Here is a 113,067-nt window from a genome sequence, read left to right on the forward strand (position 1 = left end):
CGGCATTGCCAATCTTCGCAAGAGGTACTATTTCCTTGTGGGCCAGCGCGTAATTCTTGTTGTTGTAGGCGCTGGCGCCTTCGACGAAGCCGGCCCGCGCGGGTAGCTGTATCGTCAACAGCATGAGTAATGTAATGATCAGTTTTTTCATCGGAATGGGATGTGGTCTGACTACTTATTCTTTTCCTGCGAATTTTTTCCTACCAATAACACCTGCGGCAGGATGCTTTTATTTCCAGCTGACTTTGCCCAAGCCATCGACGCTGACATCGCGGTTGGCTGGCTTGCCGTACACCACCACCGAACCGAGTCCGCTCAAGCTCAGCTTGGCATACGTATGGGCATGCACCGTGGCATTGCCGAGGCCGCTCAATTCGAGGTTGACGGCGTCCGCTTCGAACTGCTGCGCATTCAGACTACCCAGTCCGCCCAGGCTGGCCTTCAGGAGGCGCCCGCGCCCCCCCAACACCACCGAGCCCGCACCCTGCAAATCCAGCTCGGCCCGCTCATTATTACCAACCCAGAGCTGCATGCTGCCCACGCCGCCCAGGCTGGCATCGAGCTTGCGGTAGTCGCCCACCAGCTTGATGCTGCCCGCCCCTTCCAGCGACAGCGTTAGCTCCTCGCCCTTGAAACCGCTGATGTCGGTGCTGCCAAAGCCTTCCGAGCTCAGTTCGCGCAAGTTCGGCAGGACCAGTTCGGCGCGTATCGCTGCGGGCGATATCTTGAAGCCACGCACTGCCGTCTCGATGTGCAGGGTATCGCCACTTTGCACCGTGCTGACATCGGCGATGTAGCGCTTGTCGGCCGTGATGCTCAGCGAAGGCACGTTACCTTGGCGTATGCGCACTTCCATCACGCCATCGAGCTTGACGCGCACCACGCGGGCGTCGATGTTGCGCATTTCCAGCAAACGCGTCTCGGCGACCGCGCCGCGGACCAGGCCCAGTGTGGCCAGGAACAGCAGTGCCAATTGCAATGTCTTTTTCATCTAGTGCATCCTCGGTATCTTGTTTTTATCTGTCTGGCCGCCAGCCAGGGGCGCCCGCCTTGCTCGCGCAGCAGCACTGTAGCAGCGCCAAAAATTGCTGACAATGATTTTGACGCCGCATAGTATCGTCGCCCACAGCAGCGGGGCCCGGCATCGCGCCAGGGCAGGCAAGCAGAATTGCGGCAGGCACAGAGCGCATCGGTGAGCGCGACCTGCAACGAGCAACGTGCAACGAGCAACGTGCAACAGAGGTTGCTCGCGGCCTTATGCGAAACGTGATTTTTCTGCGGCGCTCAGACGCTTGGCCTTGACCAAGACCACCGGCATGCTGGCCTTGCCATGCACTGCGGGCACGCTGGCCGTCGAGCTTGCCACTTGCAGGGCGGGAGCGGCCGGGGCGATGGCGTAGCAGCTGATGCTGAGCACGATGGCGGCGGCAACGGCAATGATTTCCATGTTTTTAGCGACGTTCATGATGTTCTCCTCGGGTGTCTGGCAGTGGGCTTGCGGTATGGTGTCACTATAGCCATACCGCCCCCGGCCGACACGCCGATTGCGACGAACTGCACTTTTGGCAGGCTGGCCTGACAAAAACGCGGATGAACGTGGCGCATCAACATTGCCTATCCACGTCGCCGATCAGCATCACAACTGCGGCGCGCTTAAAACTCTTCCCACTCGTCGGCGCCGGACTTGGCCGCCTTGAGCGGCTTGGCCGGCGACATCGGCTTGACCGGCGACAGAGCACGGGCCGGCGCGCGCGGAGCCGACGCTGCCGGCCTGGCCTTGGGGCGCTTCACGGGCGCGGACGCCGCAGCAACACCCGCATCGCCCAGGCGGAACATGCCGACGGCCTGCGCCAGGTCCACCGCCTGCTCCTGCAGGCTTTCTGCTGCCGCGGCCGCCTGTTCGACCAGCGCGGCGTTTTGCTGCGTCATGGTATCCATGTGGGTCACTGCCGTATTGATCTCGCCAATGCCGGCACTCTGCTCGCGGCTGGCCACCGTGATCTCACTCATGATGGTCGTCAATTGCTGTACCGAAGCGACCACCTGATCCATGGTCTGGCCCGCTTCATCGACAAGGCGGCCGCCAGCGTCCACCTTCTCCACCGAATCGCCGATCAATTCCTTGATTTCCCTGGCCGCCTGGCTGGAGCGCTGCGCCAAGTTGCGCACTTCTGACGCCACCACGGCAAAGCCCCTGCCCTGCTCGCCCGCCCGCGCCGCCTCGACGGCAGCATTCAGCGCCAGGATATTGGTCTGGAAAGCAATACTATCGATCACGCCGATAATATCGACGATCTTGCGCGAACTTTCCTGGATGCCGGACATGGTACCGACCACCTGCAGCATCACGTGGCCGCCCTTGGCCGCCACTTCCGAAGCGGACACGGCCAGCTCGTTGGCGGTGTGCGCGTTTTCCGCATTCTGCCTGACCGTCGATGTCAACTCATCCATCGAACTGGCTGTTTCTTCCAGCGCACCGGCCTGCGCTTCCGTGCGCGAAGACAGGTCGGCGTTGCCGGCGGCGATATCGGCCGACTCGCTGCGCACCATGGCGCTGATGTTGCGGATCTGCAGCAGCACGGTGGAGATCTTTTCAACGAATAAATTGAAGGCCTTGGCGATCTGCGCCAGTTCATCGGCGCCTTGCGCATCGAGGCGGCTGGTCAGGTCGCCGTCGCCGGTGGCGATCGCTTCCATCGCATCGCGCACCAGGACCAGGCGGCGCAGGGCGCGCGCCACCAGCGCGCTCAATACGGCGGCGGCCAGGGCCAGCACCAGCAAGGCCGTCAAGACCGAGGAGCGCAGCATGGAACTGAGCGCTTGCGTCGCTTCTGCGCGGTCGAGCACGGTAGCGAGCAGCCAGTCGCTGCCCGGCACCTTGCTCACGTGCAAGATGCCATCGCGCTCGCCAATGCGGATGACGCCGCCATCGCCGCTCTTTTCAATATCGCCCAGCACCTGCGCGCTCAGGCCCGGCGCCAGCTCGGCCAAGGGCTTCAAGATCAGCTTGCCGTCCGGGTGGGCGATGATCTTGCCGCCGCCATCGACGAGGAAGCCGTAGCTGGACGCGGTTGGCTTGATCGAGGCCACATTTTGCAGCACGGCATCCATCATCACGTCAGCCGCCATCACCCCCGTCACGCTCCCCTTGCCGCCCAGCGGCTCGGCAAACGTCACCACCAGCTTGCCCGTGCTGGCGCCGATATACGGCGCCGTGATGATGGGACCGCCCGATTCGGATGCCTTCTTGTACCAGGGCCGCGCCGTGGGATCGTAGTCGGCGGCGCGCTTGCGCTCCTGTGAAAAGACCGCGTGCTTATCGGCATAGCCGATATACGCCATGTCAAACGTGCCCGCCTGCTCGGCCGCCTTCAAGGCCGGCAGCGGATCGGCCGCCGTGGCGGCCTGCTTGAGCGAAGCCACGGTGGCTTGCTTGGAGCGCAACCATTCGGCGATGGCCGCCGCATGGCTGTGCGACAGCTGCAACATCTGCGTGTCGAGCGCGGCCAAGGTGCTTGAGCGCGTGGTATAGAAATTGGCGATGGCAACGGCCAGCATGGCCAGCACGACGATGGAAACGGCGATGGCGATCAACCGTACCTTAAGGGAGGACAACATGGGGCATCCAATAGAAAAGGGGAATCGGGAAAGCATTTCCATCCTCGGGGAATACGATTTTATCGTCAAGCAATACCGACAGTCGATTACTCATAAACAACAATTGATACCGGATATAGACTGCATCTGATCGCGCAGCTTGCGCCAGGCAGCGCTGCCGACGTGGGCGCATTGTCCAGCGGCACCAGAACACCGGACGCGACAACATGCAGCAAGACGACGGCCAGCGCGCATCGTGGGCGCCTGCTGCATCTGCAAGTAAGAAAACGCGGCCTTGCGGCTGGTATCAAGATCGATGCACGAGTCGTGCACACATCTTCGATGGCGCACCAACAAAACGCAAAAAACCGCCAGGGCTTGCGCGCTGGCGGCTTTTGAGACTGCGGCCAAAGCCGCGGTCTGGCGAACTGAAACGAACTTAAGCGGCTGGCGCTTCGTTGCCTTCAGCAGCTTTCATCGACAGCTTCAAACGGCCACGGTCGTCCGTTTCCAGCACTTTGACGCGTACCAGCTGACCTTCTTTCAGGTAGTCGGCCACGGCGTTGACACGCTCACTGGCGATCTGCGAGATGTGCAGCAAGCCGTCCTTGCCTGGCATGACTTGCACGATGGCGCCGAAGTCCAGCAGTTTCAGCACGGTGCCTTCGTAGGTCTTGCCCACTTCAACGGAAGCGGTCAGCTCTTCGATGCGGCGCTTGGCTTCCTGGCCGGCAGCAGCGTCCACGGAAGCGATGGTGACCACGCCTTCGTCGCTGATGTCGATCTGGGTGCCCGTCTCTTCGGTCAGCGCGCGAATCACGGCGCCGCCCTTGCCGATCACGTCACGGATTTTTTCCGGGTTGATCTTGATGGTGATCAGACGCGGTGCGAAATCGGACAGTTCGGTTTTAACGTGCGGCATGGCTTTTTGCATTTCACCCAGGATGTGCTCGCGGCCTTCCTTGGCTTGCGCCAGTGCCACTTGCATGATTTCCTTGGTGATGCCCATGATCTTGATGTCCATCTGCAGCGCCGTGATACCGTTGCGGGTACCGGCTACCTTGAAGTCCATGTCGCCCAAGTGATCTTCGTCGCCCAGGATATCGGACAGCACGGCAAACTTGCCGCCTTCCTTGATCAAGCCCATGGCGATACCGGCCACGTGTTCTTTCATCGGCACGCCGGCGTCCATCAGTGCCAGGCAGCCGCCGCAGACCGATGCCATCGACGAGGAACCGTTCGATTCCGTGATTTCCGACACCAGGCGTACCGAGTAGCTGAACTCTTCCGCTGCTGGCAGGGCGGCGATCAGCGCGCGCTTGGCCAGGCGGCCGTGACCGATTTCGCGGCGCTTAGGCGTACCGACGCGGCCCGTTTCGCCGGTGGCGAACGGAGGCATGTTGTAATGGAGCATGAACGAATCGGTGAACTCGCCCATCAGTGCATCGATTTTCTGGCTGTCGCGGGCGGTGCCCAGGGTAGCGACGACCAGCGCTTGCGTTTCGCCGCGCGTAAACAGGGCCGAACCGTGGGTGCGTGGCAGCACGCTGGTGCGAATCGAGATCGGACGCACGGTGCGCGTGTCGCGGCCGTCGATGCGTGGCTCGCCGTCGAGGATTTGCGTACGCACGATTTTCGCTTCGATGTCGAACAGGATGTTGTTCACTTCGGCGCTGTCGATGGCGGCGCCACCGGCAGCAGCCGCTTCCGCCGACAGGTCGGCGATCACTTCCGACGTTGCCGCTTTCAGCTTGGCCGTACGCTCTTGCTTGTCCTTGGTTTGATACGCATCATTGATCTTGGCGTTGGCGAAATGCGCGACGCGGGCGATCAGTGCTTCGTTTTTCGGCGCTGGCGCCCATTCCACTTCCGGCTTGCCGCCGTCACGCACCAGGTCGTGAATCGCGTCGATGACGACTTTCATCTGGTCGTGGCCGAAGACCACGGCGCCCAGCATGATTTCTTCGGACAGCTGTTTCGCTTCCGATTCGACCATCAGCACGGCCGTTTCGGTACCGGCGACAACCAGGTCCATTTCCGACGTTTTCAGTTGCTGAACGGTTGGGTTCAGGATGTACTGGCCATTCGCGTAACCGACGCGCGCAGCGCCGATAGGGCCGTTGAAAGGCACGCCCGATACGCACAGGGCAGCCGATGCGCCTATCATGGCGGCGATATCTGGATCGATTTCCGGGTTGACCGACAGCACGTGAATGATGACTTGCACTTCATTCAGGTAGCCTTCCGGGAACAAGGGACGGATAGGACGATCGATCAGACGCGATGTCAGTGTTTCTTTTTCGGAAGGACGGCCTTCGCGCTTGAAAAAACCGCCCGGGATTTTACCGGCAGCATAGGTTTTCTCAACATAATCAACCGTCAAAGGGAAGAAATCCTGGCCTGGCTTGGCATCTTTGCGTGCCACCACCGTTGCCAGAACGACGGTATCTTCGATCGACACCAGCACTGCGCCGGATGCCTGACGCGCGATTTCGCCGGTTTCCAGGGTCACTTGGTGTTGACCGTACTGGAAGGTTTTCGTAACTTTGTTAAACATGGGGTATCCCTTTTCTAATTGCCGACAGATTTTCAGGGGCTGTCGTTCACCTCACCACAGGCGGCGAAAAAAAGTTGCCGCCTTTACTACCTTACTTTTACAGCATGATATCGATACACAGTACTGCACTTACCGACATAAATCCGGAATTCAAATGAAAAAATGCCCGCGTCAGCGAACTGGCGCAGGCATTTCTGTATAAACCTTGTACGGCAAAAATTACTTGCGCAGACCAAGTTTAGCGATCAGGTCGCGATAACGGGTAGCGTCTTTAGCCTTCAGGTAGGACAACAGGCTCTTACGACGGTTGACCATCATGATCAGGCCGCGGCGGGAGTGGTGATCTTTCGAGTGGGCTTTGAAGTGGCCGTTCAGTTCGTTGATGCGAGCTGTCAGCAGTGCAACTTGCACTTCAGGGGAGCCGGTGTCGTTTTGACCACGTGCGTTGTCCGCGATGATAGCGGCTTTGTTGATGTTTTCTACTGTCATGATAAACCTTTCACATGCGGTGCACAGAGTCTGAACCCTATCCACCGTGAACTACGATTATTAAAATACTGGTCTATGCTTACAACCAGACGCGCAAGTATATCGGAAAAAAGCCCGCCTGTATCCTGCAGTGCGGGCTTTTCTCGGCGCATGATCAGATTTTCCTGCATTTGAGGAGCACAAACTTGAAAACCATATTCAAATTTGCAACACCGCTACTGCTTGCCGTGCTGGCGGGCTGCGCCAGCCTGGGCGCTCCGCCGCCGCAAGCGGGCGAACCGCGCGCCGCCGTGGAAGCGCGCCTGGGCAGACCGAGCAGCATTTACCAGTTGCCCAGTGGGCTGGAACTCGAATATGCCACGGGGCCCTACGGCCAGTACACTTATATGGCCCGCTTTGGCCCCGACGACAAGCTCATTTCCTACGAGCAAGTGCTCGACACGCCCGGCTTTGCCCGCGTCAAGGTCGGCGTATCGAAGCAGCAAGACGTGCTGCACCTGCTGGGTCGCCCAACGGAAAAATCCTATCTATCGATCCCGAAATTAGTCGTCTGGTCTTACCGCTACAAGGAATCGGGCGTGTGGGATTCCATGATGCACGTGCACTTCGACCGCGACGGCATCGTGCGCATGATGCTGAACGGCCCCGATCCGGACAAGGAAGAACGGCGGTTTTTCTGGTGACGAGCGTCTTGCATCAACACTAGCGCCTATCCCAAATGCAAATTATGGGGTCAGTTCTTGCGGAATCGAAATGCGCCCCATTGGGCCGCATTCCCCCGACGGGTCTGACCCCGACCTACGGCTGCGGGTCGATACGCTCATCCTTCGCATGCAGCTTGTTCAGTGCCGCCAGGTAGGCCTTGGCCGAGGCGACGACGATATCCGAATCAAAGCCCACGCCGTTGACGATGCGCCCGTCACGCGACAGGCGCATCGTCACTTCGCCCTGCGACTGCGTGCCCGTGCTGATCGCATTGACGGAGAATAAGACCAGCTCCGCCCCACTGGCAGCGGCGCTTTCGATGGCATTGACGGCGGCATCGACGGGGCCGTCGCCCTGTCCTTCACAACGCAATTGTTTGCCACCGACGAGAAACTCCACGCGCGCATGGGGCACGGAGCCTGTCGTCGATTGCTGTGTCAGCGCAATGAAACGGTAGTGCTCACTGCCTTGCGACTGCTGCTCTTCGCTGACGAGGGCCATGATATCTTCGTCGAAAATCTCGGATTTGCGGTCGGCCAACTCCTTGAAACGCAGGAAGGCCGCGTTCACTTCGGCCTCGGATTCGAGCGCGATGCCCAGTTCGTGCAGCCGCTGCTTGAAGGCATTGCGGCCCGACAGTTTTCCCAGCACGATCTTGTTGGCGGTCCAGCCCACGTCTTCGGCGCGCATGATTTCATACGTCTCGCGCGCTTTTAATATGCCATCCTGGTGGATGCCGGACGCGTGCGCAAAGGCATTCGCCCCCACCACCGCCTTGTTCGGCTGGACGGCAAAACCTGTAATCTGCGACACCATTTTCGAGGCTGCCACGATCTGCGTCGTATCTATGCCTACCGTCAAATTGTAATAATCGGCCCGCGTGCGCAGCGCCATCACCACTTCTTCCAGTGCCGTGTTGCCGGCGCGCTCACCGAGGCCATTGATCGTGCATTCGATCTGCCGCGCGCCGCCTATCATGACGCCGGCCAGCGAATTGGCCACAGCCAGGCCGAGGTCGTTATGACAATGAACAGACCAGATGGCTTGATCGCAATTCGGTATGCGTTCGCGCAAGCGCTTGATGGTATTGCCGAAGATTTCAGGCACGGCGTAACCGACCGTGTCGGGGAAATTGATGGTGGTGGCGCCCTCGGCGATCACCGCTTCGAGCACGCGGCACAAAAAATCCTCGTCGGAGCGGCTGCCGTCTTCGGGGCTAAATTCAATGTCATCGGTGAACTGGCGCGCGTAGCGCACGGCATTGCGCGCCTGCAGCAAGACTTCTTCGGGCGTCATGCGCAGCTTCATCTGCATGTGCAGCGGCGAAGTGGCGATAAAGGTGTGTATGCGCTTGCGCTCGGCTGGTGCCAGCGCTTCGGCGGCGCGGGCGATGTCGCGCTCATTGGCGCGCGACAGCGAGCAGATGGTGGACTCGCGCACGGCGCCGGCAATCGCCCGTATCGACTCGAAATCGCCCTGCGAAGCAGCGGCGAAGCCCGCTTCGATCACGTCGACCTTCATGCGCTCGAGCTGCTTGGCGATGCGCAATTTTTCTTCGCGCGTCATGGAAGCGCCCGGCGATTGCTCGCCGTCGCGCAAGGTGGTGTCAAAAATGATGAGTCGATTGCTGGTGCTCATGGCTGCTCCTGGCTGACTGAAGACTGGCGACGCTACCGACTCAGCGCATCAATGCTCTGGCTCGGTCTGGATGATGCTGACGGGCTTGCCCTTCGCCATGCGCCAGAAAAACACGGCGTAACCGGACAGGCCATAGGCGATGAAAATCGGAAACAGCACTTTCGGCGGGTCGATGGAAATAAGCGCAAAGAACAGTGCCAGCAGAAATACCACGATAAAGGGCACGGACTTGCGGAAATTGACATCCTTAAAACTGTAGAACGGCACATTCGTGACCATAGTCAGGCCAGAGAACAGGGCGATCGCCCACGATACCCAGGCCAGCTGGTTGCCAGCAAACTCCAAGTCGTTCATCAGCAAGATGAAGCCCGCCACCATGGCCGCAGCCGCCGGGCTGGGCAAGCCCTGGAAGAAGCGCTTGTCGACTACGGCGATGTTGGTATTAAAGCGCGCCAGGCGCAGGGCTGCACCGGCGCAATACACGAAGGCGGCCAGCCAGCCTAGCTTACCCATGCCGCGCAGCGACCATTCATAGATCACCAGCGCCGGCGCGGCGCCAAAGGACACCATGTCGGACAGGCTGTCGTACTGGGCGCCAAATTCGCTCTGCGTATTGGTCAGGCGCGCGATGCGACCGTCGAGGCCGTCAAGGACCATGGCGATGAAGATGGCCCAGGCCGCATGTTCAAATTTCTGGTTCATGGCCATGACGATGGCGTAGAAGCCGCAAAACAAGGCTGCCGTCGTGAAGGCATTGGGCAACAGATAAATGCCGCGGCGGCGCAAGGTTTTCTTGCCAGTGCCGTCGCTCACCGGCTGGCGCACGAATTTGCTGAAGCGGGAAGCTTTGGAGACTGCGGGAGTGCCGTTCTTGCCTCTACGACGGGGGAAGTTTGCCATGTTGTTCCATATCTTGTGTACTGCGGGGATTCTGTGCCAGATGGCAGGCGCATTCGTCTTGCGGCATGCGCCTGCCGATGTTGCCATTATAGAGGAGCCGCCGCCAAAGAAAAGCGCGGCGGCGTCAAGCTGACAATATTGACCCCGATTCAAGCTCTATTTGAAGCGTATCTTCGCCACCAGACCCATGTTCAGCCTTGTTTCGCCGGCCTCGAAGCTCGGCTCGGCCACCTGCTTGCCGGCATGAGCGCCGGCGTCGGCACGCATGGCGCGTGCAGCGGCCAGATTGGGGCGCTGCGCATAGCGGCCGGAGCCTTCGAAATCGATGCTGTCGATCACTGCCTCACTGACATTGCGGCCCATGGCGGCAGCGATGGCGGCCACGCGCTCATTGAGGTTCTTGTAGGCGGCGGCGATGCGCTGCTCGTCGAGCTTGCCGATGGTGGCCGGTGCCAAGCCAAAATGCAAACGGTTCAGGCTTAGCACGCCCTGCGCTGCGGCAACCGTTTTCGGCAAGGCTGCCAAATTGGTGGTCGTCACCTGCAGGTACTGGCCCACTCTCCAGCCCGCGGGCACGCGCGGCTTGGCGACGCTGCCGGGCGGCAAGGGCGCCGCCTCTGGATACACGGCATACGTGTAGTAGCCCTGGGTCTTCAGTACGGCTTGCGGATCGGCCTTCTTGACGAGGGCCGCGCCATCGTTCATCTTTTGATTCACGCGCGAGGCAGCGGCGGCCTTGTCCTGGTCCTGCTCTTCGATGGCCAAGATGATGCTCGCCTGGTCGTTCGCATGCACCACGTCGCCGTTCGCGGGCACCACCACGAGGCTGCCCGTGGTGACCAAGGTCTGGGCGTGCGCGCTCAGGGCAAGGCAGCAAGCAGCGGCGGCCAGCATCGCTTTCATGAAGCTCATGGAGTTCTCCTGAAAAATGATGGGGTGAAAACGCGCATGGGGCCAACAGCCCCATGCGCGTTTTAAAACAGGCTAATGCAAAAACCTTTCCACGCTGGCGCGCTTACTTGAACTTGACCTTGCCAACGACACGCATGTCGAGCGTGGTTTCGCCCGGCTCGAAGCTCGGTTCGGCAACGACGCTGTCTTCGGCCATCTTGGCGCCGCGCATCATCATCGGTGCGGCGGCAGCACGGCTTTCATTGGCGTAGTTGCCAGAACCTTCGAAGTCCACCGTATCGAGTACGGCGTCGGAAACGTTGCGGCCCATGGCCTTGGCGATGGCGGCCACGCGCTCATTGAGGTTTTTATAGGTAGCGGCGATGCGCTGGTCATCGAGCAGGCGGATGGTTTCCGGCTTCAAGCCGAAATTCAAGCCATTCAAGGTCAACACGCCTTGCGCCGCCGAGATGGTTTTCGGCAAGGTCGCCAGATTGGCCGTCGTCATTTCCAGATACTGGCCGACTCGCCAAGCCGTTGGCTGGCGGGGTTTGGCGACAGCGCCGGCTGGCAATGGACGCTCTTCCGGGTACACGGGATAGGTGTAGTAGCCATACGATTTCAGCGCCGCCGACGCGTCGGCCTGCTTGACGATGGCAATACCCTTGTTCATCTTCTGGTTGACGCGCGACGCGGCGGCAGCCTTGTCCTTATCCTGCTCTTCGATGGCCAGGGTGGCAACGACCTGGTCATTGACATGCTTGACTTCGCCAAATGCGGGGACCACTACCAGGGTGCCGCTGGTGGGCAGGGATTGTGCTTGTGCGCTCAGGGCAGCGCTGGCTGCGGCGGCAACAAGGACGATTTTCATCACGCTCATGGAACTCCTCGGTGGTTAATGAATGACTGACTGAGTGACTGACAAGAAAGAACGCGGCAGTGCACTGTGCTCAGCTGCACGCCGCATTCGCTTGAAAAACTTGTCAAACTGTGTAGATTCTAACGCCTCACGCATTCCTGTGGCGCAAATTAACAAATCGTCACAAAACGCGCCTGCCAGTCACATCTGCTCACATTTCAATACGCTGTTATTCAAAACAACGTTGTGCTCAATGACCGACCACCGCGCCGCCACTGCGCCGGCCCGGCTTGAAACTGTAGCGGTGTGCGCGCCAGGCGATGGCCAGCGCCGCCAGTAGCAAGGCCAGCATGGCCCACGGGAACGAGGCGACACCATAGCCATCAAGCAACATACCGCCGGCCAGGCCGCCGCCCGCGATGGCCACGTTCCAGATGGTTGCCACCATCGCCTGTGCCACATCCATGCCCTCGCCAGCGGCATCGGCCGACGCGGTCTGCAGCAAAGTCCCGGCGCCGCCGAAGGTAACGCCCCAGATGGCCATGCTGCCATAGATGACGGCCGGCGCATCCATCGCCAGGCCCAGTAACACCACCAGCAGGGCAAAAGCGGCGATGCAGCCCAGCACAAGCGGGCGCAGCCAGCGGTCTATGAGCCGGCTGACCAGCCAGATGCCGGCCAGCGAGCCCACGCCATACACGAGCAGCACCAGGTCGACGCGGGGACGCAAGCCCGAGGGCGCCAGGAAGGGTGCGATATACGTATATAAAATATTGTGCGCCAGCATCCAGGCGACGATCACCGCCAAGATCGGCCGCACGCCTGGCGTCATGAACACCTGGCGTATCGACAGGCGTTCGCCATTCTTTTGACCCGGATAATCGGGCACGGCCAGCAAGACCCACGCGACCAGCACCACGGCCAGGCCGGACATGATGCCAAAGATGCTGCGCCAGCCCAGCACACCGCCCATCAAGGTACCCAGCGGCACGCCCAGCGACAGGGCCAGTGGCGTGCCGATCATGGCAATCGCCATCGCCCTGCCCTGCTGCTCGACACGCACCATGCGGCGCGCATAGCCGGCCATCAAGCCCCAGGCCAGCCCGGCGGCCATGCCCGTCACGAAGCGCGAGATCAGGGCGACCATGTAGTTGGGCGAGAGGGCTGTCGCCGTATTGAAAATCAAGAAACCTATGATGGCCAGCAACAATACATTGCGCCGGCGCCAAGTGCTGGTGAGCGCCGTCAAGGGTATGGCCGTCAGGATGGAGCCGATGGCGTACACGGTGACGAGCTGGCCCGTCATGACTTCGGAAATACCGAGGCTCTGGGCGATCTGCGGCAACAAGCCCGCTGGCAAGGTTTCCGACAGGAGGGCAAGAAACGCCGTCATGGCCAGGGCCAGCAAGGCCAGGATAGGAATGGAAGAATCAACAGCAGCCTGCGAGGGCGCCGTAGCGGTGATACGGTCAGTCATGAGGGTCCTTCAGCTTGCGCAAGCGGCTAAGAAACGAGCGCCTGGCACAGTACGATAGCGATGGTGCGCGTTGCGGTCGGCAGATACCGAAACAGATGCAGTCCAGAGGAAACTGCAAAGGAAGCTGGGAATTATATAGGAGGGAAGTGAAAAACGTGTGCACGAGAGAAAGCCCAGCTTAGCTGCCGGACCTGACTCGCATGTACCGCGCCGACAGCCATGGCCGGCATGCGGACTCAGGCATCGTTCGCCGCATTTAAGCTGCGGAAATAGGTATTGACGTTGGGACGAAACAGAAAGAATGCAAGAACGGCAAACGCCGCCAAGCCTGGCAGCAACGCCACTTTGTCCGCTGCTGTGGCCAAACCGATGCCGCCAGCGGCCAGATTCCAGCCCACATACAGCAACCGGCCCCAGTTGCATCGCTTGAGCATGGCAACCGCTGCCACCAGATTGACGATCATGCCGCACAGCGTCGTGTAGTGCAGCGCTGTCGCTAACGCACCCTGCGCCAGTAATTCAAGCGCCGCAAGCACGCAAGCCCACAACATAAGGAAGGCAATGACACCAAGGGAAATGGGACGGCGACGCAAGACATTGACGACATTCACGCTACTGACCTTAAAAACATTATGAGAGGCAATAATAACAAAAAATATCTCAATACCCGCAGATGCCGCCATGATGGACTCAAACGCAAAAAAGCCGGCTTGCGCCGGCTTTATCGGAACAATGATGACTGCTTAGTTCTTCGACTGGTCGACCATCTTGTTCTTGGCGATCCAAGGCATCATGGCGCGCAGTTTCGCGCCCACTTCTTCGATCGGGTGCTCGGAAGTCAGGCGGCGGCGCGAGATCAAGGTCGGTGCGCCGGCCTTGTTTTCCAGGATGAAGCTCTTCGCATACTCGCCCGTTTGAATGTCTTTCAGGCATTGACGCATCGCATCCTTGGTAGCCGAGGTCACGACTTTAGGACCGGTCACGTATTCGCCGTATTCGGCGTTGTTCGAGATCGAGTAATTCATGTTGGCGATGCCGCCTTCATAGATCAGGTCGACGATCAGCTTCAATTCGTGCAAGCACTCGAAGTACGCCATTTCAGGCGCGTAGCCCGCTTCCGTCAGGGTTTCAAAGCCAGCCTTGATCAGTTCCACGGCGCCGCCGCACAGCACTGCTTGCTCGCCGAACAAATCGGTTTCGGTTTCTTCACGGAAATTCGTTTCGATGATACCGGCACGGCCGCCGCCGTTGGCCGAGGCGTAGGACAGGGCGATGTCGCGCGCGATGCCCGATTTATCCTGGTACACGGCGATCAGGTGGGGCACGCCGCCACCCTGGGTGTAGGTGGCGCGCACAGTGTGGCCCGGGGCTTTCGGCGCGACCATGATGACATCGAGGTCGGCGCGTGGCACGACTTGACCGTAATGCACGTTGAAGCCGTGGGCGAAGGCCAGGACGGCGCCTTGCTTGGCGAACGGCGCGATGTTTTCGTTGTAGACCTGGGCGATGTTTTCATCTGGCAGCAAGATCATGATGACGTCGGCCGCTTTCACGGCGTCGTTGACTTCCGCCACTTTCAAGCCAGCTTGCTCGACCTTGGTCCACGAAGCGCCGCCCTTGCGCAGGCCGACGGTGACGTTGACGCCCGAATCGTTGAGGTTTTGTGCGTGCGCGTGGCCTTGCGAACCGTAGCCGATGATGGCGACGTTCTTGCCTTTGATCAAGGAGATGTCAGCGTCTTTGTCGTAAAAAACTTTCATGGTATTTCCTATCATTTGATGATGCATTGTTATTTTAAAAGCGGCGCCAGGGCCGCGTGGTGCTGCTATGTGCTTTTAGACTTTGAGGATGCGCTCGCCGCGGCCAATGCCGGAACCACCGGTGCGGACGGTTTCCAGGATGGCGGCGCGGTCGATCGAATCGATGAACGCGTCCAATTTGACCTTGTTGCCAGTCAGTTCGATCGTGTATGTCTTTTCGGTGACATCAATGATGCGGCCACGGAAGATATCGGCGGTGCGCTTCATTTCCTCGCGCTCCTTGCCCACGGCACGCACCTTGATCAGCATCAACTCGCGTTCGATATGCTGGCCTTCGGTCAGGTCGACCACCTTGACTACCTCGATCAGGCGGTTCAAGTGCTTGGTGATCTGCTCGATGATGTCGTCCGAGCCGCTGGTGACGATGGTCATGCGCGACAAGGTCGAGTCTTCCGTCGGCGCCACCGTCAAGGTTTCGATGTTGTAGCCGCGCGCCGAGAACAGGCCCACCACGCGCGACAGGGCGCCCGCTTCATTTTCCAGCAAAACAGAAATAATATGGCGCATGATTACAGATCCTCCGAGCCAAGCATCATTTCGGACAGGCCCTTGCCGGCTTTCACCATCGGCCACACGTTTTCGGACTGGTCAGTAATGAAGTTCATGAATACCAGCCTGTCTTTCATGCCAAACGCTTCTTTCAGGGCGCCGTCAACGTCGCCCGGTTTTTCAATTTTCATGCCCACGTGACCATAGGCTTCAGCCAGCTTTTCGAAGTCGGGCAGCGAATCCATGTAGGACTCGGAATAGCGCGAACCGTAGTCGATTTCCTGCCACTGGCGCACCATGCCGAGGAAACGGTTGTTGAGCATGATGATCTTCGGCGTCAGGTGGTACTGCTTGCACGTGGCCAGTTCCTGGATGCACATCTGGATCGAGCCTTCGCCGGTAATGCAGGCGACGGTGGCGTCCGGATTGGCCATCTGCACGCCCATGGCGTACGGCAAGCCGACACCCATGGTGCCCAAGCCACCAGAATTGATCCAGCGACGCGGCTTGTCGAAGCCATAATATTGCGCCGCCCACATTTGGTGCTGGCCCACGTCGGAGGTAATGAAGGCGTCCCCCTTGGTGATCTGGAAAACTTTTTCCACCACGGATTGTGGCTTGATGACCAGGTCGGAGCTCGGGTATTTCAAGCATTCGCGGCCACGCCATTCGGTGATCTGCTTCCACCAGTTACTCAGTGCATTGACGTTCGGCTTGGCTTCGGCCGCGTCGAGCTGTGCCAGGAATTCGATCAGCACATCCTTGACGTTGCCGACGATGGGGATGTCGACCTTGACGCGCTTGGAAATCGACGATGGATCGATGTCCACGTGGATGATCTTGCGCGGATTCGAGGCGAAATGTTTCGGGTTGCCAATCACGCGGTCATCGAAACGGGCGCCGATGGCGATCAGGACGTCGCAGTTCTGCATCGCCATGTTCGCTTCATAGGTGCCGTGCATGCCGAGCATGCCGACATACTGATCGCTCGATGCGCGGTAGCCGCCCAGACCCATCAAGGTGTTGGTGCACGGGAAACCCAGGCGATCGACCAGCTTGTTAAGCTCGGGAGAAGCATTCGCCAGGATCACGCCGCCACCGGCATAGATCATCGGGCGTTCGGCTTGCAGCAACAGCTGCACGGCCTTGCGGATCTGGCCCGAGTGACCCTTGTCGACGGGACGGTAAGAACGCATTTCGACTTCCTTCGGATACTCGAAATGGCATTTATGCATGCTGATATCCTTGGGGATATCGACCAGCACAGGTCCCGGACGCCCGGTGCGGGCGATGAAAAAGGCTTTCTTGATCGTTTCCGCCAAGTCCTTGACATCCTTGACGAGGAAGTTGTGCTTGACCACGGGACGCGTGATACCGACCGTGTCGCATTCCTGGAACGCATCCTGGCCGATGGCGTAGCTCGGCACCTGGCCGGAGATCACGACCATGGGAATCGAGTCCATATAGGCGGTCGACAGGCCTGTGACGGCATTCGTGACGCCCGGACCGGACGTGACGAGGGCGACACCGACTTTGTTCGAGCTGCGCGAATAGGCATCGGCGGCGTGAATCGCGGCCTGCTCGTGGCGTACCAGAATATGCTGGAATTTATTTTGCTGGAAGATGGCGTCGTAGATGTACAGTACGGCTCCGCCCGGGTATCCAAAGACGTGCTCGACGCCCTCTTCAGCCAGACAGCGCACGACAATTTCTGCGCCGGTGATCGGTCCTGCTGGTGCTTCGGTATTCATGAAACATTCCTTTCAAGGTCCATTGGAGATTGATCGGATGTTCTTTCCTGACGAAGTACGCCTAACGCGACAGTGCTCCTGCTTCCCTTTTCATGCGGTCACGCCATCTCTTTGGGCACCCATAGATACCTTACAAAACAACGCTTAACGCAACTCGTTTGGCCGGAGCTTCTGTGGCGCCTGTGCGAACCGCTCGCGCTTGTGGCGCGGGTTAGAACAAACTGCCTACAAATGAAAGCGCGTCTTGTCGCGGATGGCCTTGTGTGCCGGTCGCGACTTGACCATAGGGCTTTGGGGTGTTCAAAGCGTCCCATACGGTATCGCGTTGCACCATGATGGTCAAGGAAAATGTCAGTGCCGCTGCATTTTTGCTGACGCGACGTGCAAAAACCCTGCGGTAACGCACATTTTTTGCTAGCATGCACGGGGGTTGCAAAAAGCATACCCACACCAATTCGCCCACCGCACCCGCAGCCGCTAAGATCCCCACACCGCATGGCAACAGACAAAGAATTATCCGACTTTCTAGAAAATGTCGAGCGGCGCGCTTTCAAGCAGGCCGCCTACGCGGTCCGCAAGGAAGAATCGGCACTCGACATCGTGCAAGATGCCATGATCAAGCTGGCCGAGAAATACGGCGACAAGCCGGCCGCCGAGCTGCCGATGCTATTTCAGCGCATCTTGCAAAACACCATCCTTGATTATTTCCGCCGAGAAAAAGTACGCAACACCTGGGTCAGCCTGTTTTCCGGCATGAAGTCCTCGGGCGACGAGCATGAAGATTTTGATATACTTGACACCTATGAATCAGAACAAGGCTCGAGTGCCGCCGAATCGTCGGCCGACCAGGTCGAACGCGCGCAAATCCTTGATTTGATTGATATTGAAGTACAAAAACTGCCGCCACGTCAACGCGAAGCCTTCCTCATGCGTTACTGGCAGGATATGGATGTGGCTGAAACAGCGGAAGCGATGGGTTGCTCCGAAGGTAGCGTGAAAACACATTGCTCTAGAGCTACCCACACGCTCGCCGAATCGCTGAAAGCCAAGGGAATACAATTATGAACACCGACGATCTCAATTTCGCTTACAAAGTGCGCCACGCACTGAACGAAAAACTCGACGACCTGCCCGCCTCGGCCACCGATCGCCTGGCAGCGGCACGCAAGCTGGCCCTGGCGCGCAAGAAGGCTGACGCGCCTGCCGCCGTCGCCGTGCGCAAGGACGTCTTCGCCGGCATCGCCAGCCACCTGTTGGTCGAGCCACTATCGTGGCTGGGCCGCATGAGCGTCATCCTCCCCCTGCTGCTGCTGGTCGGCGGCCTGGTGGGGATCTACCAGTTTGAGCAAGAACAGCATATTGCCGAACTGGCAGAAATCGACGCCGCCGTGCTGTCGGACGAATTGCCGCTCTCAGCGTATATGGACCACGGCTTCAACGCCTACCTGACGAAACGCGAGCAATAAGCATGGCACGCTTGAGCGCACGCAAAAGCTGGCTGGCCGGCGGCATCGGCCTGGGCGCCTGCGCCCTGGCTGGCGCCGCATGGTTAGCTGTGCAGCAACATCGCCTGCCCGCCGCCCCTGCCACCACGGCGGCGCCCGTGCTTGCGCCGGCCCCGGCAGCCAAGCCCGGCGCGCCCAGCACGTCGGGCAAAGGCGGCACGCCGCCCAAGGGCAGCGAGAACCCTTCCTGGAACAAGCTGTCAATCGCGCAACAGGAAGCGCTGCAGCCGCTGGCGGGCGAATGGAACAAACTGGAAGCCTTGCGCAAGCAGAAATGGCTCGACATTGCCAAGCGTTTTGCCTCCATGTCCGCCGACGAGCAAACCCGCGTGCACGAACGCATGCGGGTATGGGTCAAGCTGACGCCGGAACAGCGCCGCCTGGTGCGCGAAAACTATGCGCGCACGAAAAAGATTGATCCTGATCAAAAAACCGCGCAGTGGGAGCAATACCAGCAATTGCCGGAAGATCAAAAGAAAAAGCTGGCGACGGAACTGGTGCCGAAGAAGCCGCTGGAAAAAGTGCCGGCGATTAATTCCAACACCAGCAAACCGGCCGCGCCGCTGGCGCCCCTCACGCCGCCAGCGCCCGTCGTCGTCGCACCCGTCCTGCCGCCTGCGGCAGCCGCCGTGCCGGTAGCCGAGTCTGCCACAGCTGCAGCCTCGGCGCCCGTCACACCCCCTGCCACGCCCGCCCCATTGCCGACCAATGCCAAATAGCACGCCCGCCACCAGCATCACGTCCCACCCCACGATCAAGCGCCGCCTCATTTCCATGGTCTACGAGTCGCTGCTGGCCCTGGCCGTGCTGTTCTTGCCCTTTCTGCTGTTTGAACTGGCCGTGCAGGGCGCGCATACGCCGTTGACTGAACACCTGCGCCAGTGCCTGGCCTTCCTTGTCATGGGTGCGTATTTCATCCATCAATGGAGCCGCGAAGGGCAAACCCTGGCCATGAAGACGTGGCGTTTGCAGTTGGTGATGGCGGGCCACGCCCACGTCCCGCTGCGCGTCGCCACCTACCGCTACCTGCTGTCATGGATGTGGCTGCTGCCGGCCCTGCTAGTGTCGTATGTATGCGATTTGCAGCACTGGACGGCCCTGGGCGCCATCGGCGTGGGCATCCTGGCCTGGTCGGCCACGGCATTGCTGACGGGCAATGGGCAATTTCTGCACGACAAGCTGGCAGGCACGCAGATGGTGCAATTACCGGCCCCCGCAAAGAAGTCGAAAAAAGTCGCCGCCTGAGTTTTCATGCGGCTTGACCTGCATCATTGAAGCGCCACGGGGGCTCTGCGATCATGCCGAGCATGAATCATACCTCCCCCCTCCCCCACACACACCTCGCCATCGACCGCGTGGAAGTGTGCAGCGAAGACGACGTCAAGCATCTCGTCCACACCTTTTATGCAGCCGTGCGCGACGACGCCATGCTGGGCCCCATCTTTGCCGCCGAGGTCAAGGATTGGAATGTCCATCTGGCAACATTGGTCGATTTCTGGTCAGGCTTGCTGCGCGGCACCATGCGCTATCACGGCAAGCCGCTGGCCCAGCACGCGCAAATGAAAAACCTGACTCCGTGCATGTTCCGCCGCTGGCTGACACTATTCTTCGCGACAACCGAGAGCATGGGCCAGCCGGCCCTGCAAGAGAAGGCCGACACCATCGCCTTGAATATTGCCGAACGGCTATGGAAAAGCTTTGCGGAAAGCCACACCATCGTGGCGCCGCAGCTTTAAAATCTTTCGTAACCCTGCAAGTAACGCCATTGCCCCACGGGCATGGCGCCCATCGGGATACGCCCGATGCGCAAGCGCTTCATGGCAACCACGTCCAGCCCTACCATCTTGCACATATGGGCGATCTGGCCCGGCTGCACGTTTTTCAGGGCGAAGCGCAAGCGCGTCTCGTTCTGCCAGCTGACCTTGATCGGCGGCAAAGGCTTGCCATTGAACGGCAAGCCGTGATTAAGCAGCGCCAGGCCGTTTTCCATGATGTTGCCGGCGACTTCCACGATGAATTCCTGCTCTACCGTTTTCGCCTCGTCAACCAGCTTGCGGGCGACGCGGAAATCTTGCGTAAATACCAGCAAGCCCGATGCCATGGTGTCGAGCGGATTGGTGATGCTCAGGCCGATCAGGTGGCGCTTGAGAAAGCGCGTGACGGCGCTGGGCAGCACGTTTTCTGGCGTAAACAACTGTTCCGGACGCAAACAGGCCAGCGCCGGCTTGCCTTCGCCACCGACGCCACCGACGCCACCATTGATGCCGGCCGGCTTGTGCAGCAAGATCGTCACCGGTGGCATTTCTTCCAGGGTCGCATTCGGCAGCAGCACCACCACTTGATTGTCTGCCACGCGCGCGCCCGATTCTTCCACCGGTACGCCATCGACCGTGACCCAGCCGCCCTCGATATACAGCTCGGCCTCGCGGCGCGAACAGGGCACGTCTTCAGACAGGCGCTTGGCCAGGCGGACGGTGGGCATTTCGTGTGATGTGGTCATGGGGGATGCGCAAAAAGCAAAAGGAGGAGAGAGCCGGTATTGTAACCGACCCGCTCCTCCTCTCTTGTTGACGTTGTTGCTGATTGCCCGGTGCTTGTCGGATTACGCGCTGCCGCGCCAATCCGACCTACGTGGCTCATCCGGTAGGTTGGATTAGCGGAACCCGTAATCGAACAATCAGGCCTGCGCCTTGGCCAACTCCTCGGCAAAGAAACGGTGCCCCATCTCTTCCAGGCCCAGCGTCTGCAGTACTTCCTGCAGGCGCTCGGTCGGACGCTGGCGCGGCAAGTTTTTATAGCTGGCGATGATCAGTTCATTCTTCATCGAGTGTTCCCAGCCCACCAGTTCCGTCACGCTGACCTGGTAGCCGTGCGCTTCCAGTTGCAGACAGCGCAGCACGTTGGTGATCTGGCTGCCGAACTCGCGCGTGTGCAGCGGGTGGCGCCACAATTCCGTCAAGGCACTCTTGCCCAGGCTCTTGCCTTTGTTCTTCTTCAGGACGGAAGCCACTTCGGCCTGGCAACACGGTACCAGTACCATGAATTTCGCCTTCTTCTTCAGGGCGAAGTGGATCGCGTCATCGGTAGCCGTGTTGCACGCATGCAAGGCCGTGACGATGTCGATCTGTTGCGGCAGCAAGTTTGATTGCGTCGATTCGGCCACGGACAGCGGTAAAAACGACATGCCGGGGAACTTGAATTTCTTCGCCAGCTCTTGCGAGCGCTGCACCAGTTCTTCGCGCGTCTCGATGCCGTAGATGTGCGAACCGTCGTTGCCGTTTTTGAAGAACAGGTCGTACAGGATGAAGCCCAGGTAGGACTTGCCGGCGCCATGGTCGACCAAGGAGACGCCGGGGTGGTCGAGCTGCACTTCGCGCAGCAGCGGCTCGATGAACTGCGTCAGGTGGTACACCTGCTTGAGCTTGCGGCGGCTGTCCTGGTTCATCTTGCCGTCGCGCGTCAGGATATGCAATTCCTGCAACAAGGCGACCGACTGGCCATCCTTGATCTCGGGCATGTTGCTGGCGGCCGTGATGATGTCTTTCGGCACGGCGGCTGTGGTGGCGGCGGCTGCCGCGCCCTTAGCGCGCTTCATCGATCCACGCCATCTGCAGCGCTTCGAGCACTTTTTCGCCGCCGCGCGTATGGTCATCGTCGAAGCCATCCAGTGCCACCACCCAGTTATGCAAGTCGGTGAAACGCACGCTCAGGGGATCGACGTCCGGATGCGCCTCGTACAGCGCTTCGGCGATCGCATGAATATCGGACCATTTCATGTTAGTGACTGCCTTCGCTGACCTGGTTGATCGTGTATTTCGGAATTTCGACGACGAGATCGGTCTCGGCGACGATGGACTGGCACGACAGGCGCGATTGGGGTTCCAGGCCCCAAGCTTTGTCGAGCATATCTTCTTCCAGTTCCGTCGCTTCGTTCAAGGAGGCGATGCCTTCACGCACCAGCACATGGCAGGTGGTGCAGGCACACGATTTTTCGCAGGCGTGCTCGATGTCGATGTCGTTTTCCAGCAGGATGTCGCAGATGGACTTGCCGGCTGGGGCTTCGATGACGGCGCCGTCGGGGCAAAGCTTGGCGTGCGGCAGAATGACGATTTGGGGCATATTACCTCTACAATTTCAATGATTCGGAGCGCGGCCGCAGCAAGTGCACACGGCGCGCGTGTCAATTAGTGCTATACGACCTGGTCCAGCGATTTGCCCTTCAGGGCGGTGCGCACGCTGCGATCCATGCGGCGCGAGGCGAAATCCTCGGTGCCGTCGGCCAGCGCTTCGATCGCCAGCTTCAAGGCTTGATGGTCGATGGCGCCGTCTTGCGATTGCGCAATGGCGTCGCGCACCTTGTGCATCAAGTCATCTACCAGCACGCGTTCCGCATCATCGAGCAAGCCGCCGTCTTCGTCCAGGGCCGACTGCGTCGCCAGCAAAATGCGTTCCGCTTCCACCTGCTCTTCGCGCAACGCGCGCGCCAGCATGTCGCCGTCGGCCGAGGTGTAGGAATCTTGCAGCATGCGGGCGATATCGTCGTCGCCCAGGCCATAGGCGGGCTTGACGCTGATCGACGCTTCCACGCCCGAGCGCAATTCGCGCGCCGAGACCGACAGCAAGCCATCGGCATCGACCTGGTAGGTGATGCGGATGCGCGCGGCGCCCGCCACCATCGGCGGAATGCCGCGCAATTCAAAGCGCGCCAGCGAACGGCAGTCGCTCACCAGTTCGCGCTCGCCCTGCAGCACGTGCACGGCCAGCGCTGTCTGGCCATCTTTAAAGGTCGTAAATTCCTGCGCGCGCGCACACGGGATCGTCGAATTGCGCGGGATGATCTTTTCTACCAGGCCGCCCATGGTTTCGATACCCAAGGAGAGCGGGATCACGTCCAGCAGCAGCCAGTCGTCGCCGGCGGCGCGGTTACCCGCCAGCAAGTTCGCCTGGATGGCAGCGCCCAGCGCCACCACTTTGTCCGGGTCGATATTGGCGTGCGGCGTCGTGTGAAAAAATTCGCTCACTGCGCGCTGCACGTGCGGCATGCGCGTCGCGCCGCCGACCATGACCACGCCATCGACGTCGTCCGCATCCACACTCGCGTCGCGCAAGGCTTTCTTGATGGCATTCATGGTCTTGCCCACCAGATGCTGTGTCATGGCGGCAAACTCCGTGGCCGTGAGACGCAGATGTATCTCTTCACCCGAATTGAGGGCCGCATCGATCATCGTTTCGGCTTTGGTCGACAGCGTTTCCTTGATCTCGCGCGCTTTCACCATCAGGATGGCCGTGTCTTCGTCCGACAGGGGCGCCAGCTTGGCGTGCTCGCTGATCCAGCAAAACAGGCGGCGGTCGAAATCGTCGCCGCCCAGGGCCGAGTCGCCGCCCGTGGACAAGACTTCAAAGACGCCCTTGCTCAGTTTCAGGATCGAGATGTCGAAGGTACCGCCACCGAGGTCATACACGGCGTACACGCCTTCGGAGGCGTTGTCGAGTCCATACGCAATGGCGGCGGCCGTCGGCTCGCTCAAGAGGCGCAAGACATTGATGCCGGCCAACTGCGCCGCATCTTTCGTCGCCTGGCGCTGCGCATCGTCGAAATACGCTGGCACGGTGATCACCGCGCCTACCAGGTCATCGCCCAGCGAGTCTTCCGCGCGCTGACGCAGGGTGGCAAGGATTTGCGCCGACACTTCCACGGGGCTTTTCACGCCGGCCACGGTTTTCAGCTGCACCATGCCAGGCGTGTCCTGGAAATCATAGGGCAGGTTTTCCGCGTAGGCGATATCGGCCAGACCACGGCCCATGAAGCGCTTCACGGAAACGATGGTGTTCTTCGGATCGGTGGTTTGCGCGGACAAGGCCTTGTAGCCGATGTTCGCATGGCCGTTCGGCAAGTAGCGCACGACGGAAGGCAGCAAGGAGCGTCCGTCTTCATCGTTGAGCACCTCGGGAATGCTGTTGCGCACGGTGGCGACCAGGGAATTGGTGGTACCCAGATCGATGCCGACGGCCAGGCGGTGCTGGTGCGGCGCGGTCGACATGCCTGGTTCGGAAATTTGCAGAAGTGCCATTGTATTCGTGCCTCGATTAATTTTTTGCGTGATGCAGCTGATGCCTGTCGTGCATTATATAAGACGCGCGCAAGGCTGGCGCTTGGTCCGTGGGTCAAGCGATGGCCATTCAGGCTTCCATGGCTTCGTATGCAAAACGCACTTCCTCGCCAAATTTATCGAGGAACATCAGGGCGCGCACGCTTTGCGCGGCATTCGCATAGTCGTATGCGTCAAGCTGGGCCGCCACCTGCTCCAGCAGGGCCTTGCGCTCGCCACGCAGCTGGCGGTCCAGGACGTCGAGCGCGTCGGCATCCTTGCCGGCCCGGGCCTCGCCCAGTTCCTCGCGCCACTCCATCTGCTGCATCAGGAAGCTGAGCGGCATGGCCGTGTTCGATTCCGTCTGTAAATCGACACCATGGAGTTCGCACAGGTATTGCGCGCGCTTTTGCGGGCTCTTCAGGGTCTGGTAGGCTTCATTGGCGCGCGTGGCCCATTGCATCGCCACGCGCTTTTCAGCGCTGCTGGCGTTGATGAAGCGGTCCGGATGGACCTTGCCCTGCACGTCGCGGTAGGCCGCGTCGAGCGCACTCATGTCGAGCCCGAAGTGCGCCGGCAACTGGAATAGTTCGAAGTGATTTTGCATAATTGTCGGTGGTCGCTGTACCGCAATCGATAGGTACAGCGCACCGACCGGGGTCTTGCCAGCTGTTTAAATCCTGAAGGACTCGCCGCAGCCGCAGGCGTCTTTTTCATTCGGATTGTGGAACTTGAAGCCTTCGTTCAAGCCTTCGCGCGCGAAATCGAGTTCCGTGCCATCGATGTAAGGCAGGCTTTTCGGGTCGACGAAGACCTTCACGCCATGCGATTCGAAAACGCTGTCTTCGGCCGCTACTTCATCGACATATTCGAGCTTGTAAGCGAGGCCCGAGCAGCCCGTGGTGCGCACGCCAAAGCGCAGGCCCATGCCCTTGCCGCGCCGTTCGATATAACGGTTGATATGTTTCGCCGCTTTTTCGGTCAGTGTGATCATGTATTTCTCCGCAACGACCCCGGCCTTGCGGCTGGGGCGGGCTGCCAACGTTTAAGCTGCTACTGGATGGCGGGTCTGGTAGTCCAGAACAGCTGCCTTGATGGCGTCTTCGGCCAGGATGGAGCAGTGGATCTTGACTGGCGGCAGGGCCAGTTCTTCAGCGATCTGCGTATTCTTGATGGCCAGCGCCTGGTCCAGCGTCTTGCCCTTGACCCATTCGGTCACCAGCGAGCTCGACGCGATGGCCGAACCGCAGCCATAGGTCTTGAATTTCGCGTCTTCGATCAGGCCATCGGCGCCGACCTTGATCTGCAGTTTCATCACGTCGCCGCAGGCGGGCGCGCCCACCATGCCAGTGCCGATGGTGTCATCACCCTTGTCGAAAGCGCCCACGTTGCGTGGGTTTTCGTAGTGATCGAGTACTTTGTCCGAGTAAGCCATTTTGATGCTCCTTTAATATTCTTGCCGGCCCCTTGAGGGACCGGGATTAATAAGTGCCTGAAAACCGTCGCGAGCCGAAGTGACTTGTGGCCGAGAAGCGCAACTGTGCTTGAGCACAGCAGGCATCGCAGGCCGCACATGGCGACACGCAGCAGCTTGGTCAGGTACTTTTAGTGTGCCGCCCATTGGATCGAATTGATGTCGATCCCATCCTTGAACATGTCCCACAGGGGCGACAGCTCACGCAGTTTGTGTACTTTCGTTTTCAGCAAGTTCACGGCGAAGTCGATATCGGCCTCGGTCGAGAAGCGGCCGATGGTAAAGCGGATCGAGCTGTGCGCCAGTTCGTCGCTGCGGCCCAGGGCGCGCAGCACGTAAGACGGTTCCAGGCTGGCCGAGGTGCAGGCCGAACCGGACGACACGGCGATATCCTTGATCGCCATGATCAGCGACTCGCCTTCGACGTAGTTGAAGCTGACGTTCAGGTTGTGCGGCACGCGCTGCTCCATGTCGCCGTTGATGTAGACTTCTTCGATCTCTTGCAAGCCCTTGGCCAGGCGGTCGCGCAAGGCCTTGATGCGGCTAACTTCACTGTCCATTTCTTCCTTGGCGATACGGAACGCTTCGCCCATGCCGACGATCTGGTGCGTAGGCAAGGTGCCCGAGCGCAGGCCGCGCTCATGGCCGCCGCCGTGCATCTGCGCTTCCAGGCGCACGCGCGGCTTGCGGCACACGTACAGGGCGCCCATGCCCTTCGGGCCGTAGGTTTTGTGCGCCGTGAAGGTCATCAGATCGACTTTGCTCTTTTGCAGGTCGATGGCGACCTTGCCCGTCGCTTGCGAAGCGTCGCAATGGAAGATGATGCCTTTCGAGCGGCAGAACGCACCGATCTCGTCGATCGGCTGGATCACGCCGATCTCGTTGTTCACCAGCATCACCGACACCATGGTGGTGTCCGGGCGCACGGCCGCAGCGAGCTGTTCAACGGTAATGAGGCCATTGTCCTGCGGCTCCAGATACGTTGCTTCGAAACCGATGCGTTCCAGTTCGCGCACCGCGTCGAGCACCGATTTATGCTCGGTCTTGACGGTGATGATGTGCTTGCCCTTGGTCTTGTAGAACTGCGCCGCGCCCTTGATGGCCAAGTTGTTGCTTTCTGTCGCGCCGGAAGTCCAGATGATTTCACGCGGATCGGCGTTCACTAGGGCAGCCACGTGGCCGCGTGCCTCTTCTACGGCTTTTTCAGCCGTCCAGCCATACATGTGGCTGCGCGATGCTGGATTGCCGAACTGCTCGCGCAGGTAGGGAATCATCTTGTCGGCGACGCGTGGATCAATCGGCGTCGTCGACGAGTAATCCATGTAGATCGGAAAATGCGGTGCGGTTTCAAAGTGCACTTGGCCTACGTTTTTTTCAGGGGCGTTCATCAATTACTCCAATGCAATCAGCAACTTAGTATTTTATAATGGTCAACCAATGGCGGCGTGGTTACGGTGTATTACCAACACGCTTTGATCGGCAATCTTTTGTCTCTGCTGGTCGACCAGGTCCTGCAGAGACACAGAATCCAGATAATCGACCATTTTTTCGTTGAGTGTGGACCACAATTCATGCGTCATGCAGCGCGCACCCGAGGCCGAGTCGGCACCGTGGCAATGTTCCTTGCCACCACACTGTGTGGCGTCGAGCGGTTCGTCGACGGCGATAATGATGTCGGCCACCGTCACCTTGTCGGCCCGCCGCGCCAGGCTGTAGCCGCCACCCGGGCCGCGAATCGACTCGACGATTTCATGCCGGCGCAGCTTGCCGAACAGCTGCTCCAGGTAGGACAGGGAAATCGACTGGCGCTGACTGATGCCAGACAAAGTGACCGGCCCCTTGCCCTGGCGCAGGGCAAGATCAATCATCGCTGTCACGGCAAAACGGCCTTTTGTAGTCAGACGCATACATCCTCGGCTCAACTGTTCAATAACTGGTTTAGAATCTTGCGGCTCATCAACTCTTCAAGGTCTGAGTAGTTGAATGATTTAGTCAAGTATAGCAAAATTCGGCAGGGTTTGTCAGAGCGCCCTCGATGACCACAGGGCTGGCAGGGGCATGGTCGGCCGCGCCAGGCGCGGCGGCTTCAGGAAAGCGAGCGCGAGGAAATCACAGGCGCTCTCAGCACCCTTGATCAGCCCCTCAAGGCGGAGCGCACTTTCATCAGTTCAAAGCCCAGCAGGTTCAAGCCGTCCCAGCGCGCGGGGTCAGCGATGCGTGGATTGTCCGACGCCAGGCCCACGCCCCAGATGCGATCGACGGGACTGGCTTCGACGATGACGCGCTCGCCCGTACCAAGCAAAAACTTGCGCAGCGCGGCCTTTTGCGAAAATTTGGCAAAGTTGCCATCGAAGACGATGCCGGCGCGCGCCGCTTCCCACGCCTTGGCGTCGAAATTGCTCACTTCGCGCCCCAGTTTCTTCACTTCCGACGGTCGCTCGGCCGCCACGATGCGCGCCTGCACCGCCGTATCGCCAAACAGGGCCGCTTTTTGCGCCATCATGTAATGCTCGGCCGTCGCATAGGTCACGCCAGCTAAGCTGAACGGCGACGGAAACCACTGGCTGAAGCAACTTTTGTCGGGCACCTGCGGCTGCGCCGGTGTGTGCCCCCAGAAATACAGATAGTCGGGCACGCCACCGGCCGCTATCCACGCCTTCAATTCTTCCACGTTACTGATTTGCATATCCCCTGCACTTCCGCCAGAGCGGCGTCAATTCAATCTCAAGCACGCAATAGTTGCATCGGGCCAAACAAGGCCTGCATGTCACGATTGCCGATAAAAGACAGATTATACGGATGTTCTGCCGTCACCTGGGGCAGCAGCGCCGCCACCGGCAGGCGCTTGACGAGCTCGGCAATCTTGCCCCACAGCACCAATTGCGGCATGGGCGCGCCGCCCTGCTGCGCCAGCGCCGCCAGCACCACTTGCAGGAAGGGCAGCCAGGCGCGTGCATCCTGTACGGGCGGCACATGGGCACGGAACACCAACGCCGCATTGAGCAGCAAGAAACCCTGCCCCATCATCTTGCGCTGCAATTCAGGCAAGGTCTGGATGACGCCACAGCCCGGCAGCTGCGCCGCCACCGCCACAGGCGCCATGGCCGCGCCGGACGTGTCACCGGCCTGCAACTGGCCGTCTGCCACCAGCAGCATCTTCATGAAGTTGCGCAAGGACGTGGCGCGGTTGACGGGCTTCGACAGGCCCGTCGCCGACCACAGGCTGCCGACGGCGCCATCCATGAAGCATACGCCGGTGGCGCTGGCGGCGCGCGGATACGGCCCCTCGCCCACCAACACGTAGCGCACCTGCGACAGCGGCAAGGCAAAGGCGGCGAACAGCCGGCCCTGCGTCGGCAGGTAATCATCGATGGCCAGCGCCGGCAAATAGGCGCTGTCGGCCGCCATCACCGCATGCAAGCCGCGCAGCAGGATGGGATGCCAGGAAGCATGCGCCAGGGACAGGGCATCGATGATGCTGGCAGGAATGGTGGTAACGGTCATGGGGCGTGAAAGATTTGGGCAAACGCAAATTGTAGCGCACCGGCAAGCTGGCATCGCCGAAGCATCACTAGCCAAAAACCCATTGCGCATAAGAAAGCCCCGGCCTGCATGCTAGCCGGGGCTTTTACCTGTTTGACGCAGATCCTTCCTATTCGGCGTCAGGCTGCTGCGCTGGATGGGCAGCAGCAAACGCAGGCAAGCTGGCGCAATGCGCATGGATGCGCGCAATGCGCGGGTAAGGCGTCAGGTCGATGGCGAAACGCTGCGCGTTGAACACTTGCGGCACCAGGCAGCAGTCGGCCAGCGTCGGGCCGTCGCCGTGGCAGAACAGGCCCACGGCGCCAGGATCGCTCTGCGCCAGCAGCGCTTCCACGGCCGCCAGCCCCTCGGCCATCCAGTGCCGGTACCACTGCTGCTTGATCTCGTCCGACAGGCCAAGCGTGTTTTTCAGGTATGTCAAGACGCGCAGATTCGTCAGCGGATGGGCGTCGCAGGCGATCGCCAGCGCCAGCGCGCGCACGCGCGCGCGTCCCAGCGCATCCACCGGCAGCAGCGGCACGCCAGGGCGCGTCTCGTCGAGATATTCAAGGATGGCCAGCGACTGCGTCAGGATGGCGCCATCGTCATCGAGCGCCGGCACCAGCGCCGACGGGTTGACGGCGCGGTAGGCTGGCAGCAGCTGCTGCCCGCCGCCCTGCAGCAGATGCACGGGGATGCTGGCGTAATCGATGCCCTTTATGTTTAAGGCAATACGCACGCGGTAGGCGGCCGAACTGCGGAAATAGGTGTACAGCTTCATGGCGCGCCCTCCCCTCAGGCGTTGCCGGCGCTGTTGCCGGCATACCGGGCCACAGTCTGCTCGATGCTGCCGAAAATGCTGGCGCCTGCGGCGTCGCGCATCTCGATGCGCAGCGTATCGCCGAACTTCAGGTACGCCGTCTTCGGCGCGCCGTGTTCGATGGTTTCATACATGCGCACTTCGGCCAGGCAGCAGTAACCCACCCCGCCGTTCTCGATGCTGGAGCCGAACAGGTTGCCCTGCTTGTTCGACACGGTACCGGAACCGATGATGCTGCCAGCGCCCAATTCGCGCGTCCTGGCCGCATGGGCGACGAGTTGCGCAAAATTGAAGGTCATGTCTTCGCCCGCATTCGGTTTGCCGAAGGGCTGGTCGTTCAGGTCCACCAGCAGCGGCAGGTGCAGCTTGCTGTCCGCCCAGTCGGCGCCGAGTTCGTCCGGCGTGACGGCGACGGGCGAAAACGCGCTGGCCGCCTTCGACTGGAAGAAACCGAAGCCCTTGGCCAGCTCCCCCGGGATCAGGTTGCGCAGCGAAACATCATTGACCAGCATCACCAGGCGTATCGATTTCGCCGCGTCGGCTAGGCTGGCGCCCATGGCCACGTCACCGGTGATGACCGCCACTTCCGCTTCCAGGTCGATGCCCCACTCTTCCGACAGGGCGAAGATCGGGTCGCGCGGACCGATAAAGCTGTCCGAGCCGCCCTGGTACATCAGCGGGTCCGTATAGAACGAGGCTGGCACTTCCGCATTGCGCGCCTTGCGCACCAGTTCGACGTGGTTGATGTAGGCGGACCCATCGGCCCACTGGTAGGCGCGCGGCAGCGGCGAGTGGCACTGACAGGCATCAAACGGCTGCGCGTCCGGTGCGTGGCCGGCATTCAGGTCGGCGTATGCCTGTTCCAGTTTCGGCACGACGGCGTCCCAGTTGTCGAGCGCAGCCTGCAAGGTGGGGGCGATGGCGGCCACGCGCTGGTACTGGCGCAGATCGCGGCTAACGAGGATCAGGGCACCGTCGCGGCTGCCGTTTTTCAGAGTTGCGAATTTCATGGTATTCCTTGTTTTGCGTAGTGTTCAGATGGCGTCAGCGCATCATGCTCGACCTGCTGCGCTCACGCTTCAGCCGGCGCGTGCATCCAGGCGGCGTGCTTCGGTGCGCGGCGTGTCTGCGACCATTCTTCCAGCATTGCCCATTTGACGGCGTCCAGTTTTTCCATCATCTCGGGCGTGCCCACGTTGGCCGCCAGTTCCAGGCGGTGGCCGTTCGGGTCGAAGAAATATATCGACTGAAAGATAGCGTGATTGACGGGGCCCAGCACCTCGATGCCGGCAGCGACCAGGCGCTCCTTGGCAGCGAGCAGTTCGTCCATGCTGGCCACTTCCAGTGCCAGATGCTGCACCCAAGCCGGGGTATTGCGATCGCGGTCCATCGGCGGCTGCGTCGGCAGCTCAAAGAAGGCCAGCACATTGCCCTGGCCCGCGTCGAGGAAGACATGCATGTACGGGTCCGGCGCCTTGGTTGACGGCACCAGGTCTTCGGCGATGGCGAGAACGAAATTCATGTTCAAATGCTTGACGTACCACTCGACGGTTTTCTTCGCGTCGATGCAGCGGTAGGCGACGTGGTGGATTTGCTTAATCTTCATGCTCTATCTCCAATGGATGGCCCCTTGGGCGCGATGGCTGGCGTGTTGCTCCGCTTTTCACCATTAGAATCGAGTTACAGCTATCATACAAACAATTTTTAACCATTGATTTATCGGATTATCTTATGAGTCCCAGCCTGCGACAGATGCGCGCCTTCGTGGCCCTGGCCAAGACCGGCAGTTTTACTCTGGCCGCCGAATACCTGCATGTGACGCAATCAGCGCTGAGCGGCTTGATCAAAGAACTGGAAAACGTGCTCGGCGTGCGCGTGGTCGAGCGCAGTACACGCAAAACACAGCTATCCGAAATCGGCCGCGAACTATATCCGCTGTTTGAAAAGATGATCGAGGATCTCGATGGCGCCATGGCCGGCATCGCCCAGCGCAAGGCACTGAAAACAGGCCTGGTGCGCATCGCTGCGCCACAGATGATGGCATGTACCCTGCTGCCTGAAGTGATCGCCGCCTACCGCCAGGCACACCCGGAAGTGCAGTTGCGCCTGGTAGATTGCCCCGTGGAAAACGTATCGGCGCGCGTCTTCAGCGGCGAGGTCGATTTCGGCATCGGCCCCGAACGCGATCCAACAGCGGAAATCGTCGCGCAAGTGCTGTTCGAAATGCCCTTCGTGCTGGTCTTCCCCGAACGCCATCCCCTGCAGCAAAAAGAGCGCGTCACCTGGGCCGACGTGGGCGACTACCCATTCATCTCGCTGCAGGGCCAGTTCACGGAACGCTTGCTGCGCGACATGCACGGCAGCTTTCGCGACCTGTCGCTCAATGCCTACAATGAAGTCACGTTCATGACGACGGCGCTGGCCATGGTCAGCGCCAACCTCGGCATCACGGTGTGCCTGCCGTATGCAGAACCGATGGTCAAGCTATACCAGTTGCAGATGCGTGCCCTGCACGAGCCGGAACTGACGCGGCGCTTTTTCGTCTACACGAAGACGGGACGTTCGCTGTCGCCGGCGGCCGAAAGCTTCATGGCCTTTTTATTCCAGTTCGTCGAGACGCACGAGTGGAACGTGGGCGCGGCCCGCACCGCGCTGCCGGCGCGCGGCACCACCTTATAATAGCGCATCGCCCCTTTTGCGCCAGCACCATGACCCAGCCTGACCAGTACCACCTGTCGCCTATCGACGCCGCCACCATCGCCATCAACCAGCGCATGCACAGATTCGACGGGCGCGAGCAAGTCTGGCTGTTTGGCTATGGCTCGCTGATCTACAAAGCCGACTTTGCCTATCTTGAACGGCGCCCCGCCAGCATCGCCGGCTGGACGCGGCGCTTCTGGCAAGGCTCGCACGATCATCGGGGCACACCGATGGCCCCGGGCAGGGTCGCCACCATCGTGCCGCAGGCAGGCGCCATCTGCGACGGCATGGCCTATCTGATCACGCCCGAAGTTTTCGCCCACCTCGACCACCGCGAAAAGAATGGTTATTTGCGCCTGGCCAGCGAGATCAGCTTCGACGATGGCAGCAAGGCCGATGGCCTGGTGTACATCGCGAATGAAGAAAACGCCGCCTTCCTCGGGGCAGCATCGGAACTCGACATCGCACGCCAGATCGCCCGATCAAACGGCCCCAGTGGCCCGAACAGCGAGTATCTGCTACACCTGGCCATGGCCCTGCGCGAACTGGGCAAGAGTGATCCGCACGTCTTTGCCATCGAGCAACATCTGGCACAGCTACAGGACCACGCCGCAGCGCCCTCCGGCGCCTGAGGCAGCCTGAGACAGCCTGAGTCCAGGGCGCGTCTCAGGGTTATCCGGCGACGGCGCGCCATTCCCGGCGACAGGCTGCGCTCCCCCTGCTACGGGCGATAGCTCCCCCGCATTCCAGTGCGTCAGGGCCACCCTGCTGCATCAGCATCAGCATCAGCGCTGACGATGCTTGAACTTAAAACAAATCGAGCTGTCCCGCATTGCCCCCTTTCTGCCTCGCCGCCAACGGTGGCACCAACAGCGGGCGGCGGAACTGCGTGCAATCGAGCTGTTTGAAGCGGCCGCCCTTGCCGTGCAGCCCCAGCCGGTGCACGGCTTTCTCGAAGCGCTGTCGGATAAGATCAGCCCACACGCCTTCGCCGCGCATGCGTGTGCCGAACGCGCTGTCGTAATCCTTGCCGCCGCGCATCTCGCGCACCCGATTCATGACGCGCTGGGCCCGTTCCGGGAAGTGCACTTCCAGCCATTGCTGGAACAGGGGGCTCACTTCCCACGGCAGGCGCAGCACCACGTAGTGGGCATGGATGGCGCCCGCGTCACGCACCGCTTCGAGCAACTGCTCGATTTCTGGCTCCGTCACGAAAGGAATGATGGGCGCGATGCTCACGCCCACGGGAATGCCCGCCTCCGTCAGGCTGCGGATGGTGCGCAGCCGCCGCGCCGGAGCGGCCGCGCGCGGCTCCAGCGTGCGCGCAATGGCGGGATCAAGCGTGGTGAGCGTGACAGCCACGGCTGCCAGGCGCTTGGCTGCCATGGGTGCCAAAATGTCGATATCGCGCTCGATCAATGACGCTTTCGTGATCAGCGCCACCGGATGCTCACACTCGTGCAACACTTGCAGCACGCGCCGCGTCAGTTGCCGTTCGCGCTCGCACGGCTGATACGCATCCGTATTGACGCCCAGGGCTATCGGTTCGGGCACATACGACGCTTTGGCCAATTCGCGCTGCAATAGTTCCGGCGCATTCACCTTGGCGTAGATGCGGCTTTCGAAGTCCAGGCCCGGGGACAGGCCCAGATAGCTGTGCGTGGGACGGGCAAAGCAGTAAATGCAGCCGTGTTCGCAGCCCCGGTACGGGTTCAGCGACACATTAAAGGGTAAATCGGGTGACACATTACGCGTGAGGATGGTGCGCGCCTGCTCCTCGCTGACCTGCGTCTTCCAGCGCGGCGCTGCCTCTGCGTCCGGCTCATCGAGGCCGCCCACGCTCCAGCCGTCATCGAAACCGGCGCGCGCGCGCGCCTCGTAGCGCCCTTGCAGGTTCGACACGGCAGCGCGCCCCTTGTGCTCTTTCAGCGATGGCGGCGGCAACATGGCTTGCCCGGAAAAGCTGTCATCATGCAGAGGAATGATTGCTTTCATGAACGGCCCCATTAACTGTATATACATACAGCATACTATGCCGCGATGCGGTCAAGATCAAGGGCTGGCGTGCTACCGTTTCACGCTTTTTCAGCATGCCCCATGACATAACTCAACTGCTGTGCGACAAAGCCGTCAAATGCAGAAATCAAGGGAACAAAACGGGGGGCGTCCTGCTCCAACTGCATCAAGGCATAGCATGTCGCTTCCAGGGTCGACAGCTGGTCTGGCGCATGCGCCTTGCGGATCAGATAATGGGAAGCAGGCGTATCGCGCAGGGGCAAGCGCGGCAGCTGTTGCAACTGGGCATTGAGATACAGCATCTTGCGGCTCTTGCGCCAGGTGGCGTCGAGCACTACCAGTTGCAAGCGGGCCGTATCAAGCAAGGTGACGATCTCGAGCGCAGGCGGCGGCGCGATGCCCAAGGAACGATCGCCTGGCGTATCCGGATACAGCAGCACATTATGCTTGTCGGCCAGCAATGCGGCGAGTGTCTCGGGGGCAAACTGCTCGCCCGTCAGCAGACGGCTGTTGGACAGGCTCAGGTGCAGCAAGCGGGCACTGCCTTTGGCGTTGTGGACTTCCAGCGGATGCTGCAAGATCAGCACGTCCACCGCGTGGGAAACGGGAGCGATCCAGCGGCAGATGCAGCTGGCGGCGGCACGCAGGCAAACCGGGCAGCGCTCGCGTTTGGCCGATTCGGCGTGGCAGGGCGTTGTAGAGGTCTGGCTGGAGGTGCGTCGGGTAGTCATGGCGGAGCGTGTGCGGGATTGTTCAAGCCGCGATTGTAGCGCCCGCGCCATGCCAGTGGAAATGGCCGAGCGAACGGCCACTTAAAACAACTGCTGAAAACTGCTCGGCAGGCTTGAAACTGCTGCTTAAAACTGCCACTTAAAACTGCCACTTAGCGCGTAATGCCGTTCAGTTAGTGTGTTAGTGATGCTATTTTTAGCCCAAGAACCAGGACAGGGGGTCGGACCCGGCGGGGGAATGTGCTTCAATGGAGCACATTCCGATCACGGAGTGACCGACCCCAGCTCTTTGCCTCTGGGGTTAGCGAATTTACTGGCGCTCATAAATCACGCCAAAATCCTTAACTGAACGGCATTACCACTTAGCGCGGCCATTGAGAGAGGCTGTTTAGAACTCTTCCCACTCATCGGCGCCGGAAGCGACAGGTGCGCGCGGCTTGCTCGTAGGTACCGTGTCCCGTTTCACTGCCTTGATGGGGGCACTGGCGGATTGAGCGCTAGCGGAATGGCCGATGGCAGTAGCGCTGCGCACGGCAGCGCTCACGCTGCGCCGTACGGCGGGCTGGCCGGCGGCAAGACGGGGAGACCCGCTGGCCGACACATATTGCTGCGTGACATCGAGCTTGAACACAGCCACCACATCAGCCAGCTTGACCGCCTGTTCCTGCATGGCTTCGGCCGCCGCCGCCGCCTCTTCCACCAAGGCTGCATTTTGCTGCGTCACCTGGTCCATCTGACAGATGGCCTGGTTGACTTGTTCGATACCGGCGCGCTGCTCATCGCTGGCATCGGTGATCTGGTTCATGATCTGCGTCACGTGGCTGATGCTTTGCACGATTTCGTCCATGGTACGGCCTGCCTTGTCCACCAGTTGCGAACCGGCTTCGACCTTTTGCACGGAATCGTCGATCAAGCCCTTGATTTCCCTCGCCGCCGCACTCGAGCGCTGCGCCAGGTTGCGCACCTCGGACGCCACCACGGCAAAACCGCGACCTTGCTCGCCAGCCCTGGCAGCTTCCACGGCCGCGTTCAAGGCCAGAATATTCGTCTGGAAGGCGATGGCGTCGATGACGCTAATGATGTCAACAATCTTGCGCGAGGAATCATTGATCGAGCCCATGGTGCTGACCACTTCCGACACTACCACGCCACCCTTGCTGGCGATCTGCGAGGCGTTGATCGCCAGTTGATTGGCGCTGCGGGCGTTGTCGGCATTGAGTTTCACGGTCGATGTCAGCTCCTCCATCGAAGACGCCGTCTGTTGCAGCGAACTGGCCTGCTCCTCCGTGCGCGACGACAAGTCCAGATTGCCAGCGGCGATTTCGCTCGACGCCGTGCTGATCGATTCTGTGCCATCGCGCACCTGACCGACGATACTGACCAGTTTATCGTTCATTTTTTTGAGTGCCTGCATCAATTGTCCCGTCTCGTCGTGGCTTTCCACCACGATATGGCTGGTCAGGTCGCCCGCAGAAACGGCTTCCGCCACCGCGACGGCGCGCGTAATGGGACGCGTGATCGAACGCGTGATCCAGTATGCGCAGGCGATACCGAGCAAAATGGCGACCGCGCCCAGCGAGATCAGCAGCAAACGGCCGTGTTCGTAGCGCAAACGAATATGCGCAGCCGCGTCATCGAGCAATTTGGCTTCCAGCACTTCCAGCTTTTTCAGCGACGCCAGGTAAATGTCGCGCTTGACGACCATGTCTCCCTCATACAGGCGCTTGCCCAATTCCAGCTCGCCCGCATTCTTGGCCTTGAACACTTCCTTGCGCACATCCGTGTAGGCCTTGCGCGTGCTCAACACCTCCTGGTACGCAGCCTGCTCTTCGGCGTTCAGCTCACTGTTGCCGATAGCATTCTGGATCTCCGTGGCACGGGCGGACGAGACCGCCATTTCCTGTTCAAACTGCTTCTGGTGTTCGGGATCGCTGACTTTCCAGGCGGCAGCCGTGCGCGCCGCGTTCACTTCGATCACTTTGGTCCACTCGGCGATCAGGCGCTCATTGCGCACGTCGACGCCGACCAGCGTATCGGTTTCCTTGCTGGCACTTTGCAACTGAACGATGCCCACCACAGTCAGGCTCGTCAACAGCAGCAAGACGGCGGCAAAAGCGCCACCGAGACGCACGCCGATTTTGAGGTTTTTCATTACGTGATTCCAATCTGAAAAAAATGTACAGACGCCACGAAACCGGCCTACTGCTATACAACAAGATAGCAGGTAGGTGCCGTGCGGCAATCACGAGCGGCGACGCAACACTACCGAGGTCGCCAAAATGGCAGCGCGCCGCAGCGCACCAGTTTGGCGCAGATTGTGAGTGAATCAGGATGGTATTGCAAGAAAAAACATGCATTAAAGCAACAGTTTGGAGGCGCTATGCCGCCACGAACGGACGGCAGGCAAGCAAATTCAGTTTTGCTTCACATAGATCAATTTTGACGTATCGAATCCCAAGCCGCGGGCTTTCTCGATCAAGCGCTGCTGCAAGGCGGGATCCATGGTGGGCGTGCGCGACAGCAACCACAAGTACGACTTGTCGGGGCCGCTGATCATGGAATAGCTGTAATCTTTCTGGTCGAGGTCGAAAACGATGTAAGCACCATAAAAGGGGCCGAAAAACGACACTTTCAGGTAACCCTCGTCTTTCTTGTCAAAAAAATACGCCTTGCCTTCGGCTTCCTTCCACTTCGCGTCCGCCTCCTTGTAGCCGCGGTTGAGCACTTTCAGCCCGCCATCCGGGCGCAGGCTGTAGTCGGCGCTCACATGGCTCAGGCCCCGTTCGAAGGAATGATCAAGGCGCGCGATCTCATACCATTTACCCAAATAGCGGGTCGTGTCAAAATTGCTGACAGGCACAATATTATCGGGCCGGCCGACACAACCGGCCAGCACCAGCGCACACAGGAACAGCAGTTTTTTCATGGTCTTCTCCAGATGGTGAAATTAGGGCAGCAGTATCAGGGTAGCAATGCGCGCTCAACGATGCGGCGTATCGCGCCACTATTTTGCATGCGCACGATGACGGCATTGAATTGCTCGATAAAGTCATCGCGATAGGGGTAGGCGTCCGGTCGGCGCACCGTAAAACCCAGGTGGCCCTGCTGGCCGGCCAGCTGCGCCGTTTCATGGATCGCTTGCATCGGCGCACCCGCCAAGCCCTCGCGCCGAATGCGCTGCAATTCCCACTGCGCCGAAAGACGGTCGCTGACATAGCAATCGATACGCCCAAGCATCAGCTTGAGCAGATTCGTACGCGTGCCCTTGGCAGGGGCGAGCACGATCTTTTGGGCAACCACGGCCGCCTTCAGCGTCTCATCGCCCAGCAAAAATCCCGCATTCATGCCGATGCTCAGGCCGCCGTAATCACCGGGCCACTGCCGCAGTGCGCGCCGGGCCAGCACGTCCTGGCTGCACAATACCACCAGCTGCTCCATCAGCAGTGGCACGGAGTAGCGCACGTACGGCCGTTCGCTGCGCGACGCATATGGCGGATACAGGGCGAAGGCCTCGCCCGTCTGCAGCAGCATCAGCCCCCGCTTCCACGGCACGGGACGCAGCTGCACCGCATACTGCGGCATCGATTGCAAGGCCTCGCGCATAATCTCCGTGTAGATGCCTTTCAGCTGGCCATTCTCGACATAGGAGTAGGGTGGATAATGGTCGTCGGCATAGATCACTAGCGGCGGCGCAGCCGCTGCCTGCGTGCTGACAGCGATCAACAGGCATAGCGCGGCAGGAAAAATGAGCTTTCTGAGCATGCCCGAAGATTAGCATGGAAGCGCCCACAGCGATCATTCGTTCGCACTGTTCGTCCCCAGCATCTCGTCGAGCTGCGCCAGGGTACCGGAGTCCTTCACGACGGCACGCAGCCACAGGTGCAGCGGCAGCTCGCCCCAACTGGCGGCCTTGTCGGCCAGGTAGGCGACAGGGCTGTGCGGCTCCGTGCGGCGAAAAAAATCGGCTACCTGGCGCAACTGGGCCAGCGCCTGCTGGCGCTGCACGAGGGCGCTTGCGCTGCTGGCGCCCTGGCCAGCGGCAGGCGGCGCGACAGCGAAGTCCACGCCTGGTGACAACGGCGCGATAAAATGAATGACGTTTTCCAGCGCTTCGCGCGCGGCGCGAAAGCTCGGGCCATCGGCGCCGAAACGCGCATCGACGCTGCGTTCAAACGCCAGCAGCGACTGCATGCAGTATTGTGCATCAGCGAGCAAGCGGTCAGAAAATGCACGCGTATTCTTTTGTCGCGCCGCCTCCATCTGCGCCAGGGTCGAACTTTCGTCGTGGCGCGTATCGCCCCAGCCTTGTGCCGTGCCGCCCTGCGCCAAGCTGGCAGCGGCGCGCTGACGCGCCGCATCGAAATCTTGCATTGAAAACGAGCCGTCGGCCCCCCCGGTGAGCGGAATCTCGCGCAGCAGCTGCGGTGTGCGCGCCAGCAGCCAGAAGACATTGCCGATGCGCTGTTCCTGGTCGCCCTCTTCGGCCGGCGGGTACAGGCCGTCCCAATAGCGCTCGCACAGGTTGGCCAACAGCGCGTAGCCGTCGCCCAGGCCGCGGAAGTGGCGTGTTTTCGCATGCGCCTCGGCCAGCCACACGGCGACGCGCAAATCCTTGCTGCGCGCAGCGATCAACTGTTCGCAGCGCGTCGCCACGAAAGGCCAGTCGGCCTCCTTCAGCGCCGTCACCCACTCGCCCTGGTCCAGGCTGGGATCGTCTTGCTGGCGCGCGCGCGCGATGGCGTCGAGCTCCTGGCTGAAAGTGATGTCTTCGCCGCATGGGCTGACGGCGCTGACGGGGTGCAGCAACTGCTCCAGGTTGAACATGGCGCTCTCCGGCGGATAACGTTATTTGAAGGCGTACTTGAACTGCCCCTGCTTGCTGGCGCTGACGCGTATCGAGGCTATCGGCTCGCCTTCTGCCATGCGCGTCAGTAGCGCTTCGGCAATCGCCGGCAACAGGCTGCCGTTGAGGATCTGGTCGACATTGCGCGCGCCCGAGTCAACCTCGGTGCAGCGCGCCAGTACCGCATCAACCAAGCCCGCGTCATGGCTGAACTGCGCCTGGTGGTTGCGCGCGATACGCGCGCCGATATGCGCCAGTTTCAGGGTAATGATCTCGGCCAGCACCGTGTCATTCAAGGGATAGAACGGCAGCACCTTCATGCGCCCCAGCAAGGCCGGCTTGAAATGGGCCACCAGTTGCGGGCGCACCAGCTCTTCCAGCGCGGCCGGCGCAGGCAGGTCTTGTGCGGCCCGGTTCAGGCAGGCGGCCATCATGGCAGCGGAACCGAGGTTCGAGGTGGCGATGATGATGGTGTTGCGAAAATCGACTTCACGTCCTTCTGCGTCTTCGAGCACGCCCTTGTCGAAGACCTGGAAGAACAGCTCCAGCACGTCGGGATGGGCCTTTTCTGCTTCGTCGAGCAGCACCACGCTGTAGGGCTGGCGCCGCACGGCTTCCGTCAGCACACCGCCCTCGCCATAGCCGACATAGCCAGGCGGCGAGCCTTTCAGGCCGGCCACGCTGTGCGCCTCCTGGTATTCGCTCATATTGATGGTAATGAGCTTGCGCTCGCCGCCATACAGCAGGTCGGCCAGCGCCAGCGCCGTTTCCGTCTTGCCCGTACCGGATGGCCCCGTGAACAAAAACACGGCTTGCGGCTTGTTCGGTTCATCCAGGCTGGCGCGCGCCGTGCGCACGCGCTGTGCCACGGCCGTGATGACATGCTCCTGCCCCAGCACGCGTTCGCGCAACGCTCCATCGAGGGTCAGCACCGTGCGGATCTCGTCCTTGAGCATTTTCCCCAGCGGGATGCCGGTCCAGCCGGCAACGATGCCGGCCACTACCTGCGCATCGACTTCCAGCGGCGACAGCGCAGAATCGCCCTGCAACACCGCCAGCTCTTCCTTCAGCGCCAGCAGGCGTGCGGCGCCGGCCTCGCCCGGGCGCTCGCCGCGCAGCTGCGCGCGCAAGTCGACGATCTGCGCCACCAGCGCTTTTTCGCGCTCCCAGCGCTGCGCCAGGGCACTCATCAGCACCTGCCCTTCTTCATGCTCGCGCCGCAGTTGCGCCAGTCGCGCGGCAGCGGCTTTATCGGGTGCTTCGCCGTCGCTTTCCTCGCGGCTCAGGGCGGCGATTTCCGCGCCGATGCGCTCTTGGCGACGGTGCACATTTTCCAGCTGCGCCGGCGTGGCGCGCTGGCCCAGCGCCACCTTGGCACACGCCGTATCGAGCACACTGATAGCCTTGTCGGGCAACTGACGTCCGCTGATGTAACGCTGCGACAGGCGCACCGCCTCGACGATGGCGGACTCGCGCACGCGGATGCCGAAATGGCGCTCCATCAGCGGCGCCATGGCGCGCAGCATGGCGCAGGCGATGTCTTCGCCAGGCTCTTCCACCTTCACCACCTGGAAGCGCCGCGCCAGCGCCGCATCCTTTTCAAAATACTTTTTGTACTCACTCCAGGTGGTAGCGGCAATGGTACGCAGAGCGCCACGCGCCAGCGCCGGTTTCAGCAAATTGGCCGCGTCATTCTGCCCCGCCTGGCCACCGGCGCCGATCATACTGTGCGCCTCGTCGATGAAGAGAATGACCGGGTGCGGACTTTTCGCCACCTCGTCGATGACGTTTTTCAGACGGTTTTCAAACTCACCCTTTACGCTGGCGCCGGCCTGTAGCAAGCCCATGTCGAGTACGTGGATATGCGCACCCTGCAGCACCTCGGGCACGTCACCGGCGGCGATGCGCAAAGCTAAGCCTTCCACCACGGCTGTCTTGCCCACGCCAGCCTCGCCGGTCAAAATCGGATTGTTCTGGCGCCGGCGCAGCAGGATGTCGACGGCCTGGCGTATCTCCGCCTCGCGACCGATCACGGGATCGAGCTTGGCGTCGCGCGCCAGCTGCGTCAGGTCGGTGGTGAACTGGTCCAGCGCCGGGGTCTTGCTGGCAAGGACAGCCAGTGGGTCGACAGTCGTTTCGGAAAGCTGCGACACTGTCCCAGTTTCCTCCCCCGAGCCAGCCGTCAGCTTGTCCGGATGGTGCTTCAATTGCTCCACGCTGAAGCGGGCGAACAACTTCGAGCCCCGATACGCGAGCTGCGACAGTTCCGCTTGCGTCAACAGCGCCAGCAACAGATGGCGGCTGCGGATGGGCCCCGGCTGCGCCGTATCGAGTGAGGCGACCAGCCAGGCATGCTCGAACAATAAGGGCAAATGGGGCGAAAATACTGGCGTGCGCGCGCTGCCAGTGCGAAAGCCGCCGATCTCGCGCCGCAGGTCCGCCTCGAGCGCCGTCAGGCTGATGTCACTGCGGCGCGCAATGGTGACGAAATCACTGCGTTCCTGCTCCAGCAGCGCCAGGAAAAGGTGTTCTATATCGACTTCGTACTGCCCCAGTTCCACGCAGATGCCGGCGGCGCGGGTGGCGGCAGTGCGCGCCGTATCATTCAGTTTGGCGATCAGGGTTTTCAGATTATTGCTCATGCGGCGGCTCCCTTGCGGTTGATCGAATAGCGCAGCGACGATGGCTGCAGCACGGCGTCGAAATTGACCGTCTCGCCACCCGACATCACGGCCAAGGTGCCACTGATGACGAAGCTCACGCGGTTGATGCTGCCCGCTTCGCGCTCCAGACGCGCGCGCACATTGCGCAGGCGCGGTTCGTGGCGTTCGATGGCGGCCTTCAGCGCGGCGCAGATGCGGGCGCGGTCATCGCTGCTCGACAAGCACATGCCGGCGAAATCGATCAAGCCATAGTTGACGATGGAGGCCGCGCATTCCGGATAGGCGTCGAGCGCGCCGGGCGGCAAGGCTAGGCGCGTGTTGAGCAGCTCTTCCAGGTCACGCGCCACAGCATCCTTCAATTGTTCGAGTGACAGGCGCGCAGCCACGCCGCCGGCCGTCGCACCGGCGTCGCCCATCAGGCGGTCGAACAGGCCAGGTACATAGCTGTCCATGCGCTCTCCTGAAAAGTCGGCGCAGCGCGCAGGCGAAGCTGGTCGCCACGCGCCGCGCAATCTGAATCAAGCCACGCGGTTCGCGGCCAGGTCCCAGCCACCCGAGGTATTGCCGCCAGCGCCCCCCGTCACTTTTTGCTGCGTGTATTTCCACTTCACTTTCGAGAACTTGAAGCCGACGTGTTCACCCAGGATGTCACCCTCTTCAACGTTCGGCATCACGGCACCGATCAATACATTCTCGATTTCGATCTCAAAGTATTTGACGCGCTCGCCCTGGCCGTCGGCGCGCATGAATTCGAAGCGCGCCTTGGGAATAGTCTTGCCGGCCGAGCAGGTCTGCAACAGGACCGGCGAGGCCAGATCGGCCAGCTTGGAAATGACGATATCCTTGTGTTCGCAGCGTTCAGCCGTGTGGCCACCGCCCGTCGAGGCGGTAGCGGACTTCGGCTGTTCGACGCTCCAGCTGACCGATTTGCACTCGATCCAATCCTTGTGCTTGTCATCGGTGGACTCGCCCTTGATGCCGTCTATCTGCAGATATACATCGATTGCCATGGTGTGCTCCTCTGGTTGAAAGATGGGTGACTCAGGAATTGGTCGACTTCGGCAACTCCGCGACCAGTCGGAGCGAAACAGATAATTCATCGAGCTGGAAATGCGGCCGCAGGAACGACACGGCCCGATACACGCCGGGCCGCCCCGGCACTTCATGCACCTGCACGGAAGCTTCGCGCAAGGGAAACTGCGCCTTCTGCTCCTGGCTGGCGTTATCGTCGAGCAGCACGTACTGCATCAGCCAGCGATTCAGGAAGTCTTCAACGTTGGAGGCGGCGGCAAAGCTGCCGATCTTGTCACGCATCATGGCCTTCATGTAATGGGCAATGCGCGAGACGGCAAAGATGTACTGCAACTACGACGACAGCACCGCGTTCGCATTGGCCGCGTCGCTGTTGTACTTGCGGCTTTTCTGCGCTGACTGTGCGCCGAAGAAGGCGGCATACGCGGTGTTCTTGCAATGCACCAGCGAGATGAAGCCCAGGTCCGACAATTCCTTTTCGCGGCGATCGGTAATCGCTACTTCGGCCGGGCATTTCAGGGCCACATCGCCCTCGTCCGTCTTGAAGGTGTGGGTGGGCAGGTCGTCCACCAGGCCGCCGCCCTCCACGCCACGGATGGCGGCGCACCAGCCGTAATCGGCAAAGGCGCGCGTCAGCTTGCAGCCGAAGGCATACGCGGCGTTACACCATAGATATTTGTGATGGTCGCTGCCGTCGACTTCCTCGACAAAGTTAAAACCTTCGACCGTGGTGCCATCGACAGGATTGAACGGCAGCCGGCCCAAGAAGCGGGGCAAAGTCAGGCCCACGTAGCGCGCGTCCTCGGATTCGCGGAAGGCTTTCCATTTGAGGTACTCGATGGTGTCGAACACCTTGGCCAGGTCGCGCGGCTTGCCCAGGTCAGCGTAGCTCTCCAGGCCAAACAGTTCCGGCGCGGCCGAGGCGATAAACGGTGCATGCGCAGCGGCGGCGATATGCGACATCTGCTCGACGAAATACATGTCTTCCGGCTGGCGAGAAATGGCGAAATCGCCCAGCAGCGCAGCGAACGGCGCGCCGCCAAAGGTACCAAATTCCTCTTCGTAGACCTTCTTGAACATGCTGCTCTGGTCGAACTCCAGCGCCGCCTGGAAATCCTTCACCAGTTCGCGCTTGGTGGCGTTAAACATGCGGATCTGCAGACGCGTGCCCGTATCGGAGTTGCCGACCAGGTAGCGTAGCCCGGTCCAGCTTTGTTCGAGCTGCTGAAACGGCGCCGCATGCATGATTTCGCTCAGCTGGGCCGAGATCATGCGGTCGATTTCCGCTACGCGCGCGTCCAGGGTGGCCGACAGGCTGGTCGACATCAGCAGCGTGCCATCGAGCACCTGTGCCACCAGTTCCGAGATCAGGTCGCGCGCGCGCGCATGTTCGGCGCCAGACTTGGCGACGCGGCTGTGCTCGACGATCTGGTCCAGCAAGTCCGTCGCGGCCGGGGCATCGGCTGCGGATACAGCGAGCGCTTCTGGGGCTTCTGCATGGGCGCTCATCTCAATACTCCTGCCTTGGGAACTGCGGTTTCAAGGTGGCCAGGCTGTCCGTGTTGTTCAGCACTTCCGTCAGCAAGTCTTCCAGCTTGTCGTTGCCGGCCAGCTTGTTGCGCAGGTCGGCCAGCTTGGTGCGCGCCTCGAGCAGCTTGCGCAAGGGGGCGACCTGCTGCACCACCGATTCCGGGCGGAAGTCATCCATCGAACGAAAGTGCAGATCGACGGCAAACGTACCGTCCGCCCCGCTGATGCGGTTCGGCACCGCGAAACGGGCCACCGGCGCTACACCGGCCAGCACTTCGTCGAAGTTGTCGCGATCGATGGCGACGAACTTGCGGTCCTTCAAGCGTTTTTTCTCACTCTCCGGGTTAGCACCAAAGTCGCCCAGCACGCCGACGACGAAGGGCAACTCCTTGTTTTCAATGGCGTCGCCAATCTCGACGTCGTAGGTCATTTGCACGCGCGGGGCGCGTATCTTTTGCAGGCGTTTTTGCACGCTGTCGGACTTGGGCATATCGCTTCCTTTGCAATGGGATGGTGGGGCTGGTGGCTTACTTCAGGCCGCTGAACGGGTCAGCCGCGCCGGCTGGCTGCACCGCACCTTTCACCGCCGGCGTGCCGGAGCCGGATGTGGCAGCGCGCTTGCCAGCGGCCGGCGGGCGTCTGGCCGGCGGCACCAGCACGTCTTCACCGATGCTCGCGCGCAGCAGCTTGGCCAGGTCCTGCGCTTCCGAGCGCAGCGAGCCATTCAGATTGTTTTGCCGCGACAGGTCGGCCAAGGCCTTGCCGGACAGGCGCAGGCCGCTGACAGCGACGATGCTATTGGCGACCTTGTCGTCCGGGTCGCGGTCCAGCGCTTCGAGCGCATGGCCGATGGCGTCGCCATACTGACCGCGGTCGAACTTCATCTGCGCCATTTGCAGCCACGGGGCCTTGTCGGCCGGGTAGCTGCTGCCGCCGCCCTGAAGCAGGGTCATGGCACGCTCGTACTGGCCAGCGCGGGCGGCCGCATCGGCGTCGCTCATTACTTGCGCCAGGGTCGGTGCGGCAGATTTTTTGGACGCCGACTGGTCTAGCGTGGCGCAGGCGGCCAGCAGCAAGGCGCTGGCAAGGCAAGCAATACGGGGCAACATGGTCGCTGGCTTCATCGGGCATTCCTTCAGGTGGAGGACGCTACCGCTGGAAAAGATGGGTGGCGCCTTGGTGGAGGCCATTATTGATCGCCAATTTTTTTGCCAGATTGAGATTAATCAGCAAAGAAGAAGTTCCGCGCTACAGCGGCGAACCGCGCCATGAATCCTGATCTGGCACAGTAATTATCTTGATCGCAGACGGACTTTGCGGCAACGCAAGCAGGCCGCCGGTGCATGCGTTTAAATGGCTGCAGCACGCGTATTTCCACCATTCATTTTTTGCAAAGCAAACCCATGCCACCTGACGCCCCGCTCCGCCGCCTGGCGCGCACCACCCCACTACTGCTGCTGGCCTTGCTGCAGGCCGGTTGCGCAGGCAGCGCCATCGGCACGCTGGCCAACGCGACGCTGCAAATGGCCGGGGTGGCCAAGCCGCCACCCGAACTGCCGGACGCGCAAAAACCACCGCGCAATGTCAGCATCCGCCTGCACGCGGCGCAGCGCCTCAACACCGACGCTGCGGGCCGGCCGCTGGCACTGGTGGCGCGCATCTACAAGCTGCGCCAGAGCGCCGCCTTCGAGCAGACGCCATACGACAGCTTCCTCGACGCGCAGCGCGAAAAGGCCGCGCTGGGCACCGACTTGATGGAGGTGAAGGAAGTGCTGCTGGTGCCGGGCCAGCGCTATGAAGTGCAGGAAAAAGTCAGCAAGGAAGCGTATTTCATTGGCGTGGTGGCCCTGTTCCGCGCGCCTGCGGCACAGCGCTGGCGCGCCACCTTTGCCGCCGCCGACGCGGAACGCGGGGGCATCACCGTCGGCTTGCACGCGTGTGCGCTGAGCGTCACTGGCATGGCCGGCATGGACAGCGGCATGGCGCCGCTGGCGGCCGTGCGCTGCCAGTAGCGCAGTGGCGGCAGCAGCGGCGCACCACACATTCAAGGAGAAGCGAGATGGGCATGGCAGCGAAAGTCTTGTGGGGCGAAGGCCTGTTCCTGCGGCCGCAGCATTTCCAGCGCCAGGATGAATATCACGAAGCACGCCTGCATCACACGGCCCGTGCGCTGCACCCCTATCTGTGGGGCGTGGCGCAGATGCAGTGGGACCTGGCGGCACTGAAGACGGGCACCTTGCGCCTGCAAGCGCTGTCGGCGATCTTCCGCGACGGCGAAGTGTTCGAGGCGCTGGGCGACGGCGTCCCCGGCAGCGATCCCCTGCCCGCGCCGATAGACCTGGAGTCGCTGCCGCCAGCGGTGCAGGAAGTGACGTACTACGCGGCCCTGCCGATTCTCAACCGCGAGGGCATGAATTACACGGCGCAGACATCGGCAGCAGGTACACCTGCAGCCACGCGCTTTGCGCATGCCATGCATGCCACGCCGGACCTATTTACGCAGTCCGCCGTCGCCGACGTGGCGTACCTGAAGAAAACCGTGCGCCTGATTCCCGATAGCGAGGCACGCGGCTGCTACGACTGCCTGCCGCTGATCGCCCTGCGGCGCACGGTGTCGGGCGGCTTCGAGCCGGTGCCAGGGTTCATGGCACCCAGCCTGGCGATCGCCGGCGCGCCGCAGCTTCAGTACGTGCTGGAACATCTGCTCGACGCTCTGCAGGCAAAGGTCAGCGCGCTGCACGGCCATCATCGCGAACCGAGCCGCAACGTGATCGAATTTCGCTCGGGCGACGTGTCCTCGTTCTGGCTGCTGCATACAGTCAGCACGGCAGCGGCCGCGCTGATGCACTATGTACGCCATCCGGCCTTGCATCCAGAGCGCCTGTATGAGGCGCTGCTGGGCCTGGCCGGTGGCCTGCTCAGCTACTCCAAACACTACACCCTGGCCAGCCTGCCCGCCTACGATCACGCGCAGCCGGGCGCCTGCTTCGACGCCATCGACACCATCATCCGTGAACTGCTCGACACCGTCATCTCGTCGAAATATTTTTCCATCGCCCTGATCGAGGACCAGCCCTCGTATTACCTGGGCAAGCTCGATTCGGGCAAAATCGACCAGCACACCACCTTGTACCTGGCCATACGCGCCGCCATGCCCGCCATCGAACTGGTGGACGTGGTGCCGCTGCGCGTCAAGGTGGGCGCGCCCGACGACGTGGAAAAATGCGTACTGAAGGCCATGCCCGGCCTGAAACTGTCGCATGCGCCGCAAGTGCCGGCCGCTATCCCCGTGCGCCCCGACACCTATTATTTTGCGATTGAAAACCGCGGCGCGCTGTACCAGCACATGCTCAAGGCGCAGTCAATTTGCGTCTACGTGCCGGCCGGCATACGCGACCTGCAGCTGGAATTGATCGCGGTGACGGCATGAGCCAGCTCATCGAACGGCGCGCGGCGCCCTCCCTGCTGGGACCACGCGGCTGCGCACCGGCCGGCCGGCATGCAGGCAGCGCCCTGCTGGACCTGATGCACGAAGGCTTTTACATGCTGTTCATGCTCAAACACGGTTCGGCCCCCGGCGACGAGCAGAACTTCATGGAGCGCATCACGGCCTTCCTCGACGACTTCGCGCACGAAGCAAAAAAGATCCGCGCCGATGGCGACGATATCGAGGCGGCCAAGTATGCATTCTGCGCGGCGGTCGACGAAATCATCCTGGCCTCACCTTTCGCCCTGCGCAAGCAATGGGAGCGGCGCCCGCTGCAATTGCTGATCTTTGGCGACCAGCTGGCCGGCGAACACTTCTTCGACCGCCTCGACGCCTTGCGCGGCAAGGGCGCCATGCGGGTGCAGGCGCTGCAAGTGTTCCACATGTGCCTGTTGCTGGGATTCCAGGGCAAGTATGCAATCGACGGCGGCGAAAAACTCAGCTACCTGACGGCGCGCCTGGGTGACGAAATTGCCCACATCAAGGGCAAGAGCCGTGGCTTCGCACCGCGCGCGGAACGCCCCGATCAGGTGGTCAATAAACGCGGCAGCGACATGCCGCTATGGGCACTGTCGAGCTTTTTCGCCCTGCTGGCCATCTGCGCCTACCTGGGTTTGAAAACGCATTTGACGCGCGGCACGCAAACCACCCTGGCCGCGTATGCAGACCTGGTCAAGCTGGCGCCAAGCCCAGCGCACCTGACCATCACACTGCCTTGATTATTATGCGCTGATCATTGCGCGATCCTGAACTCGATGCGCCGGTTTCTGGCCCGGCCAGCGGCCGTGGCGTTGCTGGCGACGGGACGGTCTGGTCCCTGGCCAGAGACCAGCACCGTATCGGCCACGACGCCCTTGCTGGCCAGATAGGCGCGCACGGCCTCGGCGCGCGCCTCGCTGAGGGCCACGTTGCTGGCGCGCAGGCCAATGTCGTCCGTGTGGCCGATCACCTCCACCTTGCGGCCCCGCAGCTTGAGCATGACGGCCGCCATCTGGTCGAGGATGACCAGGCCGGCCGGCGTAATAGAGGCCTTGCCGCTATCGAATTCGACGATGCGCTTGTCGAGCGTGGCGTCGAGCAAGCCCTGCTCGGCCTCGGCCGGCCTGACGCGCAAGCCATTGTTGACGATATAGGTGGGATTGAGACTGGTGGCGATATCGCTGGCGATCTGCTGGCGCTGCGCCTCGTTCGCCACCTCGCCGCGCACGCTGACATTGTTGCCGGCGATGCTGATCTGCCCGCGCGAAATGAGCTTCAGGTTCGGCGCGATCAGCTTCTGCACGTAGGCGTTCCAGTTGGCGGGCACGGCAACGTTGCCGATGGCGATCTGGTCGACCACGCGCTCGGCGCCATACAGTTCGCGCAGGCGGGCCAGCACGGCCGCCTTGCCCGCCTCGTCAGCCAACGTGCCGGTGACGAGGATTTGCCCCGGCATCGGTGTCTGGGGTGCATGCGCCTGCGCCAAGGTGCGCCAGGGAACGGCAGCGGCCAGCAACAGTAGCAAGAAAACGCGTGGCTTCATGACAATCCTTCAGGCAAAGGTAGCGGCAAACATGGCGCAGGCCGAGTGCAGCGACAGCTGCTCCTGCTGCAGGCAGGCGGAAAACTGGCGCAAGGCCGCAGCGTCTCCCAGCTGCTGCTCAACCCAGTCGAGCTGGTCGAGCACGATCAGACGCTCACTGCCGGCCTGCGGATCGATCAGCGCGCGCAAGCCGTGCGGGTCGGCGCCGCAAAAGCCGATCACCAGCACGGGCGCTTCATCGATGTACGAGAAAAACAGCGCCAGTTCGAAATCGGCCTGGCGCAGGAACGGCGCGACCATGTGCAGCCAGAAGCTGGCCACCAGGTCGCGCAGCTGCGCCTCGTGCGGCAGTGGCAGCACCAGGCTTTTCTCCAGGCGCGGCAAGCCGCTCTGGCGCACCGGCTGCAGCAGCAGGCCCAGGCCCAGCAGCAATTCGCGCACCGTCACCGGGAAGGCGGGCGAGGCCAGCATCGCTTGCAGGTCATGTACCGTCTGCGCTTGCAAAAAGGCGGCCAGCCGCGCCGCGTGGCACGGCGCGGCCGGCTCGACTTCGACCACGTTGCCGGCCAGCGCCAGCAGCGCAGGCCCTGGCTCGACGCTGGCCACGATGCCTTGCGAGAGCTGCTCCACCCGCTGCCACAGCGGTGCCAGCACCAGCGGGCTGCAGGCGACAAAGGCCTCGGCATCATCCACTTCCAGCGCGCCCATGGCCATGAATGGAAAGCGCCGCTGCGACTGGTCATTACTCGCTTCCAGGCGCCCGGCGATGGCGCGCCGGCTGCGCGTGCCGACGAAGGCGAAGCGCAGCGGCGGCAAGACGTCGTAATTGAGCTTCCAGCGCGGCTCCACCGTCAAGGCATGCATGACCTGCGCCAGCCAGTCGTCGAGCAACTGCACCAGCGCGTGATTGTCGCAAGCCTTGATGAAGTCGCCGCGTGCGGGAATCTTGCCAAAGTAGCCGAGGCGCACCTGCTGTGCCGTGTGCATCATGGCGCCACCCCGGACGCTGCAGCCGCGATGACCGGCACCGCTGCACTAGCCACGACAGGCGCGCCCGGCGGGCCGACGATGGTCTCGGGCAGCTGCATGCCGCGCAAGCCCTGCTCCTGCACCGCCGCAGTTCCACCCGCGCCCGTCGTCTCGGCGCTGCTGGTGATTTTCAAGTCGACCGCCACCGCTACCTCGCCGCGCACCCAGCGCAGTTCGAACACGCCGCCTTCCTTGCGCTTTTTGCTCGCCGCATCGATCATGCGCTTCAAGCCGAACTGCCCGGGCTCGTTGAATAGTTCCAGCGTGCGACCGTCGAAGGTGACGGCGGTGATGCGCGCGCCCTGCATGCCGGCCGCGCCTTGCGGGCCTGGATGCACCATGTTCGTCCACTGCGCCGGCGTATTGCGGTAGCGCAGCTGCTGGCCGTCGATCTCCAGCGTATACTCCAGAGTCCCCGGTGCGGGCGACGGCTGGATCTGGAATACGGTTTGCGCGGCCGTCGAGGCGGACGCCACGCCGCCCGCGCCCAGCGGCGCAATCCAGCCGGGAAAACGCGCCACCACCTGCGGCGACAGGCTGATACCCATGTCGGCCCAGGTGCGCGGCGCCAGCACGTCGCCGCGCCGCACCACCAGGGGGCCCATGGCGGTGGTGACGAACTTTGCCACCAAGCCTTCCGGGCCAAAGAACTGGCCAATTTCAAGGTTGCTCGCCTCGATGCGCGCCGCTGGCGCAAACGGATATTTGTTGGCCAGCGATTTCTGGAACGGTTCATACACCTGCGCCGCCCAGGTCTTGTTGATATCGAGTTCGGCCGGCGCAACGATGACGGCAAAGGTCTGTATCAGCGGGCGCACGAGGATGGGACGGATGGCCTGCTTTTGCGCGTCGCTCATCCCCGTGAGCAGCTGCTCGTCGACCAGTTTCAGGGCGTCGGCCAGTTCGGAACCGCTACCCTCGAGCGTTTGCTGCATGAACTGGCGCGCGCCCGGTCCTGCATCGCCCTGGTTCTTCAGCAAGTTCAAACGGCTGCGCAGTTTCGACAGCGCCTCCAGATACGCGCGCATCAGCGTCGCATTGTTGTCCCTGGCCGCCACCAGCTTGCCCACGCCGGCGAATTCGCGTCCCACGGGGCCCATGGGCTTATCCAGTCGGGCCGGATCGAGCTGCGCATTGAGGCCTGGATTGGCCGTCATCTGCGATGGCGCGCGGCGCAACACGGTTTCCTTGAACCAGGCGATCATGCCCCTTTCAGCCTTGCGCAATTGCGTATGTTGCAGCGCCGGGTTGTCCCACGAGGTTTCGTCGTAAATAGTCGTGAGCAGCTTGGCAATCGGCGACGCTTGCGGGTCGCCCAGGCGGTTCATGGCTTGCACGGCACCGTCAAAACCTTTCAGGTCGGCGACGGCGACACCTTGCACGAATTTTTGCCACTCGCGCGCGTAGTCGGCCTTGTACATGGCGACCAGGTTTTTCTCGATCTGCTCCGGGCTGCCTTCCAGAGTCAGGTCGTCGGTGGAGGCGCTTTTCAGCACCCAGTCGGCGCTTTGCAGCTCGCGGTTGGCGGCGTCGCGAAACGCGGCCTCGACGAACTTTTCCCATGCCTGGCGCGTAAAGGCGCCGGAGACGGCGTAACTGCCCGCCAGCAGCGTTTGATCCTGTTCACCGACGATGCGCGCCACCGTCATGCCGGGAAAGCGCGTCGAAGCGCGCGCGCGAATGTCGGCATACACGCGCTCGCGCGCCGGCATGCCGCGCACCACGCGGCGCAGGTTTTCGCGTGCCTGATCGACCAGCGCCAGCTTTTGCTCGATGCGGGGCCAGGACGGGTCGCCGATCTGCGCCAGGTAGAACGTCAGCAGCCGCTCGGCGCTGCGTATCATCTGCTCGCGCGGCATGGCGCCCCGATTGCCTTCCAGCCAGCCGCGCCAAAAGCGCGTCAGCTGGTCATTCAGGTGGCTACTCTCGGCATGCGTCTTATCGGCCAGCATCAGATAGGTTTTCAGCGCATTGTAGGCATCTTCCACATTCGTCGCGCTGGCCGCCTGGTACTGCACGCTGCGTGGCGCGGCAGGTGATGCCGCGCCTGGCGTCTGCGGCGTACGCACCGTGGGCTGCAGTTGCTCGGCGCTGGCGTTCATCTCGAACAGCAAGGCTTCCAGCGCGCCCGCCACGGGGGCCAGCATGACATGGCGCGCGCCGGCGAAATATTCCTCGCGCAGCTTGCGCTCAAGCAACTCCCCCTGGTACAGGCCCAGGCGCAATGACCACGGCCGTTGCGTGCGGTACGCTTCCAGCTGCTCGATGCGGTCCTGCAAGATTTCCAGCGCTTCCAGGCGCGACTGCAAGTCCAGGCGCCGTTCCTGCAGCCGCACCACCTTGTTCAGGTCGGCCTCGACATTGGCCACCAGTTGCCGGTTGCCCAGATAGGACCAGCTCCAGCCGCCCAGGCAGGCGCCCAGCGACACCGTGGCGGCGAAGAACAGCGCATATTTGAAGCGCAGCTTGGCGCGGTTGGCATAGTTGGCCACCAAGTGCTGGTCGGCAAAAATCACCTTGCGGAACAAATCGAGCAGGAAATAGCCATACTGGTGCGCGCCTGCTGCCACTAAGGCCGGGGCCGGGTCCGGCGCGAAGCTGAGGTCGAAGCGGCGCGCCACCTGCTGCGAAGAGGCACTCACGGGTACGCCCTCCTGCAGCGCGCTGGTGAAATAAAAGCCGCGGAACACGGGCTGGAACTGGAATGGGTTTTCCTCGAACAGGGTGGCAATGAAGGCACGCAAAGCCGGCTTGATGGCGGCAAACTCCAGCGGAAACGTAAATACCCCGGGTGCCATCGTCTGGCGTTGCCGGTGCGCCATATTGGCCAGGCTCAGCTCCGTCAAGCCATCGTGCAATTCATCGAAACTCTGGTCGAAAAACGTCAGCAAGTCGGCCGTGGACAGCTTGCGCTGGTAAGCCATGGTGGCGCCCCATACGCGCTCGCGCTCGCTGCGTTCGGCATCGGCAAAAAACTCTGTAAAGCCGGCGATCAGGTCGGCCTTGCTAAACACGATGTACAGGGGCGCAAACACTTCCAGGCGTTCGATGACATCCTGCACCCGCTTGCGCAGGCTGCGCGCCAGTTGCATGCCGACATCGGGGTCGCCTTTCAATTCGTCGATACTGACGGCGATGAGGATGCCGTTGATGGGTGCCTTGCGCCGGTATTTTTTCAACAGGTCGAGAAAGCCGAACCACTCGCCGCGATGCTCGTCAACGACGCAGTAGCGTCCTGCCGTATCGAGCACGATGCCGTCCGTGGTGAAAAACCAGTCGCAGTTGCGCGTGCCGCCCACGCCTTGCACAATCTTGCCGTCAGCGAAAGGGAACTGCAGGCCCGAGCGCAAGATGGCGCTGCTTTTGCCGGCGGCCGGGTTGCCGATGATCATGTACCAGGGTAATTCGTAGAGGGCGGCGGCGCCCGATTTGAGACCCAGCTTGGATGTCTTGATGGTCTCGATGGCAGCCAGCATGCCCTTGCGTAGGGCGTCGAGTTCACCTTGCTCGCTGCTGTTGGCCGTCGAAGCCGAAGCGGCCTGTGCGGTGGCGATCTCGGCCTCGTTGAGGATGGCTTGCCCCAGCGCCTGGGCATGGCGGCGCGCGCGGCGGCGGCGCCACAGCCATACGCCCAGCCAAGTGAATAAGGCCAGCAGCAGCAAGGCCAGCGCCCAGATCAGCGCCACTTCCAGCAGCTCGGCCCCCAGGTACAACGACACGGCCAGCGCCACGAAGCCAACGATGGTCAGATTGCGGCTGTCGGTGAGGAAATGGCAGATTCGTCGCAGCATGATGAGTCCAGGATGAGGTCGCAAAGCAGATTGACGCCGCCGTGTAACAAGACGGATTCGGCCTATCCTGACAGCAACACGGCGCGCCTTTGTTGACACAAGACAAGTACCAGGCGCCAGCGCATGACAGGCGTAGGCGTACCATTGACGCTGCGCAAGCAAGCTTGCAGCTGTGGAAATGATGGCGCAGCGCGGCGCTAGAATGGCTGGCGCGGCTTACTTGCCCAGCACGCGCGGTTGCGGCAATTCCGTGTGGCCAAAATCCATCATGGTCCAGCGCCCGCCCCAGCGCAGACCCACCGATTCGGCCGTCACGCCATAGAGACGGTAGCCGCGCATGGCCCAGGCATTTTTTTCAGAAATGATGAGCTTTCCTTCATGCATGAATGCGCAATCGGCAGCCAAGCCATACTGGTGATAACTTTGAAACGCCCTGGCGTTGGTCACGTTCGGGCCGGCCGCCGCCAGTTGCTCCTGGCGCGCCGGGCTGCGGTAGCCTTCCAGCAAGACCATGTCATAGCCATGCACTTCCTTCATGATCTTGAAGACCAACAGCAGGCGCTGCGCATAATCGTGGTCGAGCAATTGCCAGTTGCGGCTGGCGCCGCCCAGCAGCGGGCGCAGCTGCGTCACTTCCGCCGTGGAAAACAGCAGCGGTGGCAGGCTCAAAGGCGGCACCAGCTGCTCGCCTTTGAGCAAGTCGCTGACCTGGTCATTGATGACGTGCTGCCGGTCGGCATAGCCGCGCAGGGCGATGCGGTCGCTGGACAACCACGCCAGCAAGGGCGGCACGATGACCAGCGCGCTGCCTGCCAGGCTCAGCCAACGATGCTGCAACAGCAGCTGCCAGGCGCGCGCCATGCCCGAGCCCGCGTACCGCTGCATACGCTGCCATTGCGCACTGCTGCCGCCCTTCAGGTGCTGCGCGCGCCGTTGCATGCGCCAGCCCAGGTTGACGAGCGTGTGCAACACGATGGCGCGGCCGCCAGGAAACAGCAGCAGCCAGCAAGCAAAACAGGCAAGCAGGAAATACATCAGGATCAGGGCGACGAACATGGGGCGCTCCGTGACAAGGATAGTCGGGGCCGGGCAGCGTGCTCGGCGGTATCGCTAAATCGTAGGCGTGCGTCGCCAGCACGAGCGCGGTATACATCAAGGTCAGTCGCGTTTGATACACTGCGGAGGTGATATTTTGTCTTTACTAAAAACCGGTGATGGCCAGGCGCGCGTGCCTGACTTGCGCAGCAAGGCCGGCACGACTGGCGTGCACCTCGAAGGCAAGGGCATCTTGTCGCAGCTCGAACACGGCGTCAGCGGGCCCTTGTCCATGCCAGCGCTGCGCTGGCGACCTGGCTGGCGGCACTGGAGCGCTGGGGCGCTGTGTCTGGTGCTGCTGATCACGGCCATGCTCGCTGATGACACGCGCAGCACGTCTCTGCCCCTGCCGCCCACGCCCGCCACGGCTATGAGCATGGCAGCGCCCGCACTGCCGCCGCCAGCGGCAGCAGTTGTCCCTGCATCAGCGGCGCACGCAGCGACCATCGTCAATACGGCGGGCCCGCCCTTGCCTGCACTCGCCGCCACCGCAGCAAGCACGAGCGCAAGTGCGCCACGCAAGGCCGCGCGCGCGCCGGGGGCAAGGCCTGCCGCCGCGCCCGGCGACAGCGATGTCGCCCTGCTGGCCGCGATGGTCGCCCATGCGCACCGGCAAGAAGCCACGGTGACGCCCACGCGCGACGTGGTGCTGCGCAAGCAGGGGCAGGCACAGGAACGGGAACAGGAACAGGAACAGGAAACGATGGAACTGTTGCAGCGCTGCAAGCAGTTGGGCCTGATCGAAGGCATGCTGTGCCGTTCGCGCATCTGTTCAGGCCGCTGGGACAGCGACCCCGCCTGCCATTAAGGCTGGCGCGCCCTATGCGAGCTCAGGCGGGCGATGCACACACCGGGCAGCACGACGGTGATGGCGCACAAGAGCGCGCCCGACGTCGGCAAGGCCGCCTTGGGCAGCAATGGCTTACCGGCCTGCTGCAGACTGACTTGCGCGCGCCAAACTTCAAGGCGTGGCGGCAGGCGCCCAACGCTGACAGTTGCATGCCCGGCACGCACGCATGGCATTCGATGCAGACGGGCTAGTCACGGCTATGCAACAGCAGGTGATCGAGGCTGTCACAGGATGCTCGGGTGAGCGGCAGCATCCATGCGGCCTTGTAAAAAGCCTTCCATCAGCGCCAGCAAGGCCTGCGGCTGCTCCTGGTGCGGCGTATGGCCACATTGCTCGACCATGGCGGGCACGGCGTTGAGCGCCTGCGCCACGATCGTGTCGACCTGGGCCGCGCTAGCGTACTGATCCTCGCTGCCCTGCACCACTAGCGCCGGGCATTCGACGGAAGGCAGCAGGTATTCGATGTTCCAGAACTGAAACCCATAGCTGAGCCAGGTATCCGACCAGGCCTTGAAGATGGTCTTCGTCTTGTCGCCATGGTATGCCGCCAGCGCGCGCAGCTTGCCCTCGCTGAACGCCGCGTCCGCCACGCGGATGCCATCGAGCGTGATGCCCTCGACAAACACGTGCGCCGCCTCGGTAATAATGCCGCGCAAGCGCTGCGGCTGCTGCGCCGCATAAATGAGGGCGATGCTGCCGCCATCGGAGTGGCCGATGAGAAAATGGTCCTGCCCCGGCAGCAGTGCAGCGAGGACCTGCGGCAGCTCGCACAGCGCGTAGTCGTGCAAATAATGAATCTGGCGGCGCGCCGCCAGCGGCGACGACTGCCCGTAGCCGCAGCGGTCATACAGCAAGCCACGGCAGCCCGTCGCCTGGCACAACTGCGCGGGGAAATCTTTCCACATCGCACAACAGCCTAGCCCCTCGTGCAGGAATACCAGGCAGGGCTTGGCGGGGTCGCCTTCGATCAATTCATAATAGATATCAGTTTCGGCACTCAGGTTCAATATCGGCATGGGCTAGGCTCGCAACGGATTTTGCATCGACAGGTCGGCTGGGCCTATTGTGCCATTGTCCTGCGCAACATGCGTGGCATGCGCATAAAAATAGCCGACTGGAAACGATCTTGTGGCGTGCCTGCAAAGGGTTTGCGCCAGCACAAGCGTGCGCCGTTTTTCCGCTGGCCTTGCGCGCTTTTTGACCGCGCGTTTACCTAGAATGACTTACTCCAACAGCATGGAGCAGGCGTTTACCCTATCAGCCTGGACGTGACACTGGCCGTCACGACAACAGATCGGGCGTCTTGCCGCGCGACGTCAGGCGCGGCGTCCAAACTATCGATCAGGAGTACATCATGGAAATGAAAGTAGAACATCGCACCGGTAGCAACCTGGCCCCGGAAACCACCGATTTGCCGATGGAACAGGAAGGAAAAAGCGCCAAAGGCGCTGCCGCACAGAACTTAAACCTAAGCTCAGCGGCCTTCACCACCTATTACACGTGGAGCGCCAATGGCGTGCATCCTTCGATCAACTTCGCCAATGCCAACGTGAAAGCCAATTCGCGCGTATTAATTAACATCAGCGAATATGGCGCGAATGCCCAGGATCGCTTCATTGGCGCGGCGCGCATGGCCGTGTACAACATCGCCCCGTACAACGGCGGCTTCCGTGCCTGGGTCGATATCGCCTGGGGCAGCCCGCTCAAAGTGCGTTTCGACGTGTTTGTCGATCCCTGATCCACGCAGCACCCAGCGTGCGCCGGCCACCAGCGGGAAAGCACGCGCATAGAAAAAAGGGCCACGTGTTGCTACGTGGCCCTTTTTCTGCTTGCTGCTTGTTCTGGCTCCCCGACCTGGACTCGAACCAGGGACCTGCGGATTAACAGTCCGTCGCTCTACCAACTGAGCTATCAGGGAATTGAGGCCGAATTATATACGTCAATATTTCTCATGTCCAGTGCTCGCTGTCAGCGCAAAGTAGCGATGTTCCCTCTGCGCCAAGTACAGATGTCCGCTGGCATGTATCCAAGCGGAGGATAGGATATTGATCAAGATGACGAGCAAGGACTTGCTGCGCAACTAGGTAATGACGCAGCTGATGGCAGACGCGCATCGGCAGGACGAGGCGCTGACGCCAGACAGGGCGAGCCCACAGGTAGCGGCCGCGTCCGTCTGCGCAGCGCCACGCAAGATAGTAGAATAGGCATGCCTTGCCTATATGCAAGGCGCTCAACGGCATGTCGGCAACGGGGCGTCAATCACGTCGCCGAGCGGACATGCGCTTGCAAGGTTCACCTTGCCCGTGGTTTACTGCTCTCGCCCGACATGACAGAATCAAGCGCACCCCTGGTTGACAAGCACAGCAGCGGCGACAGTTCGGCGACAATTGCCGAGCATATGGCGGCAGCCATCGTGGCGCGCCAATTACCGCCTGGCACGCGACTGCGCGAAGAGGCGCTGTGTCGACTGTATGGCGTCAGCCGCACCAAGATCCGCGCCGCCCTGCTGATCCTGTCGAAAGACAAACTGATACGCATGGTGCCCGACAAGGGCGCCTTCGTCAGCCAACCAAGCGAAGCGGAAGCACGCGACATCTTTGCTGCGCGGCGCATCGTCGAGGCGGCCCTGGCGCGCGAATTCGTCGCCCGGGCCAAGCCTGCCGACTACCGGCTGCTGGAACGGCACCTGAAAGCGGAGCGCCTTGCGCTGGCGAAGGCGACGCCGATGCGCTCGCAACTGCTGGGTGACTTCCACGTCTTGCTGGCCGACATCGCCGGCAACGCCGTGCTGCGCGACATCGTGCGCGAACTGGTGGGCCGCAGTTCGCTAATCACCATGTTGTACCAATGCGGCCACGCTGCCGCCTGCTCGTACGACGAACACGGCCGCTTTCTCGAGGCCGCGCGCAGCGGCGACGCGGACCTGGCGGCGCGCCTGATGGTCGAGCACTTGACGCATGTGGAAGCGGCCTTGCGCTTCGACGGCAGCGCCAGTGACGACAAAAAAAACCTGGTGGCGGCGCTGCTGATGTGAACAACGCCAGCATCAAAAAAGGCCGCCCCTGCGGATGCGAAGGCGACCTGTCTGATGCGGCGGCAACTGCTTGCCAGCAAGCGGATTATTCGCTCAGATAAATAAACTTGAACAGGAAAATGGCGGCAATGATGTAGGCGACGACCGACACTTGCTTGCCCTTGCCCGTCAACAGTTTCAATACGGCGTAGGTGATGAAGCCGAACGCGACGCCGCTGGCGACCGAATACGTGAATGGCATCATCAGCGCGGTGATGGCGGCCGGGATGCTTTCCGTGCTGTCGTCCCAGTCGATATAGGTCAGTTCGCGCAGCATCAAGCAGGCCACGTACAACAGCGCTGGCGCCGTCGCATAAGGCGGGACCGTGTGCGCCAACGGCGCAAAGAACAGGCTGCCCAGGAACAGCAGCGCGACGGCCACGGCGGTCAAGCCCGTGCGGCCACCCGCTTGCACGCCGGCCGCGCTTTCCACGAAGGCCGTGGTACTGGACGTGCCCAGGCAGGCGCCGGCAGCAATCGCCGTGCTGTCAGCCAGCAAGGCCTTGTTCATGCGCTCCATCTTGCCGTCTTTCAGCAAGCCGGCGCGGTTGGCCACACCCATCAGGGTGCCTGTCGCATCGAACAATTCGACCAGGAAAAATACCAGCACCACGTTGACGATGCCGATCGACAGCGCGCCCATGATGTCGAGCTTGAACAGGGTCGGCTCGATGGCGGGCGGCACCGAGACAATGCCGTTGAACTGATTGCCGCCAACGAAAAAGCTGGCGATGGTAATGGCGAGGATGCCGATCAAGATGGCGCCCGGCACTTTCAGCCGGTCCAGCGCGACGATGATGAAGAAACCGAGGATGGCCAGGATGGGCGCCGCCTGGTGCAAGTCACCGAGGGCGATGATGGTGGCCGGGTTGGACACTACCACGCCCGCGCTTTTCAAGGAAATGATCGCCAGGAACAGGCCGATACCGACAGTAATGGCCGTGCGCAGCGCGGGCGGGATGCTGTTGATGATCAACTCGCGCACCTTGAACAGGCTGACCAGGATGAACAGGCAGCCGGAAATGAAGACGGCACCCAGCGCCACTTCCCAGCTCATGCCCATGCCCTTGACCACCGTGTACGAGAAATATGCATTCAAGCCCATGCCCGGCGCCAGCGCGATCGGATAGTTCGCGTACAGGCCCATGATCAGGGTGCCGATGGCGGCCGCCAGACAGGTCGCAACGAAGACGGCGTCTTTCGGCATGCCCGCGTCGCCAAGAATGGATGGGTTGACGAAGATGATGTAAGCCATCGTCAGGAATGTGGTCAGGCCGGCCAACAGCTCAGTGCGCACATTGGTCCCGTTGTCCTTCAATTTGAAATAGCGTTCCAGGAACTGCATAATTAACCCCTTGTTTTGGTAAAACCGCGCGCCTGGTCTTGGACTATGCGCATCTTTTTTTCTTGCAACAGCTCATTACTTGCTCGGCGCGCTGGCCGGCTTGAAGGCCCACCAGCGGCTACCCGCAAAATTCCAGACCAGCCCGATTCCCGTCGCCAGCACCTGCGCCAGCCAGTAATACCAGCCCAACTGGTGCACCAGCAACCACATCAGGCCAGTATTGATGCACCAGCCTATGCCCAGCAAGGTGAAATACTTGCTGGCCGCCTCGCCATGCCCCTTCTCGCTTTTAAACGTGAAGAAGTAATTGAGCAGGTAGTTGACGACAGAACCCATGATGTAGCCGATGCCAGAAGCGGCGGCGGCGCTGATGCCAGCCCATTCCACGCCGCCCCACAGCACGCTGTATTGCACGGCCGTACCGGAAGCGCCGACGGCGGCGAAACGCAAAAATTGCTGATACAGGGAATGGGACATGGTCAATTTTCAAATGAGACGAAAGAATAAACAGGCTCGGGGCAGAATAAAAAATGGCTACGATTGCTCGTAACCATTTTTCAGCCTGCATTTTACTGCAAGTTGCGCCCAACGTTCATATTCTCCGCCGCGGATTCCCCGCTTTGCCCCTCAAGCGCTGCGCCTGCCGCTGACCTACGCATTGCCCTTCGAGCTTATTGCTGGGTGCCTGGCGGTCCCTATGGCACATCCAGCGGGCGATATGAACGCTACACGCAGGACCTGAAACGCAAAAAGCCCAACCGGTAAAGGCTGGGCTTTTTTCTACTACATGTTCTGGCTCCCCGACCTGGACTCGAACCAGGGACCTGCGGATTAACAGTCCGTCGCTCTACCAACTGAGCTATCAGGGAAAAGAGGCCGCATTTTATAGGGTAAATTTTGCGATGTCCAGATTACCGCGTGAAAAATGTGTATTTTCCCTGTCTCAAGGTATCCGGCGGCGCTCAGCCGTAATCAGCCCGGATGCGCTTGTGGATAGTAGTCAACGACCAGCACCCGCCCCAGCCATGGCTTGAGCTGCTGAACAAAGGCGAGATGGGCAGCATGGGACAAATACACGTCGCGCGCGCCGGCGTCATCAAAGGTCAGGGTAAAGCAATCGGTAAAGCCATCATCGAGGCCTTCCGGGCTGACATTCGCCCCCCATTCAAATTGCCGCACGCCGGGAATGCTGTGCTGGAGCTGCGAAAACGCATCAACGAGTTCGGCATGCTTGGCGGGAGTAATCGCGTCGAGGAAGTCGCACAGAACGATGTGGCGCAAGGCGGAAGTACAAGTCATGATTGGGAGCTCCTGAGATGATGCATTCAGGATAGCGCAAAACGCGATCATGCACAGGCAAGCGCTGCTGTCTGCGCTGCACAACAAAAAAGGCCATGTTTTTCAACATGGCCTTCCGAATTCTGGCTCCCCGACCTGGACTCGAACCAGGGACCTGCGGATTAACAGTCCGTCGCTCTACCAACTGAGCTATCAGGGAAAAGAGGCCATATTATATAGGGCAAGTATGCACCTGTCCAGATTCCCATAGGGAAATTCTTCGTTTTCCAGCGGACTCGTCCTTGCGGCGGAAAACAAAAAAGGCCACGTTTTTCAACGTGGCCTTCCGAATTCTGGCTCCCCGACCTGGACTCGAACCAGGGACCTGCGGATTAACAGTCCGTCGCTCTACCAACTGAGCTATCAGGGAAAAGAGGCAATATTATATATCGATTTTCCCGTATTGGCAAGATTGATACTACACCTCAAGCAATACGGCTGTCACCGACTTTCTACTGCCATCAGCGCAACATTACATGCATCGCCGAAGAAGCAAGATCTTAAAGCACTTTGGCGATTGCGTCAATGACGATGTCGATATTGCGCGAATTCAATGCTGCCACGCAGATGCGGCCCGTGTCGACGGCGTAGATCGATTGCGCGCGCAAGGACGCCACTTGCTCTTTGCTCAGGCCCGAGTATGAGAACATGCCGATTTGCTCGCGCACGAATTCGAAGTCGTGCGCTGGCGCCTTGACCTTCAGCTTTTCCACGAAGGCGTTGCGCATTTCACGGATGCGCACGCGCATGCCGGCCAGTTCCTCTTCCCAAAGTTGGCGCAGTTCTGGCGTGGCCAGGACGGTGGCAACGACCTTGCCGCCATGCGTAGGCGGGTTCGAGTAGTTGGTGCGCACGACGCGCTTCAATTGCGACAGCAGACGGGCTGCTTCCTCGGCACTGGCAGCGACGACGCTCAGCGCGCCGACGCGCTCGCCGTACAGCGAGAACGATTTCGAGAACGAGTTCGACACCAGCAGCGGGCCGCCCGCGTCGGCGAAGCGGCGCACCACGGCACCATCTTCGGCGATGCCGCTGGCAAAGCCCTGGTAAGCCATGTCCAGGAACGGCACCAGGGCGCGCGAGGTGACCACGCTGATGATCTGCTCCCACTGGGCGACGCTCAGGTCGGCGCCGGTCGGGTTATGGCAGCAGGCGTGCAGCAAGACGATGGAGCCGGCTGGCATGGCGTTCAGGCTGGCCAGCATGCCGTCGAAATTGACGCCATGGGTCGCTGCATCATAGTATGTGTAGTTATTCACGACGAAACCGGCGCTCTCGAACAGGGCGCGGTGATTTTCCCAGCTTGGGTCGCTGATGTAGACCTGGGCACCCGGCGCGAAGCGCTGCAGGAAGTCGGCACCGATCTTCAGTGCGCCAGTGCCGCCGATGGCTTGCACGGTAATGGCGCGGCGCTCTTGAATAACGGCGCTATCGGCACCAAATACAAGCTCCTGCACCGCCTTGTCGTAGGCAGCCAGGCCTTCGATCGGCAGGTAGGTGCGTGGCGAAGCCTGTTCGATCAGGATGGCTTCTGCCTTGCGTACGCAAGCTAACAGAGGCACTTTACCGTTGTCGTCATAATACACGCCGACGCCCAGATTGATTTTGGCGCGATTCTGGTCCGCGTTAAATGCTTCGGTGATGCCCAGGATCGGGTCGCGTGGGGCCATCTCGATGGCGCTAAACAGACTGGCAGAAACAGTTGGGTTCGTCATGATAAGATTGGATTCGATTGGAAGCAGGTTCACAGCGGAGTTGTAGACAGCGCCCCAAATACAACGCCAGGGCCGCCAGCAGAGCACTATTCTAACAAAGGTCTGATTCACATGCCCGAATTATCTACCGCCAGCGAGGCGGAAAGCGCAATTATCTCTTTCCCGGAATCCCCCTTCAAGCTGCACCAGCCCTTCTCCCCGGCCGGCGATCAGCCGGCGGCGATCACCCAATTGTCCGAGGGAATCGCCGATGGCCTGGCCTTCCAGACGCTGCTGGGCGTGACCGGTTCGGGCAAGACTTACACCATGGCCAACGTCATCGCGCGCATGGGCAGGCCGGCCATCGTCTTCGCGCCCAACAAGACGCTGGCGGCGCAGCTGTACAGTGAGTTTCGCGACTTTTTCCCGCAAAATGCGGTCGAATACTTCGTCAGCTACTACGATTACTACCAGCCCGAAGCGTACGTGCCACAGCGCGACCTGTTCATCGAGAAGGACTCCTCGATCAACGAGCATATCGAGCAAATGCGTTTATCGTGCACCAAATCGCTGATGGAACGGCGCGACGTCATCATCGTCGCCACCGTCTCGGCCATCTACGGTATCGGCAACCCCAACGAATACCACCAGATGATTCTGACGTTGCGCGTAAAAGACAAAGTCAGCCAGCGCGACGTCATCGCGCGCCTGATTCAGATGCAGTACACACGCAACGAGGTCGATTTCGGCCGCGGCACCTTCCGCGTGCGCGGCGATACCATCGACATTTTCCCCGCCGAGCATGCGGAACTGGCGGTGCGCCTGGAAATGTTCGGCGACGAAATCGAATCGATCCAGCTGTTCGACCCCTTGACGGGCCGCGTGCGGCAAAAAATCCCGCGCTTTACCGTGTACCCGGGTTCGCACTATGTGACGCCGCGCTCTACCGTGTTGCGCGCCGTGGAAACCATCAAGGACGAGCTGCGCGAACGCCTGGAGTTCTTCCGCAAGGAAAACAAGCTGATCGAAGAGCAACGGCTGGAACAGCGCACGCGCTTCGACCTGGAAATGATGGCCGAAATCGGCTTCACCAAGGGCATCGAAAACTATTCGCGCCACCTGTCCGGCGCGCTGCCGGGCGAACCGCCACCGACCCTGGTCGACTATCTGCCAGCCGACGCCCTGATGTTCCTCGACGAGTCGCACGTACTGACGGGCCAGCTGAGCGCCATGTACAACGGCGACCGCTCGCGCAAGACCAACCTGGTCGACTATGGCTTCCGCCTGCCGTCGGCGCTCGATAACCGGCCCTTGAAATTCGAGGAGTTCGAGCAAAAGATGCGCCAGACGGTGTTCGTCTCGGCGACCCCGGGCGACTACGAAAAGAACCATTCGGACCAGGTAGTCGAACAAGTGGTGCGCCCCACGGGCCTGGTCGACCCGCAGATCATCGTGCGTCCGGCCAGCAGCCAGGTGGACGACCTGATGTCGGAAATCGTCGAGCGCATCAAGAAGGACGAACGCGTGCTGGTCACCACCCTGACCAAGCGCATGTCGGAGCAATTGACGGAATACCTGAGCGACCATGGCATCAAGGTGCGCTACCTGCACAGCGATATCGAAACGGTGGAGCGCGTGGAAATCCTACGCGACCTGCGCCTGGGCACCTTCGACGTGCTGGTGGGGATCAACCTGCTGCGCGAAGGCCTGGACTTGCCGGAAGTGTCGCTGGTCGCCATCCTCGACGCCGACAAGGAAGGCTTCTTGCGCTCCGAGCGCAGCCTGATCCAGACCATCGGGCGCGCCGCGCGTAACCTGAACGGTACGGCCATTTTGTACGGCGACCGCATCACCGACTCCATGCGCCGCGCCATCGACGAGACGGAACGCCGCCGCGCCAAGCAGATCGCCTTCAACACGGCGAACAACATCATCCCGATCGGCGTCAAAAAATCGATCCGCGAAATGATCGACGGCGTCTACAGCCCGCAGGAAGCGCGCGAAACCCTGCAAGTGGCACAGGAAGCGGCGAAGTTCGAAGCCATGAGCGAGAAACAGGTGAGCAAGGAAATCAAGCGCCTGGAAAAACTCATGCTCGACCACGCCAAGAACCTGGAGTTCGAAAAAGCGGCGCAAGTGCGCGACCAGCTGCACATCCTCAAGCAGCAACTGTTCGGCGCGCCGGGTACCGACAACGTGGCGTCGATACTGGGCAAGTAAGCGCCAGCAATGGTGTCGGATAACGGCGCTGCGCGTCGCATCCGACACCTGCAGATCAGTCGTCCCCTGCACGGTCAGCTGCGGCATGCACAGCACGGCTACCGCAGCGCGCAGCGCGCGACGAATACTTCAAGTGACGAAATCAGGTACGGCTGCACGGAAGGCCGGTACAGCGCCAGCAGAGCCCTGCAATACGCCGCCAGTGACCGCTAGCGTCGCCTACTGATCGTCACTGACTGCGGCGCGTACCGACAAGCCCAGCATCAAGAACAGCATTCCCAGCGTGCATCGCCACATTGTGCTTTCCCTTCAGTGAATGTCCAGTTGGTCTTTGTCGAGCCGCTTGTAGTGCAGCAATGAGTACAGGATGACCAGTGGCACCCATGCCAGCGCCAGCACCAGCAACAGCCAGCCCGGGGCGCCCAGTGCCAGTGCACCGAGCCCCAGCAGACCGCTACCGACCATCAGCCGCGCCGCCAGCCGGTGCGTGGCATACCAGACGCGCTCGCTGGCCAGCGTCCACGGCGTACGGATACCGAAAAAGAAATTGCGGCGCACCTTGCCCATCGGATTGCCCATCAGTACCAGCATCAGCAACAGCCCGGCCGGCACCGCGCTCGATATCGGCACCGCCATGCCCATGGCGCTGGCCAACACCAGGCCACGCACGTACGCGAGCAGGCCCAGCACGACGACGAAGTTGTAATAAAAGGTGGGCGCGAACGGCTGCACTTCGAAGCGCTGCGGCGACAGCGATGGCAGCAGCAAAGCCAGCAGCAGGATGAAGGCCATCAGGCCCGGCCCCAGCAGCCACAGCACCGCGCGCGGCGCGTAGTCGTCCACCTCGCCCCGGTAATTCCAGTGTATCGCCACCACCTCGGGCAACTGCGGCCAGGCGTACACAGTGGCCGCACAGACGGCCGCGATCATCAACAGGCTCAGGGCGATAAAGCGCGCTTTCATCATTTTCTCTCCTTGTGGTCGGTATCGGTCAGGTCCAGCATCCACGCCAGCACATCTTGCAGCACGGTGGTGTTGAGGCCATACCAGATGGTCTGGCCTTCGCGCCGGCGCGTGATCAGGTCGGCATCGGCCAGCACCGAAAAATGGTGCGACATGGTCGGCTTGCTCATGTCGAAACGGGCGGCCAGGTCGCCGGCCGTCATTTCTCCGGCCCGCAGCAGTCGCAGGATTTCGCGCCTTGCAGGGTCGGCAATCGCCTTGAAGGCACTGTTGGCGGCATTCATATTAAGATAAACGTCTAATTAGATAGTTATCTAACTATAGAAGCAACGGCGGCATGGGTCAAGCGATTTTCAGCAGCAGCGCCGGGCATAAGACGGCCGGGGCACGATTCCCGGCCCTGCTCTCGGACCCAGTCCGGCAGCGCCCTACTCCGGCAGCGAATAGTCGATGTCGTAGACGTGCTGGCCGTTTTCAATGCGCATGGCCAGGGTGCCGCTGATGCCCGTCAGTTGCCCGCTGCCGGAATACGGCACGATGACGAGACTCAGCTCCTGCCTGCCGTCGGCCATGATGCCGACATGCTGTACCACGAAGCTGCCCTCTTTGCCCTGCAGGACACCCGTGATGGCTTCCATGGCGACATAGCCTGCCGCGCCTTTGGTATCGCTCACGGCGTTGAGCATCTGCCCCGTGGCAGTGGCGACCAGGTCGCCCGCATACACCTTGTCAAGCAGCACCCTTCCCAAGCTCGTGCGCCCCGCGCGTTGCGGCGTCGTCGCCGGCGTCATGCTGATGCTAAAGTTTCCCGTGGCGTGCGCGTGCATGCGATGATCTTTCTCTGTAGACGAGGCGGCGCCGGCTGGCGCCACCGATGATAGACAATATGCGGCCAGCATCAGGCCCGACCAACTGAGTGATTTCATGATTGCCTTCCGATCAATGCGAGAGGGCCAGCTTAAGGCCGTGCCGGAGAAAAATATTGGATAAAGCCGACAGCGCGGCCAATCTGCTCGATGTGCGGGCGCAGGCACCGAAAGGCATCGTCGATCCACAGGCGGCGGCGCGCCGGATACGCCTGGCGACCTATCCGCCGCCTGCCGCACTGGCGCCGTTCGTCGAGTATTGCTGGGTGGTCGAATGGGACAGGCGGGGCTGCGCACCGGAGACGCAACGCGTGCTGCCATATCCGAACGCCCACCTGGTTTTCGATGCAGGACACAGCGCCATTCATGGCGTGGTGCGCGGCGCCTTTGACAGGCCTTTGATCGGTGCGGGTAAGGTATTGGGCGTGCGTTTCGCGCCGGGCGGCCTGCGCCCGTTCATCACGCAGCCACTGTCAAGCTTCACCGACACGACCATCGCAGCCGATGCGCTGCTGGGCATGCCGGCAGCGCAAGCCGAGGCGCGGGTACTAGGCAAGTCCGACGATCTGGAGATGGTGGCGCAGGCACAGGAACTGCTGCTGGCAAGACTGCCGCAAGTCGATGCTGCTGCGCTGCTGGCCGCCCGCCTGACTGCAGCGGCAGCGGCCCACAACGGTCCGGCGAGTGTGGCGCAACTGTGTGAAAAAATGGCCATTGGCGAACGCAGGCTGCAGCGCCTGTTCGCCGACTACGTAGGCGTGCCGCCGAAATGGGTCATCCAGCGCTACCGCCTGCAAGAGGCGATCTGGCGCCTGGCGCAGCCCGATGCACCCGACCTGGCCAGCCTGGCGCATGCACTGGGTTTTTTTGACCAAGCCCATTTCAGCCGCAGTTTTGCACAGCTGGTGGGCAGCACGCCGCTCGACTATCGCCGCTCGCAGCTGCCCAAGCCTGCCTAGCTGGCCTAGCTGGCCGCCTTGACGTCGTCCATATAGGCGCCGATGATGCTGGCGAAATCGGCGTCCGCCGTCAAACCCAGCGCTGCGGCGCGGGCCGTATCCCAGGCGCCGGGCCAGCTCTTGACGATGCGCTCGATGGCGGGATCGGGCGCGTAGCTGATGCGGGCCACGACATCGGCGCCAGCGACCTGCTCCAGCGCGGCGATCATTGCGCCCACGCTGACCGACAGCCCCGGCAAGTTCACAGTGCGGCTGGCGCCGAAGGATGCGCCCGCCAATTCGTGCCCGGCGATCAGGGAGGCGATGGCGCCGCGCGGCGACAGCAGCCACAGACGCAGATCGGTGGCCACGGGGCAGACGCAAGCGTCGCCGTTCAACGGTTCACGGATGATGCCGCTGGCGAACGACGACGCTGCCTTGTTCGGCTTGCCCGGACGCACGCTGATGGTTGGCAGGCGCAGCACGCGGCCATCGACAAAGCCGCGGCGGCTATAGTCGTTGAGCAGCAATTCGCCGATGGCCTTTTGCGCGCCATATGACGACTGGGGATTCAGGGCCGTCGTATCTTGCACCACCTCGGGCAGCTGGCCGCCATACACGGCCACGGAGCTGGTAAACACGACCTTCGGTTTGTGCCCCAGTTCGCGGCAGATATCGAGCAGCAAACGCGAGGCATCAAGGTTGATGCGCATGCCCAGCTCGAAATCGGCTTCGGCCTGGCCGCTGACGATGGCCGCCAGGTGGAAGATCGAGCTGGTCTGCGTGTCGATGGTGGCGCGCATCAGGGCGCCGTCGGCGATATCTCCCGTAACGACTTTCACGCGGGCGTCATTGAAATCATGCGCGGCCACCACATCGACCAGCACCAGCTCGCTGATCGTTTGCAATTGGCCCTGACTGTCCGTCAGCTGGCCCTGGGCCAGCAACTGGCGCGCCAGGCGCTGCCCCAGGAAACCGGCACCGCCGGTGATCAATACTCTCATGTGATATCTCCTTATTTGTTCGAATTATTCAAGTAGGGCGCGAGCCAGCCCAGGCCATCTTCGGTGCGCCCGCGCGGACGGTACTCGCAGCCAATCCAGCCTTCGTAGCCCAGCTCATCGAGCAGCCTGAATAAATACGCGTAATTGACTTCGCCATCGTCCGGCTCATGGCGTGCCGGAACGCTGGCGATCTGCACGTGGCCGATACCATCGACATTGTTCTGGAACGTCATGGCGATATCGCCCTCGACAATCTGCGCGTGGTAAAAATCCATCTGCACCTTGACGTTGGGCGCGCCCGACTCCAGGCGCAGTGCATGGCCCTGCGCCTGCCTGACGAGGAAATAGCCAGGCATGTCGCGCCCGTTGATGGGCTCGATCAAGAGTTCAATGCCATGCTCGCCCACGGCCTTGGCCGCGTACTTCAAATTGGCCAAATAGGTGGCGCGGTGCAGCGCGAGGTCGGCACCGACGGGCAGCAGGCCGGCCATCATGTGCACGCGTGGCGTGCCCAGCGCCAGCGCATACTCGATGCCACGCGCCACGCCGGCGCGAAACTCCGCTTCGCGGCCCGGCAGCGAGGCAATGCCCCGTTCACCGGCCGCCCAGTCGCCCGGGGGCAGGTTGAACAGCACGTTCTGCAAACCATGCTGGCGCAACCAGCCGGCCACTTCCTGCGGCGCGTAATCGTAAGGGAACAGAAATTCGACGGCCTGGAAACCCGCTTGCGCGGCGGCGGCAAAGCGCTGCGGGAAAGGCACTTCGTTGAACATCATGGTCAGATTGGCGGCAAAACGGGGCATGCGTATCTCCTGGATTTCTTATATGTCGAGTTTGAAGGTGTGTTTCAGGTCCGCGATCTGTTGCGCGTCGAGCGGGCGCGTGGGCACGTCGCGCAGCAGCAGGAATAGCTTGGCCGTCTCTTCCAGTTCCTCGGCCGCATACACGGCCGCTTCCAGGCTGCTACCCGAGACCACAGGACCGTGGTTGGCCAACAGCACGGCCGAATGCTTGCGGGCCATGGCGCCAATCGCGCCCGCCAGCGCCGGGTCGCCCGGACGGTGGTAAGGCAGCAGCGGCAAACGCCCCACTTTCATCACAAAGTAGGGCGTGAGCGGCGGGATGCAATCGTCATGATTCAGGCCACACATGCACGACACGGCCGCCGAATGGGTCGAATGCAAATGCACGATGGCGCCCGCGCCGGCGCGCTCCTGGTACATGGCGCGGTGCAAAAATGCTTCCTTCGAGGGTGGCGCGCCGCTCAGCAACTTGCCGTCCCAGTCCAGCTTTGACAGTTGAGCGGGATCGAGCCGCCCCAGGCTGGCGTTCGTCGGCGTGAGCAGCCAGCCATCGGACAGACGCACGCTCAGGTTGCCGCTGCTGCCCGCCGTCAAGCCCCGCTCGAACAGCGACTTGCCAAAATCGACGATCTGCTCGCGCTGGCGCATTTCTTCTGCAGAAGTATGAATCGCAGCGACACTCATGCCAGCACCTGCCAGGCTTTGCTGAAGAAATCGACCGTGCCAAAATTGCCGGACTTGAGGGCCAGCAGCAAAGGCGCCTTGTCATCGCCGCACGGCGCAGGCAAGGCTTGCGTCCAGGGCACGCCAGGGTCGATCTCGGGGCCGATGCGCAAGCCCGCCACGCCCAAGGCCTTGACGACGGCGCCCGAGGTTTCGCCACCAGCGACGATCAACTGGCCCACGCCGAGGCGCACCAGCCCTTGCGCAATGGCGGCCAGGGTTTCCTCGACGAGGGCGCCGGCGCGCTCGACACCGAGCTGTGCCTGCACGGCGCGCACGGCGTCCGGCGTGGCCGTGGCATAGACCAGGACAGGGCCTTGCGCCAGGTGCGCGCCAGCCCACGCCAAAGCCTGTTCCACCACGCCAGCGGCTACCTCGCCACCTGCCGCCAACTGCAAGGGATCGATGTGGAATGACGGTGCGCGCTCGCGCAAGTGTGCCACCTGCTGCTGCGTGGCCACCGAGCAGCTGCCCGAAATCACGGCGCGAAAACCGCAGGCCGGCGGCAAGCGCCCGGCCTGGCCCGCAGGCGACGGCGACAACTGACCCCGCTGGCGGAAATTTTGCGGCAGTCCCAGCGCGATGCCGGAGCCGCCCGTAATCAGTTTCAAGTCGGCGCAGGCCGCGCCGATGGCTTCCAGGTCGCGGTTCGAGACGGCATCGACGACGGCAAAGTGGCAGCCCTGGCCGCGCAATTCCGTAAAGCGCTGGGCAATGGCGGCGGCGCCCTTCTCCACGACGGAGAAGTTGGCCAAGCCCACTTTTGATGCCACCTGCTGCTGCAGCACGCGCACCAGGTTCGAATCGGTCATCGGCGTCAAGGGATGGTCGCGCATGCTCGACTCGGCCAGCGGCACCTCACCGACGAACAGATTGCCCTTGTAGATGGTGCGGCCATTCGCCGGGAACGCCGGGCAGGCAATCGTGAAGTCCGTGTCGAGCGCCCGCATCAAGGCCTCGGCCACGGGACCGATATTGCCGCGCGGCGTGGAGTCGAACGTGGAGCAGTACTTGAAGTAAAACTGGCGGCAGCCCGCCTGCTGCAGCCAGGCCAGCGCGGCCAGCGATTCGGCCACCGCTTCTTCAGGCGCATTCGTGCGCGACTTGAGGGCGATGACGACCGCATCGACATCGTCAGGTGGTGGCCCTTGCGGCACGCCAATCAGCTGCACCGTGCGCATGCCGGCCTTGACCAGCATGCCGGCCAGGTCGGTGCCACCCGTGAAGTCGTCGGCGATACAACCCAGTAGTACAGTCATGATTGTTCCTTCTTGATTCAGTTACGCTTTCGCTGGCAATGTAATTCCAGGGAAAAGCTTGATGACGGCGCAGTCGTCCTCGCCGCCAAAACCGGCGGCCGACGCCTGCATGAACATCTGGTGCGCGGTAGCCGACAACGGTAATGGGAAGACGCTTTTTTTTGCGAAATCGAGCACGATGCCCAGGTCTTTCACGAAGATGTTCACGGCCGATAGCGGCGTGTAGTCGCCCTTGAGGATATGCGGCACGCGGTTCTGGAACATCCAGGAACTGCCGGCGCTATTCGAAATGACTTCGTACAGGGCGTCCGGATCGCAGCCGGCACGCAGGCCCAGCGCCATCGCTTCGGCGGCGGCGGCGATGTGCACGCCGGCCAGCAGCTGGTTGATCATCTTCACCTTCGAGCCCTGCCCCGGCTGCTCACCCAGGCGATACAGCTTGGCGCAAATGGCATCGAAAACACCGCTGCATGCGTCAAACGCGTCCGGCGCGCCGGCCGCCATCACCGACATTTCGCCCGATGCTGCCTTGGCCGCACCACCGGAAATGGGCGCATCGATGAAGCGCAGCCCCATCGCCGCCAGACGCGCGCCGAGCGCTTCGGCAAATTCCGGCGCCACGGTAGCGCAAGCGATCACCACGCTGCCCGGCGCCAGGGCACTGGCCGCACCGTGCTCGCCAAACAGCACGCTCTCGGTCTGCTGCGCATTGACGACGACGATCAGCAGTGCCTGCACCTGCGCCGCGAGTGCAGCCGGCGAGGCGGCAGCATGGGCGCCCAAATCCACCAGCTTTTGCACGGCCTCAGGGCGCACGTCGCAAACTTGCACTGCAAAACCGGCGCGCAGCAGCGATTGCGCGATGCCCATGCCCATGCCCATGGCGCCCAGGCCGATCACACCCACTTTTTCGATTATTGCAGTCATTATTTGCTCCACTTATTTATTGACGAGCTTGGCCGGCACCCGCATGATGATGGAGGCGCCAAACACGAGGATGCCGGCCAGCAGGTAGATGGCGATATCGGTCGACTGCGTCAAGTCCTTGATCGAACCGATCATGTAGGGCGCTGCGAAACCGGCCAGATTACCCACTGAATTGATGGCGGCGATGCCGGCAGCGGCTGAAACGCCACCGAGGAAGGCCGTCGGCAAGCTCCAGAACATGGGCGAGGCAGCCAGGATGCCACCGGCGGCGATCGCCAGGAAGAAGATGGCCCAGCCCGTATTGTTGGCGCCAGCGAGCGCGCTGCAGACGATGGCAGCGGCGCCCACCACCAGCGGGATAGCCATGTGCCAGCGCCGTTCGCGGTATTTATCCGAGCTGCGGCCCAGCAGTATCATCGACGCCACGGCCACCGAATACGGAATCGCCGTAAACAAGCCGATATTGAGCACACCCGTCACGCCGGCCGCCTTGATCAAGCTGGGCAGCCAGAAGGTCAGCGAATACTGGCCCATCACACAGCAGAAGTAAATCAGGGCCATGACCCAGATACGCGGGTCCGAGAACATGGCGCGGATCGACGGGTGCGCTACCTTGCCTTGCGCTTCCGTGGCGATGCGCTGCTCAAGGATGACTTTTTCCTCTTCCGTCAGCCACTTCGCGGCGCGGATGCTGTTGTCCAGGTACAGCAGCACGGCCACGCCCATCAGTGCGGCGGGAATCGCTTCGAGCACGAACATCCACTGCCAGCCCGCATAGCCGTGCCAGCCGGCGAAGGCTTCCATGATCCAGCCCGACAGCGGGCCGCCGATCAAGCCGGCCACGGGAATGGCGGCCATGAAGGTGCACACCATGCGCGCGCGGCGCTCGGACGGATACCAGTAGGTCAAATACAGAATGATGCCGGGAAAGAAGCCCGCCTCAGCGATGCCGAGCAAGAAGCGCATGACGTAGAACTGTGTCGGCGTGGTGACGAACATGAAGGCGCCAGAGATGACGGCCCAGGTGATCATGATGCGCGCGATCCACACGCGCGCGCCGATCTTGTGCAGCATGACGTTGCTGGGAACTTCGAACAGGAAGTAGCCAAGGAAGAACACACCCGCGCCCAGGCCATACACGGTTTCGGAAAACTGCAGGTCGGCCAGCATTTGCAGCTTGGCGAAGCCCACGTTAACGCGGTCGAGGTAAGCGACGATGTAGCACAGCATGAGGAAGGGAATGATGCGCCAGGTCACCTTGCGGTAGACGGCGTCGTCGATGCGTTTCTGGCTTGCGGGCGCGCCTGCCGGCTGCCCTGGCAATGCTTGCGATACTTCCATGCTAGTCTCCTGATCACTGAGGAATCGACCGTGCCGGGTTTTTATGGTCCACCGATGGTGGCTGGCAACTTGTCTAGAATTTGTATGGGTGTATATTATGTGTGTGTTTTGTGTGTGTCAAGCTGTATATTTCATATAATGGTGGGCAAGCAAGCCCCACAAAATCGTTAGCGCAAGGATGCACCCGATGGACCGCACGTATAGCTTTACCCTTCCCGCGCCGGAGCCCACTGCGGGCAGTTTCACCACCGGCACCCTGGGCGCGAGGGTGGCAGCAAGGCTGCACCAGCAAATCTACAACGATGGCTTGGCCAGCGGCACGCGCCTGCCCTCGGAGCAAGCCATGGCGACGCACTTCGGCGTCAGCCGCACGGTGCTGCGCGAAGCCATCGCCCTGCTGCAGGCAGACGGCATCGTCGCCACGCGCAAAGGCAGCGGTACGTTCGTGTGCGCCCAAGATGGCGCGAAGACCGGCGAACTGGGCGACGAGCTGACGCAGCAATCCGTGCAATCGCTGTTGAACCTGATCGAAGTACGCCAGGGACTGGAAGCGGAAATCGCCGCACTGGCAGCCGTGCGGCGCACGCCGGGCCAACTGGCCGATATCGAACACGCGCTACGGCGCATCGAGGAAGCGGTGGCGGCCGGCGTCGATGGCGTGGAAGAAGACGTGTGCCTGCACCTGTGCATCGCCGAAGCGACCGGCAACCCTTATTGGCCCAAATTCGTGGCCATGTTTGCCGACCCGATCCGCTCTGCCGTCAAAGTAACGCGCGCCAACGAAGCGCGGCGCGCGGACTTTTCCATCGAGGTGCGCCGCGAACATGAAAAGATCGTGCAAGCGATTGCCGACGGCGACCCGCAAGGTGCGCGCCAGGCGGCCATGGAACACATGCAGCACGCCGCCGAGCGTGTGCGCCTGGCCGACCGCGAATTCTGGCGCGGCGACGGCGGCGCGCTGGCGCGCACCCTGGGACGCGATCCCATCATGCAGAAATAGCCTGCTGCCGTTCAGGGATAGTTTGGCCGACGCATCTGGAACAAGCTCTCCGGGCCGATCTCAAAATAGTCAGCCGGCCCGCCACCGCGCAATATCGGCGCTGCGGCCGCCGTGTCGTACACACCGGCCTTGAGCAGATGGCGCGCGATATGCACGCCCACCACTTCCCCCAGCACCAGCCAGCTACCGACGCCATCGCCGTTCAATCCTTGCAGCTCGATGATCTGCGTGCAGCGGCATTCGAACGCTACCGGGCTTTCGGCCACGCGCGGCACCTTGACGACGCGCGAAGCAAGCGGGTTCAAGCCTGCCAACGCGAACTCGTCGACTTCGGCCGGCGCCGCTGCGCAACTGACGTTCATGGCCTCGGCCAGCGGACGGGTCGCCAGATTCCAGACAAATTCGCCCGTCTGTTCGATATTGCGCAAGGTGTCCTTGCGGCCGATGCTGGAAAAACCGATCAGCGGCGGTGTGTAATTGAAGGCGTTGAAAAAACTGTAGGGCGCCAGGTTGAGCACGCCTTCGCCGCTGCGCGTGGCGATCCAACCGATAGGACGCGGCCCCACGATGGCGTTGAAGGGATCGTGCGGCAGGCCGTGGCCCTGCGCAGGTTCATAAAAATGCATATCGTCGGCCATGCGTGTTCCTGTCATCGTGGCGCTCACAGAAGCGCGCCTGGAGTGCCAGCTTAACAAAATAATCGTCCAGGCGCGTTTTTCACTACCCTCTAGGAGCGAAAGCTGCGCTCTCACCGAAAGCTGTTTACCGCGCCGTTGCAAATTTGCATACTGCTGCCACCGTCGGCACGGAAAGCCTGAAACAGATGCGCATCGACCTGGCACAGCAGCTGGCAGCAACAGCTGGCAGCAAAAGATGGCCGCTGCCCTGCTCATCGTCCTTGCTCAAGATCAAGGGCTGACGCCCTGCCGTCATGGGCGCGCCAGCCGGTACACCACGCTATCGATGTCGTAATGGCGTTGCATGCCCACGTATTGCATGCCCAGGCGCGTCATGACCTTGATCGAGGCGGCGTTGTCCGGGTGCGCCACGGCCACCACTTCAGGTGCACCAACGACGTCGAACGCATGCGCGACGATGGCGGCGGCGGCCTCGCTGGCGTAACCCTGGCCCCAGCTGGTGCGCGCCAGGCGCCAGCCGATTTCAAGCCGACTGTCTCTCTCGCCGCCTAGATGCTGCAGGCAGGCCATGCCCACCAGCGCACCATCGTCGAGGCGGATCAACGCCCACCATGAATAACCCCATTCGGCCCAGCGCCCCATGGTGCGGACGATGGCCGCGCGCGTCGTCTCCTCCGTCTCCGGCTGACCCGCGTTCAGATAGGTCATGACCTCGGGATCGGTGTTGAGCGTGCGCATGCGCTCGTAATGGCTCTCGTTGATCGGCTCCAGGCGCAGGCGCGCCGTCGTCAGTATGGTCATCGCATTTCCCTGGACGAAAAAAAAGACGATACACGATCGTCTTTTTTTTGCAAGCGCGCACGCAATTACTTGCCTGCTTCGCCCTTCTTGATCCACGCCGCCAGCTGGTGCGGACGCAGGCCGTCGTAGTCTTCGAACGGCTGATGTATCCATGGATTATGCGGCAGCTCTTCGAGGAAATAGTCAGGACGCACGACGGAGCAGCCTTTGAGCCAGATCACGGCCGATTTGACTTCCGTCACGTCAGGGAAGTTATCCTTCAGGTGACGCGTGACTTTGTCCAGCGTGACGCCCGAATCGGCCAGGTCGTCGACCAGCAAGATGCGGCCAGCCAGCGGGCCCTTGGTCATGGTCATGTACTTGGCGATATCGAGGTCGCCGCGCACGGTGCCAGCGTCTTCGCGGTAGGAGCTGGTCGACAGGATCGCCAGCGGCAAATCAAAAATGCGCGAAAACACGTCACCAGGACGCACACCGCCGCGCGCCAGGCAAAGCACCTGGTCAAATTTCCAGCCCGATTCATAGACCTTGAGCGCCAGGCGCTCGATCAGGCGGTGATACTCTTCCCAGTTGACCCAGAGATGTTGATCGTTCGATTGTGGGGTAGTCATGATAGTGAACTCTTATTATTAGCGTGATTAAAAAAATCCGCCTTGCGGCGGATTGTGTCCAGCAGCTTACTCGAATGGATGGCGCAGCACGATCGTTTCTTCACGATCGGGACCAGTCGAAACCATGTCCACTGGCACGCCGACCAGTTCTTCGATGCGCTTGATGTAAGCGCGCGCCGTCGCCGGCAAGGCCGCCAGCGATTTCGCGCCGACAGTGCTTTCCGTCCAGCCTGGCATTTCTTCGTAGATCGGCTCGCAGCGCGCTGCGTCTTCGGCGCCGACCGGGAAGATGTCGACGATCTTGCCGTCGAGCTTGTAGCCGGTGCACAGCTGCAACGTTTCCAGGCCATCCAACACATCAAGCTTGGTCAGGCACATGCCCGACACGCCGTTGATCTGCACGGAGCGGCGCAGCAAGGCGGCGTCGAACCAGCCGCAACGGCGGGCACGGCCCGTCACGGTACCGAATTCATGACCGACTTGGGCCAGGTGCAGGCCAACGCCCGCATCCGTTGGCAATTCCGACGGGAACGGGCCGGAGCCGACACGCGTCGTGTAAGCCTTGGTGATGCCCAAGATGTAGTGCAGCATGCCAGGACCGACGCCCGAACCGGCGGAGGCATTGCCTGCCACGCAGTTCGACGAAGTCACGAACGGATAGGTGCCGTGGTCGACGTCGAGCAGGGAACCCTGCGCGCCTTCGAACAGCAGGTTGGCGCCGGCCTTGTGCGCTGCGTACAGCGCGCTCGATACGTCGGCGACCATCGGACGCAGGCGCGGCACGTAGGCCAGCGCGTCGTCGAGGGTCTTCTGATAGTCGACTTTCGGCGCCTTCAGGTAGTTTTCCAGCACGAAGTTATGGTAATCGAGATTTTCCGCCAGCTTTTCAGCGAAGCGCGTCTCGTTGAGCAAGTCGGCGATACGGATCGCGCGGCGTGCCACCTTGTCTTCGTAGGCCGGGCCGATGCCCTTGCCGGTCGTGCCGATCTTGGCCGCGCCGCGTGCCGCTTCGCGGGCCGCGTCGAGTGCCGAGTGGTAAGGCAAGATGACTGGCGAGGCTTCGGAGATTTTCAGACGCGAAGCGACTTCGACGCCGACAGCTTCGAGCTTGTCGATTTCGCGCAGCACGTCCGGTACCGAGACGACGACACCGTTACCGATGTAGCAAGCGACGCCGGCGCGCATGATGCCCGAAGGGATCAGTTGCAACGCGGTCTTGACGCCGCCGATGACCAGCGTGTGGCCTGCATTGTGGCCGCCCTGAAAGCGCACCACACCCTGGGCGTGATCGGTCAACCAATCGACGATCTTGCCTTTACCTTCATCGCCCCATTGGGTGCCGATGACAACGACGTTCTTTGCCATAATTTTCTTTGACATCACTCAACCTAAGTTTTTAAGAATCCAGCTACTACCATTATCGGCAAGTACCAGCACGCGATCGCACTCGAACTCGTCTTGTTCATTACTGTGACCCGGCATACTCTGGATCACGACCTCGCCCGCCTTGCGCAACTCGGCGATTTTTTCCTTCAATTCTGGCGCGCTGCCCCATGGCGCACGGATCGAATGCTTCCGTTCCGCGGTCGGCAACAGGCGCGCCAGTTCGCGCAAATCGAGCGAGAAGCCGGTCGCGGGACGAGCCCGGCCGAACGCTTCGCCGACGTGGTCATAACGGCCGCCGCGCGCAACCGCGTTCGGCAAGCCAGGTACATACAGCGCAAACATCGCGCCGCTTTCATATTGATAGCCGCGCAGGTCGGCCAAGTCGATCGCCACTTCGGCGCGACCCAGGGCAGATCCGGCCAGCGCGGCCAGTTCGGCCAGCGCCTTCAGCACGCCTGGCAGCGGCGGCAGCACTTCGCGCGCACGCGCCAGCACGTCGATGTCGCCGTACAGATTGGGCAAGGCCAGCAGCGCATCGCGCGTAACAGGATCGTAGGCGGCGGTCAGCGCACGCAAGCCCGGCGCATCTTTCGCGCGCAGCAAGGTGTACAGCGCAGCCTCGTCGCGCACGGCAGCGCCGTCTTGCGCAATGATAGCGCGCAACAGGCCGACATGCGACAAATCCAGGCGCACAGCATCAAAACCGGCCAATGCCAGCGAAGCGAGCGCCAATTCCTGGATCTCGGCATCCGCTTCCAGGCCGGCATGGCCATAGATTTCGGCGCCGATCTGCAGCGGTTCGCGGGTGGCGTGCAGACCCGACGGACGGGTGTGGAGCACGCTGCCGGCATAGCACAGCCGGGTCACGGTGGCACGGTTGAGCAGGTGCGCGTCGATGCGCGCCACTTGCGTCGTCATGTCGGCACGCAGGCCGAGCATGCGGCCCGACAACTGGTCGACCAGTTTAAAGGTGCGCAGGTCGGTATCCTTGCCAGCGCCGGTCATCAGCGATTCGAGATACTCAAGCAGCGGCGGCATGACCAGTTCATATCCGTACAGACGGAAATTGTCCAGCATGCGGCGGCGCAGCTCTTCGATCTTACGCGCTTCCGACGGCAGAACATCGGCAATATTTTCGGGCAAAAGCCAATTCGGCATGAGGGAGCGAGATACGGAAGAAAGTTGAAAAAATGCATAGTGCGAGGCAGCGGCAAGCGCGCCAGGCAATAGGCCGAACCTGATATTTTACGCGAAAACACGGGCCTTTAGGGATAAGTTGTCCGACTCACTGCCGCACAGCCCTAAAAACACCGCATTTTACGCCTTACCGCAACAAGCTGGCGCACCACAAAAAACGGGGCCGGCAGCGATGCCGGCCCCGCTCCTGCTGCCACCCGCCCTTGCGGCCAGATGCAGTCTGGATACTGCCTTACTTTTTGCCAGCAGCGGCTGCGCCGCCGCCCTTGAAGTACTTGAAGAATTCCGAACTCGGATCGACTACCATCACATCGCCCTTGTCCTTGAAGGTGGCGCGATAAGCTTCCAGGCTACGGTAAAACTTGTAGAACTCCGGATTCTTGCCAAACGCTTCCGCATAGATCTGCGACGCCTTCGCATCGCCTTCGCCGCGGATCTTTTCGGCTTCACGATACGCTTCGGCCAAGATCACCGTGCGCTGCTTGTCGGCGTCGGCGCGGATTTTCTCGGAGTCGGCCGAACCGGTCGAACGCAGCTCATTGGCCACGCGCACGCGCTCGGACTTCATGCGTTCGTACACGGAGTTGTTGATCTGCTCGACGTAATCGACGCGTTTCAGGCGTACATCGACGATGCCCACGCCGATGGCCTCGGCTTCGGCGGCCACCTTGGCCTTGATCGCCTGCATCACCTTGCCGCGTTCGCCCGAGATCACTTCGCGCACGGTACGCTTGGTGATTTCATCGTTCAGGGCGGCCTTGACGATTTGCGACATGCGGTTGCGGGCGCGGCTTTCATCGCCGCCGAAGCTGCGGAAATATTTCTTCGGATTGACGATGCGCCACTTCACATACGCGTCGACGAGGATGTTCTTCTTCTCGGCCGTGATGAAGCGTTCCGGTTCCGGCGTATCGAGCGTCAGGATCCGCTTGTCCAGGTAGATGACGTTCTGGAACGGCGGCGGCAGCTTGAAGTACAAGCCTGGCTCACTGATCTCGTCCTTGACTTCACCGAGGGCGAAGACGATGGCGTATTTACGCTGATCGACGACAAACACGGTCGAGGACAAGAGCATGATCGCGATAAAGCCCGCGATCAGGGCGGCAACGATACGGTTCATTAGCGGCTCTCCCGTTCACGCGAAGAGCGGCTGTCGCGGCGCTGATTGACTTCTACTGTTGGCATGGCTTCCTGTGGCAAAACAGTGTTGGCTGCGGGTGCCCCTGCAGCACGGGCGGCAGCGTCGGTGGCAGCCGTCTGGGCGATCAACTTGTCGAGCGGCAGATACAGCAGATTACTGCCCGTTTTCGCGTCAACCATCACCTTGCTGGCACTGCTGAAGACCTGCTGCATGGTTTCCAGGTACATGCGGTCACGCGTAACGGCTGGTGCCTTCTGGTACTCGACCAGCACCTGCTTGAAGCGCGACGCATTACCTTCCGAGTTCTCGGTCACCATGGCCCGATAAGCCTCGGCTTCCTGCATCAGGCGAAATGCTGCGCCGCGTGCTTTTGGAATGACGTCATTGGCGTAGGCCTGGCCTTCATTCTTCTGGCGCTCACGGTCCTGGCCGGCCTTGACGGCATCGTCGAAAGCGGCTTGCACCTGCTCTGGCGGCTGCACGGCCTGCATCGTCACGTTGTTAATCAACACACCAACCTTGTAATCATCCAGAATCTGCTGCATCAATTTCTGCGTGTCAAAGGCCACTTTTTCGCGGCCTTCATACAGCACGAAGTCCATCTTGCTGCGGCCGACCACTTCGCGTATCGTCGTCTCGGCGACCTGGCGCAAGGTGTCTTCCTGGTCGCGCAGGCTGAACAGCCATTCCACGGGATCTTTCAGGGTGTATTGCACCGCGAACTGGATGTCGATGATATTTTCATCGTCCGTCAGCATCAGCGACTCGCTGGCCTGCTTGTTGCGCAGCGACGTGCGATAACCGACTTCCACGGTACGCACCTGCGACACATTAACGGTTTCATCGGTCTGGAACGGATACGGCCAGCGCCAGTTGAGACCGGCCGGCGCCGTGCGCGTGTATTGGCCAAACGTCAGCACGATGCCGCTCTGGCCCTCTTGCACGATGAAGGCGCCGCTGGCGAGCCAGATGAAGACGGCGATCACGCCGACCACGCCGGCGGTAATGCCGGCGCCCTTCATGTCGGGGCGTGGGCCGCTGCCGCCACCGTTGTTATTGCCGCCGTTGTCGGGACGGTTCTTCTGTCCGAAAAAGGCGTTCAGGCGCTGATTGAAATCGCGCCACAACTGATCGAGGTCCGGCGGACCTTCGCCGGGCTTTTTGCCTTCTTGGGCTTTCTTGCCGTCGTCCTTGCGATTGCCCCAGCGGGGATCATTCAGGGACAACTTCAAGCCTGTTTTTTTGAGTAGAGAGACAAGCATAACTATCGTGTTCCGACTTGGGAGTGGGTGGAATTGCTATCGTCCTCACCAGGTTCTTCGTCCTGGTCCGGGGCGGCGCCATCGTGCTGGTCGTACTGACCGTCCAACTGATCTTCCTGCTGTGCTTCATCGCTACGATAAAGGTGCGCCGAACGGGGCGCCTTCCTGGCCATCTCGATAATCGCATCGCGCAGCAAGTCGAGACCGCTGCCCTTTTGCGCACTGACGAAGACGCGACTGATCGTAGCATATTCGTCGCGCTCCACCGAAGGCTCCAGCCCTGCCGCATCGATCTTGTTCCACACGAGGATTTGCGGAATATGATCGGCACCAATCTCTTTCAAGACCAGGTTGACCTGCTCGATCTGCTCCATGCGCACCGGCGACGCAGCGTCGACGACATGCAGCAGCAGATCGGCATGGATGGTTTCTTCGAGCGTGGCGCGGAAAGCGGCCACCAGTTGATGCGGCAATTCGCGCACGAAACCCACCGTGTCGGAGATCACCACATTACCCACCTCCTGGCCCAGATAAACCCGGCGCGAGGTGGTATCGAGGGTGGCGAACAACTGGTCGGCGACATACACGCCGGCCTTGGTCACGGCATTGAACAGGGTCGACTTGCCGGCATTGGTATAGCCGACCAGGGAGACCGAGAATGTGTGATTGCGGCCGCGCGCACGGCGCTGCGTTTCGCGCTGCTTGTGCAGCTTTTCCAGACGCGCGCGCAACGCTTTGACGCGGTCGCCGATCAGCCGGCGATCGGTCTCGAGCTGTGTCTCGCCGGGACCGCGCAAGCCGATACCGCCCTTTTGCCGCTCAAGGTGGGTCCAGCCGCGAATCAGGCGCGTAGCCAGATGCTGCAACTGCGCCAACTCGACTTGCAGCTTGCCTTCGTGGCTCTTGGCGCGTTGCGCAAAGATATCGAGAATCAGGCTGGTGCGGTCGAGCACGCGCACATTCAGGCGCTTTTCCAGATTGCGCTGCTGGGCAGGTGACAGGGCGTGATTGAAGATGACGATTTCCAGACCATCGTTGACCACGATGTCGCCAATTTCATCGGCCTTGCCGCTGCCGACAAAATACGCCGAATCGGGACTGGAGCGCTTGGCCGTGATGGTGGAAATCGGGTCCGCACCAGCCGAACGCGACAACAGCATGAGTTCCTCCATGCTGGCAGCGAAGTCGCTGTGACCGAAGTCAACCCCGACTAATACGGCGCGCATGATGGCATCAGATGGGTTGCGGCGGACGCCGACGCCGATGCAAACGCATCAGCGCCGCTGGCGCGGACGGGGTCGATGGTAGGCAAAAGGCGCTGGGCCATCAAGCTCAACGCTTTACTCCGCTTCAGGTTCAATATTGAGGTTGACGGCACGGGCCGGCACCACTGTCGAGATGGCATGCTTGTACACCATCTGTGTCACCGTATTGCGCAGCAATACGACATATTGATCGAAGGATTCGATATGGCCCTGCAATTTAATGCCATTGACCAAGTAGATCGAGACAGGAACATGCTCTTTGCGTAATGCATTGAGGAATGGGTCTTGTAACAGTTGCCCTTTGTTGCTCATAACAGCTCCGTTGTTTATGTTGTTGTGTAAGAATTGGAGGCGACTAGCTTGATTTCAAGTACTCAAACATAGAAAGATGCGTCATAGCTACTGTAACCTGTTTTCACGATCGCTGTCGCGCATCGCGCATGACACTTTAGCATGTCGTGCAGATAGCCGTCGCATTGACTATCGGCGCCGCATTATCTCAGCGGCGCCTTAATCCGCACTTAATTCAGTGACTAACTGCTTACTTGCTCGGCGTGCGCGCAAACGGGTTTTTGCCCGTGCGCAGTTCGATGCGCAGCGGCGTGCCAACCAGGGCAAACGTATCGCGGAAATGTTTTTCCAGATAGCGTTTGTACGGATCGCCAACGGCATCGAGCGCGTTACCGTGAATCACGATCACAGGCGGATTCATGCCACCCTGGTGGGCATAGCGCAGCTTCGGACGAATCGAACCCTTGCGCCGCGGCTCCTGCTTCTCCACGGCCTCGATCAGGGCGCGCGTCAGCTTCGGCGTCGACAGGTCGCACATGGCGGCCGCGTACGCGGCGTTGAGCGACTTCATCAATGGAGCGATGTTGGTGCCCTTCAGTGCCGAAATGAAATGCATCTGTGCGAACGACAGGAAGTCGAGCTTGCGGTCGATATCGATCTTGATCTCGTCGCGTTCATGCGATTGCAAGCCATCCCATTTATTCACGGCCACCACCAGCGCGCGGCCCGATTCCAGAATAAAGCCGGCGATATGCGCGTCTTGCTCTGAAATATCCTGCTGCGCATCGAGCATCAGGACCACGACGTTGGCTTCGGAAATCGACTGCAGGGTTTTCACCACCGAGAATTTCTCGATCGCTTCAAATACCTTGCCGCGACGACGGATACCGGCCGTGTCGATCAGCGTATATTGCTGACCATCACGCTCGAACGGAATCTCGATCGAATCGCGCGTCGTACCCGGCATGTCGAAGGCGATCACGCGCTCTTCACCGAGCAGGGTGTTGATGAGAGTCGACTTGCCCACGTTCGGTCGGCCGACGAGGGCAATCTTGATGCCGCGGTCGGTCTTTTCCAGCTCTTCAGGCTCGTCCGGACGCTGCGCGAACGCCAGGTCCAGCATCACTTCGACCAAGTCGTTGACGCCGTCGCCGTGCGCCGACGAGATCGCATACGGATCGCCCATGCCCAATTCATAGAATTCGGACACCACGGCCGTATAGCGCATGCCTTCGCTTTTGTTGACCACCAGCAAGACTGGCCGTCCGCTCTTGCGCAGGAAGTCGACGATAGTCTTGTCATGCGGGGTCAGGCCTTGACGGCCGTCCACGATGAACACGACTACGTCGGCCTCGGCCACGGCCTGCTTGGTCTGCAGTGCCATCTGGTGCATGATGCCTTCCTTGGCGACGGGTTCGAAACCACCCGTATCGATGACCAGGAAGGGACGTTCGCCGACACGGCCTTCGCCATAGTGACGATCGCGCGTCAACCCAGGCAAATCCGCCACCAGCGCATCGCGCGAGCGGGTCAGACGATTGAATAAAGTCGATTTCCCAACATTGGGTCGACCTACTAGTGCAATTACCGGCTTCATTGTATTACTCGACCGCGAGAGCGATCACTGTCCCTGATTGGGTTTGAAAAATCAAATTCGAACCGGCGACGACGGGAGCCGAAACAATCGGACTACCATCGCTGCTGACACGACCTATTAATGCGCCATCTTCCCGTGACAGGAAGTGGATATAACCTTGATAGTCACCGACGGCGACGCTGCGGCCAAAAGAGGCCGGCGTCGACAGGCGGCGGCGCGCCAGCGCCTCATTCTTCCAGGCGCTCTGGCCGCCGTCGCGGCCGAACGCCACGACGGCGCCCTGGGCGTCGGCAGCAAACACGAAACGCTGATCGACGGCCACGCCCACATCGGACGAGATCGGCTTACTCCAGCGCGGCACGCCCGTGGCAGCATCGAAGCAGCCTGCCTTGCCCTGGTAAGTGACAGCGCACACTTCGCCCTCGAACACCACCGGCGTGCCGGCGATGTCGGAGACGCGCTCCAGTTCGGTAGCGCCGCGCGGTTCGCTGACCACAGTCTCCCAGCGTACCACACCGGTGGCAACCGTCAGTGCCAGCAGCTTGCCGCCTGGCTGAGCCACGTAGACATTCGCGCCGCCCAACACCATGCCCGGTGCATTGCGCAAGGTCAGTGCCGGCGTGGCGCGCTGCACCGTCCACTTGCGCTCGCCCGTCTTGGCATCAAAGCCGACGATGCGGTTGTCCACGCTGCGCACCACCACCACACCCTGCCCGACCACAGGCGCGGTGAGCACTTCACTCGACGCCTGCGCCGTCCACAGTTGCTTGCCATCAGCATCAAACGCCAGCACGGCGCCCTTGGCCGCGCCCACGACCACCAGTGCGCCGTCGCTGCCGGCGCTGGAGGTGATGTCGCTGCCGACCTTGATGCGCCACGTTTCACGCCCGCTGGCCGCATCCAGGCGCGCCAGCGCGCCATCGGCATTGACCACGTACAGGCTGTTACCGGCCAGTGCGGGCCGGAAGGCGTACACGCCAGCCTTGCCGATCGAATACTTCCAGGCGTCGCGCACGGCGATGCTCGATGTTATCTCCACCAGTTTGGCCGGTTCGACTTTCGGGTCTTTCGAGGCAAACGGATTCCAGGACGAGCAACCGGCCATCAGGGCCAACAGACTTGCAGCTACCAGCTTTTCAGTGACACGCATAAGTGTTATCCAACCTTTTTCTTGTACTTGTAAGGGCGAGGCAGGCGGCGCAAAACGCCGCATGGCCGTGCCATCAGTGTTCCTGTCAGGCGCCAGCCTTGTCAGCCTTGGCCTTGTCTTCCGGTACCGTGCCGCCTATCGCCTCCAGTTTCACCTGGATCAATTGACGCCCTGGATTGTTCTTGTCCGTCGCGGCCAGCGCGGCCAAGTAGGCCGTACGTGCATCGTCGAGCTTGTTTTGCGCCACCAGGATATCGCCCTTGCGGTCCGCCACGGCGCCGGCAAATTGCACCACGCTGGCCGTGGCCAGCACTTTCAGCGCTTCATCGTAGGCTTTTTCGTCCAGCAAGACACCGGCCAGGCGCAGCTTGGCGATGGCCTTGTACTCTTCCGTGCCATGCTCGGCAACCCATTGCAACTGGGTCTTGGCCGTTTTCAGGTCATTCGCGTCGAACGCCACCTTGGCCGCGCCCAGCGCGCTCATCTGCGCATACGCCGTGCCGCTGAAACGCGATTGCATGTCGCTGGCCGCGCGCATCACCTTGGCGGTGTCCTTGGCGGCGATGGCATTTTGCAGTTCGTCGTACAACTGACCGGCTTGCGCAGCCTGCGTGCGCTGGTAGTACTGCCAGCCAGCCCAGCCGCTGTAGCCAGCGAGCGCCACGATCAGGACCCAGGAGGTCAGATTGCCATTGCGCTGCCACCAGGCTTTGAGGGTTGCCAGTTGTTCTTGTTCTTCGTGATCGTATGCCATGGGTCGTCAGTTTTAATGAGTAGTTGATCGAGGATAGTACGGTCTTGCTTCAAATTAATGGTGGTGATGCACATGGCCGTCAGGGCCGTGATCGTGGCCGCAATCGTGGTCGCCGATGATCTGGTCGACCACGTAATCGACGACATCGTCGAACGGCACCGTGTTTTGCTGCGCGCCCGCATCGGCTTCGCGCATGGCTTTTACCGTAGCAACATTGTTGGCGATTTCATCGTCGCCCATGATCACCGCAAACGCCGCACCGCTGGCATCGGCCTTTTTCATTTGCGTCTTGAAGCTGCCGCCGCCATTGCTCGCTGCGCAATGTAGCACAACGTCGAGGCCCGCATCGCGAATCCGCTCGGCCAGTACGAACGCTTGCAAGCCTGCCTGCTCGCCCTGGTGCACCAGATACACGTCGCACTGCGCCGGCGCTTCCGGTTCCGCCGCATCCTTCATCAGCAGCACCAGGCGCTCGACGCCCATGCCAAAGCCGACGGCTGGCGTCGATTTGCCACCGAACATTTCCACCATGCCGTCATAGCGGCCACCGGCGCACACCGTGCCTTGCGCGCCCAGCTTGTCGCTGACCCACTCGAACACCGTGCGGTTGTAGTAATCGAGGCCGCGCACCAGGCGAGGATTGATGGTGAAGGGGATATTGTTGTGGTTCAAGATCTTCTGCACGCCATGGAAGTGCGCCAGCGATTCCTCGCCCAGGTAATCCAAAAGCTGAGGCGCGCCATTGACCAGGTCCTGCATGGCAGGATTTTTGGTGTCCAAAATGCGCAGCGGATTGCTGTGCAGGCGGCGCTTGGCTTCTTCGTCGAGCAGTTCGCTATGGCTTTCCAGATAGGCGATCAGGTCGGCGCGGTGGCGCAGGCGCTCGGCGGCGTCGCCGATCGAGTTCAGTTCCAGGCGAATGCCTTCCAGACCCAGGTCATCCCACAGGCGGCGCGACATCATGATGATCTCGGCATCGATATCCGGGCCCGTGAAACCGATGGCTTCCACGCCGAACTGGTGGAACTGGCGGTAACGACCTTTTTGCGGGCGCTCGTGACGGAACATCTGACCCTTGTACCACAGGCGTTTCGGGCCTTCGTAGACGAGGTTGTGCTCGACCACGGCGCGCACCACGCCAGCCGTGCCTTCCGGACGCAGGGTCAGGTTGTCGCCGTTCATCGAATCGGTGAACGAGTACATTTCCTTTTCCACGATGTCGGTCACGGCGCCGATGGCGCGCGCGAACAACTTCGTTTCTTCCACGATCGGCGTGCGGATCTGCTGGAAGCCATAGCTTTGCAGCACGGATTGCGCCGTATTTTCAAACAATTCCCACAACGGGGCATCGGCGGGCAGCACATCATTCATGCCTTTCACGCCTGTAATTTTCTCTGCTTTTTTATTTTCGGACATGGTGTTCTTCTTTGCTTTTCATTTTTTCGCGTAAGGAGTCCAGGCTTGCAAGCCTAGACCGCTACGCTGGCGAGCGACATGTCGCTCGAAACCCCAGCTACGCCGTAATGGGTTTTAACATAATTGAGGACGATGTCCTGGAATTCTTCGACGATGCGTTCGCCGCGCAGGGTGACGACTTTTTCGCCATCGACAAAGACCGGCGCGGCCGGTGATTCTCCGGTGCCGGGCAAGCTGATGCCGATGTTTGCATGCTTCGATTCGCCGGGACCGTTGACGATGCAGCCCATGACGGCCACGTTCATCGCTTCCACGCCCGGATACAACTTTTTCCATTCCGGCATCTGCTCGCGCAGATACGTCTGGATGTTGTCGGCCAATTCCTGGAACGTGGTCGACGTCGTGCGGCCACAGCCCGGGCAGGCGATGACCATGGGCGCGAACTTGCGCAAGCCCATGGTTTGCAAAATTTCCTGGCCGACGATCACTTCGCGCGTGCGGTCGCCGCCAGGCTCTGGCGTGAGCGAAATACGGATGGTGTCGCCGATGCCCTCTTGCAGCAGCACGGACAAGGCCGCCGTCGAGGCGACGATACCCTTGCTGCCCATGCCCGCTTCTGTCAGGCCCAGGTGCAGCGGATAGTCGCAGCGCTGCGACAGTTCGCGATACACGGCGATCAAATCTTGTACGCCGGACACTTTACACGACAAAATAATCTTGTCGCGTCCCAGGCCCAGCTCCTCGGCACGCACGGCGTTTTCAATCGCCGACGTCACCAGCGCTTCATACATGACCGCTTGCGCCGGCCAAGGCTCGCTGCGGCCCGCGTTTTCATCCATGATGCGCGCCAGCAAGGCTTGATCCAGGCTACCCCAGTTCACGCCGATACGCACCGGCTTGTCGTACTTGCACGCCGCTTCAATCATTTGCGCAAATTGCGTATCGCGCTTGGCGCCCTTGCCCACGTTGCCCGGATTGATGCGATACTTCGACAGCGCGCGCGCACAATCGGGGTAATCGTTCAACAGGGTATGGCCGTTGTAATGGAAGTCGCCCACCAACGGCACGTCGACGCCCATCTTGTCGAGCTGCTCGCGAATGTACGGCACGGCGGCAGCCGCTTCCGGACGGTCCACCGTCAGGCGCACCAGCTCCGAGCCGGCACGCGCCAGTTCCTTGATCTGTATCGCCGTGCCGATGGCATCGGCCGTATCCGTGTTCGTCATCGACTGCACCACCACGGGGGCATCGCCGCCCACCCAGATCTGACGCTGGCCGTGTGCGATCAACACCTTGCGGCTGTCGCGCCGGACAGAAGGACCGGAGCCGATCGCTGTTTTCGAGGTAGCCATAATATTATCTTGTGAGTTTGCTTATTTAAACTACTTGCTTGAACGACTAATATCAACACTTGGCCGATGTTTTTTAAGCATTACTTAATGCTCACGCGCGAAATGGTGCCACCGGCCACGGTCGGCAAATCGAGCTTGGCGCCGCGCAACGTTGCCTGCACAACACCTGGCTTACCCACTACCAGGGTGGCCGGGCCGGTGATATCGAACGTTTCCGTGCTGCCAGCCTTGACCATGCGCGCAATCAGCGGCGTACTGCCAGGGCGGCGGATCTCGACCCAGGAATCCTGCTCCACCTTCAACACCAGCGCATTCGCGCCCACGGCAGCGCCAGCATCGGCAGGCAGCGCCGCAGGCATCACAACAGCAGATGCCGGCACAGGCGCCGAAGCGACGCTGGCGGCGGGAGCGCCCGTCTGCGTATCGTTGCCCGGCGGTGGCGGCACGGAAATCAGCGGTACCGATGGCGCTTGCACCGGCGTCAAGTCCTGGCCCGGCTTGATCAAGGTCGTTTCCACAGGGACCACGTCCGCCTGCGCGACTTCTTTCCCGGCATGCGAGGGCAGCACGTTGGTCGGCACATAGCCAAACTTGTAGGCACCAAAGGCGGCGGCGACGACCACGGCCACGGCGCCGGCGATCCAGAGGGACGCCTGGCTCGACGAGCGCTGCGTCATAGACGGGAAGCGCGATTCGGAAAACGTGGCGGAAATTTCACGCCGCACGGGCGTGGCGGCCTCTTGCACCGGCGCCGGATGGACTTCGATCATGGCGACCAGCGGCGCTGCGTCGAGACGCACCACCTTGGCGTAGGCGCGCACGAAACCGCGCACCACGGCCACGTTCGGCAAGGCTGCCATGTCACCCGCTTCCAGCGCGATCACTTGGCGTGGCGCCAGTTTGAGCTGGTCGGCCACCTGCTCCACAGGCCAGCCCAGCGCTTCGCGCTGCGCCTTCAACTGTGCGCCTGCCAGCGCGAGATTGCCCTGGGGCTGCTGCTGAGGCGTTTCTGCCCGCTCTGAATTCATTGGTATCCCTGTCTCACTCATCAAACGCCCCATTTTGATAAGCAGCATATTCGGGGGAGCCGGAATGGTGGTGGCGCAAATGCGCCGCCAGGCCAGCTTCCGCACCCGCATCCCCGAGCTTATGCTGCACCTTGATCCCGAGCCACAGCACATCGGCCGTCTGGCTCTCCATTGTCGCTACTTTACCGAGCCGCTCAAGATAATGCGCCGCTTGTCGGTAGTCTTGCTGTTGGTAATACACGCGCACCAGGCCGACATACGTCATTGCCGCGGCAGGTGCGATGCGCTCCGCCTTGCGCCAATAATCAGCGGCGCGCCGGTAATCGTTGATGCGCAAGCTGCACGTCGCCGCATTATGCAGCGCCAGCTCAGGCGTGCCATAGGCGACATCTCGCAATGCGGCATCAAAATACGCCAACGACTGCGCCGCGCGCCCGGTCTGGCACAAAAACTGGCCATAATTATTGCTCAACTCGGGATTGTGGGGCGCAAGGCGCATTGCGTAAAGAAAATCTTTTTCAGCCGCATCAGCTTGGTGCAGGGCAGCAAGAACCAGCGCACGCATGCCGAGCGCTTGGGCATTGCCCGGCAGCAGCTGCACCGCCTGCTCCGCTTCGACCAAAGCCACCCCATACTGCGCTTGCCCATAATAGGCGCTGGCCAACTGCAAGCGCAAGTCGGCGCGCTGCGAGGCAGATGCAGATGCAGCTTGCCCCGTGTCTGCGGTGGAAGCACAGCCGGCCAGCAGCACGCCCAGGCTGACAACAGCCACGGCAAGTACGCCAGGATAAGCCATGCCTCCCCGCATCAGGAGCGGATCTCCACGATCTTGCCAAAGTTGGCGCCAAATTTCTGCTGATACTCAGTCATTTTTTCCATGCGCTCCTGGACCCGCGTACGGTCTTTCACTTCGCCCGCCAACTGGCCGCAAGCGGCATCGATATCGTCGCCGCGCGTCTTGCGCACGGTGGTGATGATGCCGCCATCCATCAGCACTTGGGCAAACGCCTTGATGCGTGGGTTTTTCGAGCGGAACAGACCCGACTCGGGGAAGGGATTGAAGGGAATCAGGTTGAACTTGCAGTTCACGCCGAACTCGCGGTCTTGCACCAGCGCCAGCAATTCGCGCGCGTGCTCGTCGCTGTCATTGACGCCGTCGAGCATGCAGTACTCGAAGGTGATGAAATCGCGCGGAGCAAATTCCAGGTAGCGCTTGCAAGCTGCCATCAATTCCTTCAACGGGTATTTCTTATTGAGTGGAATCAAGCCATCGCGCAGCACATCATTCGAGGCGTGCAGCGAGACGGCCAAGGCCACCGGCACTTCCTGCGACAGCTTGTCCATCATCGGCACCACGCCCGAGGTCGAGAGGGTCACGCGGCGGCGCGACAGGCCGTAGGCGTTGTCGTCGAGCATCAATTTCAGGGCTGTGACGGTCGGCTCAAAATTGAGCAGGGGCTCGCCCATGCCCATCATCACCACGTTGGTAATCTGGCGCTCGCCTTTCGGGCCCGGCTCGATACCCTTGGTGCGGCGCAATTCGAATTCCGCCATCCACAGCTGGCCTATGATTTCGCCGACACTGAGGTTGCGGTTGAAGCCTTGCTTGCCCGTCGAGCAGAAACGGCAGTTCACGGCGCAGCCGGCCTGGGTCGAGATGCACAGGGTGCCGCGGTTTTCTTCCGGAATGAACACGGTTTCCACGGCATTGCCATTACCCACGTCGACCAGCCATTTGCGCGTACCGTCCGTCGACGTGTGGTCGCTGATGATGGCCGGGGCGCGCACTTCGGCGCGCGTGGCCAGCTTGTCGCGCAGCGACTTGGCCAAGTCCGTCATGGCGTCGAAATCGGAAGCGCCGAACTGATGTATCCAGCGCTGCAATTGTTTTGCACGAAACGGTTTCTCTCCCAACTCGGCGCAGTAGGCGATGAGTTGCGCGGGATCAAAATCCAGCAAGTTGGTGAGGGTCGTCGTATGCATGATCAGGTCTATTCTAAAAATCCGTCCCCGCGCGCATCAGGAGCCAACAGCACCACAGCGCAGCGGGAACAGGGGGTGATAAGTTATTTCACAGATAACGCCAGGAAATAACGTTATCTAAGGCAATTAAGCCTTCAGTTCTGGGAAGAAGTAAGCGATTTCCACTTGACCAGCTTCGACAGCGTCGGAACCGTGTACGGCGTTAGCGTCGATCGAATCGGCGAAATCGGCGCGGATCGTGCCTTTTTCTGCTTTCTTCGGATCGGTCGCGCCCATCAGGTCACGGTGGGCCAGAACGGCGTTTTCGCCTTCCAGAGCTTGGATCATGACTGGACCGGAAACCATGAAGTCGACCAGATCCTTGAAGAAGCCGCGCTCTTTGTGCGCTGCGTAGAAGCCTTCAGCTTGTTCGCGCGACAATTGGGTCATGCGTGCTGCAACGATTTTCAGGCCAGCGTTTTCAAAACGGGTATAGATTTGACCGATGACGTTTTTTGCAACTGCGTCTGGTTTGATGATCGACAGGGTGCGTTCGATTGCCATGTGTGAAAACTCCAATAAAAGTAAGGTTAAAACGATAAATTGATAACTCAATCAACCTTTGATTTTACCATACTCCACCCCATATCACCCAGACAGGCGGGCCATCATCTTCCGCCCTGGCTGAGTTTAATGCAATCTTAAGCTGGTTTTTTTGCAAAAATCGGACGCCATGCTATCCTTAGCCAAGGAAGTAATTTGAATTGACAACACGGAGGCACTATGAATCAGAACATGCAACGCACCTTTGACCTGTCGGGCAGCATGCAGCAAGTCCGCCACCAGGTCTTGCGCAACACTTACTGGCTGCTGGCACTGTCCATGATACCGACCGTGCTGGGCGCCTTCATCGGCGTACAAATGCATTTGCCGATGCTGACCGGCGGCATGGGCTTCATCATCTTCATGGCCGTCGCATTCGGCTTCATGTACGCGATTGAAAAGACCAAGAACTCGGGCCTTGGCGTCGCCGTCCTGCTGGGCTTTACCTTCTTCATGGGCTTGATGCTCACGCCCATCCTGACGCGCACGCTCGGCTACTCGAACGGCGGCATGCTCATTATGACGGCGTTCGGCGGCACGGCCACTATCCTGGCCGTCATGGCGACCATCGCCACGGTATCGAAGCGCGACTTCTCGGCCATGGGCAAATGGTTGTTCGCCGGTGTGATCGTGCTGATCCTGGCATCGGTGGCAAACATTTTCCTGGGCCTGTCGGCACTGTCGATCGTGATCTCCGTGGTCGCCATCGCCATCTTCTCGGCTTACATCCTGTATGACGTGCAGCAAATCATCAACGGTGGCGAGACCAATTACATCTCGGCCACCCTGCGCATCTACCTGGACGTGTACAACATCTTCACCAGCCTGCTGTCCTTGCTGGGCTTGGCCGGCGGTAGCCGCGACTAAGCACTGAGATTGACACAGCATTGACACAGCAAAAAGCCGACCTGCGGGTCGGCTTTTTTACGCCTGTAACATCGCTCGATCTCCCCATCGAGCATCGGGACCACGCTCAAAAGTCGTGCTTGGCCGGATACGCGCTGTAAAAATCGTTATTCCATTTGAAATTGGTAAACGCCACGGTAAGGGAAATATCGAGCGCTTCGACAAAATGCCAGCAACCGACGGGCAAGAACAGGATCTCGCCCGGCGCCAGCACGCATTCGCGCACCTGGACCTCGGCCATCAGCGGATAGCGCTGCAAGTCGATGTCGCGCCCATCGACGGGCGTAAAGCAGTGACGCTGGTTGTACACGCGCGCCACCTCGCAGGCAGCCATGATGCGCAGCCGCTTGCGCCCTTTTACCTGTGCCATGAAATTGTTCGTCAGGTCGTGGTGGAATGGCGTCACCGTGCCGGCAGGACCGAACCATAAAAAGCCCTCGGGTTCGCCATCGCGCTTCAGGTATTGAGGCAACTGGCCGATATCGTCCCACAACTCGCGCAAGGCTTGCCGGTTCTGCGAATTATTGTTGGCCGTCATGTAGAAATCATTACTCCTGCCGCTGCCCTCGACCAGGCTGACGTATTCGCCAAACGCCATCTTGCGCTTGTGCGCCACGCTATTCATTTCGTACTGGGCGTCCGCTTCACGCCCGAACTGCACTTCCACCTCGCGCTGCGCGTAGTGCTCGAGAAAATAGGCCGGAGTCCATTTGTCCATGGCGGGCCAGTCGTCCATCATGCCGGTGATGATCACGGGCTGGTTGGTGGCATAGTATTCATCCAAAAATGCCTGTGCGGACAACTTGTCGCGGCGGGCAATCTCGGTCGGGCGCAGCTGATTCAGCTTGCGCTGGATGTCGAGCACCCAGTCGCGCTTGGCCAGCCGATTCGACAAACGCACGGCGCCCGCCAGATAGGGGCTGTGCAGTGCCAGCGCCACTTCGCGGCGCGCCAAGCCTTCCGCGATGCCGGCCTGTTGCAGCACCGGCAACAGGGCCGATGGATGACTGCCCAGCATAAGGTTTTCCGCGATCCAGCTGCGCCACTCGCGACTCAGCTCCTCCGACTGCTTGTTCACTCCCAATGTCGATACCGCCGCCATCGCCTGCCTCCTGTCTGCATATAAGAATAAACGGCCGGACAGCATGGCTATCCGGCCGCGTCTTAGGCTAGCTCAGCATTACCGCACCTTCCACACCTCGGTGGCCAGCACGCCATTCGCATCGCCATCGAGTTCCCACGAGAACGCGCCGCGCAAGCCCTGGTCCTTGACGTATTTCACCTTGGTGCCGATGACGGTCGGATCATCATAGCTCCACCACTGGCCGCCCACCCCCGTGTACAGGTACAACTGCTTGGTTACAGGGTGGTAGTAACGCGTGCCGCTCTTGGCGACGAGGATTTTGTAGTCCTCGATACCCGACTCGTACGTGCCCGGCGCCATGCCGGTGGCCGCCTGGTACAAGCCATCGCCGTTCGGCCCCGGTGCGACGCCCTTCCAGCCACGGCCATAGAACGGTATGCCGAGCAGCAATTTGTCGCGCGGCACACCGGCAGCAATCATGTACTGCACCGCCTTGTCGCCCACGTATTCGCGCGCCATGCCGGTCGACGGATCGGCAGGATCGGCAAACAGCTGGGCATTGAAGTTGGTGCTCGTTTCCCAGCCACCGTGGAAGTCGTAAGTCATCAGGTTGATCCAGTCCATATACTGCGAGTACAGGGCCGGCTCGGTGTTGTCGATCTTGTCCTTGCCCGCACCGACAGCGGCGGTCAACAGGTAGCGCTTGCCATTGGCGGCACCGAGCGCATCGAGCTGGCTGCGAAATTCCGCCATCAGCAAAGTAAAGTTGCGCTTGTCGTTGGGGCTGACCGTGTTATACGGCTGGCCGCCGCCCACCGGGTATTCCCAATCGATGTCGATGCCGTCAAAGATATTGGCCGCCGCACCCACGCCACCGCGCCCGCCCTGCAGCGGCAGATTGCCCTTGATGTAGATATCGATGCAGGAACGCACCATCTGCTTGCGCAGCGCATCGGTGGCGGAACCGACGGAGAAGTTCTTCGACCAGCTCCAGCCACCCAAGGAAATGAACAACTTGAGGTTCGGGTGCGCCGCCTTGAGTTTCTTCAGCTGCAGGAAGTTGCCCGACAAGGGAGCGTCCCAGGCAATCGCCTGGCCATCGACGGTGCGCTTGGGCGTGCGGATGTAGTCGGCCTCGGCATCGCCGCCCGTGCCCGCGTCCGGCGAATTCGGATTCGTCGCGCCCGGCTCCGTCTTGGTGATCATGGCGCATTCATAACCGCCGTTTTTCGGATAGATATTGCCGAAAGCGTAGTTGATGAAGGTCAGCTTGTCGGCCACGCCGCTCGTATGCACGTTCGCCACTTCATAGTCACGGCCATACACGCCCCACTGCGCGAAGTAGGAACCCACTTCGCGCCCGGTTGGGGTTGGGGTTGGGGTCGGGGTTGGGGTTGGGGTTGGGGTTGGGGTTGGGGTTGGGGTTGGGGTTGGGGTTGGGGTTGGGGTTGGGGTTGGGGTTGGGGTTGGGGTTGGGGTTGGGGTTGGCGTCGGGGTTGGGGTCGGGGTTGGCGTCGGCGTCGGGGTTGGTGTCGGCGTGGCGCTGCAGATCTCTTGGCTGATCCATGGCTTGCCCGTACCGGCGGCGCCGCTACTGGTGGACGGATTGTTGCCCTGCGTCCAGTAGTTGGCGCGGTAATTCGTACCTGCATAGCTAACGATGGCACCCGCGCTGTAAGCCGTGCCAGCCGCCCACGGCAGCGCGCAGGTGCCGCCGGTGGGCGTTGGCGTTGGCGTTGGCGTTGGCGTTGGCGTTGGCGTTGGCGTTGGCGTGGGTGTTGGTGTTGGTGTTGGTGTTGGTGTTGGTGTGGGTGTTGGCGTGGGTGTTGGCGTGGGTGTTGGTGTGGGCGTCGGCGTGGTGCCGCCGTCGCAGCTGCCGCCGGCGCTCCACAGGCTAGGTGAGGACACGGGATTCCAACCAGAACCCACATGGTCGGTTTGCGTCACCAAGGCCGTGTAGTTAGCGCCCAGGTAAGTGACCACCGCACCGGCGTTGTAGGTGCCGCCCTCTTGCCACGGCACGCACGCGAGCACCGCACTGGCCGCCAGCAATTGCGAGCCTGCGGGCGCGCTGGCATCACCACCGCCGCCACATGCCGCCAGCACGCCACCGCTGGCCAGACATACCATCATATTCCTGATTGTTTTTTTGATTAGTAAATTTTCCACGCTGTCTCCTGTTCAGGTTTGCGGAAATACCACTCTGCTTCGTCAATAGCTACCCTTGATCTGTAATGCCGTTCAGTTAGTGTGTTAGTGATGCTATTTTTAGCCCAAGAACTAGGACAGGGGTCGGACCCTGAGGGTCCGACCCCAGCTCTTTGCCTCTGGGGTTAGCGAATTTACTGGCGCTCATAAATCACGCCAAAACCCTTAACTGAACGGCATTAACCCTTGATCTGTTTTTTTTCAGTTGCGAGCACAGCATGGTGCTGAAAAAATAGGCGGTCAAGTGGTTTTAAAGTGGCATCAAAGTGAGCAATACCACTTCGCGCGAAAAGCGCAGCGGCGCATGCCGACGGCGTGTTGTCCTACTGGACAATGAAAAACCGACAGGGGGAGGATGAAAAAAGACGCTGCATCAGGAAAAGCCAGACCAGTTTTATAACACGCTGCAAGTGGTATTGCGTCAGCTTGCTGCACCGCCAAATACGGCAACGGCGGGTGCCTGCCTGGCCACCCGCCGTGTTTTCATGCTTATTGCGCCAGATCAAACACTGCCATCGACTCCACGTGCGAGGTGTGCGGGAACATATTGACCACGCCCGCCTTGCTCAGCACATAGCCCGCTTCCAGCGCCAGGATGCCGGCGTCGCGCGCCAGGGTCGATGGGCTGCAGGACACATAGACGATGCGCTTCGGCAGCATGTCCGGACGCACTTGCGACAAGCCCACCAAAGCCTGGCACAGCGCCATGGCACCATCGCGCGGCGGGTCGACGAGGATGCGGTCGAACTTGCCCAGCGCAATCAGGTCGTCTGTTGTCACTTCAAACAAATTGCGCGTCGAGAACGAGGTTTTTTCCGCCAAGCCATTGGCCAGGGCGTTTTCCAGCGCCCTCTCAGTGAGCGTGGTGCTGCCTTCGATACCCACCACCTCGCGGCCCTGCGTGGCCAGCGGCAAGGTGAAATTACCGAGGCCGCAAAACAGGTCGGCCACGCGGTCGGTCGGCTGCACTTCCAGCAAACGCAGCGCTTTCGACACCAGCACGCGATTGATGTGGTGGTTTACTTGCGTAAAATCGACGGGCTTGAATGGCATCTTGACGCCGAATTCAGGCAGCAGATAGTGCAATTGCTTATCCAGCGGATAGAAGGGCACGGCAGTTTCCGGGCCTTTGACTTGCAGCCACCATTGCACGCCGTAAGCGTCGGCAAAGGCCTTCAATGTCGTTTCGTCGTCCGCCGTCAATGGCGCCATGATGCGCAAGACCATGGCCGTGACGTCTTCGCCCACGGCCAGCTCGATCTGCGGCATCTGCTCGAAGATGGACAGCGAACCGATCAGCGCGCGCAGCGGCAGCAGCATGGCAGAGATGTGCGGCGGCAAGATTTCGCAGCTATCCATATCGGCGACGAAAGCCGATTTCTTTTCATGGAAGCCAACCAGCACGGCGTCTTTCTTCTTGACATGACGCACGGACAGGCGCGCGCGGTAGCGGTAGCCCCACGTCGGGCCGTACATGGGGCGCATGATATTTTGCGGACGCACCTTGCCGATATGCCACAAGTTATCTTCCAGCACGCGCTGCTTGATCGCCACCTGCGCCGATGGCTCCAGATGCTGCATGGAGCAGCCACCGCAGTTGTCGAAATGCTTGCATTTTGGCGTCACGCGCATCGCTGATTCGCGGTGCAGCGCCGTCATGCGGGCCATCTCCCAGTTCTTCTTTTTCTTGAACGTCACAAAGCTGACGCGCTCTCCCGGCAATGCGCCTTCGACAAACACGACCTTGCCCGGCGAGCCGTCTTCGTTCTCAATATGGCCAACGCCACGGGCGTCCATGTCGAGCGATTTGATTTCGATGATATTTTCTTGCATAGCGATCAATAGGTAAGAGTGGGCCAGGACGCAGGGCCGCGCTGGAACTTGAAACAATAGGGAAAGGTCAGGCGCCGCGAGCGGGGCGTATGATAGCAGATCGCGACAGGCAAAAGCCGCTCAAGCCCGCACCGGGCAGCAAGCCTGAGAAAATGCGCAGGGCAAGGCGCGTGGCCGAAGACAGTACGCCAGTACGGCGAGGCCATGCAACGCCGCCGATGCGTTTTATCAGACTTGCTACAGTAAGGAATCGCGCACCACGCCGCGTGCCGCCATGGCCCGTTTAAGCTTGATCAAGGCTTCCTGCTGGATTTGGCGTACGCGCTCGCGCGTCACGCCCATTTCCTCGGCCAGCGTTTCCAGCGTCGCCGGATCGTCGTTGTCGAGGCCGAAACGGCGCATGATGACCACACGCTGCTTGTCGGGCAGCTTGGTCAGCCAGTCACGCACCAGCAGCGTCATTTCATGGTGTTCCGCGCGCGCATCGGGGCAGTCTTCTCTGGCGCCGGGCAACATGTCCATCAGGGAAGACTGCGGATCGTTATCGAGCGGCGCGTCGAGCGAGGTGGCATGTTCGGACAGGGCCAGGATATCCTGCACTTCTTCGACGGGACGCCCCACCAGGTGCGCAATGTCTTCCGCGCTGGCATCCTTGCCATCGTGGTGCTGGGCTTCCAGATGGTATTTGGCGCGCAAAATTTGATTCAGTTCGCGCACCATGTGCACGGGCAGGCGCACCGTGCGTGCCTGGTTCATGATGGCGCGCTCGATGCTCTGGCGTATCCACCAAGTGGCGTAGGTGGAAAAGCGAAAACCGCGCTCGGGCTCGAACTTGTCGATGGCCCGCATCAGGCCGATATTGCCCTCCTCGATCATGTCGAGCAAGACCACGCCGCGGTTGATGTAATGCTTGGCGATCGACACAACCAGGCGCAGGTTGTGCTCGATCATGATTTGCCGCGCTTCGAACGTGCCCTGCTTGGCGAGGGTGGCGTAATGGACCTCTTGCAGCGCAGTCAGCAGCGGTCGCGTGCCGATTTGGTTCAAATAGTGCTGCGTGGTGTCGGTCGACAGCTCGGCCGCCAGCACCTTCTTCAGTTCCTCCACACTTTCGACCAGCACGCTGACGCCGGCCACCTCGCCGCGCTCGGCCGCGTCGACGGCATCAATGGCGTCGAGCTCGCCGACGTCGTCGGCCGCGTCTTCGGGCAATTCCTGCTCATCATCGAGCTGATCGTGCGGCGCGTGTGTCATTGCTTTACCTAACGGTTAGGCAGAAATTTCGAAGGATCGACAGGCTTACCCTGTTGGCGAATTTCAAAGTGCAGCTTCACCCTGTCGGCATCGGAATCGCCCATTTCGGCGATAGCCTGGCCTTTGTTGACGTTCTGCCCCTCCTTCACCAGGATGCTGCGGTTATGCGCATACGCCGACAACAGGCTGTTGCTGTGCTTTACGATAACGAGATTACCATAACCACGGATTCCGCTCCCGGCATACATGACTTTTCCCGTACCGGCCGCCACCACTTGCTGTCCCACCTTGCCGGCGATATCGACGCCCTTGTTCTTGCCTTCGTCAAAAGTACCGATGACCTTGCCTTCGGAAGGCCACATCCAGCTGATCTTGTCGTCGCCAGCCGCTTGCGCTGCAGGTGCCGCCACAGCGCCTGCCGGCGCGGCAGCAACGGCAGGGGCAGGCTTGGCGTCCGTGGCGCCGCCGTCGGCGCGCAATTCGGCCAGCGTGGCATCGGAATACGCGCGCTTCTCGCCGCGCGGCCCCGTTTTCTTCGGCACGACAGGCGCCGCCGCTTTGATTTCCGTGACCGGCGGCATGACGATGGCCGAGGTCTGCGCGCCGCCCGTGCCGCCATTGGGCGGCAGCACGCGCAATACCTGGTCAACCTTGATGTCGTTCGGGTTGCTCAAGTCATTCCAGACCACCAGATCGCGGTAATTCTGGCCGTGTTCCAGGGCGATGCGCAGCAGCGTGTCGCCGCGCTTGACGGTGTAATAGGCCGGATCGCGGTCGCGCGGATCGCTGGCGGCGGCGCTGCTCGATGGATGGCGCTCAACGATGGGCGCCTGGACACCCGTGGTGCCGCAACCGCTCAGCAGGGCAGCGAGCGCGATGCTGCAGAGGAGTAATTTACTGTTCTTAATCATTCGTATGTCTATGTAGGTTCTGCTTGCTAGCTGATCCGGGGATCATATGGTGCCCGGGCGCAAAGGCACGAAATGGCAGTTTTCCAGGGCCTGGCTGGTCCATTCCATTTTCCCCACCCGGGTAATGAGTTGCAAGTGTTGCAATTTAGCCCCCACAGGGGCGACCAGACGCCCGCCGGGCGCCAGCTGTTCCAGCAAGGCTTGCGGGACTTCCAGGCCGGCTGCGGCAAGGATGATCCCGTCGAACGGGGCCGCCTGCGGCAGGCCAAGCATACCATCTCCGTACTGCAAACGCAGATTTGACACGCGCAGCGGGCGCAGATTGGCCTTCGCCAACTCGTGCAGGGGGCGGATGCGCTCGATCGAATACACCTCTTTGGCCACCAGCGACAGCACAGTCGCCTGGTAACCGCAGCCGGTGCCGATTTCCAGCACGCGCTGCAAGTTCCTACCCTGGCGCATCACTTCGATCATGCGCGCCACGATGTACGGCTGCGAAATGGTCTGGTGGTGGCCGATAGGCAAGGAGGCGTCGATATATGCCTGCGATGCCAGCGCCTCGTCCATGAACAGATGGCGCGGCACAGCTTGCATGGCGTCGAGCACCACCTGATCCTTGACGCCCTGCTTCGCGATGCGCGCTACCATGGCCCGGCGCACGGCGTCCGATACCAGCGGGTTTTGCCGTGGTGGCGACATCACGGCCGGCTGCGCCCGCTCATTGGCGATAGCCTGAGCGCGCGACGGCGCAATGGGCAGCGTGGCCGGGTGGTATGAGGCGCCTGCCCTGGCCGCATTTTGCGCCGCATTCTGCGTCGCCGTCTGCGGCGTGGCGATCCTGGACTGCGCCAGCGACTGCCCCCCGCCCTGTCTGGCGGGCTTGCCGGCCAGCGAATCGAGGGTAAGGGGGAAGGTACGCGGCTTGTCAGTCATAGTGAGCGCTCATGCCAGGCCTTTTGCCAGTGCATCGAGTTGCGTGGTGTGTGTCAGATCAATCTGCAGCGGCGTGATCGACACTTGTCGATGTTCAACGGCATGGAAATCGGTGCCCGGACCGCCTTCCTTGGCGGCGCCGGCGGGGCCGATCCAAAAGATTTCACGGCCACGCGGATCGAGGGCGCGGATCACCGGCTCGGACGAATGGCGCTTGCCCAGGCGCGTGGCAACCATGCCTTGCAATTGCTCGTAAGGGATGGCCGGTATGTTCACATTCAACAAATACGGCTTCTGCAAGGCGTCAAACTGGCGCTCAACGATTTCTCTGGCCACGCGGGCGGCCGCGTCCAGGTTAGCCCAGCCAAACTGCGCCTGGGAAAAAGCGATGGCGGGAATGCCGAACAGATAGCCTTCCGTGGCGGCCGCCACAGTGCCCGAATACAGGGTGTCATCACCCATGTTGGGGCCATTGTTGATGCCGGAAACCACCAGGTCGGGGCGCTCGATGAGCATGCCCGTCAGCGCCACGTGTACGCAATCAGTCGGCGTGCCATTGACAAAATAGAAGCCGTTGGCAGCCTTGTGCACGGACAGGGGCCGGTCCAGGGATAGCGAATTGGATGCGCCCGAGCGGTTGCTGTCGGGCGCCACCACGACGATTTCCGCAATGGGTGCGAGTGCGTCGGCCAGGGCCGCGAGGCCTGGCGCCAGGTAGCCGTCGTCGTTACTAATAAGAATTCTCATAAGCGGATTTTACCTGAAGCAATGCCAACACTGCGCGTGCCCACGCCAAATGGCAGCATTATTTATGCCGCCGTCCTGGCGTGGCGCACTGCATCAGCGCTGTGCGGTGCGCGTCTCGCACCAGCCCCCTGCCAGCGCCTGCACTTCAGTCTCTTGCAAGGCCAGCAAGGCATTCAGATTGCCTTGCAATTTGTACAGCCTTTTAAGTTGCACCATGGCGCGCCGGCGCAGCTTGCCAGACACACAGGGACGCAGCAGGCAAGACTTCAACTGTTCGGCCAGTTCACCCGCCTGCGGATACTGTTCGCGCTCTATCATGCCCTGCAACATCGAAACCATGCTGGCCAGGATGTCAGGCTCGGCCACGACATCGGCCAGCAAGTCGCGCGTGGCCTGGGTAGCCGCATGCTCGCTGCCCAGGCGCCGCTGCTGCGCCTGCAGCACGGCAGCGAGCAGGCGCCGCGCGCCTTCCAGGTCGCCTTCGCGTCCCAGCGCCTGCGCCAGGAGCCGCTTGCTGCGCAAGGTATCGCCATGCTCGGCACCAAACAGGCGCTCGCGCGTCGCCACCACCGTGCCCAGCACTTGCTGCGCCTGCGTCAGCCGTCCCATGCGCAGCAACGTGGCGGCGCGGCCATCCATCGCCTCCAGGGTCAGCGGGTGCTCGCCGCCCAGTTGGCACGCGTAGCTTGCCAACACGCTATCTTGCAGCAGCAGCGCCGCCGCCAGTTCCCCCTGCTGCAAGACGGTGCGCGCCAGGCAGGCCCGCGCAGCCAGGGTATCGGGATGCTCGCTGCCGAGTACGCGCTGGCGCACATCGAGCACGTCCTCTTCCAGGAAGCGCGCTTCGTCGAGCTTGCCCAACTGGCGCAACAGGCGCGCCATGCCGCTCTTGCACGCCAGGCTGTCGGGATGTTCCTCGCCCAGCAGGCGTACGCGAATCTCGACGCTCTGGCGGAAGGCATCGAGCGCTTGCGCGCTGCGCCCGTCCTTGCGATACAACTCGCCCAGGCCGGCCAGGTCGCGAGCCAGCGGCAAAGCCACGGCGCGGCCCGGCTCAAGCAGCAAGGCCTGGCGCGCTTCGCCGATAGCGCCCAGCAAGGCGATTTCACGGCTCGACTGCCATGGGAAGTAGCCGCCCGTCAACCACTGCAAAAAGGCTTCGAAGGTGCGCGTGAGGGAAAAGCGGTCGCCGCCCTGATCGATGCGCACGGCCAGCTGCTCGCCATAAGCAAACGTTTTCGTCTGCTGCAGCTGGACTTCGTCGAAATAGCTGTCGAGGGAAATTTGCGACAAACCGTAGGACGTGCGCAACAAGCGCTCGAACAAGGGCTGGAAGCCGGCGATGCCCTTGTGCGCATCGCCGCGGCGCCACTCGGCGCGCTGCGCGCAGTCGCCCATTTCTATGCGCGAAGGCAAGGGGTACACCAGCAGCGGGCGCTGTTCGTCCTCATGGCTGCAGCGGTAGTCGATGGCCCGCTTGACGAGCGCATCAACCCCTTCCAGGCTTTGCCGGTTCGGCGTGAAGACCACCACCAGCTTTTTCGGCAACAAGGTAGTGCAGATACCGGCACTGTCGGTGCGGCCCGTACGCGAATCGACCAGTACATAGCGGAAATGCCGGGCCAGGGTATCGGCGAAGCAGCGAAACAGGGCCGGACAGGCATCGAACAACTGGTCCCAGTGCATCTGCGCCAGGCGCTCGCTGTAGCTGGCGTCGAAGCGTCCCGCGCGCATCAGATATAGCGCGCTGCCCTGGTCGACGCGCACCACGTACTGCTGCCAGTCGATGGCGTCGAGCACGCGCTGCGCCAGCGCTGCATCCGCACTCTGCGCATCGCGCCCGCCGGCGCGCATGCCCGCCGTTTCCAGGCAGATGCGCTCGATCTGCTGGCGGCACGCCTCGAAAAACTCCAGCACGCCCGGGCGCTCCTCGTGCTGTTCAAAATAATGGTGCAGACCCGGCGCTTCCATGTCCCAGTCCAGCATCAGTACGGGTACGCTGGCATTTTCGCGCCGTGCCAGCAAGACGGCGATGTTCGACAAGGCCATGCTGCGGCCGGTGCCACCCTTGTAGGAATAGAAGGTAACGACTTCGCCAGTGGCGCTCAAAGGTGGCAGGGACAGGCGTTGGCATTCCATGACGAGACCTTTTACGTGATTAACGTGGAAAGTGGGGAGGCGGAATGGCACGCCATTCCGGCGGGATGGCGGGTAGCACGAAACGACTGCAATCGTGGCCGGGCGGTGTCGAGCGCTTGAGCAAGTGGTAATGCGTGGCAATGCGCTGCACGATGCGATCGATGTCGGGCAGGTATTGCGGATTCGACTTCAAGTCGCCGCTGGCCAGCGTGTAGCCGGAAAAATCAACGTACAGGCCCGAGTCCGTTATTTGCAGCGGCAAGCCGTCAGGATGGCGCGTCATGATGATGGGGATGATCAGATGGCTGGGCAGCTCATACCAGGCGCGCCGCTCCTGCTCGATTAGTTGCATGGCAGCAAATTCGCGTCGCGTGTAGCCGTGCGCTTCATATTTGGGCGTGTACAGCACGATCATGCAAACGCTCTGACACATGGCGCGCGCCACGCGCAGGTCGATGTCATCGCCGCCGCCCAGTTGTTCGCTGTCGATGAACAGCACTTCCTCGCGGTCAAGGTGCGGCTCCAGATAGCAAGCCAGCGCTTCGATGAGATCATGCTTGAACTTGTTCATGAACGCATATTGGCCGTGTGCATAGCTCAAGAAACAGCCGTAGCGGATCTCCATGACATCCCCCCGTTCCCCCTGCGGCCCTGCCAGCGCCGCGCCTTGATCCTGCAAGGCATGAGTTCACTGTAGACCGCCCGGCAACAGCTCAGTTTGCGCTGGCGCAAAGATGTGTTTGGCGTCCTGAAGGGGCAAGAAAAAGCCAGAAACTGGCGCGATCACGCCCATTTCTGGCATAGCAGGCACGCACGCAGACGGGCGCAAAAAGCGCTAGTGGCTTGATAATAAAAGGAAATATGCCGGCGCGCGGAGGGCGCCGGCAATTCGGGCTAGACGCCCTTGGCGGGCAGGTTGCGGAAGAACTCCACCACTTCGGCGCTATCGCGTGTGCGCTTGAACGGTGGCAAGCTTTGCCAGATGCGCTTGCCATACGGTTTGGAAATGAGGCGCGGATCGCAGAGCATCAGCACGCCCCGGTCACCCTCATCGCGGATCAAGCGGCCCGCACCCTGCTTCAGGTTGATGATCGCTTCCGGCAACGAGTGGTGCATGAAACCGTTCTTGCCCTGCTTTTCCATCACTTCGATGCGCGCGGCCAGCACCGGGTCATCGGGTGGCGCGAACGGCAGCTTGTCGATAATCACCAGAGAGAGCGCATCGCCGCGCACGTCGACACCTTCCCAAAAGCTTTGGCTGCCGATCAGCACGCCGTTGCCGGCGGCGCGGAACTGGTCCAGCAATTCCGTGCGGCCCTTTTCGCCCTGCACGAACAGGGGGAAGTTCAGGCCGCGCTGCTTGAATTCATCGGCCAGGCGTTCGGCGGCGCGCTTGACGGCGCGCAAGGTGGTGCACAGGAAGAAGGTACGCCCGCCCGCCGCCTCGATGATGGGCAAGGCGCAATCGATGACGGCATCCGTGTAGCCCAGCGAATTGGGTTGCGGCAGGTTTTGCGGCACGAACAGCAAGCCCTGCTGGCCATAGTCGAACGGGCTCGGCCAGGTGTGCGACGGTTCGCCCGTCAAGCCCATCTGTTCCGAAAAATGCTTGAAGTCGTTCTTCACGGCCAGGGTGGCGGACGTGAAAATCCAGCTGCGCGGCGTACCTTCGCGCTGGTTGTTGAAAATCGGTGCGATCGACAATGGCGTTTTATGCAATTGCAGCGAACTGGAAAATGCTTCCACCCAGAACACCGCTTCTTCGCCGACCGCCACTTTCGCCTTCGGATCGAACTTCCAGCCACTCAATTGCTGCGCCAGTTCGACGCCGCGCACGCGGCACTGCTCCAGCGTTTCAGCCCTTTCGGCCTGGGTTTCCAGCACGGCCACCATGCCGTCAAGCTCATCTTTGAGAGTCTCGAGAGCGGGGAAAAAGTCGCTCGACGCGGCGATCTGCGGCAGCGACAGGCGCACGATATCCTGAGGGAAGGTCAAACGCAGATCGCGCGCCGCCTTCTCCACCACCGTGACGGTTTTTGCCCAGTCGATGCCACGCGCATGCGCCAAGCCCTCGGCCAGCACATCGCGGCACAGTTCCAGCACTTGCGAGGTGGAGACCGTGTTGCCAAAGAATAAAGTAGCCGTATCGGGCAGCTGATGCGCCTCATCGAAGATGATGGTGTTGGCCGAAGGCAGTAGTTCGGCCACGCCCGTGTCCTTCAGCGCTACGTCGGCAAAGAACAGATGATGATTGACCACCACCACGTCGGCCTGCTGCGCTTCCTTGCGCGCTTTCATGACGAAACAATCCTGATAATACTGGCACTCGGCGCCCATGCAGGTATCGCGCGTGGATGTCACCAGGTTCCAGATCATGGCGTTTTCCGGCACCTTGGCCAGCTCGGCCTTGTCGCCGGAGCTGGTCATCTTGATGAAGCGAGAAATTTCACGCAAATGCCCCACGTCGTCGCGCGAGGTCATGCGACCGTTCTGCAAGGTGCGTTCCAAGTGATAGTGGCAGACGTAGTTCGAACGGCCCTTGAGCAAGGCTACCGAGACGGGCGCCTGCAATGCGGCACGCACGGTGGGGATATCGCGCAGGAAGAGCTGGTCCTGCAAGTTTTTCGTACCGGTAGAAACAATGGTCTTGCCGCCCCACATCAGGGCCGGTACCAGGTAGGCAAAGGTTTTGCCGGTACCCGTGCCCGCCTCGGCGATCAGCGTCGTCTGGCTATCGATGGCGTGGGCGATGGCCTTGGCCATTTCCGTTTGCGAACGGCGCGGCTTGTAGCTGCCCACGGCAGGGCCGAGCGGGCCACCGGCGCCAAACAGGCGCTCGATGTCGGCATCGTGCTTGCCGGGCACGGCCTGGAGTTCGGCTGGCAGATCGGCAGGCTGGCCATCTGGGCTTGCGGGCAATAAATTGTGATCGGTCAAAATATACTTAGGTGAAGGCGGGACTGGACGCTACTGGCGCCCCTCAGGCGGGAACATCGGGCACCAACTCCATTTTCAGCAAGGTGATGTGATCCTTCAATTGTAATTTACGCTTTTTCAGGCGGCGCAGCTGCAGTTCGTCATGATGACCATCGAGTATCAGCAACTCGATGACGGCATCGAGGTCACGGTGCTCCACGTTAAGTTCAATCAGGCGCCGCTCTATATGCTGTGCATCGCTCATGTGTTGCGTTCCAGGCAGTGTTGGTAATAGGCGCGCGCAGCGTACGCACGCAGCCATTGACGCCGGCATCGCCGGCAAGTGTGTAGTTTAACCTGCCGCGCGTGTTAGGGCACGCCATTTCCGGCATGCCCTAACACGACGGTCTTAATTAGCAGGCGGCACAGGTACAGCTACGGCCGGCTTGCTGGCCGCTGCCGCCTTGGCAGCCTTGGCCTGCGCTTCTGCCTGGCGCTCGGCCAGGCGTTGCGCGACGCGTTTCTGACGCGCCACGGCGTCAGCCTGCCTGCGCGCATAGTCTGCCTCGCGGGCCGCGCGGCGCGGCGCCTCGGCGGCATCGACGGCAGCCTGTTTCGCCACCTTCGCCGCTTGCTCAGCCTCGCGCGCGGCAACCCTCTTGCCTTCCGGCTTGAGCGGTGCTGGCTCGGGCGCGACCACCTTCACCGGCTTGGGCATGGCCGCCGAGCGCTGCTCGGCGTCGAGGCGTGCATCTTCCTGCGTCCTGGCCAGGTCGATATCGCGCAAGCGCACGGACTCGGCCCGCTTGAAGTAGTTGGCCTCGGCTTCGACTGCGCGCAGGCGCAGCAGGATCAGACGACGCTTTTCCTTGGCATTGTCAACACAGCTATTGACGAAAAACTTGTCGTAGCACTCCAGTTCGCGCGCCGCGAACGCATTTTCAGCGGCCTCGCGCTCGCTGAGCACCTGTTTCAGCTTGGCGTCCGCCTCGGCGATGGACAAGGTGGCGGGCACTTGCGGTGCACCGACCTCATCAGATGCCGCGCTCCGCTGGTGTGCGCAGGCCGACAAGGCCAGGACCAAGCTCAGCGCCGCCCCCAGCTTGTAGAGTGTATTTGCCTTCATGTTCATCATCCCTGCCTCAAACGATCGCGTCGGCCGCGCCGCGCTGTTCTTTTTCCATGTATTCGCGCGATTGCATTTCGACGATACGCGACACGGTACGGTGAAACTCGTTGGCCAGCATGCCGTTCGTGTACAGCTGCTCCGGCACCACTTCGGCCGACATGACAAGCTTAACTTTTTGATCATAGAATACATCGATCAGCCAGGTAAAACGGCGCGCCTCTGACGACTGCGACGCCGACATGGCCGGTATGCCGGACAATATCACCGTATGGAAGCGGCTGGCGATTTCCAGGTAATCATTTTGCGACCGGGGACCGCCGCACAAAGTGGCGAAATCGAACCAGATGATGCCGCCAGCGCGGCGCAGGCAATGGATTTCGCGGCTCTCGATGCGGATGCGCGCGTCTTCATCGGCGGTCTCGGCGATGCGCGTGTAGGCGTCGCGCAGGGCCTCGTCGGTCGCAGCGCCCAATGGCGTATAGTAACTTTCCACCTGCTCCAGCGCCCGGCTGCGGTAATCGACACCGGCATCGACGTTTATCACATCGAGCTTGTCCTTCAGCAGCGCGATGGTCGGCAGCATGCGGTCGCGGTGCAGGCCGTCCGGATACAGCAAGTCCGGAGCGTAATTCGAGGTCATGATGAAAGACACGCCATTGGCACTCAGGGCCGACAGCAGGTTGTACAGGATCATCGCGTCGGCGATGTCGGAAACGTGGAATTCATCGAAGCAGATCAAGCGGTATTTCTTGGCGATGCGTTTGGCCACCTCATCTAACGGGTCGGCCACGCCTTTCAATTCGTCGAGCTGTTGGTGCACGCCGCGCATGAATTCATGGAAGTGCAAGCGCGTCTTGCGCAGCAGCGGCACGACCGAGTAAAAACTGTCCATCAGGAACGATTTGCCGCGCCCCACGCCACCCCACATGTACACGCCCTTTGGCACGGCAGGACGGTTCAACAGACGCTTGAAGGTACTCGAGCGCTGACCCTTGTAAGCCACCCACTCGTCGTAGCACAGTTGCAGGCGGTCGACCGCGCGCCGCTGGGCGGCATCGGCCTTGAAATCACGCTTCTGCAACGCGTGCTGGTAAAACTCTTCAACGTTCATGGGATTCGATTCAACAGAGATTCTTGACATAGCGAAAACGGGCCGGCAAGGCAGAAACTGCTTTGCCGGCCCGCTG

The 113,067-nt window shown here is 61.3% G+C and carries 110 protein-coding genes, 4 tRNA genes and 1 pseudogene (1 of these 115 cut by a window edge); 19 read left to right on the plus strand and 96 right to left on the minus strand.

The features are described 5' to 3' along the window. The 6 genes from H4V96_RS14670 to rpsO all read right to left on the minus strand — a co-directional run. Nucleotides 1–151 carry the beginning of a tetratricopeptide repeat protein gene (locus H4V96_RS14670; protein WP_010399738.1) on the minus strand. Its footprint begins 458 nt before the window's first position, so the window shows 151 of its 609 coding nt (coding positions 1–151); it begins with the start codon at nucleotides 149–151; the stop codon falls past the left edge of the window. Between the two features lie 78 nt (nucleotides 152–229). Then, entirely contained in the window at nucleotides 230–991 is a 762-nt protein-coding gene (locus tag H4V96_RS14675) for a DUF2807 domain-containing protein (protein ID WP_196855834.1), read from the minus strand. Between the two features lie 264 nt (nucleotides 992–1,255). Continuing rightward, on the minus strand, nucleotides 1,256–1,465 hold the full coding sequence (locus H4V96_RS14680; protein WP_010399740.1) for a hypothetical protein: 210 nt from the start codon (nucleotides 1,463–1,465) through the stop codon (nucleotides 1,256–1,258). Between the two features lie 188 nt (nucleotides 1,466–1,653). Beyond that, nucleotides 1,654–3,618 (minus strand): methyl-accepting chemotaxis protein, encoded by a 1,965-nt coding sequence (locus tag H4V96_RS14685; protein WP_196855835.1) that lies wholly within the window; start codon nucleotides 3,616–3,618, stop codon nucleotides 1,654–1,656. A gap of 418 nt (nucleotides 3,619–4,036) precedes the next feature. Beyond that, complete coding sequence (gene pnp, locus H4V96_RS14690; RefSeq protein WP_280721026.1) at nucleotides 4,037–6,154, minus strand: polyribonucleotide nucleotidyltransferase; 2,118 nt, start codon at nucleotides 6,152–6,154, stop codon at nucleotides 4,037–4,039. Between the two features lie 219 nt (nucleotides 6,155–6,373). Then, entirely contained in the window at nucleotides 6,374–6,643 is a 270-nt protein-coding gene (gene rpsO / locus H4V96_RS14695; protein WP_010399743.1) for a 30S ribosomal protein S15, read from the minus strand. A 185-nt stretch (nucleotides 6,644–6,828) separates the two neighbouring features. On the opposite strand from rpsO, the gene H4V96_RS14700 reads away from it, so the two are divergent. Then, nucleotides 6,829–7,326, plus strand: coding sequence for a hypothetical protein (locus tag H4V96_RS14700; RefSeq protein WP_196855836.1), 498 nt, complete (start codon nucleotides 6,829–6,831; stop codon nucleotides 7,324–7,326). A gap of 115 nt (nucleotides 7,327–7,441) precedes the next feature. On the opposite strand, the gene H4V96_RS14705 is transcribed toward H4V96_RS14700, so the two are convergent. From H4V96_RS14705 to H4V96_RS14745, 9 genes are all read right to left on the minus strand, one after another. Further along, nucleotides 7,442–8,986, minus strand: coding sequence for a 2-isopropylmalate synthase (locus tag H4V96_RS14705; protein WP_196855837.1), 1,545 nt, complete (start codon nucleotides 8,984–8,986; stop codon nucleotides 7,442–7,444). 48 nt (nucleotides 8,987–9,034) lie between these two features. Further along, nucleotides 9,035–9,886 (minus strand): CDP-diacylglycerol--serine O-phosphatidyltransferase, encoded by an 852-nt coding sequence (gene pssA / locus H4V96_RS14710; RefSeq protein ID WP_029496543.1) that lies wholly within the window; start codon nucleotides 9,884–9,886, stop codon nucleotides 9,035–9,037. Between the two features lie 156 nt (nucleotides 9,887–10,042). Next, complete coding sequence (locus tag H4V96_RS14715; protein WP_196855838.1) at nucleotides 10,043–10,798, minus strand: SIMPL domain-containing protein; 756 nt, start codon at nucleotides 10,796–10,798, stop codon at nucleotides 10,043–10,045. Between the two features lie 103 nt (nucleotides 10,799–10,901). Beyond that, entirely contained in the window at nucleotides 10,902–11,657 is a 756-nt protein-coding gene (locus H4V96_RS14720; protein ID WP_196855839.1) for an SIMPL domain-containing protein, read from the minus strand. Between the two features lie 229 nt (nucleotides 11,658–11,886). Then, nucleotides 11,887–13,113, minus strand: coding sequence for an MFS transporter (locus H4V96_RS14725; RefSeq protein ID WP_196855840.1), 1,227 nt, complete (start codon nucleotides 13,111–13,113; stop codon nucleotides 11,887–11,889). A 236-nt stretch (nucleotides 13,114–13,349) separates the two neighbouring features. Beyond that, entirely contained in the window at nucleotides 13,350–13,796 is a 447-nt protein-coding gene (locus H4V96_RS14730) for a hypothetical protein (RefSeq protein WP_196855841.1), read from the minus strand. A 60-nt stretch (nucleotides 13,797–13,856) separates the two neighbouring features. Then, the gene (ilvC, locus tag H4V96_RS14735) at nucleotides 13,857–14,873 is read right to left on the minus strand and encodes a ketol-acid reductoisomerase (RefSeq protein WP_010399753.1); all 1,017 of its coding nucleotides are present in this window, start codon (nucleotides 14,871–14,873) and stop codon (nucleotides 13,857–13,859) included. Nucleotides 14,874–14,948: 75 nt separating this feature from the next. Then, nucleotides 14,949–15,440 carry an acetolactate synthase small subunit gene (gene ilvN / locus H4V96_RS14740; RefSeq protein WP_010399754.1) on the minus strand — a complete coding sequence of 164 codons (492 nt, stop codon included), beginning with the start codon at nucleotides 15,438–15,440 and terminating at the stop codon, nucleotides 14,949–14,951. 2 nt (nucleotides 15,441–15,442) lie between these two features. Continuing rightward, nucleotides 15,443–17,173, minus strand: coding sequence for an acetolactate synthase 3 catalytic subunit (locus H4V96_RS14745; protein ID WP_196855842.1), 1,731 nt, complete (start codon nucleotides 17,171–17,173; stop codon nucleotides 15,443–15,445). A 495-nt stretch (nucleotides 17,174–17,668) separates the two neighbouring features. On the opposite strand from H4V96_RS14745, the gene H4V96_RS14750 reads away from it, so the two are divergent. The 5 genes from H4V96_RS14750 (at nucleotide 17,669) to H4V96_RS14770 (ending at nucleotide 20,414) form a co-directional block, all read left to right on the plus strand. Continuing rightward, nucleotides 17,669–18,238, plus strand: a complete 570-nt coding sequence (locus H4V96_RS14750) for an RNA polymerase sigma factor (protein WP_010399757.1) — start codon at nucleotides 17,669–17,671, stop codon at nucleotides 18,236–18,238. Next, a complete protein-coding gene (locus tag H4V96_RS14755) occupies nucleotides 18,235–18,639 on the plus strand; it encodes a DUF3619 family protein (RefSeq protein WP_010399758.1) in 405 nt (134 codons plus the stop codon). Before H4V96_RS14750 ends, H4V96_RS14755 begins: the two co-directional genes overlap by 4 nt. A gap of 2 nt (nucleotides 18,640–18,641) precedes the next feature. Next, complete coding sequence (locus H4V96_RS14760) at nucleotides 18,642–19,397, plus strand: DUF3106 domain-containing protein (RefSeq protein WP_196855843.1); 756 nt, start codon at nucleotides 18,642–18,644, stop codon at nucleotides 19,395–19,397. Beyond that, nucleotides 19,387–19,923: an RDD family protein gene (locus H4V96_RS14765; RefSeq protein ID WP_010399762.1), complete on the plus strand. Its 537-nt coding sequence runs from the start codon at nucleotides 19,387–19,389 to the stop codon at nucleotides 19,921–19,923. The genes H4V96_RS14760 and H4V96_RS14765 overlap by 11 nt, the downstream gene beginning before the upstream one ends. A gap of 62 nt (nucleotides 19,924–19,985) precedes the next feature. Further along, nucleotides 19,986–20,414 carry a group III truncated hemoglobin gene (locus H4V96_RS14770; RefSeq protein WP_070346847.1) on the plus strand — a complete coding sequence of 143 codons (429 nt, stop codon included), beginning with the start codon at nucleotides 19,986–19,988 and terminating at the stop codon, nucleotides 20,412–20,414. Here H4V96_RS14770 and H4V96_RS14775 read toward each other — a convergent pair. The 15 genes from H4V96_RS14775 to H4V96_RS14845 all read right to left on the minus strand — a co-directional run bounded on the left by H4V96_RS14775 (nucleotide 20,411) and on the right by H4V96_RS14845 (nucleotide 32,189). After that, a complete protein-coding gene (locus H4V96_RS14775; RefSeq protein WP_196855844.1) occupies nucleotides 20,411–21,178 on the minus strand; it encodes an rRNA pseudouridine synthase in 768 nt (255 codons plus the stop codon). The genes H4V96_RS14770 and H4V96_RS14775 overlap by 4 nt on opposite strands. Before the next feature lie 177 nt (nucleotides 21,179–21,355). Next, entirely contained in the window at nucleotides 21,356–22,273 is a 918-nt protein-coding gene (locus tag H4V96_RS14780) for an SAM-dependent methyltransferase (RefSeq protein ID WP_280721027.1), read from the minus strand. After that, a complete protein-coding gene (iscX, locus tag H4V96_RS14785) occupies nucleotides 22,260–22,454 on the minus strand; it encodes a Fe-S cluster assembly protein IscX (RefSeq protein WP_010399770.1) in 195 nt (64 codons plus the stop codon). Before iscX ends, H4V96_RS14780 begins: the two co-directional genes overlap by 14 nt. 1 nt (nucleotide 22,455) lies before the next feature. Next, nucleotides 22,456–22,797, minus strand: coding sequence for an ISC system 2Fe-2S type ferredoxin (fdx, locus tag H4V96_RS14790; protein ID WP_010399771.1), 342 nt, complete (start codon nucleotides 22,795–22,797; stop codon nucleotides 22,456–22,458). 71 nt (nucleotides 22,798–22,868) lie between these two features. Further along, nucleotides 22,869–24,749: a Fe-S protein assembly chaperone HscA gene (gene hscA, locus H4V96_RS14795; RefSeq protein WP_196855845.1), complete on the minus strand. Its 1,881-nt coding sequence runs from the start codon at nucleotides 24,747–24,749 to the stop codon at nucleotides 22,869–22,871. Between the two features lie 109 nt (nucleotides 24,750–24,858). Next, nucleotides 24,859–25,374: a Fe-S protein assembly co-chaperone HscB gene (hscB, locus tag H4V96_RS14800; RefSeq protein ID WP_010399773.1), complete on the minus strand. Its 516-nt coding sequence runs from the start codon at nucleotides 25,372–25,374 to the stop codon at nucleotides 24,859–24,861. 66 nt (nucleotides 25,375–25,440) lie between these two features. Beyond that, the gene (gene iscA / locus H4V96_RS14805; protein WP_010399774.1) at nucleotides 25,441–25,761 is read right to left on the minus strand and encodes an iron-sulfur cluster assembly protein IscA; all 321 of its coding nucleotides are present in this window, start codon (nucleotides 25,759–25,761) and stop codon (nucleotides 25,441–25,443) included. 51 nt (nucleotides 25,762–25,812) lie between these two features. Further along, nucleotides 25,813–26,202: a Fe-S cluster assembly scaffold IscU gene (iscU, locus tag H4V96_RS14810; RefSeq protein WP_010399775.1), complete on the minus strand. Its 390-nt coding sequence runs from the start codon at nucleotides 26,200–26,202 to the stop codon at nucleotides 25,813–25,815. 170 nt (nucleotides 26,203–26,372) lie between these two features. Next, entirely contained in the window at nucleotides 26,373–27,599 is a 1,227-nt protein-coding gene (locus H4V96_RS14815) for an IscS subfamily cysteine desulfurase (RefSeq protein ID WP_280721189.1), read from the minus strand. Nucleotides 27,600–27,671: 72 nt separating this feature from the next. Further along, entirely contained in the window at nucleotides 27,672–28,148 is a 477-nt protein-coding gene (iscR, locus tag H4V96_RS14820; RefSeq protein WP_010399779.1) for a Fe-S cluster assembly transcriptional regulator IscR, read from the minus strand. A gap of 227 nt (nucleotides 28,149–28,375) precedes the next feature. Further along, nucleotides 28,376–28,927 (minus strand): NADAR family protein, encoded by a 552-nt coding sequence (locus H4V96_RS14825; protein ID WP_010399780.1) that lies wholly within the window; start codon nucleotides 28,925–28,927, stop codon nucleotides 28,376–28,378. A 38-nt stretch (nucleotides 28,928–28,965) separates the two neighbouring features. Beyond that, a complete protein-coding gene (locus tag H4V96_RS14830) occupies nucleotides 28,966–29,745 on the minus strand; it encodes a uracil-DNA glycosylase (RefSeq protein ID WP_196855846.1) in 780 nt (259 codons plus the stop codon). A gap of 148 nt (nucleotides 29,746–29,893) precedes the next feature. Then, complete coding sequence (maiA, locus tag H4V96_RS14835) at nucleotides 29,894–30,544, minus strand: maleylacetoacetate isomerase (protein WP_010399782.1); 651 nt, start codon at nucleotides 30,542–30,544, stop codon at nucleotides 29,894–29,896. A 14-nt stretch (nucleotides 30,545–30,558) separates the two neighbouring features. Then, nucleotides 30,559–31,593, minus strand: coding sequence for a fumarylacetoacetate hydrolase family protein (locus tag H4V96_RS14840; protein WP_196855847.1), 1,035 nt, complete (start codon nucleotides 31,591–31,593; stop codon nucleotides 30,559–30,561). Between the two features lie 62 nt (nucleotides 31,594–31,655). Further along, the gene (locus H4V96_RS14845; RefSeq protein ID WP_010399784.1) at nucleotides 31,656–32,189 is read right to left on the minus strand and encodes a VOC family protein; all 534 of its coding nucleotides are present in this window, start codon (nucleotides 32,187–32,189) and stop codon (nucleotides 31,656–31,658) included. Between the two features lie 125 nt (nucleotides 32,190–32,314). Here H4V96_RS14845 and H4V96_RS14850 point away from each other — a divergent pair, with 125 nt between their 5' ends. Beyond that, nucleotides 32,315–33,262 carry a LysR family transcriptional regulator gene (locus H4V96_RS14850; protein WP_196855848.1) on the plus strand — a complete coding sequence of 316 codons (948 nt, stop codon included), beginning with the start codon at nucleotides 32,315–32,317 and terminating at the stop codon, nucleotides 33,260–33,262. A 62-nt stretch (nucleotides 33,263–33,324) separates the two neighbouring features. Then, entirely contained in the window at nucleotides 33,325–33,915 is a 591-nt protein-coding gene (locus H4V96_RS14855; RefSeq protein ID WP_196855900.1) for a gamma-glutamylcyclotransferase, read from the plus strand. Between the two features lie 175 nt (nucleotides 33,916–34,090). On the opposite strand, the gene H4V96_RS14860 is transcribed toward H4V96_RS14855, so the two are convergent. From H4V96_RS14860 to H4V96_RS14915, 12 genes and pseudogenes are all read right to left on the minus strand, one after another. Further along, a complete protein-coding gene (locus H4V96_RS14860; RefSeq protein ID WP_196855901.1) occupies nucleotides 34,091–35,230 on the minus strand; it encodes a PA0069 family radical SAM protein in 1,140 nt (379 codons plus the stop codon). Between the two features lie 128 nt (nucleotides 35,231–35,358). Beyond that, nucleotides 35,359–36,030: a tRNA-uridine aminocarboxypropyltransferase gene (locus H4V96_RS14865; RefSeq protein WP_196855849.1), complete on the minus strand. Its 672-nt coding sequence runs from the start codon at nucleotides 36,028–36,030 to the stop codon at nucleotides 35,359–35,361. A gap of 388 nt (nucleotides 36,031–36,418) precedes the next feature. Beyond that, on the minus strand, nucleotides 36,419–38,182 hold the full coding sequence (locus H4V96_RS14870) for a methyl-accepting chemotaxis protein (protein ID WP_196855850.1): 1,764 nt from the start codon (nucleotides 38,180–38,182) through the stop codon (nucleotides 36,419–36,421). 261 nt (nucleotides 38,183–38,443) lie between these two features. Next, nucleotides 38,444–38,956: a lipocalin family protein gene (locus H4V96_RS14875; protein ID WP_196855851.1), complete on the minus strand. Its 513-nt coding sequence runs from the start codon at nucleotides 38,954–38,956 to the stop codon at nucleotides 38,444–38,446. A 35-nt stretch (nucleotides 38,957–38,991) separates the two neighbouring features. After that, entirely contained in the window at nucleotides 38,992–39,792 is an 801-nt protein-coding gene (locus tag H4V96_RS14880; RefSeq protein WP_196855852.1) for a transporter substrate-binding domain-containing protein, read from the minus strand. Nucleotides 39,793–39,825: 33 nt separating this feature from the next. Beyond that, the gene (gene tssA / locus H4V96_RS14885) at nucleotides 39,826–40,854 is read right to left on the minus strand and encodes a type VI secretion system protein TssA (protein WP_010399816.1); all 1,029 of its coding nucleotides are present in this window, start codon (nucleotides 40,852–40,854) and stop codon (nucleotides 39,826–39,828) included. A 21-nt stretch (nucleotides 40,855–40,875) separates the two neighbouring features. Next, nucleotides 40,876–43,515 carry a type VI secretion system ATPase TssH gene (gene tssH, locus H4V96_RS14890; protein WP_196855853.1) on the minus strand — a complete coding sequence of 880 codons (2,640 nt, stop codon included), beginning with the start codon at nucleotides 43,513–43,515 and terminating at the stop codon, nucleotides 40,876–40,878. After that, complete coding sequence (gene tssE / locus H4V96_RS14895) at nucleotides 43,512–43,988, minus strand: type VI secretion system baseplate subunit TssE (protein WP_196855854.1); 477 nt, start codon at nucleotides 43,986–43,988, stop codon at nucleotides 43,512–43,514. The genes tssH and tssE overlap by 4 nt, the downstream gene beginning before the upstream one ends. Before the next feature lie 66 nt (nucleotides 43,989–44,054). Beyond that, nucleotides 44,055–44,546 (minus strand): type VI secretion system tube protein Hcp, encoded by a 492-nt coding sequence (locus H4V96_RS14900; protein ID WP_010399822.1) that lies wholly within the window; start codon nucleotides 44,544–44,546, stop codon nucleotides 44,055–44,057. Nucleotides 44,547–44,577: 31 nt separating this feature from the next. Next, nucleotides 44,578–46,077: pseudogene (tssC, locus tag H4V96_RS14905) on the minus strand (type VI secretion system contractile sheath large subunit). Nucleotide 46,078: 1 nt separating this feature from the next. Beyond that, nucleotides 46,079–46,588, minus strand: a complete 510-nt coding sequence (tssB, locus tag H4V96_RS14910) for a type VI secretion system contractile sheath small subunit (protein WP_196855855.1) — start codon at nucleotides 46,586–46,588, stop codon at nucleotides 46,079–46,081. 37 nt (nucleotides 46,589–46,625) lie between these two features. Continuing rightward, nucleotides 46,626–47,222 (minus strand): lipoprotein, encoded by a 597-nt coding sequence (locus H4V96_RS14915; protein ID WP_043462483.1) that lies wholly within the window; start codon nucleotides 47,220–47,222, stop codon nucleotides 46,626–46,628. Between the two features lie 279 nt (nucleotides 47,223–47,501). On the opposite strand from H4V96_RS14915, the gene tssJ reads away from it, so the two are divergent. Genes tssJ through icmH form a run of 3 tightly spaced genes read left to right on the plus strand, consistent with a single transcriptional unit; the run spans nucleotide 47,502 to nucleotide 50,304 of the window. Then, nucleotides 47,502–48,110 (plus strand): type VI secretion system lipoprotein TssJ, encoded by a 609-nt coding sequence (gene tssJ, locus H4V96_RS14920; protein WP_196855856.1) that lies wholly within the window; start codon nucleotides 47,502–47,504, stop codon nucleotides 48,108–48,110. Between the two features lie 47 nt (nucleotides 48,111–48,157). Beyond that, nucleotides 48,158–49,528: a type VI secretion system baseplate subunit TssK gene (gene tssK / locus H4V96_RS14925; RefSeq protein ID WP_196855857.1), complete on the plus strand. Its 1,371-nt coding sequence runs from the start codon at nucleotides 48,158–48,160 to the stop codon at nucleotides 49,526–49,528. Continuing rightward, nucleotides 49,525–50,304, plus strand: coding sequence for a type IVB secretion system protein IcmH/DotU (gene icmH, locus H4V96_RS14930; protein WP_196855858.1), 780 nt, complete (start codon nucleotides 49,525–49,527; stop codon nucleotides 50,302–50,304). The genes tssK and icmH overlap by 4 nt, the downstream gene beginning before the upstream one ends. Nucleotides 50,305–50,318: 14 nt before the next feature. Here the strand turns inward: icmH and H4V96_RS14935 are convergent, their stop codons facing one another. The 4 genes from H4V96_RS14935 to H4V96_RS14950 form a co-directional block, all read right to left on the minus strand. Continuing rightward, nucleotides 50,319–51,107 carry an OmpA family protein gene (locus tag H4V96_RS14935; RefSeq protein WP_196855859.1) on the minus strand — a complete coding sequence of 263 codons (789 nt, stop codon included), beginning with the start codon at nucleotides 51,105–51,107 and terminating at the stop codon, nucleotides 50,319–50,321. Between the two features lie 9 nt (nucleotides 51,108–51,116). Further along, complete coding sequence (gene tagF, locus H4V96_RS14940; RefSeq protein ID WP_010399830.1) at nucleotides 51,117–52,097, minus strand: type VI secretion system-associated protein TagF; 981 nt, start codon at nucleotides 52,095–52,097, stop codon at nucleotides 51,117–51,119. Next, nucleotides 52,094–55,927 (minus strand): type VI secretion system membrane subunit TssM, encoded by a 3,834-nt coding sequence (tssM, locus tag H4V96_RS14945; protein WP_196855860.1) that lies wholly within the window; start codon nucleotides 55,925–55,927, stop codon nucleotides 52,094–52,096. The genes tagF and tssM overlap by 4 nt, the downstream gene beginning before the upstream one ends. 216 nt (nucleotides 55,928–56,143) lie before the next feature. After that, complete coding sequence (locus tag H4V96_RS14950) at nucleotides 56,144–56,983, minus strand: M15 family metallopeptidase (protein WP_010399833.1); 840 nt, start codon at nucleotides 56,981–56,983, stop codon at nucleotides 56,144–56,146. Nucleotides 56,984–57,119: 136 nt separating this feature from the next. On the opposite strand from H4V96_RS14950, the gene H4V96_RS14955 reads away from it, so the two are divergent. Beyond that, entirely contained in the window at nucleotides 57,120–57,830 is a 711-nt protein-coding gene (locus H4V96_RS14955; protein ID WP_196855861.1) for a hypothetical protein, read from the plus strand. On the opposite strand, the gene H4V96_RS14960 is transcribed toward H4V96_RS14955, so the two are convergent. Together H4V96_RS14960 and H4V96_RS14965 are read right to left on the minus strand one after the other, a co-directional pair. Beyond that, nucleotides 57,827–58,045 carry a hypothetical protein gene (locus tag H4V96_RS14960; protein WP_280721028.1) on the minus strand — a complete coding sequence of 73 codons (219 nt, stop codon included), beginning with the start codon at nucleotides 58,043–58,045 and terminating at the stop codon, nucleotides 57,827–57,829. The two genes, H4V96_RS14955 and H4V96_RS14960, sit on opposite strands and share 4 nt — an antisense overlap. A 51-nt stretch (nucleotides 58,046–58,096) precedes the next feature. Beyond that, entirely contained in the window at nucleotides 58,097–58,888 is a 792-nt protein-coding gene (locus H4V96_RS14965) for an alpha/beta hydrolase (RefSeq protein WP_196855863.1), read from the minus strand. A gap of 338 nt (nucleotides 58,889–59,226) precedes the next feature. Here H4V96_RS14965 and H4V96_RS14970 point away from each other — a divergent pair, with 338 nt between their 5' ends. Then, nucleotides 59,227–59,610 (plus strand): hypothetical protein, encoded by a 384-nt coding sequence (locus H4V96_RS14970; RefSeq protein WP_280721029.1) that lies wholly within the window; start codon nucleotides 59,227–59,229, stop codon nucleotides 59,608–59,610. Nucleotides 59,611–59,714: 104 nt separating this feature from the next. Here H4V96_RS14970 and H4V96_RS14975 read toward each other — a convergent pair. Beyond that, nucleotides 59,715–59,790, minus strand: a tRNA-Asn gene (locus H4V96_RS14975). Nucleotides 59,791–60,198: 408 nt separating this feature from the next. Here H4V96_RS14975 and H4V96_RS14980 point away from each other — a divergent pair. After that, the gene (locus H4V96_RS14980) at nucleotides 60,199–60,906 is read left to right on the plus strand and encodes a GntR family transcriptional regulator (RefSeq protein ID WP_043462374.1); all 708 of its coding nucleotides are present in this window, start codon (nucleotides 60,199–60,201) and stop codon (nucleotides 60,904–60,906) included. An 85-nt stretch (nucleotides 60,907–60,991) separates the two neighbouring features. Here the strand turns inward: H4V96_RS14980 and H4V96_RS14985 are convergent, their stop codons facing one another. From H4V96_RS14985 to H4V96_RS15015, 7 genes are all read right to left on the minus strand, one after another. Continuing rightward, the gene (locus H4V96_RS14985; RefSeq protein ID WP_070346505.1) at nucleotides 60,992–62,290 is read right to left on the minus strand and encodes an NCS2 family permease; all 1,299 of its coding nucleotides are present in this window, start codon (nucleotides 62,288–62,290) and stop codon (nucleotides 60,992–60,994) included. Nucleotides 62,291–62,365: 75 nt separating this feature from the next. Further along, on the minus strand, nucleotides 62,366–62,767 hold the full coding sequence (locus H4V96_RS14990) for a GtrA family protein (protein ID WP_010399844.1): 402 nt from the start codon (nucleotides 62,765–62,767) through the stop codon (nucleotides 62,366–62,368). A gap of 316 nt (nucleotides 62,768–63,083) precedes the next feature. Next, a tRNA-Asn gene (locus H4V96_RS14995) sits at nucleotides 63,084–63,159 on the minus strand. Nucleotides 63,160–63,262: 103 nt separating this feature from the next. Continuing rightward, complete coding sequence (locus H4V96_RS15000) at nucleotides 63,263–63,589, minus strand: Dabb family protein (RefSeq protein ID WP_010399846.1); 327 nt, start codon at nucleotides 63,587–63,589, stop codon at nucleotides 63,263–63,265. Between the two features lie 123 nt (nucleotides 63,590–63,712). Further along, nucleotides 63,713–63,788 (minus strand) — tRNA-Asn (locus tag H4V96_RS15005). 134 nt (nucleotides 63,789–63,922) lie between these two features. Further along, nucleotides 63,923–63,998: transfer RNA gene (locus tag H4V96_RS15010), tRNA-Asn, on the minus strand. Nucleotides 63,999–64,128: 130 nt separating this feature from the next. Further along, entirely contained in the window at nucleotides 64,129–65,343 is a 1,215-nt protein-coding gene (locus tag H4V96_RS15015) for an amino acid aminotransferase (RefSeq protein WP_196855865.1), read from the minus strand. Nucleotides 65,344–65,454: 111 nt separating this feature from the next. On the opposite strand from H4V96_RS15015, the gene uvrB reads away from it, so the two are divergent. After that, nucleotides 65,455–67,542: an excinuclease ABC subunit UvrB gene (gene uvrB / locus H4V96_RS15020; RefSeq protein ID WP_010399849.1), complete on the plus strand. Its 2,088-nt coding sequence runs from the start codon at nucleotides 65,455–65,457 to the stop codon at nucleotides 67,540–67,542. A 309-nt stretch (nucleotides 67,543–67,851) separates the two neighbouring features. Here uvrB and H4V96_RS15025 read toward each other — a convergent pair whose 3' ends face one another. The 3 genes from H4V96_RS15025 to H4V96_RS15035 all read right to left on the minus strand — a co-directional run bounded on the left by H4V96_RS15025 (nucleotide 67,852) and on the right by H4V96_RS15035 (nucleotide 69,431). After that, on the minus strand, nucleotides 67,852–68,508 hold the full coding sequence (locus tag H4V96_RS15025; protein ID WP_280721030.1) for an SdpI family protein: 657 nt from the start codon (nucleotides 68,506–68,508) through the stop codon (nucleotides 67,852–67,854). After that, complete coding sequence (locus H4V96_RS15030) at nucleotides 68,505–68,789, minus strand: autorepressor SdpR family transcription factor (protein ID WP_010399851.1); 285 nt, start codon at nucleotides 68,787–68,789, stop codon at nucleotides 68,505–68,507. The genes H4V96_RS15025 and H4V96_RS15030 overlap by 4 nt, the downstream gene beginning before the upstream one ends. A gap of 144 nt (nucleotides 68,790–68,933) precedes the next feature. Beyond that, on the minus strand, nucleotides 68,934–69,431 hold the full coding sequence (locus tag H4V96_RS15035) for a DUF3224 domain-containing protein (protein ID WP_280721031.1): 498 nt from the start codon (nucleotides 69,429–69,431) through the stop codon (nucleotides 68,934–68,936). A 56-nt stretch (nucleotides 69,432–69,487) separates the two neighbouring features. Here H4V96_RS15035 and H4V96_RS15040 point away from each other — a divergent pair, with 56 nt between their 5' ends. Continuing rightward, entirely contained in the window at nucleotides 69,488–70,330 is an 843-nt protein-coding gene (locus H4V96_RS15040; protein ID WP_280721032.1) for a helix-turn-helix domain-containing protein, read from the plus strand. Between the two features lie 5 nt (nucleotides 70,331–70,335). Here the strand turns inward: H4V96_RS15040 and denD are convergent, their stop codons facing one another. The 6 genes from denD to H4V96_RS15070 are packed head-to-tail and all read right to left on the minus strand — an operon-like array spanning nucleotide 70,336 to nucleotide 76,366. Beyond that, nucleotides 70,336–71,313, minus strand: coding sequence for a D-erythronate dehydrogenase (denD, locus tag H4V96_RS15045; protein WP_280721033.1), 978 nt, complete (start codon nucleotides 71,311–71,313; stop codon nucleotides 70,336–70,338). 11 nt (nucleotides 71,314–71,324) lie between these two features. Then, nucleotides 71,325–72,116, minus strand: coding sequence for a 2-oxo-tetronate isomerase (otnI, locus tag H4V96_RS15050; RefSeq protein WP_196855868.1), 792 nt, complete (start codon nucleotides 72,114–72,116; stop codon nucleotides 71,325–71,327). 18 nt (nucleotides 72,117–72,134) lie between these two features. Next, nucleotides 72,135–72,800 carry a 3-oxo-tetronate 4-phosphate decarboxylase gene (gene otnC / locus H4V96_RS15055; RefSeq protein ID WP_029496552.1) on the minus strand — a complete coding sequence of 222 codons (666 nt, stop codon included), beginning with the start codon at nucleotides 72,798–72,800 and terminating at the stop codon, nucleotides 72,135–72,137. Beyond that, nucleotides 72,797–74,098 carry a 3-oxo-tetronate kinase gene (gene otnK / locus H4V96_RS15060; RefSeq protein WP_196855869.1) on the minus strand — a complete coding sequence of 434 codons (1,302 nt, stop codon included), beginning with the start codon at nucleotides 74,096–74,098 and terminating at the stop codon, nucleotides 72,797–72,799. The genes otnC and otnK overlap by 4 nt, the downstream gene beginning before the upstream one ends. A 21-nt stretch (nucleotides 74,099–74,119) precedes the next feature. Beyond that, nucleotides 74,120–75,016 (minus strand): L-threonate dehydrogenase, encoded by an 897-nt coding sequence (gene ltnD / locus H4V96_RS15065; RefSeq protein WP_196855904.1) that lies wholly within the window; start codon nucleotides 75,014–75,016, stop codon nucleotides 74,120–74,122. Between the two features lie 21 nt (nucleotides 75,017–75,037). After that, nucleotides 75,038–76,366, minus strand: a complete 1,329-nt coding sequence (locus H4V96_RS15070) for an MFS transporter (protein ID WP_280721034.1) — start codon at nucleotides 76,364–76,366, stop codon at nucleotides 75,038–75,040. 187 nt (nucleotides 76,367–76,553) lie between these two features. Here H4V96_RS15070 and H4V96_RS15075 point away from each other — a divergent pair, with 187 nt between their 5' ends. After that, nucleotides 76,554–77,366 (plus strand): FadR/GntR family transcriptional regulator, encoded by an 813-nt coding sequence (locus H4V96_RS15075; protein WP_280721035.1) that lies wholly within the window; start codon nucleotides 76,554–76,556, stop codon nucleotides 77,364–77,366. Between the two features lie 11 nt (nucleotides 77,367–77,377). On the opposite strand, the gene H4V96_RS15080 is transcribed toward H4V96_RS15075, so the two are convergent. Further along, the gene (locus H4V96_RS15080) at nucleotides 77,378–78,004 is read right to left on the minus strand and encodes a flavin reductase family protein (protein WP_196855871.1); all 627 of its coding nucleotides are present in this window, start codon (nucleotides 78,002–78,004) and stop codon (nucleotides 77,378–77,380) included. 143 nt (nucleotides 78,005–78,147) lie between these two features. Here H4V96_RS15080 and H4V96_RS15085 point away from each other — a divergent pair, with 143 nt between their 5' ends. Next, complete coding sequence (locus H4V96_RS15085) at nucleotides 78,148–78,285, plus strand: hypothetical protein (protein ID WP_208760731.1); 138 nt, start codon at nucleotides 78,148–78,150, stop codon at nucleotides 78,283–78,285. A 10-nt stretch (nucleotides 78,286–78,295) separates the two neighbouring features. On the opposite strand, the gene H4V96_RS15090 is transcribed toward H4V96_RS15085, so the two are convergent. From H4V96_RS15090 to ndk, 17 genes are all read right to left on the minus strand, one after another. Beyond that, a complete protein-coding gene (locus tag H4V96_RS15090) occupies nucleotides 78,296–78,805 on the minus strand; it encodes a GNAT family N-acetyltransferase (protein WP_010399864.1) in 510 nt (169 codons plus the stop codon). 65 nt (nucleotides 78,806–78,870) lie between these two features. Beyond that, a complete protein-coding gene (locus H4V96_RS15095; RefSeq protein WP_010399866.1) occupies nucleotides 78,871–79,416 on the minus strand; it encodes a phosphoribosyltransferase family protein in 546 nt (181 codons plus the stop codon). A gap of 66 nt (nucleotides 79,417–79,482) precedes the next feature. Next, entirely contained in the window at nucleotides 79,483–80,796 is a 1,314-nt protein-coding gene (locus tag H4V96_RS15100; RefSeq protein ID WP_029496554.1) for an adenylosuccinate synthase, read from the minus strand. Between the two features lie 3 nt (nucleotides 80,797–80,799). Beyond that, nucleotides 80,800–81,960, minus strand: coding sequence for an ATP phosphoribosyltransferase regulatory subunit (locus tag H4V96_RS15105; protein WP_010399868.1), 1,161 nt, complete (start codon nucleotides 81,958–81,960; stop codon nucleotides 80,800–80,802). Between the two features lie 271 nt (nucleotides 81,961–82,231). Beyond that, nucleotides 82,232–83,119: a protease modulator HflC gene (hflC, locus tag H4V96_RS15110; protein ID WP_010399869.1), complete on the minus strand. Its 888-nt coding sequence runs from the start codon at nucleotides 83,117–83,119 to the stop codon at nucleotides 82,232–82,234. Continuing rightward, nucleotides 83,119–84,402, minus strand: a complete 1,284-nt coding sequence (gene hflK, locus H4V96_RS15115; protein ID WP_196855872.1) for an FtsH protease activity modulator HflK — start codon at nucleotides 84,400–84,402, stop codon at nucleotides 83,119–83,121. Before hflK ends, hflC begins: the two co-directional genes overlap by 1 nt. Before the next feature lie 2 nt (nucleotides 84,403–84,404). Continuing rightward, nucleotides 84,405–85,628: a GTPase HflX gene (gene hflX, locus H4V96_RS15120; protein ID WP_196855873.1), complete on the minus strand. Its 1,224-nt coding sequence runs from the start codon at nucleotides 85,626–85,628 to the stop codon at nucleotides 84,405–84,407. A 114-nt stretch (nucleotides 85,629–85,742) separates the two neighbouring features. After that, on the minus strand, nucleotides 85,743–85,979 hold the full coding sequence (hfq, locus tag H4V96_RS15125) for an RNA chaperone Hfq (RefSeq protein ID WP_010399872.1): 237 nt from the start codon (nucleotides 85,977–85,979) through the stop codon (nucleotides 85,743–85,745). Nucleotides 85,980–86,208: 229 nt separating this feature from the next. Then, nucleotides 86,209–87,555: a ribosome biogenesis GTPase Der gene (gene der / locus H4V96_RS15130; protein ID WP_010399874.1), complete on the minus strand. Its 1,347-nt coding sequence runs from the start codon at nucleotides 87,553–87,555 to the stop codon at nucleotides 86,209–86,211. Nucleotides 87,556–87,559: 4 nt separating this feature from the next. Beyond that, nucleotides 87,560–88,705 carry an outer membrane protein assembly factor BamB gene (bamB, locus tag H4V96_RS15135; protein WP_196855874.1) on the minus strand — a complete coding sequence of 382 codons (1,146 nt, stop codon included), beginning with the start codon at nucleotides 88,703–88,705 and terminating at the stop codon, nucleotides 87,560–87,562. 85 nt (nucleotides 88,706–88,790) lie between these two features. Further along, entirely contained in the window at nucleotides 88,791–89,459 is a 669-nt protein-coding gene (locus tag H4V96_RS15140; protein ID WP_196855875.1) for a tetratricopeptide repeat protein, read from the minus strand. Between the two features lie 54 nt (nucleotides 89,460–89,513). Next, nucleotides 89,514–90,875, minus strand: coding sequence for a histidine--tRNA ligase (hisS, locus tag H4V96_RS15145; protein ID WP_010399877.1), 1,362 nt, complete (start codon nucleotides 90,873–90,875; stop codon nucleotides 89,514–89,516). 53 nt (nucleotides 90,876–90,928) lie between these two features. Beyond that, nucleotides 90,929–92,227: a flavodoxin-dependent (E)-4-hydroxy-3-methylbut-2-enyl-diphosphate synthase gene (ispG, locus tag H4V96_RS15150; protein WP_196855876.1), complete on the minus strand. Its 1,299-nt coding sequence runs from the start codon at nucleotides 92,225–92,227 to the stop codon at nucleotides 90,929–90,931. 80 nt (nucleotides 92,228–92,307) lie between these two features. Further along, nucleotides 92,308–93,255, minus strand: a complete 948-nt coding sequence (locus tag H4V96_RS15155) for a RodZ domain-containing protein (RefSeq protein WP_196855877.1) — start codon at nucleotides 93,253–93,255, stop codon at nucleotides 92,308–92,310. Nucleotides 93,256–93,268: 13 nt separating this feature from the next. After that, nucleotides 93,269–94,051: a type IV pilus biogenesis/stability protein PilW gene (pilW, locus tag H4V96_RS15160; protein ID WP_280721036.1), complete on the minus strand. Its 783-nt coding sequence runs from the start codon at nucleotides 94,049–94,051 to the stop codon at nucleotides 93,269–93,271. A gap of 11 nt (nucleotides 94,052–94,062) precedes the next feature. Beyond that, nucleotides 94,063–95,238 (minus strand): 23S rRNA (adenine(2503)-C(2))-methyltransferase RlmN, encoded by a 1,176-nt coding sequence (gene rlmN, locus H4V96_RS15165; protein ID WP_010399882.1) that lies wholly within the window; start codon nucleotides 95,236–95,238, stop codon nucleotides 94,063–94,065. A gap of 126 nt (nucleotides 95,239–95,364) precedes the next feature. Next, the gene (gene ndk, locus H4V96_RS15170; protein ID WP_010399883.1) at nucleotides 95,365–95,781 is read right to left on the minus strand and encodes a nucleoside-diphosphate kinase; all 417 of its coding nucleotides are present in this window, start codon (nucleotides 95,779–95,781) and stop codon (nucleotides 95,365–95,367) included. Between the two features lie 219 nt (nucleotides 95,782–96,000). On the opposite strand from ndk, the gene H4V96_RS15175 reads away from it, so the two are divergent. After that, nucleotides 96,001–96,687: a Bax inhibitor-1/YccA family protein gene (locus H4V96_RS15175; RefSeq protein ID WP_010399884.1), complete on the plus strand. Its 687-nt coding sequence runs from the start codon at nucleotides 96,001–96,003 to the stop codon at nucleotides 96,685–96,687. A 106-nt stretch (nucleotides 96,688–96,793) separates the two neighbouring features. Here the strand turns inward: H4V96_RS15175 and H4V96_RS15180 are convergent, their stop codons facing one another. From H4V96_RS15180 to zapE, 13 genes are all read right to left on the minus strand, one after another. Further along, nucleotides 96,794–97,828, minus strand: a complete 1,035-nt coding sequence (locus H4V96_RS15180; RefSeq protein WP_280721037.1) for a cupin-like domain-containing protein — start codon at nucleotides 97,826–97,828, stop codon at nucleotides 96,794–96,796. 78 nt (nucleotides 97,829–97,906) lie between these two features. Further along, the gene (locus H4V96_RS15185; protein WP_280721190.1) at nucleotides 97,907–99,940 is read right to left on the minus strand and encodes a glycosyl hydrolase family 18 protein; all 2,034 of its coding nucleotides are present in this window, start codon (nucleotides 99,938–99,940) and stop codon (nucleotides 97,907–97,909) included. A gap of 567 nt (nucleotides 99,941–100,507) precedes the next feature. Further along, the gene (gene rlmD, locus H4V96_RS15190; RefSeq protein WP_010399887.1) at nucleotides 100,508–101,851 is read right to left on the minus strand and encodes a 23S rRNA (uracil(1939)-C(5))-methyltransferase RlmD; all 1,344 of its coding nucleotides are present in this window, start codon (nucleotides 101,849–101,851) and stop codon (nucleotides 100,508–100,510) included. A gap of 237 nt (nucleotides 101,852–102,088) precedes the next feature. Then, nucleotides 102,089–103,105, minus strand: coding sequence for an RNA polymerase sigma factor RpoS (gene rpoS, locus H4V96_RS15195; RefSeq protein WP_196855880.1), 1,017 nt, complete (start codon nucleotides 103,103–103,105; stop codon nucleotides 102,089–102,091). Nucleotides 103,106–103,113: 8 nt separating this feature from the next. Further along, nucleotides 103,114–104,016 carry a peptidoglycan DD-metalloendopeptidase family protein gene (locus H4V96_RS15200; protein ID WP_196855881.1) on the minus strand — a complete coding sequence of 301 codons (903 nt, stop codon included), beginning with the start codon at nucleotides 104,014–104,016 and terminating at the stop codon, nucleotides 103,114–103,116. 42 nt (nucleotides 104,017–104,058) lie between these two features. Beyond that, on the minus strand, nucleotides 104,059–104,949 hold the full coding sequence (locus H4V96_RS15205; protein WP_010399891.1) for a protein-L-isoaspartate(D-aspartate) O-methyltransferase: 891 nt from the start codon (nucleotides 104,947–104,949) through the stop codon (nucleotides 104,059–104,061). A gap of 9 nt (nucleotides 104,950–104,958) precedes the next feature. Then, on the minus strand, nucleotides 104,959–105,696 hold the full coding sequence (gene surE, locus H4V96_RS15210; RefSeq protein WP_010399892.1) for a 5'/3'-nucleotidase SurE: 738 nt from the start codon (nucleotides 105,694–105,696) through the stop codon (nucleotides 104,959–104,961). 93 nt (nucleotides 105,697–105,789) lie between these two features. After that, nucleotides 105,790–107,835: a tetratricopeptide repeat protein gene (locus H4V96_RS15215; protein WP_196855883.1), complete on the minus strand. Its 2,046-nt coding sequence runs from the start codon at nucleotides 107,833–107,835 to the stop codon at nucleotides 105,790–105,792. Between the two features lie 19 nt (nucleotides 107,836–107,854). Continuing rightward, nucleotides 107,855–108,514: a toll/interleukin-1 receptor domain-containing protein gene (locus tag H4V96_RS15220; protein ID WP_261980930.1), complete on the minus strand. Its 660-nt coding sequence runs from the start codon at nucleotides 108,512–108,514 to the stop codon at nucleotides 107,855–107,857. A 215-nt stretch (nucleotides 108,515–108,729) separates the two neighbouring features. Then, nucleotides 108,730–110,721, minus strand: coding sequence for an ATP-dependent DNA helicase (locus H4V96_RS15225; RefSeq protein ID WP_085940399.1), 1,992 nt, complete (start codon nucleotides 110,719–110,721; stop codon nucleotides 108,730–108,732). Between the two features lie 94 nt (nucleotides 110,722–110,815). Further along, nucleotides 110,816–111,016: a DUF465 domain-containing protein gene (locus H4V96_RS15230; protein WP_196855884.1), complete on the minus strand. Its 201-nt coding sequence runs from the start codon at nucleotides 111,014–111,016 to the stop codon at nucleotides 110,816–110,818. A 144-nt stretch (nucleotides 111,017–111,160) separates the two neighbouring features. Continuing rightward, nucleotides 111,161–111,877: a hypothetical protein gene (locus H4V96_RS15235; protein WP_196855885.1), complete on the minus strand. Its 717-nt coding sequence runs from the start codon at nucleotides 111,875–111,877 to the stop codon at nucleotides 111,161–111,163. A 16-nt stretch (nucleotides 111,878–111,893) separates the two neighbouring features. Beyond that, complete coding sequence (zapE, locus tag H4V96_RS15240) at nucleotides 111,894–112,991, minus strand: cell division protein ZapE (RefSeq protein WP_010399899.1); 1,098 nt, start codon at nucleotides 112,989–112,991, stop codon at nucleotides 111,894–111,896. Nucleotides 112,992–113,067: the final 76 nt, after the last annotated feature.

The organism is Janthinobacterium sp. CG_23.4 (assembly GCF_029892305.1).
Classification (GTDB): Bacteria; Pseudomonadota; Gammaproteobacteria; order Burkholderiales; family Burkholderiaceae_D; genus Janthinobacterium; species Janthinobacterium lividum_D.

Bases quoted from the DNA above. Each gene is read 5' to 3' on its own strand.
- H4V96_RS15235 (WP_196855885.1), bottom strand. From the start codon at position 111,877: ATGAAGGCAAATACACTCTACAAGCTGGGGGCGGCGCTGAGCTTGGTC.
- uvrB (WP_010399849.1), top strand. From the start codon at position 65,455: ATGCCCGAATTATCTACCGCCAGCGAGGCGGAAAGCGCAATTATCTCT.
- ndk (WP_010399883.1), bottom strand. From the start codon at position 95,781: ATGGCAATCGAACGCACCCTGTCGATCATCAAACCAGACGCAGTTGCA.
- H4V96_RS15105 (WP_010399868.1), bottom strand. From the start codon at position 81,960: ATGCCGAATTGGCTTTTGCCCGAAAATATTGCCGATGTTCTGCCGTCG.
- H4V96_RS15175 (WP_010399884.1), top strand. From the start codon at position 96,001: ATGAATCAGAACATGCAACGCACCTTTGACCTGTCGGGCAGCATGCAG.
- tagF (WP_010399830.1), bottom strand. From the start codon at position 52,097: ATGATGCACACGGCACAGCAGGTGCGCCTCGGCTACTTTGGCAAGATT.
- H4V96_RS14860 (WP_196855901.1), bottom strand. From the start codon at position 35,230: ATGTTGCCGCCGCCATCGCTGAAAGAGCACAAGGGGCGCGCTGCCGTG.
- H4V96_RS15215 (WP_196855883.1), bottom strand. From the start codon at position 107,835: ATGGAATGCCAACGCCTGTCCCTGCCACCTTTGAGCGCCACTGGCGAA.
- H4V96_RS15015 (WP_196855865.1), bottom strand. From the start codon at position 65,343: ATGACGAACCCAACTGTTTCTGCCAGTCTGTTTAGCGCCATCGAGATG.
- ilvC (WP_010399753.1), bottom strand. From the start codon at position 14,873: ATGAAAGTTTTTTACGACAAAGACGCTGACATCTCCTTGATCAAAGGC.
- hflK (WP_196855872.1), bottom strand. From the start codon at position 84,402: ATGCTTGTCTCTCTACTCAAAAAAACAGGCTTGAAGTTGTCCCTGAAT.
- H4V96_RS14825 (WP_010399780.1), bottom strand. From the start codon at position 28,927: ATGCAAATCAGTAACGTGGAAGAATTGAAGGCGTGGATAGCGGCCGGT.
- H4V96_RS15075 (WP_280721035.1), top strand. From the start codon at position 76,554: ATGGACCGCACGTATAGCTTTACCCTTCCCGCGCCGGAGCCCACTGCG.
- H4V96_RS14990 (WP_010399844.1), bottom strand. From the start codon at position 62,767: ATGTCCCATTCCCTGTATCAGCAATTTTTGCGTTTCGCCGCCGTCGGC.
- H4V96_RS15155 (WP_196855877.1), bottom strand. From the start codon at position 93,255: ATGAATTCAGAGCGGGCAGAAACGCCTCAGCAGCAGCCCCAGGGCAAT.
- H4V96_RS14745 (WP_196855842.1), bottom strand. From the start codon at position 17,173: ATGAATACCGAAGCACCAGCAGGACCGATCACCGGCGCAGAAATTGTC.
- otnI (WP_196855868.1), bottom strand. From the start codon at position 72,116: ATGCCCCGTTTTGCCGCCAATCTGACCATGATGTTCAACGAAGTGCCT.
- tssE (WP_196855854.1), bottom strand. From the start codon at position 43,988: ATGGACAGCTATGTACCTGGCCTGTTCGACCGCCTGATGGGCGACGCC.
- otnC (WP_029496552.1), bottom strand. From the start codon at position 72,800: ATGAGTGTCGCTGCGATTCATACTTCTGCAGAAGAAATGCGCCAGCGC.
- H4V96_RS14875 (WP_196855851.1), bottom strand. From the start codon at position 38,956: ATGAAAAAACTGCTGTTCCTGTGTGCGCTGGTGCTGGCCGGTTGTGTC.
- H4V96_RS14780 (WP_280721027.1), bottom strand. From the start codon at position 22,273: ATGAAGCGCGCTAAGGGCGCGGCAGCCGCCGCCACCACAGCCGCCGTG.
- tssA (WP_010399816.1), bottom strand. From the start codon at position 40,854: ATGTTCAACCTGGAGCAGTTGCTGCACCCCGTCAGCGCCGTCAGCCCA.
- H4V96_RS14705 (WP_196855837.1), bottom strand. From the start codon at position 8,986: ATGAGCACCAGCAATCGACTCATCATTTTTGACACCACCTTGCGCGAC.
- H4V96_RS15080 (WP_196855871.1), bottom strand. From the start codon at position 78,004: ATGGCCGACGATATGCATTTTTATGAACCTGCGCAGGGCCACGGCCTG.
- der (WP_010399874.1), bottom strand. From the start codon at position 87,555: ATGAAGCCGGTAATTGCACTAGTAGGTCGACCCAATGTTGGGAAATCG.
- icmH (WP_196855858.1), top strand. From the start codon at position 49,525: ATGAGCCAGCTCATCGAACGGCGCGCGGCGCCCTCCCTGCTGGGACCA.
- ispG (WP_196855876.1), bottom strand. From the start codon at position 92,227: ATGGCTACCTCGAAAACAGCGATCGGCTCCGGTCCTTCTGTCCGGCGC.
- H4V96_RS14680 (WP_010399740.1), bottom strand. From the start codon at position 1,465: ATGAACGTCGCTAAAAACATGGAAATCATTGCCGTTGCCGCCGCCATC.
- hfq (WP_010399872.1), bottom strand. From the start codon at position 85,979: ATGAGCAACAAAGGGCAACTGTTACAAGACCCATTCCTCAATGCATTA.
- H4V96_RS14935 (WP_196855859.1), bottom strand. From the start codon at position 51,107: ATGAAGCCACGCGTTTTCTTGCTACTGTTGCTGGCCGCTGCCGTTCCC.
- H4V96_RS15140 (WP_196855875.1), bottom strand. From the start codon at position 89,459: ATGGCATACGATCACGAAGAACAAGAACAACTGGCAACCCTCAAAGCC.
- H4V96_RS14715 (WP_196855838.1), bottom strand. From the start codon at position 10,798: ATGAGCTTCATGAAAGCGATGCTGGCCGCCGCTGCTTGCTGCCTTGCC.
- H4V96_RS14755 (WP_010399758.1), top strand. From the start codon at position 18,235: ATGAACACCGACGATCTCAATTTCGCTTACAAAGTGCGCCACGCACTG.
- H4V96_RS15200 (WP_196855881.1), bottom strand. From the start codon at position 104,016: ATGATTAAGAACAGTAAATTACTCCTCTGCAGCATCGCGCTCGCTGCC.
- maiA (WP_010399782.1), bottom strand. From the start codon at position 30,544: ATGAAGCTGTACACCTATTTCCGCAGTTCGGCCGCCTACCGCGTGCGT.
- tssH (WP_196855853.1), bottom strand. From the start codon at position 43,515: ATGAGCAATAATCTGAAAACCCTGATCGCCAAACTGAATGATACGGCG.
- H4V96_RS15230 (WP_196855884.1), bottom strand. From the start codon at position 111,016: ATGAGCGATGCACAGCATATAGAGCGGCGCCTGATTGAACTTAACGTG.
- rpsO (WP_010399743.1), bottom strand. From the start codon at position 6,643: ATGACAGTAGAAAACATCAACAAAGCCGCTATCATCGCGGACAACGCA.
- hscA (WP_196855845.1), bottom strand. From the start codon at position 24,749: ATGGCACTTCTGCAAATTTCCGAACCAGGCATGTCGACCGCGCCGCAC.
- rlmD (WP_010399887.1), bottom strand. From the start codon at position 101,851: ATGCAAGAAAATATCATCGAAATCAAATCGCTCGACATGGACGCCCGT.
- H4V96_RS14685 (WP_196855835.1), bottom strand. From the start codon at position 3,618: ATGTTGTCCTCCCTTAAGGTACGGTTGATCGCCATCGCCGTTTCCATC.
- H4V96_RS15070 (WP_280721034.1), bottom strand. From the start codon at position 76,366: ATGGAAGTATCGCAAGCATTGCCAGGGCAGCCGGCAGGCGCGCCCGCA.
- H4V96_RS14730 (WP_196855841.1), bottom strand. From the start codon at position 13,796: ATGGCGGCATCTGCGGGTATTGAGATATTTTTTGTTATTATTGCCTCT.
- pilW (WP_280721036.1), bottom strand. From the start codon at position 94,051: ATGGCTTATCCTGGCGTACTTGCCGTGGCTGTTGTCAGCCTGGGCGTG.
- bamB (WP_196855874.1), bottom strand. From the start codon at position 88,705: ATGCGTGTCACTGAAAAGCTGGTAGCTGCAAGTCTGTTGGCCCTGATG.
- H4V96_RS15185 (WP_280721190.1), bottom strand. From the start codon at position 99,940: ATGGTATGTCTGGCCAGCGGTGGCGTGCTGGCGGCATGTGGCGGCGGT.
- hisS (WP_010399877.1), bottom strand. From the start codon at position 90,875: ATGTCCGAAAATAAAAAAGCAGAGAAAATTACAGGCGTGAAAGGCATG.
- H4V96_RS14765 (WP_010399762.1), top strand. From the start codon at position 19,387: ATGCCAAATAGCACGCCCGCCACCAGCATCACGTCCCACCCCACGATC.
- surE (WP_010399892.1), bottom strand. From the start codon at position 105,696: ATGAGAATTCTTATTAGTAACGACGACGGCTACCTGGCGCCAGGCCTC.
- iscU (WP_010399775.1), bottom strand. From the start codon at position 26,202: ATGGCTTACTCGGACAAAGTACTCGATCACTACGAAAACCCACGCAAC.
- H4V96_RS14675 (WP_196855834.1), bottom strand. From the start codon at position 991: ATGAAAAAGACATTGCAATTGGCACTGCTGTTCCTGGCCACACTGGGC.
- H4V96_RS14865 (WP_196855849.1), bottom strand. From the start codon at position 36,030: ATGACTACCCGACGCACCTCCAGCCAGACCTCTACAACGCCCTGCCAC.
- hflC (WP_010399869.1), bottom strand. From the start codon at position 83,119: ATGAACCGTATCGTTGCCGCCCTGATCGCGGGCTTTATCGCGATCATG.
- denD (WP_280721033.1), bottom strand. From the start codon at position 71,313: ATGAGAGTATTGATCACCGGCGGTGCCGGTTTCCTGGGGCAGCGCCTG.
- H4V96_RS14830 (WP_196855846.1), bottom strand. From the start codon at position 29,745: ATGACCGTTACCACCATTCCTGCCAGCATCATCGATGCCCTGTCCCTG.
- H4V96_RS15180 (WP_280721037.1), bottom strand. From the start codon at position 97,828: ATGGCGGCGGTATCGACATTGGGAGTGAACAAGCAGTCGGAGGAGCTG.
- H4V96_RS14915 (WP_043462483.1), bottom strand. From the start codon at position 47,222: ATGAAGCCAGCGACCATGTTGCCCCGTATTGCTTGCCTTGCCAGCGCC.
- H4V96_RS14900 (WP_010399822.1), bottom strand. From the start codon at position 44,546: ATGGCAATCGATGTATATCTGCAGATAGACGGCATCAAGGGCGAGTCC.
- H4V96_RS14770 (WP_070346847.1), top strand. From the start codon at position 19,986: ATGAATCATACCTCCCCCCTCCCCCACACACACCTCGCCATCGACCGC.
- H4V96_RS14985 (WP_070346505.1), bottom strand. From the start codon at position 62,290: ATGCAGTTCCTGGAACGCTATTTCAAATTGAAGGACAACGGGACCAAT.
- H4V96_RS15205 (WP_010399891.1), bottom strand. From the start codon at position 104,949: ATGACTGACAAGCCGCGTACCTTCCCCCTTACCCTCGATTCGCTGGCC.
- H4V96_RS14870 (WP_196855850.1), bottom strand. From the start codon at position 38,182: ATGAAAAACCTCAAAATCGGCGTGCGTCTCGGTGGCGCTTTTGCCGCC.
- hscB (WP_010399773.1), bottom strand. From the start codon at position 25,374: ATGCAAAATCACTTCGAACTATTCCAGTTGCCGGCGCACTTCGGGCTC.
- iscR (WP_010399779.1), bottom strand. From the start codon at position 28,148: ATGCGTCTGACTACAAAAGGCCGTTTTGCCGTGACAGCGATGATTGAT.
- H4V96_RS15000 (WP_010399846.1), bottom strand. From the start codon at position 63,589: ATGACTTGTACTTCCGCCTTGCGCCACATCGTTCTGTGCGACTTCCTC.
- pnp (WP_280721026.1), bottom strand. From the start codon at position 6,154: ATGTTTAACAAAGTTACGAAAACCTTCCAGTACGGTCAACACCAAGTG.
- H4V96_RS14880 (WP_196855852.1), bottom strand. From the start codon at position 39,792: ATGCTCAGAAAGCTCATTTTTCCTGCCGCGCTATGCCTGTTGATCGCT.
- H4V96_RS14760 (WP_196855843.1), top strand. From the start codon at position 18,642: ATGGCACGCTTGAGCGCACGCAAAAGCTGGCTGGCCGGCGGCATCGGC.
- zapE (WP_010399899.1), bottom strand. From the start codon at position 112,991: ATGAACGTTGAAGAGTTTTACCAGCACGCGTTGCAGAAGCGTGATTTC.
- H4V96_RS14750 (WP_010399757.1), top strand. From the start codon at position 17,669: ATGGCAACAGACAAAGAATTATCCGACTTTCTAGAAAATGTCGAGCGG.
- H4V96_RS14850 (WP_196855848.1), top strand. From the start codon at position 32,315: ATGAGTCCCAGCCTGCGACAGATGCGCGCCTTCGTGGCCCTGGCCAAG.
- tssM (WP_196855860.1), bottom strand. From the start codon at position 55,927: ATGCTGCGACGAATCTGCCATTTCCTCACCGACAGCCGCAATCTGACC.
- H4V96_RS14845 (WP_010399784.1), bottom strand. From the start codon at position 32,189: ATGAAGATTAAGCAAATCCACCACGTCGCCTACCGCTGCATCGACGCG.
- H4V96_RS14950 (WP_010399833.1), bottom strand. From the start codon at position 56,983: ATGTTCGTCGCCCTGATCCTGATGTATTTCCTGCTTGCCTGTTTTGCT.
- tssB (WP_196855855.1), bottom strand. From the start codon at position 46,588: ATGCCCAAGTCCGACAGCGTGCAAAAACGCCTGCAAAAGATACGCGCC.
- H4V96_RS14720 (WP_196855839.1), bottom strand. From the start codon at position 11,657: ATGAGCGTGATGAAAATCGTCCTTGTTGCCGCCGCAGCCAGCGCTGCC.
- H4V96_RS14775 (WP_196855844.1), bottom strand. From the start codon at position 21,178: ATGACCACATCACACGAAATGCCCACCGTCCGCCTGGCCAAGCGCCTG.
- tssJ (WP_196855856.1), top strand. From the start codon at position 47,502: ATGCCACCTGACGCCCCGCTCCGCCGCCTGGCGCGCACCACCCCACTA.
- H4V96_RS14980 (WP_043462374.1), top strand. From the start codon at position 60,199: ATGACAGAATCAAGCGCACCCCTGGTTGACAAGCACAGCAGCGGCGAC.
- H4V96_RS15095 (WP_010399866.1), bottom strand. From the start codon at position 79,416: ATGACTACCCCACAATCGAACGATCAACATCTCTGGGTCAACTGGGAA.
- H4V96_RS14960 (WP_280721028.1), bottom strand. From the start codon at position 58,045: ATGCCATGCGTGCGTGCCGGGCATGCAACTGTCAGCGTTGGGCGCCTG.
- pssA (WP_029496543.1), bottom strand. From the start codon at position 9,886: ATGGCAAACTTCCCCCGTCGTAGAGGCAAGAACGGCACTCCCGCAGTC.
- hflX (WP_196855873.1), bottom strand. From the start codon at position 85,628: ATGCGCGCCGTATTAGTCGGGGTTGACTTCGGTCACAGCGACTTCGCT.
- rlmN (WP_010399882.1), bottom strand. From the start codon at position 95,238: ATGCATACGACGACCCTCACCAACTTGCTGGATTTTGATCCCGCGCAA.
- H4V96_RS15100 (WP_029496554.1), bottom strand. From the start codon at position 80,796: ATGTCAAAGAAAATTATGGCAAAGAACGTCGTTGTCATCGGCACCCAA.
- H4V96_RS14725 (WP_196855840.1), bottom strand. From the start codon at position 13,113: ATGACTGACCGTATCACCGCTACGGCGCCCTCGCAGGCTGCTGTTGAT.
- otnK (WP_196855869.1), bottom strand. From the start codon at position 74,098: ATGACTGTACTACTGGGTTGTATCGCCGACGACTTCACGGGTGGCACC.
- tssK (WP_196855857.1), top strand. From the start codon at position 48,158: ATGGGCATGGCAGCGAAAGTCTTGTGGGGCGAAGGCCTGTTCCTGCGG.
- ilvN (WP_010399754.1), bottom strand. From the start codon at position 15,440: ATGCGCCATATTATTTCTGTTTTGCTGGAAAATGAAGCGGGCGCCCTG.
- H4V96_RS14970 (WP_280721029.1), top strand. From the start codon at position 59,227: ATGGAAATGAAAGTAGAACATCGCACCGGTAGCAACCTGGCCCCGGAA.
- rpoS (WP_196855880.1), bottom strand. From the start codon at position 103,105: ATGACACACGCGCCGCACGATCAGCTCGATGATGAGCAGGAATTGCCC.
- H4V96_RS15035 (WP_280721031.1), bottom strand. From the start codon at position 69,431: ATGAAATCACTCAGTTGGTCGGGCCTGATGCTGGCCGCATATTGTCTA.
- H4V96_RS15090 (WP_010399864.1), bottom strand. From the start codon at position 78,805: ATGACCATACTGACGACGGCGCGCCTGCGCCTGGAGCCGATCAACGAG.
- H4V96_RS14965 (WP_196855863.1), bottom strand. From the start codon at position 58,888: ATGCCGATATTGAACCTGAGTGCCGAAACTGATATCTATTATGAATTG.
- H4V96_RS14840 (WP_196855847.1), bottom strand. From the start codon at position 31,593: ATGAAATTCGCAACTCTGAAAAACGGCAGCCGCGACGGTGCCCTGATC.
- fdx (WP_010399771.1), bottom strand. From the start codon at position 22,797: ATGCCCCAAATCGTCATTCTGCCGCACGCCAAGCTTTGCCCCGACGGC.
- iscX (WP_010399770.1), bottom strand. From the start codon at position 22,454: ATGAAATGGTCCGATATTCATGCGATCGCCGAAGCGCTGTACGAGGCG.
- iscA (WP_010399774.1), bottom strand. From the start codon at position 25,761: ATGATCACACTGACCGAAAAAGCGGCGAAACATATCAACCGTTATATC.
- H4V96_RS15025 (WP_280721030.1), bottom strand. From the start codon at position 68,508: ATGATGAAAGCGCGCTTTATCGCCCTGAGCCTGTTGATGATCGCGGCC.
- H4V96_RS15030 (WP_010399851.1), bottom strand. From the start codon at position 68,789: ATGAATGCCGCCAACAGTGCCTTCAAGGCGATTGCCGACCCTGCAAGG.